The organism is Modestobacter sp. VKM Ac-2977 (assembly GCF_026968045.1).
Classification (GTDB): Bacteria; Actinomycetota; Actinomycetes; order Mycobacteriales; family Geodermatophilaceae; genus Modestobacter.
On record NZ_JAPVBQ010000002.1, the window covers coordinates 557427 to 670396 of the forward strand.

Consider the following 112970-nt stretch of genomic DNA (forward strand, 5'->3'; position numbering starts at 1 on the left):
CGGCCGCCGCGCCGGCGAGCAGGTCCGGGCGGTCGACCGGCAGCGGCGCGAGCAGCGGCAGGAGCCGGTACGGGCGGGCCTGCTCGACCAGCCGGCCGAAGACGTCGACCTGCTCGGCGAGACCCTGCTCGGCGGCGGCGTCCGGACTGAACCGGGCCGTCACGTGGCGGGCCCCGAACCGAGCCCCCAGGTCCAGCACCCGCCCGTGGGTGGCGTGCACGTGGTCGTCGGGCAGGTTGCCGCCGAGCTGGACCCGGCCGACGTCGAGCACCGTCACCCGGGTCTCGAGCAGCTCGTCGACGAGCCGCTGCAGGTTCCGTTCCCCCGCCCCGCCCGACCACCAGGGCTCCACCTCGGCCACAGCGCCGACGTGCAGGCCGATCGAGTCCCAGCCGGTGCCGGCCAGCAGCTCGGTGAGCTCGACGGGACTGCGCGGGTGCACCACGGACTGGTGCACGGCCAACCGGTTCACGACACGTCCGTCCTCTCGATCCTGGCGGAGCCGACCGGCGACACCGGCGCCACCGCCGACGCGCGCCGCTGACGGCGGTGGGCGGTCATCCGGACCGGCGCATCGGCGTTCCCGTACCCGTCGTAGCCGCCCAGCCGCTGCACCACCATGACGAAGAGCCGGTCACCGAGCACCTCCGTCGCCAGGTGCAGGCAGGCGCCGTGCGCGTCCTCCTCGTACATCAGGCCGTGCTCGCGGACGGCCGCCAGCAGGTCGGCGGGGAGGTCGAACCGGGCCTCGAGGTCGTCGGCGTAGTTCTCCGGCAGCCGCAGCAGCGGGGCGCCGGCGGCCCGCAGCCGCTCCGCTGTCGCCACGACGTCGTCGGTGCCGAAGGCGAGGTACTGGGGTTCGGGGACCCGGGGAGCCCAGCCGCCGCGGCGCAGTGAGGAGGCGGAGAGGGTCAGCCGCACCGCCCGGTCGGGCCCGGTCACCGCCCGGGTGCGCACCAGCCCGAAGGGCGCGGCCAGCTCGGTGACCTGCTGCGGCTCCAGGCCGAGCACTGCCCGGTAGAACAGCCCGGCCTCGTCGAAGGCGTCGAAGGGCTGGGTGAGGGCGACGTGGTCGATGCCGGTGAGGCCGGCGCCCGGCGCGGGCGGGGCGCCGGTGGGCAGGAAGTCGGCCGGCCAGCCGTCGGGCCCGGTGCGCGTGAAGAACACCTCGGTGCCGTCGGGCGCGGCGACCGCGGACAGCTCGGCCTCGGCCGCGCCGCGCGTGCGCGGCAGCACCGGCGCGCTCATCGCCTCGGCGCGCACGGCCGAGCGCCCGGGGTCGCTGCTCTCCAGCCCCAGCGCGGAGACCGCGGCCTCCCCGGGTGCTCCGGGCCGCACGACGGAGGCGTTGAGCAGCACCCGCGCCGCCCCCTGCTCCCACAGCTGCACCGGCTTGGACCGGTGCTGACCGGTGTGGGTGAACCCCAGGGCGGTCAGCGCCTGCCCGACCTGCGGCCCGGAGACGCCGTCGACGGCCAGCTCGGTGAACGACCAGCCGGAGAACTCCGGTGCGGCCGGCGGCGGGCGGAGGCCGGCGGCGGGGTCGACCAGCGCGAGCGCCTCCTCGAGCCACTGCAGCGAGCGCATGGCGTCCACGGCGGTCCGGGCCGGGTCGGACTGGCGGTACACGTCGTTGAACACCTCCAGCGACAGCGGCCCGCGGTACCCGGTCGCGAGCACGGCACCGAGGAAGCCGGCCAGGTCGAAGGCGCCCTGCCCGGGGAAGAGCCGGTGGTGCCGGCTCCACTGCAGCACGTCCATGGTCAGCTGCGGGGCGTCGGCCAGCTGGAGGAAGAAGACCTTCTCCCCCGGCACCGCGGCGAAGCCGCTCGGGTCCCCGCCGCGGGACAGCACGTGGAAGCTGTCCAGGCACAGTCCGAGCGCAGCGGCGTCGGCCCGGCGGACGGCGTCCCAAGAGGCGTCCCAGGTCGAGACGTGCCGGCCCCAGGCGAGCGCCTCGTAGGCGATCCGCAGGCCGCGCAGCTCGGCCCGGGCCGCGGCCGTCGAGAGCTGCTCGGCGAGCTGGTCGACGTCGGCGACGGCGTCGGGAGCGACCGAGGAGCAGACCAGCACGGTGTCCACGCCGAGCGCGCCCATCACGTCGAACTTCCGCTCGGCACGCCGCAGGTTGGCGGCGAACCGCGCGGGGTCGGTCGAGTCCAGGTCCCGGAAGGGCTGGTACAGGTCGATCGACAGGCCGAGGTCGGCGCAGCGGGTGGCCAGTTCGGCCGGCGACCACGGGGAGGCGATCAGGTCGGGCTCGAACACCTCGATGCCGTCGAAGCCCGCGGCCGCCGCCGCGGTGAGCTTGTCCGCCAGGGTCCCGGACAGGCAGACCGTGGCGATCCCCCGGCGCGGCCGCGCGGAGGGGGCGGCGCCATCTGCGGGACGGGCTGGTGGCATGGACCCTGCTCTCCTATGTACCAAGCGGTGAGTTACCGACACCCGACCACATCGGACGGCGGTGCGCCAGTCCCCGCCGACGCCGGGCACCCGGTCGCCGCAGCCGCTCGGCGCGGGGTGTGCATAGGCTCCGCCGGACGCCCGCCCACGCAGGAGGAGACCGTGACCGCGCCCCGCCCGGACAGCGAGCTCGGCACCGACACCGACACGGCGCGCCCGGTGGAGCGCACCCGGGACGCCGACCGGACCCGGGCGGAGATCCTCGCCGTGGCCACCGCGGAGTTCGCCGACCGCGGGTACGCCGGGGCCCGGGTCAACGAGATCGCCGACAAGCTGAGCACGACCAAGCGGATGATCTACTACTACTTCGGCGGCAAGGAACAGCTCTACGTCGCGGTGCTGGAGCAGGCCTACGGGCGGATCCGTGCGCTGGAGCAGCAGGTGGACGTCGAGCACCTCGAGCCGGTGGCGGCGCTCCGCGAGCTGGCCGGGCTCACCTTCGACCACCACGAGGCGCACCCGGAGTTCATCCGGCTGGTGAGCATCGAGAACATCCACCGGGCCGAGCACCTGGCCGGCTCCCCGGCGCTGGCCGGCCTGGCCGCCCCGGCGGTCGACGTGCTGGGGGCGATCCTGCAGCGCGGCCGGGACGACGGGCTGTTCCGGGACGACGTCGACGCGCTCGACGTGCACCAGGTGATCAGCGCGTTCTGCGTGTTCCGGACCGCGAACCGGCACACCTTCCGGGCCATCTTCGACCGCGACATGCTCGACCCGGCGAGCCGCGCCCACCAGCGGAAGCTGCTCGGCGACCTCGTGGTGGCCCACCTCACCACACGCTGAGCCCCGGGCGGTGCGACGCTCGGCGGGACACGTGCACCGGACCCGGCGACTTCTCGCCCGGCCGTCCGACGGCGTGCACGACCGACAGGGGACACCGAACACGTGACTGCAACAGCCGGACCACGACAGGCCCTCGTCGTGGGCGCCACGGGGATCGTCGGCCAGAACCTGGCCGAGCGACTGACCGCCCAAGGCTGGGAGGTTCACGGGCTCTCCCGCAGCGGGCGGGCCCCCGGCGCGGGTGTGCACCCCGTGCAGGCGGACCTGGCCGACCCCGCGGGACTGGCCACCGCGCTGGCGGGCCTGACGCCCGAGCTCGTCGCCATCACCGCCTGGACCCGGCAGGCCACGGAGGCGGAGAACATCGCGGTCAACGGCGCCGCCGTCCGCAACGTGCTGCAGGCGCTCGAGCCGGCCGGGTCGGTGCGGCACGCCGCGCTGATGACCGGGCTGAAGCACTACCTCGGTCCCTTCGAGGCCTACGCGCAGGGCGAGATGCCGGACACGCCCTTCCACGAGGACGAGCCCCGCCTGGACGCGCCGAACTTCTACTACGCGCAGGAGGACGAGCTCTTCGCCGCCGCCGCCCGCGCCGGGTTCACCTGGAGCGTCCACCGGTCGCACACGGTGTTCGGCTTCGCCGTGGGCAACGCGATGAACATGGTGCTGACGCTGTCGGCGTACGCCGCGATCTGCAAGCAGACGGGGCGGCCGTTCGTCTTCCCGGGGTCGAGCACCCAGTGGAACAGCGTGACCGACGTGACCGATGCCGACCTGCTGGCCGACCAGATCATCTGGGCCGCCGCCACCGAGGCGGGCCACGACCAGGCCTTCAACACCGTCAACGGCGACGTCTTCCGCTGGCGCTGGCTGTGGCCGCAGATCGCCGCCCACTTCGGCGTGGAGTGGGAGGGCTACGAGGGACGGGTCCGCCCGCTCACCGAGAGCATGGCCGGCACCGAGGACGTCTGGGCCGGGATCGCCGCGGAGCACGGGCTGGTCGAGCCCGACCTCGGCCGGATCGCCTCCTGGTGGCACACCGACAGCGACCTCGGCCGGGAGATCGAGGTGCTGACCGACATGAACAAGAGCCGCAAGGCCGGCTTCACCGAGAGCCGGGACTCCCGCGACAGCTTCTTCCGCTACGTCGAGCGGTACCGCGCGGCGCGGATCATCCCCTGACGGGTCCGAGGGGCGTGGCGCGCCGGGACGGGAGCCGGGGCAGGGCGACGCGGACGACGGTGGCGACGAGGCGGCGACGGGCCGGCGGTGGGAGTGCTCGGGCGACGCGCAGCATCGTGGCCGCGATGGACGTCGGTGCGGACCCGACGTCGAGGTAGGCCACCCACGCCTGCTCCGGCAGGCTGAAGAAGGCCTGAAAGAAGGCGTCGGTCTCTGCCTCGTCCAGACCGACGAGGACCTCACGCCCCAGGCCGAGCAGGCCGAGGGTCGCGCGTTGCCGCGCGCTGCGGACCAGTGCCCGCACCGCGGCGGCATCGGCCCCGGCCAGCACGGCGTCGGCGATCGTGCTGCCCGCCCGCAGTGAGGTGGCGACGCTGTACCCGGTCGCCGGGTGGACCAGCCCGGCCGCCGCCCCGACGGGCACGCCGTCGGATCGTCGGACGGCGGCGTCCAGGGGGATCGCCACCCGCTCCGGCCGGTCGGCGATGCGCAGACCGGCCTCCGCGATCAGCCGGTGCAGGCGGTCGCGCAGGTGCGGCAGCGGCACCGGCGGGCGGGCGGCCAGGGAGGTGGCCTCCAGCAGGGTCGTGCCGTCGTCCAGGCCCATCCCGTACAGGAAGGCGGGCGGCTGTGCGGCGCCGTCCTCCCGGAGCACCGCCCAGTCCATGAGCAGTGCGCCCCCGTCCGGGACCAGGCCGCCGAGGTCTCCGGTGACCCGCTCCCCCCAGGCCCGCTGGTGGGCGCTGCCGGGACCGCCACCGCGGGCGTCGATGACCATCCCGCCGGTGAGGGTGGTGCCGTCAGCGAGCGTCACGACCTGACCAGCCGGGTCCTGGTGGACAGCGGCGACCGACCCGGTGCGGGTCGCACCGCCACCGGCGCGCAGCTGACCGAGCAGGAGACCGTGCACGACGTCGTTGTGCAGCCGGGCGTAGGAACGACCGATGTCCTGGCTCCCGGCGGTGGTCCGCACCACGGTGACCGGGTACCGGCGACCCAGCGGCGGAGGTCCCTCCGTCCGGGCCGTGTCGCCGAGCAGCGCCGTGGACACGGCATCGAGCTCGTCGGCCCACATGCCGTAGGTCTGGTGCCAGGGCCGCAGGTGCGGGGCGACCACGACCACGCCCAGCCCCCGCGCGGCGCAGGCGGCAGCGACCGACAGCCCGGCCGGTCCGGCGCCGGCGACGACCACGTCCCAACGCTGGTCCGGCGCGACGGAGTTCACGGGCGTGCGGCGTGCACGGGCGAGGTGCGCAGGCGGGACTGGGCATGCGTGTCCCGTCGGGGATGACGGTGGGCGGCACGGCGGGGCAGCCAGCGGGTCACGGGTGCTCTCGTCTCCTCGGTCGGAGACACGCTAGCCGCACCGCACGGGCGCGTTGGACACGACCATCTGGCGCCCGGGATGCCCCTCGACGGCCCCGTCTGCTCGACATCTTCCGTTCCACCTGGTTGGCGTTACGTACCGATTGGTATGTAGAGTGCCCGCCGTGGGCTCTCACTCCTCGTCTCAGCCCGACCTCGACCCGTCGCCCGGCACGGGCACACAGCTGCCGACCGTCGGGGCGCGCAGGTGGGCGGCCCTGGCGGGACTGACCCTGGCCGTCACCCTGCTCGCCGTCGACGGGACCGTCCTCGCGCTCGCCGCCCCGGCCCTCACCGCAGACCTGGCGGTCACGTCGACGCAGCTGCTCTGGATCGGCGACGCCTACTCCTTCGCACTGGCCGGCCTGCTGATCAGCATGGGCACGCTGGCCGACCGCATCGGGCGCAAGAAGCTGCTGCTCATCGGGGTCACCGGCTTCGGCCTGGCCTCGCTCCTCGCGGCCTTCGCCCCCAGCGCCGGCTGGTTGATCGCCGCACGCGTGCTGCTGGGCGTCGCCGGCGCCACCCTGATGCCCTCGACCCTGTCGCTGGTCCGCAACCTGTTCCCCGACCCCCGCCTGCGCACCCGGGCGATCGCCATCTGGGCGGCCGGCGGGACCGGCGGAGCCGCGCTGGGGCCCCTGGTCGGCGGACTGCTGCTGGAGCACTTCTGGTGGGGCTCGGTCTTCCTCATCAACATCCCGGTCATGGCCGCGGTCCTCGTCGTGATCGCCCTGTTCGTGCCCGAGTCACGCAATCCCCGGCCGGGCACGTTCGACCTGGCGGGTGCGCTGATGTCGGTCGTGGGCATCGTGTCGCTCGTGTGGGCGGTGAAGCACACCGCCCAGGACGGTGTCGACCTCCTCGGCGTCGCCGCGGTGACGCTGGGCGCCGTCGTCATCGCGCTGTTCGTCCGCAGGCAGCGGCGCATCCCCTCACCACTGGTCGACGTCAGCCTCTTCGCGCGCCCCGCCTTCACCGGCACCGTCGTGTCGAGCCTGCTCGCCGTCCTCGCGTTCAGCGGCCTGCTGTTCTTCTTCTCCCAGTACCTGCAGCTGGTGAAGGGGTACTCACCCTTGCAGGCCGGCCTGCGCGAGCTCCCGCTGACCTTCGCCGCACTGGTCGTCGTCGCGATCATCGCGCCACTGGTGAGCCGGCTGGGCCTGGGCCGCACGCTGGGCCTGTCCCTGCTCGTGGCGGCAGTCGGACTCCTCGTGCTGGCCGTGGCCGAGGGTCGGACGGGCTACGCCGGTCTCGCGTTGGGCCTGGTCATCGTCGGGCTGGGCTTCGGAGTCACCTTCACCACCGCGACCGACGCCGTCCTCGGCGCCGTGCCGCCCCAGCGCGCCGGGGCGGCATCGGCCATCTCGGAGATGGCCTATGAGCTGGGCATCGCCCTGGGCATCGCCCTGCTGGGCACGCTCCACACCCTGATGTACCGGGCGTCCCTGCCCGACCTCTCCGCCCTGCCCGTCCGCGCACAGGAGGCGGTCACGGAGTCGCTGGCCTTCGGCACGACCGCGCTCGGCGCCGACGACGGGACGGTGCTCGCCGCAGCGCGCGACGCCTTCAGCCACTCCATGCAGGTCACCTCCGTCATCGCGGCCGCGCTGCTCGTGGCCGCCGGGGCGGTGGCGTGGAAGGTGGTCCCCGCGTCCCAGACCCAGCTCAGCGACGACAGCTGAGCCCGAGGCTCAGCCGCGCGCCGACTCCCCGACTCCCCCGTCGACCAGTTCCAGCAGCTGAGCCCGGACGCGAGGGGCCATCGCCCGGGCGTGACCAGGGTTCACGACGGCCAGGGCCGCCAGCCCGTCGACAGCCAGACTGACCAGCGTGACCCGGTCGGGTTCGAGTCCGTCGGCCCGCAGGTTGTCGGTCCACCACTCGGCGTCCTCGGCGAAGATGCGCTCCACCGCGGGGGTGCCGTGCAACGCCAGGCTGATGCTCCAGTACTCGTCATGGGCGTCGCCGGCCCCGAGAGGGCTCTCGACGTCGTCGCAGAGGACGTTGACGTAGGCGCGCAACAGCTTGCCCGGCCGGTTCTCCGACAGGTCGACGCGATCCCGGACCCGCCTGCGGAACCTCTCGACCGAGTCGTCGGCCAGGGCCTCGAACAGGGCGTCGCGCGAGGCGAAGTGGTGCGTGAGGGCGCCCTTGGTCACCCCGGCACGCGCGGCGATGGTGGCCAACGAGGTGGCGGTGGCGTCCTCGGCGAGCACGGCGGCCGCCGCATCGAGCAGACTGCGACGGGTCCGCACGGCATCGCGGCCGCCCCTCGCCTCGTCGGACCTGTGCGACGTCTCCACGACCGTGACCTTACTGTCCGACCGGTCGGTTCTGGATACCGAGCGGAATGTGGACCCCGGCGGCCCGGACGCCGGGCACCGACCGCAGAGCGGCCGCGCGGCTGCTCCCTACGCTGACGAGATGTTCTTCCTCTTCGGCTTCGGCACCAAGCGGCAGCACCTCGGCCCCGGCGAGACCCGTACCTGCCCGAACTGCAACAACACCTCGCAGTGGGCTCGGGTGGAGCAGTACAAGCAGTTCTCGCTGTTCTTCGTGCCGGTCACCCGGTGGAAGCGCCGCCAGGTCGAGGTCTGTGGCATCTGCGGCACCACCGTCGCCGTCTGAACCACGCCCCAGGGAGCGAGGAGCTGTCAGCGGGGCGTCCGGACGGTCACGAGGAACTCCTCACCCGTCGACGTGATCACCTCACCGGTCCACGGGTCCTCCAGGTGCCCGTCGTCGTCCTCGTCGACGCCCCGTAGGGCTCCCCCGCTCGGCAGGCAGAGAACAGGTCGAGCGACTCCTCCGTGGTGCACCACCTGGACGTCGACCACCCGTCCCCGGACCCGCTCGTCGACGGGGAAGTCGTGGTGGGACTCGACGAGGTGCTCGCGACCGTCCGCTCCCCTGTGCCGGATGCACTCGAGGTCGACGAGCTGGTCCCGCTCGATGGCCTCCCCACAGCACTGGTGTTCCCAGCCACCCACCTCGACGACGACGTCCGCCACAGAACAGATCCTCCTCCTGACCCATCACGGACGACATCGAGTTCTGGGACGTCGACGGTGCGCGCGGGCATCGACGCGAGGCAGCTGGTGGCGCACCGCCTCGCGTCAGGACAGCTCGACCACAGGCGCTTGGAGGGCCGCCCGACGCGAGCACCGGGCCCTCAGCTGAGCAGTAGGGTCCCGCAGGCGCCGGTGATCACAGGACGTCGTCCAGCCCAGCCCGGTGCGAACGAGCGGACCAACGAAGGAGCGCGGCAGCGTGGAGATCAGCCAGGCACAGCGGGACGTCCGCACCGTGTACCGCGGCGGGTCCGTCGGGCAGCTGGTGTCCGGCGTGGTGTGGCTGGTGGCCGCGGGGGTCGGGACGTGGGTCTCCCCGCCCGCGGCGATGACCGCCCTCTTCCTCGGCGGGACGCTGATCTTCCCGCTGACCACCGCGGTGCTCCGGCTCACCGGCGGGCCGGCCGCCCTGCCGGCGGGCCACCCGATGGCGGCCCTGGCGACGCAGCTGGCGTTCACCGTCCCCTTCGGTCTGCTGGTGGCACTGGCTGCGGCCGGTCACCGGGAAGACTGGTTCTTCCCTGCCTCCATGGTGATCGTCGGCGCGCACTACCTGCCCTTCGTCTTCCTCTACGGCACGCGTCTGTTCGCTGTCCTGGCCGGCTGCCTCGTCTTCGGAGGGGTGGGCCTGGCGCAGTGGGTCCCCGAGCCGTTCAGCGGCGGCGGCTGGCTCACCGGTCTCCTGCTGATCCTGTTCGCCCTCCTGCTGGGGGCGTCGGACAAGGCGCGGCGGACCCCACCGGAGGCGACGGCAGGCACCGCACCCGCTACGAGCTCGAGCCCACCGGGGCAGGAGCCCGGACGGTGAGCACCACGGCGGTGGCCACCGCCCCGATCGCCACGGCGGCCAGGACGACCGGCAGGTGCTCCCCGGTCGCGCCGATCACCGCGCCCGCGGCAGGGGGTCCGAGCGCGGACCCCAGGGCGGCCGACGTGTAGAGGACGCCGAGCAGCCCACCGAGTCCCCGCACCCCGAACAGGCTGGCGGCCACCGCCGGGCCGAGCGCGACGAACCCGCCGTACCCGATGCCGAGCAGAACGGCGAAGACGACGAGGCGCGGGTAGCCGGGCGCGCCGAGCCAGAGCAGGAAGCTGCCGGCCATCAGCGCGAAGCAGGCCTGGTACGTGCGGAGCACTCCGGTGCGGGCCGCAGCGGCGCCGAGGGCCAGCCGCCCCACGATGCTGGCCGCACCGATGACCCCGACCAGGGTCGCCGCCGCGACGTCCCCCGCGCCCCGGCTCGCGGCGTACGCCGGCAGGTGCACGAACGGGATGAACAGCACGATCGAGAGCAGCAGCCCGCTCACGTAGAGGCGCAGGTACGCCGGGGTCCGCAGCCGGGACAGCAACGGCGCCGGGTCGTCGTGCGTGGTCACCGGGGCAGCGCGGACGAACAGGGCGCACCCGACGAGTGCGATGGTGCTGACGGCGGCGAGGAGGAGGTAGGCCTCCCGCCAGCCGTGGCGGGCGATGAGGTCGGCGGCCAGCGGGGCGACGAGCAGCGTGCCGAGCCCGATGCCGGACACCGTGATGCCGACCGCGAGGGTGCGGCGCCGGGTGAACCACCCACCCACCACGGCCACCAACGGCACGTAGCTGCAGGCCACTCCGAGCCCGACGCCGAGGCCGTGTCCCAGGTACGCGTGCCACAGTTCCGTCGCGCGGGAGGTGAGCACGAGGCCGAGACCCATCGCGAGGGCCCCCACGAGCACCACCCGGCGGGGACCGAACCGGTCGACCGCCGGGCCGGAGAGGGCGCCCAGGCCGAAGATGGCCAAGGTGGTCAGGGAGAAGACGGCGGCGGTGCCCCCGGGCCCGGAGCCGAGCTCAGCGCTCATCGGGAGCAGGAACGCCCCGAAGCTGTAGGCCACCCCGAAGCTGGTGAACATCGCGACGAAGGCCGCTGCCACGACCGACCAGGCCCGCGGACCGTCCTGCAGGTCGAGTGCGCCCGGTACCGGCGGCTCCGGTGCGGCGTTCACCCGGACACGCCGGCGAACAGCCCACCGTCGGCCCCGGGCGCGGGGAACCCCACGCGCACGTCCAGGCCACCCTCCGGCGCCGCGGACAGCTCCAGGGCCGCGCCGTGCACCTCGGCCACCCGGGCCACGATCGCCAGCCCGAGCCCGCTGCCGGGCTGCGCGGGGTGGTGGCTCCCGGCGCCGCCGAACGACGTCCGTCCTCCGCCCCGGACGAAGGGCTCGGTGAGCGTGCCCAGCACGTCCGGGGGCACCCGCGGGCCGGTGTTGGTCACCCGCAGCTCGGCCCGACCCTCGCGCGTGCTGCCCGTCGTCACGTGCACGGTCCCGCCCGGGCCGGTGTTGTGCCGGATGCCGTTGAGCACCAGGTTGGTCACCAGCTGCCGGACGAGCGGCTCGGCACCGTCGAGGTCGCCCTCGCCGAGATCGGTGTGCACGCCGATGCCCGCCCGGTCGGCCAGCGGGGCCAGGTCCCGGACGACGCCCCCAGTGACCTCCGCGAGGTCGACCGGGGTGCGCGGCGGCGTGCGCCCCTGGTCCAGGGCCGCGAGGGCGAGCAGCGCCTCCACGGTCTCGGTGCCCCGGCGGTTGGTCTCGTCCAGCCGGGCGAGCAGCCGGGGCACGTCCACGGTGGCCGGGTCGGCGAGCGCCACGTCGAGCATCGCGCGCTCCACGGCATAGGGGGTGCGCAGTTCGTGGGAGGCGTTGGCGGCGAACCGGCGGTGCTCGTCGAAGGACGCCTGCAGCCGGTCGAGCATCGTGTCGAAGGTGTCAGCGAGCTCACCGAACTCGTCCGGGGTGCCCTGCAGGCGCACCCGGTGTTCCAGCGAGCCGGCCGCCACCTGCCGGGCGACGCCGTGGATGGAGTGCAGCGGGCGGAGCATCCGGCCGGCCAGGAGCCAGCCCCCGACCAACCCGAGCAGCGCCAGCACGGCGAGCACCACCACCAGCTTCGGCACCAGCGCGGTCACCAGGTCGCCGCGGTCCGGGACGGGGACGCCATAGGCGTCGCTCAGGTTCCCCTCGGGGACGAAGTGCAGCACGTAGGCCAACAGCGCGACCGTGCCGAGGCCGGCGGCGGCGAGGAAGCCGGCGTAGCTCAGGGTCAGCCGCAGCCGGGCACTCACCGGGGGCCGCTCGCGGCGTCGTCGGCCGTCGGCCCGCCCACCCGGTCGCCGGTGCCGGGCACGGTGTGGATCAGCCACGGGTCGCCGAGGCGCTTGCGCAGCGAGGAGATGGTGATCCGGACGGCGTTGGTGAACGGGTCCGCGTTCTCGTCCCACGCCCGCTCGAGCAGCGACTCCGCGCTGACCACCCCGCCGCGGGCGGCCATCAGCACCTCCAGCACCGCGAACTGCTTGCGGGTCAGCCCCACGTAGCGGCCGTCGCGGTACACCTCCCGCCGGAACGGGTCGAGGGTGAGGCCGGCGAACTCCACCACCGGGGGCGCGCCCTCGAGCGGACGGCGGCCCAGCGCACGCAACCGCACCACCAGCTCCCGCATGGCGAAGGGCTTGGTGAGGTAGTCGTCGGCACCGAGCTCGAAGCCGGCGACCTTCTCCTCCAGCCGGTCAGCCGCGGTCAGCATGAGGATGCGGCACGGCAGGCTCTCGGCGACGATCCGCCGGGCGACCTCGTCCCCGGAGGTGCCGGGGAGGTCCCGGTCGAGCACGACGACGTCGTAGCTGTTGACGGCCAGGTTCTCCAGCGCGCTGTCCCCGTCGTGGACGACGTCGGAGGCGATGGCCTCGAGCCGGAGCCCGTCCCGGATGGCGTCGGCCAGGTAGGGCTCGTCCTCGGCGATCAGCACGCGCATGCGGCGAGGGTAGGGAGCGGGGTGTCTCCTCGACGTATCGGCGCGCTGGGCGGCGGACGGGGCGACCCGCCGGGTGGGCACCCGCCGACGCGCGTGCGCCTCGGCGGCGAGCTGCCGGGCCGCGACGACACTGGCCGGCTCGCGGGTGGCCGTCATCCCGGTCAGCCGGCGGTGGGGTCGGCGGCCGGGGCGGGGCACTGACCGCCGCGCTCGACGGCGAGCTCGTAGTGCCACATCTCGTTGCCGTAGGTCTGGCAGAGGCCGTAGTCCGACCCGTACCGGGACAGCCAGTACATGGCGTCCGTGGGGCCGATGTCGACCGCGTCGCCGGTGACGTGGGAGGACTCGTCGGGACGGAGCACCCACTCCCGGGCTGCCTCCGGGCTGCCGTACTGCTCCACCGCGGCGTCGAAGAGCGCCTGCTGGTAGGCGGCACTGCGCCACCCGCTGGACACGTGGAAGTCCATCCCGTCGGCCGTCGCGTCCCGGGCCGCGTCCTGGACGGCGGTGCGCAGCGCGTCGTCGAGGCCGGTGATGGCCGGGACGTCGGCGAAGGCCGACAGCTCCTCGCCGTCAGGGACGTGACCGTTCTCGACGGTCATGGCTCCCCCGCCGGACGCATCCGGGGCCGGTGTGCCGGCGACACCGGCCAACGCGCTGGCCCCCGGGGGGACGGACGGACCGGCCGACGAGCACCCGGCCACGCCCGCGATGAGCAGAGGTGCGGTGACCAGCGCCGCGACGATCCCCCGCCGGGCACGGCACGCAGCGCCTCGTCTGGAGCGGCGCGCGACGGCCAGGCAGACGGAGGTGAGCGCGACCCCGACCAGCGTGCCGGCGGTGTTGGCGGCGACGTCGACGAGGTCGGGGACCCGGCCGGGCAGCGCGGTCTGCGCCAGCTCGATCAGCACCGAGGTCGCGGCGCCGAGGGCCAGCGGCGCAACGGGACCTGAGCGCCGCAGGACCAGGGCGGCCAGCGCACCCACCGGGACGAAGAGCAGCGCGTTCGCCACGGCCTCGACCTGGGCCCGGTGCACGGTGCCCGGCCAGGGCGCGGCGAGGGCCTCGACCCCGGCCACCACCGCCCTGCGGGCATCGGCGACGAACCCGGTCGGACCGAGCGTGATGCCGCCGACCACGACCAGCACAGCGACCGCGGCCAGCACGAGGAGACCCGTTCGCCGCGAGCCCGACGGTGCGCCGGGCGCCCTGTCGGCGGGCAGGTGGTGGGTGGTCGTCATGGGAGGACTCCTCCCCGCGCGGCAGAGCCGGTGCGGCATCGAGAACTGGTGGACAGCTCCCAGTGCACGCGGGCCGCCGTTGCCCGGGCGTCTCCGATTCCGCATACGCCCACGACACCCCTGGGCGTGGTCCGCCAGTGAGCACGGACCAACCGCGCAATCCGGTCGACGCGCTGCGACTGCGCTCCTACCGTTCGGCGGCGTGGACCGCGCCCAGATCTTCGACATCGCTCATCTGCGCCATCCGATCGCGGCGCCGGTGGGGCCCGAGCAGCTGCGCCACCTGGTCGGCTGGCTGAGCCCACCCACGGGGGGCCGCGCCGTGGACCTCGGCTGCGGCGAGGGCGAGTGGCTGCAGGAGCTGCTGCTCATCCAGCCCGGGATGACCGGTGTCGGCATCGACCACATGCTGCCGGCCTCCGCCGTCGACCGCGCCGCCCAGCGGGGGCTGGGCGATCGGGTGCGCTGGGCCGAGGCCGACGCCGCCACGTGGAGTGACGGGCGCTTCGACGTGGTGCTGTGCGTCGGCGCGAGCCACGCCTTCGGCCGACTGCCGGACATGCTGGCCGCCGTCCGGACGCACCTGCGCCCCGGCGGCCAGGCGCTGGTCGGCGACACGATCTGGGAGGACAGTCCGTCCGCGTCTGCCCTGGCGGCGCTCGAGGCCTCTCCCGAGGACTTCCCCGACCTCGCCGGCTTCGTGCAGGCCACCCGTGAGCACGGGTTCGAGCCGTCGTACGGGCACACCAGCACGCTGGCCGAGTGGGACGACTACGAGTTCAGCTGGACCGGCTCGCTCGTCGACTGGGCACTGCGGGAAGCCCCCACGACCGAGGACCGCGATCAGGCGCTGGCCGCCGCCCGCGTACACCGCGACGCCTGGCTGGGCGGCTGGCGCCGCCAACTGGGCTTCGCCACCCTCGTCCTGCACGACGTGGCCACCGCGCCCAGCTGATCTGCGAGCGAGTCCTCTCAGGGACGCGCCGTGCAACCGCGCCGGCGCTCGACCTGGCCAACTTCATGTACGCGGTCCGCCCTGAGGATGTACAGACCCTCGAAGCAGACCTGGCCACCGCGACGGGATCGGGACGCTGTCGCCGCATCGTCGTCGAGAGCGGGACACCGGAAAGGCGGAGCTGACTTTGCGCGGATGGGAGATCGGGAGCGAGGTCCGGCTCGAGCTCGCTCCCGGCGCGACGCTCGCCGGACCGTCCCCGCTGGGTGAGGTGAGGCCCGCGATCGAGCTCGATCCCGACTGGACCGCACGATCGAGGTTGTTCCGCCGCGACCACCTGGCGGAGGACGAACGCCGTGGCGATCATCCTCGTCCGCTCGCGCACACCACTGCAGGGGTCGAGCACCGTCGTGACCTGGAGAGCCAGGCAACCTACTACTGCGCACAGCGCGACGGAGAGCTCGCTGGCTTCGTCTGCACCTGGAGCGGCCCAGCGGGCCGCGGCGTGATCGAAAACCTCTTCGTCCACCCCGGCTCTCCACTACGCCAGGCTCGGCTTCCGGCCACGCCGCCTGGTGCGGTCTCTCGTCCTGCCCGACAAGGGCGACGCCGCCGGGGCGCTGTGACGGCGCGAGGACGGCGGTCCCGCTCTCAAGCCGACCGACGCCGGACGCACCTTCGCCGGCAACACACCCGCTACCTGAGGGCGTCACTCCCCAGACGACTGCCGCCCCAACACCGGGCCCCCGGGCGCGAGGCCAACTAGCCTCCGGGCAACCCTGACGAGGAGAGATCATGAGTGCATCCGCGCTGCCCGAGGACGCCGTCGGCTTGCGAATGGACGTCTTCGCCGAAGGCGAGGCAGGAGCCCTGCTGCCCACCGGTGTCGGTGACCTGGCGCTCCTGGTCAACGGCTGGTTCGAGAGCCACTCACCCGAAGGTGGGCGAGGGGCGCACCTGGCCATCCGGCAGGCTCGGCAGGCCGATGCGGTGCCACTCGTCGTCCACGTCAGTCAGGTTCCGGCACTGGTCGCGGCCCTGACCGAGGTCTCCCTACGCCTGACCCAGCTCTGGGAGCGCGACGGCCGGAGCGCCTGGGCCGGGCAACCCGCGCCGGGCGGAACGGGTCCACAAGACCCTGGACCGCACGCGAGTTCCGCGAACTGACCCGGGCTGCCCGCGCGTCGCACACAGCGCTCTGAACACGGTCGATCACGGGCCCTGCGACAGAGGACGTCAGCTACGGAATGCCGGTGTCAAGGCCGCCAGATCTCAGTGAGCGCGGGTCCCTCGCGGAAGGCGACACCGATACGGAACCCCGACAGCTCTGAGCCGGCTGCGTTGTCGAACACCGCAGCCACGGTCCGTCCCGGTCGGACGGTGCGTGGACTCGGCCAGGAGTGGGAGCGAGGTCAGGTCGCCCGGGTGTACGTGCTGACCCGGGTGCCGCCACTGATGGTGCGCTCGTCCACGACGTCGAAGGGTCGCGCCTTGGCCGCACCGGCACCGAACAGCGGGATGCCGGCGCCCAGGACGATCGGGTAGCGCTTGAGCACCAGGACGTCGATCTCGTCCAGGAGCGCACCGGCCAGCGCTCCCCCACCGGCCAGCCACACCCCGTCGCCGGGTTCGCCCTTGAGCCGGCGCACGAGCTGGACCGGGTCCCGACTGACGTGCACCGCCGGGTCGACGTCCGCAGGCAGCGTGGTGGAGACGACGTGCTGGTCCAGGTGGGCATAGGGACTGGTGATCTGGGCCTGCAGGGCCGGTTCGTAGGTGGCCCGTCCCATGACCACGGCGTCGAACCGCGTCCCCGGGTCCGTGATCTGCAGCTGGCCGCGGACGTGCGTGGGCAGCGTCTCCGGGAACTCCTGGGCGATGAACTCCAACAGCGGCTCCGTGACGGGGAAGAAGTCGTAGGAGCCGTCCGGGGCGGCGATGAACCCGTCCAGCGTCACCCCCACGTAGTAGGTCAGCGCACGCACGGGCGCGATCCTGTCAGGCGCGCATGACCAGGGACTCCTCCAGCGACTACTTCATGGTGGCGAGCTGGATCAGGTTGCCGCAGGTGTCGTCGAGGACCGCGGTGACAACCGGCCCGAAGTCGGTCGCGTCCTGGGTGAACTGCACGCCCAGCGCCTTGAGCCGCTCAACCTCGGCGTACACGTCGTCGACGGCGAACTGGGTGAACGGGATGCCGTCGGCCACCAGCGCCTCCTTGAACGGACCCGCCGCCGGGTGGCCGGTCGGCTCCAGCAGCAGCTCGACACCGTCCGGGTCGGCGGGCGAGACCACGGTGAGCCAGCGGTGCTCACCGGCGGGGACATCGGTCTTCGCGATGAACCCCAACTTCTCGGTGTAGAACGCGAGCGCCTTGGCCTGGTCGTCGACGAACACACTGGTGATGTTGATCCGGATCACGGGTTCGGTCCCTCTCGGTCGATGGGCCACCGCTCGACGATCGAGCGCAGCGGGCTCATGTCGATGTGGTGGAACTTGTAACGGCCCTGTCGCCGGGCGTGCACCAGACCGGCCTGTTCGAGCACCGCCAGGTGCTGCGAGATCGCCTGGCGCGAAGAGGCCAGGCCGTGCTTCATGGTCAGTCGACCGCAGAGCTCGAACAACGTCTGTCCGTCCCTGTCGGTCAGCTCGTCCAGGATCGTGCGTCGCGTCGCGTCACCCATGGCCCTGTACAGGTCGGAGTCCGCGTCCACGCGTCTCTTATAGGCAAGTCACTGCTTGCCTGTCAAGGGAGTTGTCGCTGGCCAAGCCGCACGCTGCGCCGCCACGACGACCTGAGAGGAGGCCCCAACCTGATCCACCGGTCCGCCTGTCGCCGGAATCGGCCGACGTTCGAGGTTGACCATGCAGCTCCTTGCATGACTATGCTGCCGTCATGTCGCGTCTTCCGTCCCCCGGTCTGGCCGTCGCCGCGTGCACGCTCGTGTCGCGACGCCGCCGCGGCCTGAGCTGGAGCGGCTGTCCCGCGACGTCGTGATCGCATCGCCCGATGTGCGGGTGTGCGTCTTCGGGGACTCCTTCACCGCTGGGGTCGGTGACCGCACCGGAGCGGGCTGGGTAGGCCAGGTCACCGCCGCGGCGCAGGATCCCCGCTGGAGCCTGACGGCCTACAACCTCGGCGTACGCCGGGACACCTCCGTGGACATCGCCCGGCGTTGGTCCGGCGAGGCCCGCAGCCGGCTGAAGGACGGCGACCGGTTCGGCATCGTCCTGGCCTTCGGCACCAACGACGTCGACGAGCAGGAGGGCCGGCGGCGGGTCCCCCGCGAGCGGACCCTGGACCTGCTGGGGCAGATGCTGAACGACGCGCACACCGCCGGCTGGGCGTCGCTGGTGGTCGGTCCGCCGCCCGTGCTGGACACCGCCCTGAGCGCCCGGGCGGGCGCCCTGGCCGTCGGCATGGCAGCCACGTGCGCCCATCGCGACGTGCGGTTCGTCGACGTCGGAGCCCTGGCCGAGGACGCGGTGTGGGTGGCGGAGGTCTCCGCCGGAGATGCCTTCCACCCCTCGACCGCCGGCTACGGCCGGCTGGCGGCGATCGTCGCACCAGTCGTCACCGACTGGCTGGCAGAGCTGGCGAGCCGGGAGGCGGCACAGTGGTCGCCGGCCCGGAACGGGCGCGACCGGTGACCGGGCTGCTCGACGACGCACTGCCGCCGGGCTGGTCGGTACGTCATCCCGACGCCGACGACCACGCGCGAGTGCACGCGGTGCTGGACCAGTGGTGGGCCGGCTTCGGCGGCGAGGCCGGAAGTCGGGAGCGGGCAGCGCTGCTGCCCCGGTTGTTCTTCGAGCACTTCACCGACACCAGCTACCTGATCGAGCACGACGACGGACACCTGGTGGCCTTCCTGATCGGGTTCCTCTCCCCCGCTCGCCCCGACACCGCCTACGTGCACTTCCTGGGCGTGGACCCGGCCGCACAGCGCGCCGGCCTGGGACGTCGGCTGCACGCGCGCTTCGGTGCCGACGCCGCCGCACGAGGCGCCCGACAGGTCGGCTGCGTCACCAGCCCCGGCAACCGGGACTCGATCGCCTTCCACACCCGGTTGGGCTTCCGCGTCGACCCCGGTGACCGGACCGTGGCCGGGACGTCGGTGCACAGCGACCACGACGGCCCCGGGCTGCACCGCGTGGTCTTCAGCCGCGCCCTCGACGACCGCGGCCCCACCCACCCGTGACACCCGGAGGAGCTCCTGTGCCTGACCGCCTCGCCCTGACGCTGTTCAACGGCCGCGCCGGTGACCACAACGACCGCGCGATGACCGGCGGGCCGCTGCTGGCCGCCGAGCTCGCCGCCCGACTGCACCTCGCACCGGCCACCGTGGGATCGCCGGAACCGGCGTTGGACACCGACTGGCAGACCGAGCTGGACGCCGCGATGCCGGTCCTGCGGCAGATGGCGGCCCGCTACGAGGACATCTTCGCGGCCGGCCAGGTGCCGGTGACCGCGCTCAGCCGGTGCACCGTGGCCCTGTGCACCGTCCCCGTCGTCGTCCGGCACCACCCCGGAGCACGAGTGGTCTGGTTCGACGCCCACGCCGACCTCAACACCCCGGCCACCTCCGGTACCGGCTACCTCGGCGGACTCGCCCTGTCCGGCCCGGCCGGGCTGTGGGACTCCGGACTCGGTGCCGGGCTGTCGCCGGCCGACATCGTCCTGGTCGGTGCCCGCGACATCGACCCACCCGAGCAGCTGCTGCTCCAGGGCACGCCGATCACCCACATCGCGCCCGGCCCGGACCTGGCGACCCGGCTGCAGGAGGCCATCGCCGACCGGCCCGTCTACGTCCACCTCGACTGCGACGTCCTCGAACCCGGCATCGTGCCCACCGACTACCAGGTACCGGGCGGGCTCTCCCTCGCCGACCTGCACGCCGCCGCCGAGGTCCTGGCCACCCGACCGGTGCTCGGCGTCGAGATCGGCGAATTGGAAGCAGCCCCGGGCGACACCCCGACCGGTCTCGCCGCGCTCGTCGACGCCCTCGACCCGCTGCTCCGCGCCGCTGCCGGGCGGTGACCGACGCTCACCGCCGTCCACCCTTGACAGCACATGGCCGCGTCGTCCGCAGCGGCCCTCGCGGTGATCACCTGGAGCGCTCGCCAGGCCTGGTTGGCGCGTGTCAGCCAGTTCGCCGCACACTGCCTTGATGGAGATCCGAGCCGCGGAGCGCGCGGATGCCCCTGCTCTCGGGTCGCTGTTCAGACAATGGGGGCACCTCTCGGGGTCGAGGATCTGACCGTCCGAGTGCAGCGGTGGCGCGACGCCGCCTTCGCCGCAGAGTTCTACGTCGCTTGCGTCGAAGCTGAGCTCGCTGGGATGGCAGCAGTCGCGGCTGTCCCGCAATTCGGGCGGGTGAGTTGGACCGCGAATCTGATGGGCCCCGCGGTCAGCGATCGCCACCGTCGCAAAGGGGTGGCTCGTGCGCTCATGGAGCAAGTGACCAGCCGAGCGACGACGTGGGGTTGCGACCAGATCAAACTGACTTCGTCCCGCACTCGCGACGCAGCGCACGCCTTCTACGTCGCTCTCGGATACCGGGACACATCTGCTGTCCAAGCCCGGTACGTGGGCTCACTACAGGCCGACGGTGAAGGCCGACAGGACGCCTGATCCGGAAGAGGGGTGAGACCCACCCTGTCGCGGCAGATCGAATGGCGTCGGTCGACCTGCAAGACTCGCGAAATGGCCGTCCACCATCCCGCGACGATCGTCCCGAGCAAGCTGGAACTGTTACAGGCTTGGGTACCGCACCAGCCATGGCTCGATGGCGCTGACGCCTCCATACTCACCCGGCTCGGCTCCTACCGCTTCGATGACCCAGCCGGCGAGGTCGGCATGGAGACGCACCTGCTGGCCACTGCCGACGGGCAAGTCCTCCAGGTGCCCCTGACCTACCGCGGCGCACCACGCTCGTCCGCAGAAGACTCATTGATCACGACGATGACGCACACGACGCTCGGCGATCGTTGGATCTATGACGCCTGCCACGACCCCGTCTACGTCAGCACATTGACGACGACGATCCTGACTGGCGGCCGTGAGGCGGACCTCTACGAGGCAACCGACGCCGGGTTGATCCAGGAAGTGGTCACCACCCACGTCCGCGGCAGCGGGTCCTTGTCGACGGCTCAGGTCCCCGAACTGCAGGCACCCGTGGTCACCCACGACGGAGCCACGACGCGCATCTCTGCAGGTGTCACGCTCACCCTCTTACGGAGGCCGACCACTGGTACAGCCGGATCGATGCTCACCGGGACCTGGCCGGGGCAGGAGACGCCTCTGCTCTTGGCGACCGTCAACGGAGAGTTCTGAAACGGCTGGGACACGCGCGGCGGTGACCGCCCGACTTCCCCGGAACGGTGGCTCACGAGGGGGCTGATCGAGGGGCACGCGAACGCGACGGCCCCATCGAGCCGCAACAGGAAGACGCCCAGTGAGACGTGAGCGTCAGACAGCAGCTGTACGGGACCTGTCGGTGGCCAGCTTCACCGCCAGTGCCCCGAGCACCCCGCCCATGAGGTAGCGCTGGACCCGCATCCAGGTCGGCCGGGCGGACAGGAACCGGGCGAGCCCACCGGCGAAGACGACGATCAGTCCGTTGACGGTGAGCGCGATCGCGATCTGCGTGAGGCCCAGAACGAGGCTCTGCAGTGCCACGGGTGCCCCGTCGGGGTCGATGAACTGTGGCAGCAGCGACACGTACAGCACCGCGATCTTGGGATTGAGCAGGTTCGTGAACAGCCCCATCGCGAACAACCGGCGGGGCCGGTCGACCGGGAGCTCACGCGGCGCGAAGGCGTTCGTGCCGCCGGGCCGGACGGCCTGCCAGGCCAGGTAGAGCAGATAGGCCGCCCCTGCCAGCTTCAGCGCCGTGTAGGCAGCCGGAACGGCGACGAAGACGGCGGCAAGACCGGCTGCGGCCGCCGCGAGGTAGACGAAGAAGCCGGCCGCCACCCCCAGCAGCGAGATGAACCCAGCCCGTCGCCCCTGGGTGATCGACCGCGACACCAGGTAGATCATGTTCGGCCCGGGGGTGAGGACCAGGCCCAGCTCGACCAGAGCGATGCCGAGCAGGGCAGAGCTGGAGACCACGGGGGTCCGTCCTTCCACAGTCGATGAGGCACCCGACGGCGTCAGCCGTTGGGACGAGAGGACTGGACTCGGCCAGTCCGCCGCGGTTCAGCCCTGGGCGGCCAGGTCCAGCTGCACCTCGGGGTACAGCGGGTGGGCGTCGACCAGCTCCGCCGCCCGGGCCCGCACCCGCTCGGCGACCGCCGGCTCCAGCCGGTACCGGACCTTGGAGTCGCCGTCGGACTGCGTGCTGGTCAGGACGTCGACGATCAGGTCCCCGACCTCGGCCAGGTCGGCCTCGCCCAGGCCACGAGTGGTCAGCGCCGGGGTGCCCAGCCGGATGCCGCTGGTGTACCAGGGGCCGTTCGGGTCGGCCGGCACGGAGTTGCGGTTGGTCACCAGGCCGGCGTCCAGCAGCGCGGCCTCGGCCTGCCGCCCGGTCAGCCCGAACCCACCGACGTCCACGAGCGCGAGGTGGTTGTCGGTGCCGCCGGTGACCAGCCGGGCGCCGCGGCGCAGCAACCGGTCGGCCAGGGCCCCGGCATTGGCCACCACCTGCTCGGCGTACGTGGCGAACTCCGGCCGCCGGGCCTCGGCCAGCGCCACGGCCTTGGCGGCCATCACCTGTGGCAGCGGGCCGCCCAGCACCATCGGGCAGCCGCGGTCGACCGACGGGGCGTACTCCTCGGTGCACAGCACCATGCCGCCGCGCGGGCCACGCAGTGACTTGTGCGTGGTGGTGGTGACGACGTCGGCGTGCGGCACCGGGTCGAAGTCGCCGGTGAGCACCTTGCCGGCGACCAGCCCGGCGAAGTGCGCCATGTCAACCATCAGCGTGGCACCCACCTCGTCGGCGATCTCCCGCATCGCGGCGAAGTCGACCCGGCGCGGGTACGCCGAGTAGCCGGCCAGCAGGATCAGCGGCCGGAACTCCCGGGCCCGCGCACGCAGGGCGGCGTAGTCGATCAGCCCGGTCGCCGGGTCGGTTCCGTAGCTGGACTGCTCGAACATCTTCCCGGAGATGTTCGGCCGGAAGCCGTGGGTGAGATGGCCGCCGGCGTCCAGCGACATGCCGAGCATCCGCTGGTCGCCCAGGGCCCGGCGCAGCCGCGACCAGTCGGCGTCGGTCAGCGCGTCGACGTTCTTGACCCCGGCCTCGGCCAGGGCCGGGGACTCCACCCGGTGGGCCAGGATCGACCAGAAGGCGACCAGGTTGGCGTCGATGCCCGAGTGCGGCTGGACGTAGGCGTGGTCGGCGCCGAACAGCTCGCGGGCGTGCTCGGCGGCCAGCCGCTCGACGGTGTCGACGTTCTGGCAGGCAGCGTAGAAACGCCGTCCCGGGGTGCCCTCGGCGTACTTGTCGCTGAACCAGTTGCCCATCGCCAGCAGGACGGCGGGCGAGGCGTAGTTCTCGCTGGCGATGAGCTTGAGGCTCGATCGCTGGTCGGCGAGCTCCTGGCCGATGGCTGCCGCGACCCGCGGCTCGACCTGGGCGATGACGTCCAGGGCGCTGGCGAAGGCGGCGGTCTCGCGGGTGACGGTGCTGGTCACGGGCTCTCCTCGATCGACGGGAGCCCAGGCGCGCGGCAGGCGTCGAGTCGACGGGGCCGCTCCCCGGTGGTCGATCCCACCTGCGATGCGCCAGTCACGGCCCGCGTCGAAGCTAGCCGGGCCCCCAGCAACACACAAGCGGTCGGCCTGGCGTGGCAGGGCACCCGGTTGGTAGGTCGACCCGTCAGTGCTCCCCGTCCGAGAGGACGGCGACAGGAGCCTGGAGGACGACCCCACCTGCCGCGGTCAGCGTCTGCCGGTACACCCCTTCCGTGCGCAACCGGTGCTGCTCGAGGCGCGCGTCGAGCGTGATCCAGGCGTCTCCGATGCTGAGCGGTGCGACCTCGTACCGGACCGTCACTGCGCGCGCGGACGGCGGGACGACGATGAGTGCGAGCCCGGGATGCACCGCCAGGTCGGTGGCGTGCACCCCGGCTGTCACCGAGATCGCCTCCTCGTCCGCCATCCCGTCGTAGGCGAGCACGACCTCATGGTCCTCACGCCCGAGCTCGGCCAGCTGAGCGCGCAGTGCACGGGTCAGCTCGTCCACGGCCACACCGATCTGGGATTCGTCGCCCACGGAGGTCTGCAGCGCCGCCAGCCGCAGACCTGGGAGCGGACCCAGTTCGAGGGAGTTCATCACCGTTCGCCGTCCTGCGTCCAGGGAGTCGAGGCGTCTCCGCACCTCCTGCAGACGCGTCGTCGCCTCGGAGACCTCCGCCATCAGGTCGACCTCCCGCGCACGGAGCAGCGCCTGGAGGCGAGCCTCGGACAGTTCCGAGCTGAGGAGATCCGCGATGGCCTCCAGCCCGAAGCCGACAGCACGGAGGGCCGTGATGGCGCGGACCCGTCTGGGTCACGCTGTACTTCCGGTACCCGGTCCGCTCATCCACCTCGGCCGGCACCAGGAGGCCGATCTCCTCCCAGTGACGCAGCATGCGCCGAGAGGCTCCTGTGCGATGCGCCAGCTCCCCGATGCTCAACATGTCGCCACTGGACCCACTCACACAGTGTCAAGGTCAAGCGTCGAGCCCGGCTCCGCACGACCTGTGGCTCCCCGACCTCACGATCGACGTCGCGGCCCTGGGTGCGCTCTACCTCGGCGGCAACTCCGCAGCCCTGTCGACCTCCGCCGGCCAGATCCGGCCACACAGCCCCGACGGCACGCGCCTGCTGTCCGGCTGTTCCGCACCGACCCGGCGCCACACAACGCGATCGGGTTCTGACCGGGTCCGGATCACTCCTGGTCGCCAGCGCAGCGGTCAGATCGGGGATGGCGACGCCCTCCTCAGCGTCCCCGACCAGCCGTCGCAGCGGGGCGGCCCAGGACGTCGCCCCTGGAGGCGGTGATGGCGCGCAGGGCTTCGCCCAGCGTGGCGACGTCGGCCAGTGGAGTGGCCGAGCTGCAGCTCACGCGCACCGCGCCCGGCAGCCGGTCGGCCCGGTTGACCCGCGCGTCGTCGTGGAACTGCTGCACCTCGCTCGGGGTGAGCCCGAACAGCCGGCTGAGGTAGGGGTGGGCGCAGAAGCACCCGCTGCGGACCCCGATGCCGTGCTCGCGGGACAACCGGTCCGCGACCTCCCCGTGGGGCATCCCGTGGATGACGAAGGCGGCCACGGGGAGACGGTCGCCGGACGTGGGGCCCAGGCGACGCAGTCCAGGAACGGTGGCGAGTTCGTCGTCCAGCGCTCGGACGAGCAGGTCCTCGTGGAGGCGGTTCCGGGCTCCCCCGGCGAGCAGTTCCTCCGCGGCGGCGGCGAGGGCCACGACGCCGACGACGTTGGGCGTGCCCGCGTCGTCCCGGTCGGGGGTGTCGGCCCAGATGACCTCCTCGTGCGAGACCGCCTTCACCGCCCCGCCCCCGACGAGGAAGGGCTCGCCGTCGGCGAGCAGCCGACGGTCGACGACCAGGCCGCTCGCGCCGAAGGGCGCGAACATCTTGTGACCGGACCACGCGAGCACGTCGATGCCCAGCGCGGCCATGTCCACCGGGCGGTGCGGCACCAGCTGCGCCCCGTCGACCACCACCAGGACACCGCGGTCCCGGGCCGCCGCGGCGATCGCGGCGAGATCGGGCATCCAGCCGGTGACATTGGACGCCCCGGACACCGCCAGCACGCGCGGCGTGGGCCGCTCGTCGAGGGCGGCGACCACGGCGGCGACGTCGTAGGTCCCAGACCGGTCGACGTCGACGACCCGTACCTGCGCATGCCGCTGCCAGGGCAGCAGGTTGGCATGGTGCTCGACCGCAGTGGTGACGACGATGTCGTCCCGGGTCAGACCCAGCCGGAAGGCGATCTGATTGAGCCCCTCGGTGGTGTTCCTCGGGAACAGACCCACGTGCGTCGCCGGGTCGGCGCCCACGAACCGGACGATCGTCTCGCGGGCCTGCTCGTACCGGGCGCTGGTGTACTGCGATTTGGCGCCGGCTCCCCGGTGGACGCTGGAGTACCACGGCAGGAACTCCTGCACGGCACGGACGACGCCCGCCGAGGCCGACGTGGTGGCCGCGGCGTCGAGGTCGATGTACCGACGCTGCTCGCCGCCGACGGAGATCCGCAGGTCGGCGCCGATGAGGGGGTCCAACTGGGCCAGGTCTCCCGTTCGGAACAAGGACGTCATTGCCATCGAGCTCCCGTCGTGACCGGTCACCATCCGGGTGACCGCTCGGGAGCCTCCCACCGCAGATCTCCGACGACGGACAACGACACCGCACATCCGGTCATCCGGCCGCTGGGAGGCCCGACGGGCGGACACGCTCCTCGAACACTCCGCGCCTGAGTGCTCGTTCGGTGTGGCAGGGGTCGGCACGTCTCCTGCTGGGCAGTGCTCCCCGGTGACCTCCTCTGACGGACCGGTGGCCGCGGACCCGCTCCGGTCCCTGCTGCGCGAGATCCACCTGCTGGCACCGGACCAGCTGTCCGCCGCCGTCGCATCGCACGGACGAGGGCTGGGTTCCCGGGAGACAGTGGTCTACCTCGCGGACTACGAGCAGCTGCTGCTGCAGCCGCTGCGCGGCGAGGGTGTCCCGGTGCGTCAGGAACTCCGCGTGGACGGCTCGCTGGGTGGGCGGGCGTTCCGCCGCGTGGAGGTCCTGACGTCGCCGGCGCACACCCGGGCGCACCGCCTCTGGGTGCCGTTGCTCGACGGGGTCGAGCGGCTGGGCGTCGTGGAGTTCGTCGTCGACCAGGTGACCCCGGAGCTGCAGGAACAGCTGCTGGCCTACGTCGGGCTGATCGCCGAGCTGATCGTGGTCAACGACGCCTACACCGACATCTTCGCCCAGCTGCGCCGGCGCAAGACCATGAGCCTGGCCGCCGAGATCCAGTGGGACCTCCTGCCACCGCTCACCTTCGCCTCCGATCGGGTGGTGGTCGCCGGCGCCCTGGAGCCCGCCTACGACATCGGCGGGGACACCTTCGACTACGCGGTCAACGGGCCCACCGTCGACCTGCTGGTGCTCGACGCCGTCGGTCACGGGTTGCCCGCGGCCCTGCTGGCCTCGGCCGCCGTCGGCGCCTACCGCCATGCCCGCCGGGACATGCGTGACCTCCCGGACGTCGCCGCCGCGATGAACGAGGTGATCGCCGGCCAGTTCACCGACAGCCGCTTCGCCACCGCCGCGATCGCCCGCCTGCACCTGGACACCGGTCAGCTGCGCTGGGTCAACGCCGGGCACCCCGACCCGCTCATCGTGCGCGACGGCGTCCTGCTGCACCCCGGTCCCTGCAAGCCGCACCCGCCGCTGGGACTGCAGGTGCGGAAGCCGGACGTGTGCGAGGTCCAGCTGCACGTCGGCGACCGCGTCGTCCTGTACACCGACGGCATCGTGGAGGCCCGTTCACCCGAGGGTGAGTTCTTCGGTGAGGAACGGCTGGCCGACTTCGTCCACCGTGGCGCCGCCGAGGGCGACTCCGCGCCGGAGACCCTCCGGCGGCTGGTCCGCCGCGTGCTCGACCACCAGGCCGACCACCTGCAGGACGACGCCAGCATCGTGCTGTTGGAGTGGCGCACCGGCGCCGAGCGCCGCCTCGTCATCTGACCGGCGCCGGGCCCGCGTCGTCCCCGGCGATTCCGGCGGCAGCCACCACCGGCTGTCGTGCCAGCCACCTCGCCCTGACCCGTCGCCGGCTCAGCTCGCGATCAGCACGAAGAAGATGAAGCTCACGAACGACGTGCGGCCTTCGAACCCTGGCGGCAGCAGCTCCGCTGGGGTGTCCGGCGACCACGGCGGTTCGCTGACGACGGCGACCTGGAAGCCCGCGTCCGAGAAGGCATCCGTCATGGCGTGCAGCGGCCGGTGCCAGTACGTCAGCACAGCCGGCTGGCCACTGAAGGTGTACTCGTCCGTCCACTCGGTGACGGCGAAGTAGTCGGCCTGGGGGTTCAGCATCTTGTAGAGCAGCGGATGGTTGACCGACAGCACGAGTCGGCCACCTGGCCGCAGGACTCGATGCAGCTCGGACAGCGGTGCGGACCAGTCACGCAGGTAGTGCAGGACGAGCGACGCGGTCACGTCGTCGAAGCCGCCGTCGGCGAAGGGAAGTGGTGCTGCCAGGTCGGCGACGAGCACGTCGGCGTCCGCGCCGAGCCGCTCCTTCGCCAGCGCGACCATGACCGCGCTCGAGTCGAAGCCGGTCACGACAGCACCCCGGGCACGCAGCTCCGCAGCGAGCGGCCCGGAGCCGCACCCGGCATCGAGGATGCGGCGACCGCGTACGTCGCCGGCGAGGTCCAGCATCGCCGGTCGCTCGTAGTGGGCGTTGATGAGGTTGACCTCGTTCTCCGCCGAGTACGCCGCACCGAAACCGTCGTAGTCGTTGACCTGCACGTGGGGCCTCGTCTCCGGTGACCGATCGAGCGGTCAACCTAGCCGAGACACCCCTGCCACCTGATCTGCTCGCTCGGTACGAGCGACCCGGTCGGAACGCGCCGCCGGCGCCGCAGCGTCAGGGGCGCGGCACGGCCCCCAACAGCATGGTCCCGATCGCCAGCGTGAGGGAGTCCTCCAGTTCCAGGTGCAGGACGGCGAGCGCCGGTTCGGCCTCGTAGGCGGCGCGGACGCCGGGTGGCGGTGAGCTGTAGGGCGCCAGGGCGCCGGCCAGGACCAGCGCCTGGAAGCAGAACGTCTCGGCCGCGGCGCCGAGCTCCGGCACGTACCGGCGCAGGAGGTCGGCCGTGGCGGTGAGCCGGGCCAGGGCCCCGCGCTTGTGGCGCGTGACGACCTCGACGGTGACGTTGCGCTCCAGGACGCCGCCCTGCGCCCCCACCAGGTCGCACAGCACCCGGTTCCCCGCCAGGGAGCGGGCGAGCACCGCGGACAGCTGCTCGGCCCGCGGCACCAGCGGCAGACCCGTGTCGACCCTGGTCGCCAGGTCGTCGGTGAGCTCGGCGAGCCAGTCCTCCAGCGCGGCGTCCATCAGCTCGAGGAGCACGCCCTCACGAGAGTCGAAGTACCGCAGCACGTTGGACTTCGCCAGGCCCACGCGGCGGCTGAGCTCGTTGAGGGTGATGTCGGCCAGCGGCATCTCGTCGAGCATGGCGGCCGCCGTGTCGAGGATCGCCCGGCGCCGGATCTCGCGCTGCTCCTCGCTGCGGGCCCGATGGAAGCTCACCACGCAACCCTAGCACCTTGCAGACCACCGGTCTGTTGACAGGAGACCGGTGGTCTCTTAACGTCCTGAAGGCAACAGACCGCTGGTCTCTTCAGGAGGACGTCATGAGCACACACTGGACAGCACGAGACATCCCCGACCAGCACGGCCGGGTGGCCGTCGTGACCGGCGCCAACACCGGCCTGGGCTTCGAGACCGCCAAGGCCCTCGCCGAGCGCGGCGCCGCCGTGGTGCTCGCCGTACGGGACGTCGCCAAGGGCCAGCAGGCGGCAGCCCACATGACCGGCGACGTCACCGTGCAAGAGCTCGACCTGACGTCGCTGGACTCGGTCCACGCGGCCGCGGCCGCGCTGCGCGAGGCGCACCCGCAGATCGACCTTCTCATCAACAACGCCGGGGTGATGTACACGCCGAAGCAGACGACCCAGGACGGTTTCGAGCGGCAGTTCGGCACCAACCACCTGGGCCACTTCGCACTCACGCAGCTGCTGCTCGACCGACTGCTGCCCGTGCCCGGTTCGCGCGTGGTGACCGTCAGCAGCGTGGGCCACCGCATCCGCGCGGCGATCCACTTCGACGACCTGCAGTGGGAGCGCTCGTACTCCCGAGCCGGCGCGTACGGGCAGTCCAAGCTCGCCAACCTCATGTTCACCTACGAGCTGCAGCGTCGGCTCACGGCCCGCGGCGCGACCACCGTCGCGGCGGCCGCACACCCGGGAGTGTCGAACACCGAACTCGTGCGCAACTCCCCGACCCTGGTCCGGGCGCCGATGGACCGGCTGGCTCCGCTCCTCACCCAGCCGGCCGCGATGGGCGCCCTGCCGACGCTGCGGGCCGCGACCGACCCGGCCGTCCTGGGCGGGCAGTACTACGGTCCCGGCGGCCGCGGCGAGGTGCGCGGACACCCGCGGCTCGTCACGTCCAGCCCGGAGTCCTACGACCTCGCGGTCCAGCAGCGGCTGTGGGCCGTCTCGGAGGACCTCACGGGCGTGACGTTCGGTGTCTGAGCACCCCTCGTCGACGAGGTGCCTCGACCTGTCGATCCCGCGCGAGTTCCTCCGGGCGCCCATGACGACCGGTGCTGTCGCGGCCAGCGGGAGAGCGCTGACGCGCACTGCGGTCGCGCCGGTCCCGACGGGCGCGGACGTCGTCGTCGTCGAGCTCGGTCCTGGCACCGGGGTGATGACGAGGTCCATCGAGGAGCGGCTGGCTGGACGGGGCCGACAGCTGGCGCTCGAGGTCAACGCACGGCTGGCCTCGTCCCTGTTCGCCCGGCACCCAGCAGTCGAGGTGGTCCAGGCGGATGCTGCCGACCTCGGCACGGTGCTCTCCGAACGCGGCATCGCGCACGCCGACGTCATCGTCAGTGGCCTGCCGTGGGCCGCCTTCGGACCGCAGCAGCAGGAGCTGCTGCTCGACGCGGTGCTCACCGGTCTGTCGTCCGATGGCGTGTTCACGACGTTCGCCTACGTCCACAGCCGGTGGACGCCGGCCGCCCGACGGTTCCGCCGGGAACTGGAGGCCCGCTTCGACGAGGTCGTCGTCGGCCGCACCGTGTGGCGGAACCTCCCGCCGGCCCTCGTCTACCACGCACGTCGGCCCGTCGCTGTGCTCGAGCCCTCGGCTGCGTCGTGGCACCCCAGCTCAGCGCCGTGGTCGGGGCGCGATCAGCCGATGACCCGCTCGGCGTGCCGTAGGTCCCGGACGAGCTCCTCGCGGCTCTGCCCGTCGACGTGATGGCGCCACATCGGCGTTCCCGGGGCGCTGCGCCATGACTCGCTCAGTGGGCTGTTGTCGACCGCATCGAACCCGAGGTCGTCGTACAAGCGGGTGACGAGCTCGACGGCGTCCGGGAAGTCGCTGGAGACGACCAACGCCTTCCGGTCGGGCGCACCGGCCGGCCTGGCCAGCCGGAGGAGGCCAGGCAGCCTGTCGCTCGGGACACGGATCGGATGGCGCTCGTGGAACTGGACGTGCGTGAAGGCCTTCACGACCTTCGACGCGGGCAGTTGCTCCTGGCGCAGCTCGTGGATCGTCCTGCGGCCGAGATCGACCTCCGGGATGTGCCCGTCACGCCAGACCATGTAGTTGTTGTTGTCGATCACGACCTTCCCCCGGAGCTCCTCGACCGGTAGCCGGGCGCCGGGCGCGTACGGGAACGCGGTGACCGCGAGGTCGGCCGCCGCCGCGGCCTCCGCTGCGTGCGCAGCCCGTGCTCGTGGGCCCAGCTCGCTGATCAGGTCGGTGAGCGACTCGGGTCCTCGCGAGTTCGCGATCACGACGTCGTAGCCGGCCGCGATCGACGCGCGGGCGAGGGTGCTCCCTGCCTGCCCGGCGCCGAGGATGCCGATGGTCGTCATGGTCGGAGCTGCTCGCGTCGTGGGCGGCCCCGGCCTTGCCACCTCGCGAGGCGCTCGTCGACCTCGGGCATCGCTGGGAGGCCCTCGCAGGTGCTCACCAGGGCAGTTCCCCTGCCTCGTCCTGGAGAGTTCCCGTCGGGCCGTCGGGGCCGAGGGTGGCCAGCCGCACGACGACCCGGGCGCTCTCCTCGACCGGTCGCCCGATCCCGAAGGCCGCGGTCATGTTGGTCGCGGTGGTGCCCGGCTCGAGGGCGTTGAACGTGATGCCCGGGTGCGCCTTGGCGTACTGGACCGCCAGCATGGTGGCTGCTGCCTTGGACGCCGAGTACAGCGCGAGCGGCAGACCGAACTCCGGGCGCTCGGGGTTGGTCACCGCCCAGAAGGACCCCGCGCTGCTGGAGATGACGACGACGTTCGGGTTCGACGACCTGCGGAGCAGGGGCAGGGCCGCCTCCGTGACGCGCACGATCCCCACCGCATTCGTGTCGAAGGACCGCAGCGCCGCGGGGCCGTCGAGCTCGGTCTCCAGCACGCCCGCGTTGTGGACCAGGACGTCGAGGCGGCCCTCGGCCCCGTCGATCGCCGCCAGTGCGCCGGCCACCGAGGCGTCGTCGGTGACGTCGAGCTGCACGGATCGCGCACCGATCTCAGCGGCGGCCTTCCCGCCGCGCTCGACGTCCCGGGCGCCGATGTAGACGGTGTGCCCCAGCTCCACGAGCTGTCTGGCGGTCTCGAACCCGATGCCCTTGTTGGCGCCGGTGATCAGGGTGACGGTCATGGCGTCCTCTCGAAGTACTCCCCCCCGAAGGGGCCGTTGCGGACGCTATGGACCGGGACGGGAGTCACCCAGAGCCCTCTGCAGCCTGGGGTCTGACAGAGCCCCCGCTGATCGCTGCCAGCGGCCTAGGGTCGCGGGCGTGGACGAGTCGGCGAATCCGCTCGGGTCCTTCTTGCGGGCCAGGCGCGAACTGGTGACGCCCCAGCAGGCGGGCATCCCTGACGGCGGGGTCCGGCGGACGCCGGGGCTGCGGCGGGAGGAGGTCGCCCTGCTCGCCGGCATCAGCGCCGACTACTACCTCCGGCTGGAACGGGGCCGTGACCGGCACCCGTCCCTGCAGGTGCTGGAGTCGATCGCCCGGGTGCTGCAGCTCGACGACGACCACTTCGCCCACCTGCTGACGCTGGTCGCCGAGGTCCCCCGGCAGCGGAGGCGCAGGCCGCGCAAGGAGACCCCGCCGGCGGGAGTGCTCAAGCTCCTGGACTCCCTCGTGCAGCCGGCCTTCATCGAGGACCGCTACTTCGACATCCTGGCCGCGAACCGCATGGCGACCGCCCTCTCCCCCGGCCTCGCCGTCGGTGGCAACCAGCTGCGCGACCTGTTCCTGGACCCCGCCCAGCGGGCGCTGTACCCGGAGTGGGAGCAGGTCACGGAGTGCTTCGTCGCGAACCTCCGTCAGGCCGTCGGCACCGACGGCGACGACCCCCGGTTCATCGAGCTCACCGGCGAGCTGACGCTGGCGAGCCCGCGGTTCCGGCAGCTGTGGGCCCGGCACGAGGTACGCCGGCAGTGGGGGACGCCGATCCGGCTCGACCACCCCCAGGTCGGGGAGATGACGCTCAACCGGGAGCGCCTCGCCATCAGCGGCACCGACCACCTGATGCTGGTCGTGTACCACCCGGACGCCGGTTCCGAGGCCGCGGACAAGCTGTCGCTCCTGGCCTCCGCCGCCCTGCCCACGTCGGCCACCGAGCCCGACGTCGCGCGGCACGGCTGACGACGACGCCCGGACCCCGCCGGGTCCAGGTCACGTGTCGCGCACGGCATCGTGGCTGCTCCACGACGCTCGCGCGAGGTCCACTCGCACGTCGTCGCCGCGGTGCAGCAACGGGGTGGACTCCTCGAGGAAGTGCACGAGTGCCTCGTGGGCCGCGCCTCTGACCGGCCGCCCCATCGCATCCACCACCCGCCACCACGGCACGTCATGACCGCCGTTGCGCAGGACCTGACCGACGGCGCGCGCCCGTACCAGCCGCCTCCGCGACTTCGCCATAGGTCATCACGCGCCCGCTGGGGATCGAGGACACGACGCTCAGCACCCGCTCGGCCACGTCGTTCATGATCGCCCCTCCCTGCCCAGGACGAACCCCTCGGGTGGGGAGAGGACCCCGTTCGCCTGCACGGTGACGTGGTGCGGTCCCGGGTAGTGGGTCCGGGTGGTGAGGGGGCGGAAGGAGTGGGTCTTCGTGACGACGGTGCTGCCGCCGGCGGCGATGCGCCGTGACCCGAGCTTGAAGGTCTTGGCGCTCACGGACCCGTTGGCGCGTTGGAATCCGATCGAGTAGTCGATCGCCACGGTCGCGTCCGTCTCCCCGTGGTTGGTGACGAGGGCCGTGAACGTGAGATCCCCTCCCCAGGGAACGACAGCAGCGGGGATGCGCGGCTGGGCCACGTGCAAGCTGTCGCCGGTGAACCCCACGAGTGCCAGCGCGGTGGGATCCGCCCGCTTGATCAGCGTCCTCAGGCCGTGCCGGAGCACCCAGGGAGTGTTGGCGTCCGGCTCGCCGGCCCACGCGGCGGCGGCTTCCGTGACGACGGAGGGATCGACGCGGCCGAGGTCGTTGAGGTGGTTCGCGACCGAGCGCCGCACGTACTCGGCCGGGTCGCGATAGGTGGCGTCCAGGATGCCTCGTGTCGCACGAGGATGGGCGAGCAGCCAGGGAACCCGTTTCGCCCAGGGCAGGTAGGCGCGAGAGCCCTCGGTGGCGAGTCGTCGCACGTGCTCGCTGTCGTGTTCCGTCCAGGCCTCCATGATGCGGAGGCCGCGCTCGGGTCGGGTGTTGAGGAGCTCGCGGACGGCGAACTCGCCCGTCAGACCGACGGTGAGCCGGGCCAACAACGTCATGGCGGCGTCGAAGTCCCGCGTCGACGCGGTCTCCAGTGCTCTCGCCGCGATGAACTCCGTGGTGGGCCAGATCATCCACCCGCCGAACCGCGGCTCGTCCAGGACATCGAGCACCACTCGCTCGGCGGCCGGGAACCCCGCCGGGACGTCGCTGAGGAGAGCGTCGCGAACGATGTCCACCCGCTCCCGGAGGCGAACGCCCCGTACGGCACCCTCCGCCTGGACCAGCGCGGGGAGATGGCGGGTGGGCGCGACCGCCTCCACCGCAGCCCGTAGCCGGGCGACGACGGCTGGGCTGATCAGTTCGTCCATGGCGCCCACAGCTGCTCCTCTCGCGCCGAGACACGCGGTCGCTCGCGCCGGCGCCGATGCTCATCGGTCTAGGTGGTCGGGACGGTCCCGCCGTCGATCACGTACTCCGCACCGACGATCGCCGACGCCTGGTCGGACACCAGGAAGCCCACCAGATCGGCGATCTCCTCCGTCCTCGCGAAGCGGCCGAGAGGCACGCCGCCGAGGGAGTCGAGGATCTTCTCCTTCGCCCCCTCCCGGCTCAGGCCGTTCCCCTCCGCGATCCGGTCCACGAACCTCTCGTACGCCTCGGTCTCGATCCCGCCAGGACTGATCGCGTTGACCCGCACACCGTGCGGCGCGAGCTCGTTCGCCAGGCCCTTGCTGTACGTGCGCAACGCGGCCTTCGCAGCCGCGTACGCGAGAGACGCGTCGTACTGCGGCATCTGCCGCTGGATGGACGTGAAGTGGAGCACGACACCGTGCCCGGACCGGATCATCCAGGGCAGCAGCGCTCGATCGAGCCGCACGGCGCCGAGGAAGTTGAGGTTCAGCTCGGTCATCCACTGCTCGTCCGTGATCGCCACGAACCCACCGGACGGCGTGGACGCACCTCCGACGACGTGCACGAGGACGTCGAGACCGCCGGCCTCCTCGATGCACGACGCGACGCGCACCGTGCCCTGCGCGGTCGAGGTGTCGGCCGCGATGAAGCGGTCCGGGAACTCGTACCCGTCGGGCATCGTCCGGGCCGTCACGTACACATCGGCGCCGAGCTCGCGAAGCCGTTCGGCCACGGCCTTGCCCGATCCCTTCGACCCGCCAGTGACCAGCGCTCGACGCCCGTCCAGGCGCCCGCGATCCACACTCCCCATCTCTGCTCCTTCGTCGTCGTTGCGGTCGCTCCGGGCCTGCTCGACGGCCGCCCGCGCGTCCTCGAAGACCGGATCGGTTCCGGGCCGCTCCGCCCCCTGCGCTGTGCGGAGGGCGGAGCGGCCCGCCGAGCTCCTCGGATCACTCGGTCGTCGCGCGGGCGGCCTCATCGATCAGCCGGGCGACGGTGTCGGGCCGGGAGACGGTCACGGCGTGCGAGGCGTCCACCTCGACGGCGTGCGACGAGGCGCGCTCGGCCATGAACCGCTGCGCCTCGGCCGGGACGGCGAGGTCCTGGCGCGTCACGAGAGTCCAGGACGGAATGGTCTTCCAGGCCGCCTTCGTCGCCTTGTCCGCCAGGGCTCCGGCGAGGATGGGCCGCTGGGTGACGGCCATCAGGTCGGCCACGTCCGCCGGCACGTCCGCGGCGAAGATCGGCTGGAACTTCTCCTGCTCGATGTAGAGGTCCTCGACGGTCTGCCCCTGCTGGCCGCGGACGGGCACCGGGCGCAGCGCCGTCCCGAGCTCGTTGCCCGGGAACTTCCCGGCCAGCTCACCGGTGCTCTCCCCCTCGTCCAGCAGGAAGCTGGCGACGAACACCAGCGCCTTCACCCGCGGGTGCCCGTCGGCGGCCTCGCTCATGACGCTGCCGCCGTAGGAGTGGCCGGCGAGGACGATCGGCCCGTCCACGCTGTCGAGGACGTCGCGCAGGTGGTCGGCGTCGCCCTGCAGCGAGCGGAGCGGGTTGGCCACCCCGATCACCGGATGGCCGTCGTTCCGGAGTCGGGCGATCACGCCGTTCCAGCTCGACGAGTCAGCGAAGGCCCCGTGGACGAGGACCACGGTGGGCGTGGCCCCGGTGCGGGTCCCGAGCGTGTTGCTGGTCATCGGTTCTCCCTCTCTGTCAGCGGGCGATCCCTTCGCCCGTCTGGGTGTTCACCAGGTGGAGTGACTTCCGGGAGCCGGTCGTCACGGCGCGATGACGAGCTCCGCGATGGAGTCGCCGTCCATCGCGAAGCGGTAGTGCAGGTCGACGACGCCACCGGGGAAGTCGCCCTCCAGGTGCTTGGTGGCGATCCAGTGCGCGTCGTCGGAGCGCTCCGCGGCGACGAGGGTGCTGGTGTAGGTGAACTCGGCCCCGGCCTTGGCCAGGAAGCGCCGGATCTCCTCGGTCCCGCGGTAGGTGAGGCCGTCGTCGACCACCACGGCGGTCGACGTGAAGGCGCGCAGCGCGGTGTCCGCATCGCCGGCGTCGTGCGCGGCGAGGTAGCCGCGGATCGTTGCGGGGAGCTGGTCGGGCTGGATGCTGGTCGATGAGGTCATGGCCCCACGGTGCGGCCTCCCGATGCGGGAGGGTCAAGCGCTGGACTCTCCCCCAGGGAGAGGGGGCAGAGTGCACACGTGCTTGCGATCGGCGAGTTCTCCCAGCTGACCCACCTCAGCGTGCGCACGCTGCGCCGCTACCACGACGCCGGCCTGCTCGAGCCCGCCGCGGTGGACGCCACGACCGGGTACCGCTACTACAGCCCGGACCAGATCCCGACCGCCCAGGTCATCCACCGGCTGCGGGAGCTCGACGTCCCGCTGTCCGACGTGCAGCGCATCCTGCGCTCCCCCGACCCGAGCACCCGGGCCACCCTCGTGGCCGACCACCTGCAACGACTCGAGTCGGAGCTGGATCGGACCCGCGCCGCGGTGGTGTCGCTGCGCCGGCTGCTCCGGCCGGATCCGGCCGCGTTGGACGTCGAGCTCCGCACGGTCCCGGCGACGACGGTGGCCGCGGTCGAGGACGACGTGGCGCACGAGGACGTGCTCGACTGGTACGCCGGCGCCATGGCCGAGCTGGACGCCGTGGTCCGCCAGCCGACCGGCGCTCCGGGCGGGCTCTACGACAACGCGCTGTTCGAGAACGGCCGCGGGCACCTCCTCGTGTACCGGCCGACGGCGGAACCGCCACGCAGCGGCCGGGTGCACCCGGTCACCCTGCCGGCCGTCGAGCTCGCCGTCGCCACCCACGTCGGAGAGCACGACGACATCGACGTCACCTACGGCGAACTCGGCAGCTGGGTGGTGGCCAACGCACTGGCCGTGGCCGGCCCGGTGCGGGAGACCTACCTCGTCGGGCCACGCGACACCCCCGACCCGGGCGCCTGGCGCACCGAGATCGGCTGGCCGGTCTTCCGGATGGCACCGCCGGTTCCCCGTGGTCCCGGAGCCGTCGAGCGACGACCACGCACGTCGTAGTCCTCTCCCGGCGGCTGACGACGGTCAGTGGGTCGCTCGTCCACCGGGTGCGGCGCCGCGCGTGAGGAAACACCGGGACCCGTGGTGGTGTTCACCCGGTGTACATGACGTCCGAGGGAAGAAGGCACACCGTGACCACCGAGACGACGATCCTCGCCGGCGGCTGCTTCTGGGGCGCGCAGGACCTGCTGCGCCAGCGCCCGGGGGTGCTCTCCAGCCGGGTCGGGTACTCCGGCGGCGACACCCCCAACGCCACGTACCGGAACCACGGCGATCACGCCGAGGCGGTCGAGATCGTCTTCGACCCTGAGGTGATCTCGTTCAGGGAGCTGCTGGAGTTCTTCTTCCAGATCCACGACCCGTCGACGAAGGACCGGCAGGGCAACGACGTGGGCCGGAGCTACCGCTCGGCGATCTACTACACCAGCGACGAGCAGAAGAGCGTCGCCCTGGACACGATCGCCGACGTCGACGTCTCGGGCATCTGGCCGGGCAAGGTCGTCACCGAGGTCGAGCCGGCCGGCGCGTTCTGGGAGGCCGAGGCGGAGCACCAGGACTACCTGCAGAGGATCCCCTTCGGCTACACGTGCCACTACGTGCGCCCCGACTGGGTGCTCCCGCGTCGCGAGGCGCAGGCCACCCGATGACCTGACGCCCGGTGCGACGACGGCGAGGGGGACGTCCTTTCCGGGGTGTCCCCCTCGACGCGTCTCCACCACCCCCGCGCCGGACCCGGACGTGACCGGTGGGACAACGGGGAGTCGTGGGGCGCGGCGCCACCACGGGTGCCGCCGCCGTGCGCACGATGGGGCATGCCCACCCGCCCGGACGCCGTCGCCGCGCTGCCGGTCGCGCCGGGCGTGTACCGCTTCCGGGACGGCAGCGGCCGCGTGCTGTACGTCGGGCGGGCCGGCGAGTTGCGCCGCCGGGTCAGCTCCTACTGGGGTGACCTGCGCGACCGCCGCCACCTACGGCGGATGGTGCCGCGGGTCGCCCGGATCGAGGCGCTGGTCTGCGACTCCGCGCACGAGGCGGCCTGGGCCGAACGAAACCTGCTCGAGCGGTCGCTGCCACCGTGGAACCGGATCGTCGGCGGACTGGAGGTGCCGGTCAGCATCTGCCTGGACCCCTCGCCGGAGGCGCCGCGCCTCGGCCTCGCTGCGACGCAGCGGCCGACACCGGGTGTCCGCTTCTTCGGGCCGTACCTGGGGGCCGGCAAGGTGCGGTTGGCCGTGTCCGGGCTCGAACGGCTGTACCCGCTCGGTCACGCCGGCCCGACCCGCACCGCCGGCGAGCGGGAGCTGGCCCGGGTCCGCGGCGGGCAGGCACTCCCCGTCGCGCAGCTGGCGGGCGCCGTGGCGTCCGTGCTGGACCGCGAGCCGACGGCGGTCGCCGCTGCGCTGGCGGCCCTGACCGCCCGGCGCGACGCCGCGGCCGGGCTGCACGCGTTCGAGGCCGCCGCCCGGCTCCAGCAGGAGATCGAGGCGGTCGAGTGGGTGGTCGCGCCGCAGCGGGTCACCGCGCCCGGCGAGGGAGGCGACCAGGTGGTCACCGCCTGGGGGGACGACGTCCTGGTGCGGCTGCGGATCCGGGACGGCCGGCTGCGCGCCTGGGAGCAGGAGACCTGCTCCCGCCCGGTTCCCGGCACCCGGGCGCCCGACGGGTGGGCGCCCTTCCTGCGTCGCAACGCAGAACTGGCCGCCCGGCTGGCGGCGCTGCCCGTCACGTGAGCTGCTCAGCTGAGCCGGGGCCCGAGGGCGTCAGTCGCCGTGCGGGTCGAGGTGGTTGAGAGCGTCGTGGCCTGGCCCGTTTCCGCACCGAGCAGCCGCCCTACTCGATCCTCAACCGGGGCAACGAACGCGAGGTGCTCCCGGTCTGCCAGCGATACGGCCTGGGCACCGTCGTCTGGAGCCCGCTGTCGATGGGGCTGCTCACCGGCCGCTACCGGAAAGGGCAGGAACAGCCATCGTCAGCCGCACGCATGCACTGGTGCCCCGGCACATGACCGACGAGCGCACACTCGACGCCGTCGAGCGGCTCATCCGGTTGCCGACCAGGCCGGCCTGTCACTGACCCATATGGCGATGGCCTTTGCCGTCGCCTATCCGGGAGTCACCTCGGCGGTCATCGCGCCCCGCACGATGAGCCACCTGGAGGACCTGTTGGCCGGCGTCGGCGTGACCCTCGACGACGACGTCCCGGACCAGATCGGCGCGATCGTGCCGCCCGGGGTCGACCTCGGCCAGCTGGACGTGTCCTACGTGCCGCCACCGCTGCAGCAGGCCGCGCTGCGGCGACGATCGGTGGCCGAGCGCGCCGCCACCGTGGCATGACTCCGGCGCCCGTACGGGCGAGACCTGCGACCCATAGATTGAGGGTCATGCGAGCCGTCCAGATCACCCGCTTCGGCGGTCCCGAGGTCCTCGACGTCGTCGATCTCCCCAACCCCGTCCCAGGGGACGGCCAGCAGGTCTATGAGGTGTCCGCCGCAGGAGTCAACTTCGCCGACACCCACCACCGCGTGTCCTGAGACCTACCTGAGCAAGCCGGACCGGACAACCCCCAGCGCAGTCCCGGGTAGCAGGGTCATGACGAGTCCGCCGCCGGATCGACCACGTCGACGGGCGGTCGCGCCGGATCGTCGGCTGGCGAGCCTCGGTGGGCAGCAAGGGCGACAGCTACGACAATGCCGCCGCTGAGTCCCTGATCGGCCTCTACAAGACCGAACTCATCCGCCGACGCGGCCCTTGGCGGGGCCTCGACGACGTCGAACTCGCGACCCTTGAGTACGTCGACTGGTTCAACCACCGACGTCTGCACGGCGCCTGCGGCGACATCCCGCCAGTCGAGTACGAGGACCGCTACTACCGTTCGATCGCCGGCCTCACCGAGGACTCCCCGGCAGAACCGAGCTTCCACTGAACCCGGGGCGGTTCATTCCACTTTCGCGGCCGGAGCCGGAGGGGGCAGTCGGCCGCGTACCGCTGCGTCGGCGCCGTTCCCTAGCGTCCCCTGCATGCGCGCAGTCCGGATCACCGAGTTCGGTGGACCCGAGGTCCTCAACGTCGTCGACCTGCCCGACCCCACCCCCGGGGACGGTGAGCAGCTGTTCGAGGTCTCCACCGCGGGCATCAACTATGCGGATGCACACCACCGCCTGTCGTCCGACCGACCTCGGAGCGATCCTCGACCACTGTCGACACCGAGCGCGGGCGGTACGCCTCAGGGCTCGGCTCGAGCCGTACCGGTGCTGTTCGTCGACGGCTTCCCGGACACCGGCGTATCCGCGATGACCTGCTCCAGGCGATCGCGCGTGGGGATCGAGTAGGAGACGTCGGAGTCACGGCCTAGCCTATAGGGTTTAGGATGTAACCTAATGACCACAGGCATCGGGCGTGAGGGGCGGATGGCACGCGTCGGACTCACCGCAGAGCGGCTGACCCTGGCCGCCGCCGATCTGGCCGACGAGGTCGGGTTCGCCGAGGTCACCCTCTCGGCACTGGCCCGCCAGTTCGACGTGAAGGTGGCGAGCCTCTACGCCCACGTGCCGAGCTCCGGTGAGCTGCGCACCCGCGTCGCTCTGCTCGCCCTCGAGGAGATGGCCGACCTCGCCGCCTCGGCGCTGGCCGGCCGGGCGGGCAGGGACGCCCTGACCGCCTTCGCCGACGTCTACCGCAGCTACGCGCGCGAACACCCCGGCCGATATGCCGCCGCGCACCTCCGGCTCGACGCGGAGACCGCGACGAACAGCGCCGGTGTCCGGCACGCCGAGATGATGCGAGCGATCCTGCGCGGATACGAGCTCACCGGCGACAACCAGACGCACGCCGTCCGGCTGCTGGGCAGCGTCTTCCACGGCTACGTGACCCTGGAGCTGGGTGGGAGCTTCGACCACAGCTCCCCTGACCCACAGGTGAGCTGGTCGCGCGTCCTCGACTCCCTCGACACGCTGCTGCGCGGCTGGACGGCGACAGCCGGCCCCCCCGCCCCGCAGCTGATCCCCCGCCCCCGCTCTTTCCCGAGGTCCACCATGTCCCCGCAGTTCCTCAGCAGCACCCCCCTCACCGCATCACTCCTGCGCGGTGCGATCGATCTCGAGCACACCGACCGAGGTCTCGTCCCGCACCGGCTCCCCGCCTGGGCGCGCGCGCAGTACGCCGACGGGCAGCTCGCGATGGCCGAGTCCCAGCCCTCAGGAGTCCGGCTGGTCTTCCGGACCGCCGCCACCACGATCGAGCTCGACACGATCGGGACGAAGGTCGCCTACGCGGGCGCTCCGGTGCGTCCCGATGGGCTGTACGACCTGGTGGTCGACGGTCAGCTGACCGACCAGGCCACCGTGTCCGGGGGCGACGTCCTGTCGTTCGACCTGACCAGCGGGTCGGTCGAGCACCGCCCCGGGCCCGGAGGGACCGTCGCCTTCACCGGTCTCCCGGCGCAGGCCAAGGACGTCGAGATCTGGTTGCCGCACAATGAGACCACCGTGCTGGTCGAGCTCCGGACCGACGCACCCGTCGAGGCCGTCACCGGCGACACCCGTCCGGTGTGGCTGCACCACGGCAGCTCCATCAGCCAGGGCTCGAACGCGGCCAGCCCGTCCACCACGTGGCCCGCGATCGCCGCTTCGGCCGCCGGCGTGGACCTGGTCAACCTCGGCTTCGGCGGGAGCGCCCTGCTGGACCCGTTCACCGCGCGCACGATGCGCGACCAGCCGGCCGACCTGATCAGCGTGGCCATCGGGATCAACCTGGTGAACACCGACCTGATGCGCCTCCGGGCGCTCACCCCCGCGGTGCACGGCTTCCTGGACACCATCCGGGACGGCCATCCGACGACGCCGCTGCTGGTGGTCTCGGCGATCCACTGCCCGATGCAGGAGGACACGCCCGGCCCGATCACCATTGACCCGGCGACCTACGGCACCGCACAGGTCCAGTTCATGGCCACGGGGAATCCGGCGGAGGTGGCGGCGGGGAAGCTGACCCTGCGGGTCATCCGCGAGGAGCTGGCGCGGATCGTCGCCAGCCGGGCGGAGGCGGACCTCAACCTGCACTACCTGGACGGGTTGGAGCTCTACGGCGAGGCCGACGGCGGCGCGTTGCCGCTCCCGGACAAGTTGCACCCCGACGCGGCCACCCACCGACTCATCGCCCGGCGCTTCGCCGAGCACGTCTTCGCGCCCAACGGCCCCTTCGGCGGGTAGGCGCCACACCCTCGGCGTACCCGACCGGAGCCTCCCGGCCGGACCGACCGATCCCCGTCGTCCTGGCCGGGCTGTTTTCCCCGGACGTCGTCGACGCCGCACCTGCGGGAGGGCATCGCCGGCGCGGACCGCACACCCTCCGCCGCCGAGCTGGGCGGGATCGGCCGGCAGTTGGCGTCGTCGAGGACTCGCGCGGGCCGCCACGCGCTCGCCGTGCACAGGGTTCCGCGACGACGTCGTGGACCTCGCCCGCAACCGTGAGCCGGGCCAGCACCTGGAGCAGATCGCGGCCGACTTCGGGATCAGCGAGTCGGCCTGACGAACCGGATGGAGGTCGCCGACGTCGAAGACGGGGCCGAGCCCGGGACCACGGTGTCGGACGGCCGCCATGGAGTCGTTCTCCGCCCTGCCGCAGAAGACATGGCGCGACAGGCGGAAGGGCAGCGCCCAGACACGCGGAGGGGCGCCTGCTTGCCCCTCCCCGCGACCTCGGCCGGTGACGGGCTGGGCCAGGTCATAGCCTCTCCGTCATGCGAGCCGTGCAGATCACCGAGTTCGGTGGCCCCGAGGTCCTCAACGTCGTCGACCTGCCCGACCCCACCCCGGGAGACGGCGAGCAGCTCTTCGACGTCTCGACCGCCGGCATCAATTATGCCGACACACATCAGCGGCTGTCGTGAGACCTACCTCAGCTGGCAAGTAACTGGCTGGACCGCACGTCGAAGCCCGCTGGATGGGACACCAGGGATGGTCTCGCTTCTGGCGGACGTCACATCTGGGGTGTACGGACAACGCCGGTGCCGCCGACGCCGCGAAGTTCGCGGCCAGCCACCGGCGCGCGGCCTCGCCGACGATGGACCCAGCCCAAAGGCAAAGAACCCATCCGTCGCCCAACAGTCGATGGCCCGGGCCGGTTGCCTGCATTGGGTCGGCATCTTGGATGAGCACGTCTCGGCGCTAAAGGGCGCGACTCAACGCGCCGATATCAATCCGTGTCAAAACAGGCCTGGGAAGAGACGAAGTACACGGAGTTCAGGAACCTGCTCGCTCAAGATTGGAGGTCGTACGCACTCGCCTTCGACGCCAAGACACATCTCCGGATGGCAACACTGCTCCACGAGCTTGACATGCGTAGAGACCCCGAGCTATTGAGGGCGTTGGTCGCCGATGCCGCCATGGTCTACGTGTATTTTGACAGGCTCCGCCATTTGACAGCCCGGGAACTCCGCGACGCAATCATTCAGGAGTCTCGCGGCCTTGCAACATGGGGAACCAGCCCGTCGGACAGGCCTACCTAACCGAAGAGGTCGGACAACTCCTAGGCTGATTTCTCGTTGCCGACGATCGCGCCAAGGTCTACTCGCCTGCGGTGGGGCTTGGTGAGCTAATCGAACATGGCCCGGAACCACGGGCGATTCGTTCGTTGTGGCAACTCGGTTCCACTGGTCGTGCGCATTCAAGTTGTGCGGTCAACTTAGCAACCGGCCACCTGCATCGGCGAGTCATGGGCCGCCAGGCGCCAGCAGCGGGCGTCGTCCACGCCCGGTCCAGTAGTGCAGGCCATTGCGAGAGAACGTGACGAAAGGATATTGGGTCTTGGCCAATAAGAACAGACTCACATTGGCCGTACGGTTGCCGACCGACCGCAGCGCCCGCAGGAATGAAGCACTTCATGAACTGGCTTGGCGCGATCTGCTCGAATTGGTTCCCGGCACCCTGTCGAGACTCCTGACTCTTGCGCCACTACCGGCGGGCGCTAGTGCGATCTCATTGGCAACGGGCGTGCGCATCGGATTCGCCGGTGGCTGCGGTTCCGATCTCTTCGTCACATGCGCGGCGTGTGAACTCGAGCGTGCTGTTATAGAGATCAAGGGGCCGACTGCATCGATGAACCTCGGCATCGACGGGTGGCAGACGGACGTGTATCGCAGCAAGTATGTCAATGGCATCTCCATGGCGTGCCAGTGCGTGGTCCGCGAGCCGGTCCCACTCCTATTTCTACTTGACGCCCGGGACCGCAACCGCCACAGCATCGAGCGGACGGAAGGTTGCCACTACCCACTGGACTTGAGCAAGTGGGTCGTCCTTCCATACAGTTCCGTCTTGCAAGTTGCACCCTTCGCCGGTCATGCCCTGGCGGCCTGGCTGACTGGACGCTAAGTCATGCGAGATCGTCGCGCCGCACGAGACGCGCCGACTGCAGCAGAGGCCAGTGCACTTTCGCGACTCCTTTCACGCGTCCGGGCCGGTGGTGGTCGTAGGCGCCTGGCCCAGAATGAGCTTTAGACTTCGACCAGTTCCGTCCTTCTCAGTTAAGAGGTCGGGTCGATCGCCGAAAATTCTCCTCAAAGCCGCGATGGCGAAGTCGAGCGCCTCGTAACAAAGCGCGATTTCAGTCTGCTTGGGCTGACTGCTCCCATGGACCGCCTTGCTCCTGAGCGTGTAGATCTTTCCGAGCTTTTCGCGAAGATCAAGACGTTCCGTCGGGTCGGACCTCAGTAGCAGAGCGAGGCTGGCAGTCACCCGGAGCGTGGGTTCACCCTGACTGCTCCCAAACATATTCTCCCACGCAATCACCGAATCGATAAGAACATCGACGGGATCGCGGCGTTCAGCAGTGGCGCGGATGATCCGGTTCATCGCTATGGCCAGTCTCTCACTTCCAGGCGACGCAACATAGCCGAACCATGTCTGCCACTCCCCGACTTCCTCCTCGCTGAGTATTGTCGGCATCAAACCGACGACTTGGCGCGGATCCGACCACCCTTGGCTGGGATACTGGTCCAACGGGTCGTCGATGGACTGCCAGCTTGGCGCAATTTGCACTCGCTGCTCTCGCCTCACTGCGAGTAACAGACTCACCCTCAGCTGTTCAGTCAGTTCGGCGGTTCGATTTGCCTTGACCAGGTCGGCCGGCCATTCGGGAAGCGAGTCGTCCGACTCTGCTCTGAATCGAACCAAGTACGGCACCTGGGCTTCTGCGACAACATCACCCGCGTAGTCGATGGCGACCACCTCGCCGTCGGGGTTCGTTGTCTGCAGTTGCCCACGGATGCTCTTCGGCACGCGATCACCATCTTGGTCACCCGCCTGGCGAAGCACCAGATCGCCGAATGTGTACGGACCCCCGGGTAAACGCACTCCGGCGAACGCGAACCACGCTGGCACTGACACTTGACTCTTGGTCGTAAGCAGCCGACGAACTAGCTGCCATCGATCCAAGGCAAGTTGACAATAGTGAGATATAACCGGGGTGGCGCCGTCCGCTGGCCGCGCGCGCCAAGCCCCCGCCATGATGAGCTCAAGTAAGCTCCATAGTTGCAGTGAGTTTCCGCGGCCCGTACTCCGATAGATCATGTCAGTCGTGCGCCCGGTGTGGTCGGTTTCGTTCTTGAAAATCTTGGCCAGTTCCGCGTCCGACACGACCCCTGCCTGGAATTCGGCGGCTAGATGATGCCGGAACAAGAGCGAGGTGGCATTTGTACTCAGACGCCCGGCTGGGAAGTCGGCCCAGAAGGGATCTGGTGGGAGTAGGAGTGTCGAGTAACACTCCGCAGCCATCCGCACCACCAACCCGTCCAGCCGGTCTGTGGTCTCGGGCAGCGACACGACGCCGCCCGCCTGCTTGTGGAGCGTGAGAGCCAAGACCTCGCCGTCCACCTCCTCGCTGAGGCGATATCTAAGGAACTCACCCATGGCCTTCGGGTCTTCTGCTTCACCTACGACGGTGGCAAGGACACCGTTGATTTGTCTGACTATTGCCGTCGCAGCGCCGCTACCGGCAATTTCCTCTATGGGACGGGCACACACGAACTCGAGCAGTGCCCGGCCTAGAGCTCCGGCTGCATGGTCGACCTCGGACTGCTGAAGAGGAGGCACCCACCTATCCTCGCAGCGCGAGGGCGGCCCGGCTTAGCCTCACCGTCATGCGCGCTGTGCAGATCACCCGCTTCGGCGGCCCCGAGGTCATGGACGTCGTCGACCTGCCCGACCCGGTCCCCGGGGACGGCGAGCAGCTCTTCGACATCTCCTCGTCCGGCGTCAATTTTGCGGATACACACCACCGCCTGTCGTGCAACTGACATGTTGCGGACCACCAGACGAACCGCTTGAAGCCCTTGCAGCGGGCGCCCTAAGGATCGGCTTTCGGGCCCTCCGCCGGACGCTTTCAAGGCATTCCGCGTTAGTGGAAGTCTGGCTCACCCGCACACCAGTCGTCCCGGATGCCGAGCTCGGCCAGGTTCGCGCTCGCGAGCGGGGCTTCCGGCTCCGCGACCGTGACGTCGATCGGTGCGGCCCATGGCATGTGGAGGTTCACTGTCACCGCCGGGTCGAGCGTGCGCCAAAGCCACGGCACCGCCTTATGAATGTTGTATAGGCTGATTCCGCTCCCCACTACGACGTACGGGTTGTGCGAGCGGCGCCAGCCATGGATTGTCCGCCAGTGTCCGTCTGTACTCAGTTCCGTGAAGTCCGCGACTTGCGACGGACCCAGCCAGTGCATTCCGTACAGCGTCGGCTGGACGTCGTAGGGCCGCGTCGGAGACTCGGTGTTGCTGAGCACCGCTGTGACCAGCGGGTAGGGAAGGTCAGCGCCGTACCTGTTCGACTTAGCGCCGAGGACACGATTGAGACCTGCCTTGTTGTCCGCCCCCCTGGCTCTGCCCGCTCCGCGGATCGCCACCAGGGGCGCTTGATCCGAGCCCACGGGCAACGCCGTGAAATCGAGCTTCCAGCCGTCGTCGTCATACGAAAATTTTGGCCGACCGGCGTACTCATCGGTGTCATGAGATCGATCGAGGTCATCCAGCCATGTAACCAGCCGGTTCCGCAACCGGACAGCTTTCGGCGGTCGCGGTCCAATTCGGTGCCACTCAAAGCTGAGGGTCCAGCCGTCGACCCGAGTGTTGTCGAGGATCGCCTCGACGTCGCGATGCCGCCGCTCCGAGGTTCGCTTCTCCGGCGCCATGCCGACGCTTACGGCTTCGAGGTAGAACGGTTGAGACGCGTGTACCAAGAAGTCCGGGTGCTTCGACGTCCCCGGGACGTCTGGATGAGTCTCCACTTCACACCCTGAGCCAGCCAGCAGCTAATGCAGGTAGAGCTCCCAGAAGGCGCCGTCGAACGCGTCGTCGTCACCACTTCCAAGGTTCCCCACGACGCTAGGGCGATCGTCGACCGGGAAGGCGTCAACCCACCGCTGCAGCAGGTCCCGCACGGGCACAAAGAAGTCGGATCCGGTTCGACTCGGGAACTCGTAGCTCGACTCGTTCGAGCGGCGAGGCGACCGGTTTCTGCGATCGCTTGGCTCAAATATTCTCGTGGCAACAAGATACGCACCCCGTGGCGCCGAGGACCCTCAGCAACCAGTTACTCAGCATGCCGTCTCGGCCAGGGCAGCGAAATCCAGGACCCCCTGATCGATGTCGCTGGCGCGGTCATCAACCGTCTAGGCGCGCTTCCCGGCAGCGCAGGCGAGGTCATAGCACTACCTTATCGACCATAAGATGGCACTGTGTTGTTAGCTGAGCTTGGCGGAGCCGCTACTTCAAACTTCCTCGAGCAGGCTTTTCTCGACGGCTGATAGTGAGCTCTCGCCCTCGAGCACGTCGGGGGCATCGGCCACCTCCTGCAACCAGTCTGGGATCGCCTCACCTCGCCCGCGCAAGATTGCGATCTTCGTCTGCGCAAGACGTTTCTCGGCCGACGTCACTTTGTACGGGACCATCAACTTCGTGCGCAAGACAGACTTATTCAAGTTGAGCTGGCGATCCAGCTCGGCCACCGCGGCGGGCTCGGCCTGAATGTCGACGATGGCGTAGATGCCCTCGACGTTTCTTTCTAGCTCATAGGACAGTCGGCGGCGGCCCCAAATTTCCGTCTTGACGACTCCACCAGCATCGGTGACGACGGATAGGAATCGGTCCAGGCTAGGAGCGATCGACCGATCCTCCAGTTCAGGATCTAGGATGATCATCAACTCGTAGTGACGCACTTGATCACCACCCCTTTCGCTGCACGGTCCTGATCGGTCTCGAATGACGGACGGGCCATTACACGTCGCCCTGCAGTTCGCTCAGCGTAACAACTCTCACAAATGTGGTTGCCTCGCGCTGCTCGCGGGCGTTTCTAGGAGCAGCAAGAAGAGCATCTACGGCAACTTCTATAGCCGCCCGGTCGGACGCACTGACATCGGGGTCGTTCGCCCGAGACTGCAAGATGGCCGTACCGGTTTCGGCTAGCTTTGTGTTATCACTAGCCGACCACTCGATAGCTCTGTGAATCTCCGATTGCAGGTGCTTGCGAGTCTCACGCTTGTCGAGCTGTTCCGCCGCTGCTGCCGCGTTGTTTGCCCCCAGACGCGTGCCAAGGAATGTGAATAGGGCTGCTACAACCGCACCAGCTAGTAGGAGCCACGCGTCCAAGGTGCCTCCTAGTCCATGTCGGCGGGTCGACTTTAAGTCGGATTGTCACACCTGTCGCCCCCTGTCTCGGCGCAGGGATGACGACGTGCGCTTCCTGGCTGCGAACCCTCTAGCGGCCTTGGGGTTGGAGTCGGTGTTGAGGTTGGGGTGGATCATGCCGTCAGGAGCCAGTCGCTCAGTACGAGATCGCGCTGGCCGGCGTCTTTAGCGGGGGCGCCCGCCTTGGCAAGGCTCAGGTGCCCCTCGTCCGGACGGCGGCCGGGCTAGCACCACCGCCTTGTCATACCGCCCCTTCGAGTGTCCACGAGCCTCGGCAGACTCAAGCCGGCCGCTGATGGCGGCCAACTCATCGAGACTTGGCCAAGAGCTCGCGGGCCTTCACACGTCGCTCGAGAAGCTTGGCGTGAGTCGCCCCCACCCAGCGGCGCCGATCGCCCGCATGCGCCTCCCATCGGTCGATGACCGCGATCTCAGACTCGTAGTCCTTCAGCTTGCGATAGATGATGGCCGCTTCGTTCGTCCATCCTGGCGCGGTTTCTCGAGCGCGGTGCTCCGAGACGGGGCGGCCGAAGTACTGGGCACGCACCGGGGCGTTCGCGTTCTCCACGGCCTGCTGTGACTCGGTCGCGGCGATGATCTCGTGCAGGAGGGCCAGAGCCTCGTCGTATCGCTGCTCTCGCTTGAGGGACGCGACCTCGTGGGACCACTGCGTGTGGTGACGCCCACGGACTAGGCCAGCCTCATGCTCGGCTGCTTCCAGACGATCCATCGGCGGCACCCAACGGCCGTCTCGGAGCATGCTCCAAGCACGCTCACCCTGACCCATGCCCTCGTACCGGGAGTCATTCTGCCGCTCGTAGTACGAGGCCCGCTGCCGGGAAGTCCCCTCGCTGGCGCTAGCCATCAACTCACTGTTCGTCGTCGAGGCCTGGGGACTGGAGCGGCGCAGCAGTCGACCGAACACGGGACCTCCTCCGGGCGCTGGGCCCGAGTCGAATGAGCCCTCACCGTAGGTTCGCTGCGCGCCTGCCTCGGCAAGCGGCTTCGCGTCGGCGCGTCGCTGCTAACGAGCCGTTGTGGTCCCAAGCCGCGTATGTCTAGGGGGCGCAGACGCTGCTCCCCTCTGGCGAAGGAGCGGCTGTGTGCCAAACAGGAGGCATGTGGCCCTGCCCGCAATGCCCCTAAGTTGAGGTGTATGCGAGCCGTGCAGATCACACGCTTCGGTGGCCCCGAGGTTCTCGACATCGTCGACCTCCCCGACCCGGTCCCTACCGAGGGCCAGACGCTCTTCGACATCAGCTCGTCGGGCGTCAATTTTGCGGATACACACCTCGCCCTCTCGCCCAACTGACATCAGCAGAGCACAAGCGCAGGACTTTGGGTGCACGGCAGGCAACAGTCACCGGCCAGCTCGTCTCCGTGAAACGCTAGCCAGCATGGAAGCGATGGGTGCCTTCACGGCGGAGACTGGTGGTCGGTTGCGCCGGGTCTTCGAGGATGCTCTTCCAGGGTGGCGAGCGCATGTCGCTCAGCAGCCCAAATTTGAGCCCCACAGTGACCTTGCTGATCAGCGCGAGATATACGACCGAGGAAGTGCCCTGACGTGGCATTCCTTGTGTAACGCTGTCGATCACTTGAGCGCGCTGAAGGTGCTCTGGCTGGATGCCAGACGGGTCCACGCACTCGCCGACGCCACCCTCATCCGTACGGCCCTCCTGTCGGCGTCCACGGCGCTCTACTTGCTTGACGACGCGCCCGATGCCGATCACAGGGAGCGACTTCAACGCGCGGGGCTCGCTTCGCTTACCGACCACAAGGACTTCGACACACACCTCGCAGGTATCGCCGACCTTGTCCGGACACTGGGGCCCGAGGCGGTCGCTCAGCACCAGTCCGTACTAACGCAGCTACAGACGTGGATCGTAAAGGCTCGGCAAGTCGCACAAGATCATGGCGCCTCGAGCACCAAGATCAAGAGCCTCACGCCCCTGGCCGCGTCGACCTGCGTCCGACGCGCGGCCGACTACATCGCGGAAGACGCCCAAGACCCGGACGACGCAGCACGATTGCGTTCCGCTATCATGACGACCTGGCGAACCGGAAGTGCCGCTGCCCACGGGCGCATGTGGCCGCTACTGATAGCGCGCCGACGAGACGACCGGGCCTTCGTCCATACGGATCTTGAGGAGCTAGCCTCAGGGGTGATGGCAACAGCCCTCATCCTCAGCCAGGCATGGCGACTCTGGGATCTCCGCCGAATAGCACGTGCTTGACCCGACTCGCCGGCTCGACCGGGCTGGGGACTGCTCCCGGTTCGGTTGACTCCTTGCCTGTGAGGCTGCGGCCTCGCTGGAAGGATCAGCATCGCCCCCAAGCCGTTCCCGCCGGAGTTCCGGCGTGACGTGATCGCCGTGGCCCGCAAGGGCGAGGCGTCGGTCTCCCAAGTCGCGCGCGACTTCGGGATCTCGGAGTCCTGTCTGCAGCGCTGGCTGAAAGTCGCCGACCGGGAGGACGGCCTCGCACCACCGGCCAGCGGTGACCGGGGCGGCGGTGGCCAGGACGAGTCTGCCGAGCTGCGGGAGCTGCGCCGGCGCAACAAGCTGCTGGAGCAGGAGAACGAGATTTTGCGGCGGGCGACGGCCTACTTTGCCCGCGACGTCCTCCCAAAATGATCTACCCGCTGGTCCAAGAGCTCGCCGCCGAGAAGATTCCTGTCGCGGTGACCTGCCGGGTGCTCGGCTTCTCCAAGCAGGCGTTCTACAAGTGGCAGGCCAACCCGATCAGCCAGCGCGACTGGGACGATGCCCACCTGATCAACGCCGCCTACGACGTCCACGGCGACGACCCCGCGTTCGGCTACCGGTTCATCGCCGACGAGCTCCGCGAGCAGGGCATCGCCGCAGGTGAGAACCGTGTCGCCCGGTTGTGCTCGCAGCAGCGAATCTGGTCGATCTTCGCCAAGAAGCGAGGCCTGAACCGCAAGGCCGGCCCGCCTGTGCACGACGACCTGGTCGACCGGAAGTTCACCGCGACCGCGCCGAACGTCATCTGGCTCACCGACATCACCGAGCACAACACCGCCGAGGGCAAGCTCTACCTCTGCGCGATCAAGCACGTCTACTCCGGCCGAATCGTCGGCTACTCCATCGACTCGCGGGTGAGAGCCTCCCTGGCGGTGGCGGCACTGCGCAACGCCATCATCCGGCGCAGCCCGGTAGGCACAACGGTGCACTCCGACCGCGGCAGCCAGGGCGAATTCCACCGGTCGTCGCAACACCTTGATCGTGGAGGTGTGGGTCGTGGCGACAGTGGACTGGACCAAGAAGGCCAGCGATGTAGCCGAGGGCGCGCGTCGGCAGTGGCGTGCTGATCGTGCGCTCCGGCCGGCGATGCGTTCGCCTGGCCGGCCGGAGCCCTCGCGGGTGGTGCAGCGTCAGTTCTGGCGGCTGATCGCCACGGGGGTCACCACCGTCGAGGCCTCGTTGGCGGTCGGCGTGTCCTGGCCGGTGGGCACCCGGTGGTTTCGACACGCTGGCGGCATGCCGCCCATCTCGCTGGCCGAGCCCACGGGCCGCTACCTGACGTTCGAGGAGCGCGAGGAGATCGCGATACTGCGTGCCAAGGGCGCCGGGGTGCGCCAGATCGCCCGCACCCTGCACCGCGATCCCTCGACGATCTCTCGCGAGCTGCGCCGCAACGCCGCCACGCGTGGCGGTCGGCCCGAGTACCGCGCGACGGTGGCCCAGTGGAAGGCCCAGCAGGCCGCGAAGCGCCCGAAGGCCGCCAAGCTCGTCACCAACGAGCACCTGCGCGACTACGTCCAGGAACGCTTGGACGGCACCGTGCGACGGGGTGATGGCACGGTCGTGGCCGGGCCGGCCGCGGCCGGGTGGCAGGGGCGCAAGATGAAGCCCCATCGGGCAGATCGGCGCTGGGCCACATCCTGGAGCCCGCAGCAGATCAGCAACCGCATTCGGCTGGACTTCCCCGAGGATGAGTCCATGCGGATCAGCCACGAGGCGATCTACCAGGCGTTGTTCATCCAGGGCCGTGGTGCGCTCAAGCGTGAGCTCGTCGCCTGCCTGCGCACCGGACGGGCGTTGCGCGAACCTCGCGCCCGGACCCGGAACAAGCCCCAGGGACACGTCACCGCCGACGTGGTGCTGAGCCAGCGGCCCGCCGAGGCCGCCGACCGTGCTGTTCCCGGCCACTGGGAAGGTGACTTGATCATCGGTACCGGCCGGTCGGCGATCGGCACGCTCGTGGAGCGCTCGAGCCGGTGCACGCTGCTGGTGCACCTACCCCGCATGGAGGGCTGGAGCGAGCGGCCGGCGGTGAAAAACGGCCCATCCCTCGGTGGCTACGGCGCCCTCGCGATGAACGCGGCGCTGACCGCGTCGATGACACGACTGCCCGAGCAGCTGCGCGCGACGCTCACCTGGGACCGGGGCAAAGAGCTCTCCGGGCATGCCCAGTTCGCCCTCGACACCGGCACCAAGGTGTTCTTCGCCGACCCGCACTCGCCCTGGCAGCGACCCACGAACGAGAACACCAACGGACTGCTGCGCCAGTACTTCCCCAAGGGCACCGACCTGTCCCGGTGGTCCGCCGACGACCTCGAAGCCGTCGCACTGACCATCAACGGCCGGCCCCGCAAGGTCCTGGGCTGGAAGACCCCCGTCGAGGTCTTCGCCGAGCAACTACTCTCCCTCCAACAACCCGGTGTTGCATCGACCAGTTGAACCCGCCCAGTTCCGCACGAACGCCTTCGTCGTCCGAACGATCAAGAACAACGGCCTGGTCGGCTCGATGGGGAGGGTCGGTGCCTGCGGTGACAACGCGGCGATGCAGTCGTTCTTCGCCTTGCTGCAGAAGAACGTGCTCGACCGGCAGCGGTGGGCAACTCGAGAAGAACTACGGCTGGCGATCATCACCTGGATCGAGCGGACCTACCACCGACGTCGTCGGCAACGCCGTCTCGGACGACTCACCCCAGTCGAGTACGAGACACTCAACCTCGCCGCTACCGCGGCCTGACCACCACACCCGACGAGTCAACTGAACTCGGGGCAGTCCCGCGAGTAGCCATCACGTCTGGGCCCATCAGATGCTTCGCCCCTGGCTGCGCGCCTCGGCGCATGCGGCGGCCAGTTGAGACAGTGTGTCCACGTGAGTGAACCTCAGTCGACTCGTTGGGACGCCCTCAACGCCTACGTTGAGCAGCTCGATGCGAGTCGCCCGCCTCTACCCGACGGGTCGGACGCGGCGACTAGTCTTGACTACCTAGCTGGCCTGTCAGTTGTTAATCGCCTCGACGATGTCTTCGCTCTGCTCCGCGCTGGGACGGGCGCCACGGTAGCGGGGGCACTCGCACGGTCGCTCGTCGAGCAGGGAGTACGCGTCACATGGCGCCAAGAGACGGCGAACCGCCGTCCCACTGAAACTGCGTGGCTCAGCCAGGAGCGCAGCCGCCTCGTAGATCTGGTCGGACGCGGCGACGTCCACTTACCGAACATGGCCCGCTGGCTTCGTCCCCTCGGGCTACCTTCTCTCGCCCGAGGGTCGACAGGGCCATGCCCTCCGGACTTGCAACAAGGTATCGCCGGTAGAGCAAAGAACCGTGTCGAGTCGATCACAGGCATGCCGGCCTGCGTCGCGGATTTTCTGGCGATGTGCACTCACGCAAATGCTGCGGCCGCAATGTGCACGGTCCAGCCCGCACCGCACGCTGTCGGATTCGAATCCACCGAGCCCTTCGGAGCGATTTTCGCCCATGCTGCCTCAGCTGGCGCCGCCGCAGCGTCAGCGAGCTGGCAAGCTGGGGGCCAACGGGAACAGAGCGATCTCCTGCTGCAAGCAGTTCTATCTCAGAGCAGAGTCGAACATGCTCTGCCAACACCGGGCACGTCTACCGCCCTAGAGGACCTAGCGCAACCGAGATCCGCCGACTCGCCTGGCCCGATTGCAGATTGGCTGAGCCCACCGGGCGTGGTGGACGAACTACTTGAGGAAGTTGTAGCTGCCGCCGGAAGATTCGAGCGGGTACTAGGAGAGGCGCCTAACCCTTTCGCCTCGGACGCCAGCGTCCCCATCAATCTGACGGGAGTGCTCCCGTATCTCACAGCCCTGAGCACCTGTCATGCAGCTCTGTCTGCGTGCCGCGGCACCCTGAGTGGCGCAACTGCGACAACCGCAGCCAGGATGTTGCTGGAAGAGTCAGCCAGATTCCGTTGGATGTCGGCGGCCGTGAACGACGACGAGCTAATGAAGCGCTATGTCACAATCATGGACGCGGCGACACAAGGCAGAACGCTGTTTCGACAGCGGCTCCTGGATGCCGGCACGGCGACAGCCAGTGTGGCGAGGCTGCTCGACACGCTGCCCGCTTCTCCACCGCTCGCAATTGACCGCAGACGTACACCAGCCAATCTGAGAGCTCCTCGACCGGAGCGACCTGCTGTTCAGCTCATTCAGCTTGGCAATGATGCGGCGGAAGAGCATTGGTACGAGGTCGCCTACAGCCTCCTCAGCCAGGTCATTCACGCAACACCACTCGGCGAAATGCACCTTCAGGCACGCCGCCATGGGGATGTCAGAAAACTAAGTCACGAAATGACAGCGTTGAGCGCGGACGTCGCCTGTTTGTCGACCGCTACGCTCGTCGGTCCACTTGCGGGCTTGCTCGCGCAGCTCTATGGAATCGGCGACGTCAGCGCCTGGAGTGGTGAGCTTTATAGAGCCGCAGGTGAGGTGCATTCCGTGGCCCGACTTGTCCATTTCCTCGACTGAGGCAGCGACGTACCGAAGCCTCAAGCTGCGAAGCCGCGGTCCGTCCTGACTCTTGCGGCGCATGGGGTTAGTTACTCGAGCGGCGAATCTGAGCCTGGACTGCCTGCGAGGGGCACCGGCCGTTCAGCGCCTAGCCTCATCTCATGCGTGCTGTGCAGATCACCCGCTTCGGCGGCCCAGAGGTCATGGACGTCGTCGACCTGCCCGACCCGGTCCCCGGGGAGGGCGAGGAGCTCTTCGACATCAGCTCGAGTGGGGTCAACTTCGCGGATACACACCAGACCGAGGACAGCTACCTCGCCAAGCAGGAGCTGCCGCTGATCCCGGGCGCCGAGTTCGTCGGCACCCCGGCCGGTGGCGGCCAGCGCGTGGTGGGCCTGCTGCCCGGCGGCGGCTACGCGGAGAAGGTGGCCGCGCACCCGCGGCTGACCTGGCCGGTGCCGGACGGGGTGACCGACGAGCAGGCGCTCGCCGTCGTTCTGCAGGGCGCGACCGCCTGGCACCTGCTGCGCACCTCCGCGCACCTGGCCGAGGGCGAGTCCGTCGTCGTCATCGCCGGTGCCGGCGGGGTCGGCACCCTGGCGATCCAGCTGGCCAAGCGCTGGGGCGCCGGCCGGGTCATCGCCACCGCCTCGAGCCCGGAGAAGCGTGAACTCGCCGAGTCCCTCGGCGCCGACGCCACGGTCGACCCGGCGCTGGCCACCGACGACCCGAAGGCCTTCACCGCCGCGCTCCGCGAGGCCAACGGCGGCAAGCGGGTCGACATCGTGCTGGAGATGACCGGCGGCAACGTGTTCGACGGGTCGCTGTCGGCGCTGGCCCCCTTCGGCCGGCTGGTCGCCTACGGCATGGCCGGGCGCGAGGCCCCCGCCACGGTCGCCGTGCCCGCGCTGATGGGCACCAGCCGCGCCGTCATCGGCTTCTGGCTGGCGCACTGCATGACCCGGCCGGAGATGATGGACGCCGCGATGACCGACCTGCTGTCGATGGTCGCCGACGGCACCCTGAAGCCGGTCGCCGGGGGCCGCTACCCGCTGACCGCCGTCCGCGAGGCCCACCAGGACCTGCTCGCCCGCCGCACCACCGGCAAGCTCGTCCTCGACCCGACCCGCTGAGCACCGGCCCCTCCCCGGCGCACCCGGGGAGGGGCTACAGCAGCCGGTTGGTCCAGAGCAGGGACGCGACGACGCCGAGGAACGCGAACAGCAGGCCGCCGCGGACGAACCACGGGCTGATGTCCTGCGGCTCGGTGGTGTAGCCGATCTGGCTGCCCAGGTCCTCGAACACCTCCGACAGCTCCTCGGCGCTGGCCGCCTCGCTGTAGCTGCCGTCGGTCTCCTCGGCGATCTGCTCCAGCGTGGCCCGGTCGACCGGCACCGGCACCCGCTCGCCGTTGATGTCCAGCGTGCCGTAGTCGGTGCCGAACGCGATCGTGGAGACCGGCACCGAGGCGGCGTTGGCCGCGTCGATCGCCTGGGTCGCCTCCCGGCCCACGGTGCTGTACCCGTCGGACAGCAGCACGATCCGGGCCGGCGGCGCCTCCATGCCCTCCGACGCCAGCGTCGCCTGGTAGTTGGTGATGGCGGTGAGCGAGGTGAAGATCGCGTCCCCGATCGCCGTCGCCTCGGCCAGCTCCAGGTTGTCGATCGCGGTGAGCACCTCGTCCCGGTCCGTGGTCGGCGTGACCAGGGTGGCCGCCGTCCCGGCGAAGGCGACCAGGCCCAGGTTGATCCGCTCCGGCAGCACCTCGACGAACTCCTCGGCCGCCAGCTGCATGGCCTGGAAGCGGTCGGGCTCGACGTCGGTCGCGCGCATCGACAGTGAGACGTCGACGGCCATGATCACCGTGGCGCGTTCCCGGGGCACCCGGATCTCGGTGCTCGGCTGCGCCAGCGAGGTGACGAGCGCCGCGAGCCCCAGGGCGACGAGCCCGAACGCGACGTGCCGCCGCCAGCCCGCCCGCTTGGGCACCAGCGAACCGAGCAACGCCACGTTGGTGAACCGGGCGGCGTACTTGGCCCGGCGGCGCTGCAGCACCACGTAGAGACCGACGAGGGCCACCACCGCCAGCAGCGCGGTCAGCCACCACGGGGACTGGAAGGTCATCGGGAAGCCCCTCCGCTGCCGGCGCGCCGGCGGTCGGCGACGTAGCGGACGACGTCGGCCAGCCAGTCGCGGTCGGTCTGCAGTCTCAGGTGCCCGGCACCGGCCCGGCGCAGGGCGGCGGCGATCTCACGTCGCTGCGCGGCGGCGCCCTCGGCGAAGCGGCGGCGGACCTCCGCGTTGCCGGTGGGCACCTCGAGCGTCTGGCCGGTCTCCGGGTCGACGACGGTCAACAGCCCCACGTCGGCCAGCTCCAGTTCCCGCGGGTCGACCACCTCGATGGCCAGCAGGTCGTGCCGGGCCGACAGCCCCCGCAGCGGGCGCTCCCAGTCAGCGGTGCCCTGCGCGTCGGAGCCCCGCACGTCAGAACCCAGGAAGTCCGAGACCACCACCACCAGCCCGCGGCGCCGCGGTGGGCGGCGCAACGACTCCAGCGCGGCGGCGAGGTCACCGCGCCGGCCGGCACCGGCCCGCGGGGTCGCGACGACGGACCGCAGCATCCGGTCGGCGGCCAGCCGCCCGGGGGTCGCTGGGTAACGGTCGACCCGCTCGCCGGTGGTGACGACGGCGCCCAGCCGGTTGCCGCCGCGCACGGTCAGGTGGCTCACCGCCGCGAGCCCGGCGATCGCCAGGTCCCGCTTCTCGCAGTCGGCGGTGCCGAAGTCCAGGCTGGCCGACAGGTCGAGCACGACCCAGGTCTCCAGCTCGCGGTCGGCGATGGTCTCCCGGACGTGCGGCACCTGGGTGCGCGCGGTCACCGGCCAGTCCATCCGGCGGACGTCGTCCCCGGGGTGGTAGGTCCGCGAGTCGCCGGCCTCGCTGCCCGAGCCGGGCACCAGGCCGAGGTGGTCGCCCTGCAGCAGCCCGTCCAGCCGATGGCGGACGGTCAGCTCCAAGCGGCGCAGCAACACCGCCGAGTTGCTGCCGGGGCCGAAGTGCGGCGGCGCGCCGTTCCCCGCCGCCCGCCCGGTGTCGTCCGGACCGGTCACACCGACTGCGGCCCGAAGCCGCCGTCGGGACGACCGCCGCCCTGCGGGGCACCGTTCGGGCTGCCCTGCGGCGGGCCGAACGACGGGCCGCCGAAGCCGGGCACCGACGGGCCACCCGGGGAACCGGGCCCGTAGCCGGCGGCCCGCTGCCGCGGGGTGACCTGCGGCAGCGGCACGCTCTGCACCACCCGCTTGACGATGTGGTCGGCCGGCACACCGTCGGCCAGCGCGTCGTAGGACAGCACCAGGCGGTGCCGCAGCACGTCACCGGTCACGTCGAGCACGTCCTGGGGCAGCACGTAGTCGCGGCCGCGGATCAGCGCCAGCGCCCGGCTGGAGGCGATCAGGCCCAGCGAGGCGCGTGGGCTGGCGCCGTAGGAGACCCAGCTGGCGACGTCGGGCATCCCGTGCTCCTGCGGCGCCCGGGTCGCCACCACCAGCCGGACGACGTAGTCGACCAGCGCGTGGTGCACGAACACCTCCGAGGCGGTGCGTTGCAGCCGGCGCACGTCCTCGGGCCCCAGCACCGGCTGCGCCTCCGGCGGGGTCGACCCCATCCGGTAGATGATCTCGCGCTCCTCCTCCGGGCTCGGGTAGTCGACGAGCACCTTGAGCAGGAAGCGGTCGCGCTGGGCCTCCGGGAGCGGGTAGACGCCCTCGTTCTCGATCGGGTTCTGGGTGGCGAGCACCAGGAAGGGGTCGGGCAGCGGGTGGGTGACCCCGCCGATGGAGACCTGCCGCTCGGCCATGACCTCCAGCAGTGCCGACTGCACCTTGGCCGGCGCGCGGTTGATCTCGTCGGCGAGCAGGAAGTTGGCGAACACCGGCCCCAGCTCGGTGGCGAAGGTGTCCTGGCCGGACTTGTAGATCCGGGTGCCGATGATGTCGGCCGGCACCAGGTCCGGGGTGAACTGCAGCCGGGAGAACTTGCCGCCGACGACGGTCGCGAGGGTCTCCACGGCGAGGGTCTTCGCGACGCCGGGGACGCCCTCCAGGAGCACGTGCCCCCGGGCCAGCAGCCCCACGAGCATCCGCTCGACCAGCCGGTCCTGGCCGACGATGACCCGCTTGATCTCGAACAGCGCACGCTCCAGGCGGGCGGCGTCGACCGAGGGCGGGGTGGGCTGTTCGGGGGCGGGCGAGCTGCCTGCGGCGGTCACGCGTCGAGTGTCCTACACCTGCCTGTGCGGTCGACCGCGGCTGCGTCGTGCGAGGGCCGTGGACTCCCCGTTCGGGGCGTCGTCGTCCCCGCCCGGAGACCGGCTGGACTGCTAGCCTGACGCTCGCGTCGGGCAGCTCCCCCCGTGGCTGCCCGACGCCTCACGCGCGTGCCGGGCCGGCCTCACGCGGTGGGGCGCACCGCACCGAAGTAGTCGCTGCCGAACCACATGGTGCTGATCCGCACCACGTCCCCGCTCTGCGGAGCCTGGATGACCTTGTTGCCGCCCAGGTACAGGGCCACGTGGTAGATCGAGCTGTAGCTGCTCCCGCTCCCCCAGAACACCAGGTCGCCGGCCTGCAGGTCGCTGCGGTCCACCGTCTGGTTGCGGAAGCGGTACCACTGCTCCCGGCTGGTGCCACCGATGGCGACGCCGGCCTGGGCATAGGCGTACTGGGTCAGGCCCGAGCAGTCGAAGCCCCAGATGCCCGTGTCCGGCGGGATGCCGTAGCTGGGCCCGTTGCTGCCGCCACCACCCCAGGAGTAGGGCAGCCCCTGCTGGGTCTTGGCCGCCGCGATGGCGGTCTGCACGGCCGACCCGGACGGGGCACCGGCATTGGTCTGCACCGGGGCCGGCGCCGGGGCGGGCCTGGGTGCCACCGGGGCCGGCGCCGGGGCGGGAGCGGGGGCCGGCGCCGGCGCGGGCGCGGGCGCCGGAGCGGGTGCCGGAGCGGGTGCCGAGCTGCCGCCCCCCGACGACGACGGAGTCGACGAGGAGGACCGGGACGGCGAGGGAGCCGGGGCCGCGGCCCGCTGGGCGGCCGCGCGCTCCTCGGCCGCCTGCCGGGCACCCTCCAGGCCGAACAGCGTCTGCTGCGCCTGCACGAGCTCCTGCTCCAGCTCGACCTGCTGGGTGACCAGGGCGGCGGCCTGGTCGCGGGCGGCGACCTCCTGCCCCTGCGCGGCAGCCAGCAGCTCGGCGGCCTCGGTCTTCAGCGTCTCGGCCTCGCCGACCGCCTGCTGGGCGGCCTGCTCGGCGACGGTCGCCTGCTCCTGCAGCACGGTGAGCTCGGCGACGACGTCGACCCGGTGCTCCCCCACGGCGCCGAGCAGCGCGGCGCGCTCGATCAGCTCCGCCGGTCCACCGGCGGTCATCAGCGCCCGGGCACCGGGGTTGGTGCTGCCCTGCTTGTAGCTGTCCCGGGCGAAGGCGGCGACCTCGCCCTTGCCCACCGCGACGTCGGCGGCGGCCTGACCGGCAGCGGCCTGCGCCGCGTCGGCTGCGGCGCGCGCCTCGTCGTAGGCGCCCTGGCGCTCCTCGTAGTCCTGCAGCGCGATCTGCGACCCGATGCGCGCCTCGTCGACCGCGGCCTGCGCCCCGGCCAGCTGCCCGGTGATCGCCCCGACCCGGGCGGCGGCCTCCTCGCGGGCCTGCTGGGCGGCGGAGATCTCGCTGTCGCTCGGTGCCGCGACGGCCGTCCCGGGGGCGGCCACCAGACACGCGGCGACGACGGTGCCGGCGGCGAGCGCACGCTGCACCCAGCGGGCACCTGCTCGTCGTCCTGTGCTGACCTGCGTACCGACCTGTGCGTGCACGAACCCGACTCCTCCGTTGCCCGGCGCCAGGGTGTTCGGCGACGCCGGTCTCGACCAGTCCCGGCACACCCCTCGGGGTGTGCTCTCGCGGGGTCATCGACCGGATCGGGTGAACGGCTGAGCGCCGTCGGAGGGACCTCCCCCGTCGGGGTGAGGTGGTTCAACACGCGCGGTGAGCACCGGCCCGCCGGCGACGGGCCGCACGCCGCCCATGATCAGGTGACCTGGTCGTGCGGGTACCTACCGCGCGGTCTGCCACCGGGGAGGTGCCCCGACGACCAGGTCACCTGATCCCGGGATGGAGCGGGTCGGACGCCGGCGGTTCAGTTGACCTGGCGCTCGGAGTCGGCCCAGAAGGACTCGCGCAGCTTGAACTTCTGGATCTTGCCGGTGGCGGTGCGCGGGATGCCGTCCCGGAACTCCACCCGCTTGGGGGCCTTGTAGCCGGCCAGCGTCGTCCGGCAGTGCGCGATGATGTCCGCCTCGGAGGCGGTGGCGCCCTCGGCCAGCACGACCAGCGCGGTCACCATCTCCCCCCACCGGTCGTCGGGCACGCCGATCACCGCGACCTCGGCGACGGCGGGGTGGCTGAAGACGGCGTCCTCCACCTCGATGGAGGAGACGTTCTCCCCGCCGGAGATGATCACGTCCTTCTTCCGGTCGGAGATGGTGAGGAAGCCGGCGTCGTCGACGGTGCCGCCGTCGCCGGTGTGGAACCAGCCGCCGTCCAGGGCGTCGGCGGAGGCCTCCGGGTTCTCCCAGTAGCCGGCCAGCACGGTGTTGCCCTGCGCCAGCACCTCACCGGACTCGCTCGTGCTGATCCGGGTGCCCAGCGCTGGCGACCCGGCCCGGGACAGCGCCCTCGCCCGGGTCTGCACGTCCATCTCGTCGTACTCGGCCCGGGGCCGGTTGATCGTCAGCAGCGGCGCGGTCTCGGTGAGCCCGTAGATCTGGTTGAACTCCCAGCCCAGCTCCTCCTCCACCCGGGCGATCGTCCGCGAGGGCGGCGGCGCCCCGGCGACCACGATCCGCACCCGGTCCCGCCCGGGCACCTCGCCGTCCCAGTCGGCGGCCGCGTCGAGCACGGCGTTCCAGACGGCGGGTGCCCCGGCCATCAGCGTGACGCCGTGCTGCTCGACCCGGCGGAGGATCTCGGTGCCGTCGACCTTGCGCAGCGCGACCTGCGTGGCCCCCACCCCGGCCGCGGTGTAGGGCAGCCCCCAGCCGTTGCAGTGGAACATCGGTAGCGTGTGCAGGTAGACGTCGCGGTCGCTGACCTGCATGTGCAGGCCGAAGGTGGTGGCGTTGACCCAGACGTTGCGGTGGGTCATCTGCACGCCCTTGGGCCGCGCCGTCGTCCCGCTGGTGTAGTTGATCGTGGCGGTGGCGTCCTCGTCCGGCGCGGACCACGGCCGCGGCTCCGTGTCGTGGCGGAGGAGCCCGGACTCGTACTCCTCGCCCAGCAGGAAGCGGTGCGGGACGTCGATGCCGGACAGCTGCGACTCCACCTCCGGGTCGGCCAGCAGCACGCGGGCGCCGCAGTGTTCGACGATGTAGGCGAAGTCCGCGGGGGCCAGTCGGAAGTTGACCGGCACGAGCACCCGGCCGAACGAGGGGACGGCGTAGAGCAGCTCGAGCAGCCGGGCCGAGTTGTGGCTGACCACCGCCACCCGCTCCCCCTCGCCGACGCCCAGCGCATCCAGCCCGGCGGCGACAGCCCGGGCCCGTCGGGCCACGTCGCGGTAGGTCAGCTCCCCCAGCGAGGCCGCCGGCTGGCTCGGCTCGTCGACGACACCGAGCCGGTCGCCGTAGACCAGCTCTGCCCGGTCGAGGAAGTCACGGGTGGTCAAGGGCACGCGCATGCCGGGCTCCCCGGTGCCGGGGCCGGCTGCGGTGCCGGCCGAGTCAGAGTGGTCCCCGTCACGCTAACGGCCACGACGCACGACCACGAGCCGCTCAGTCCGCGGCGGCCAGCAACCGGGGCAGCGCCTCGCTGATCGGCTCCCGCACGACCAGGTCGGCGAGCCCGTCGTAGGGGGTCGGCTCGGCGTTGACGATGACCACCCGCGCACCGGAAGCGGCGGCCACCTCGACCAGCCCGGCCGCCGGGTGCACGCCCAGGGAGGTGCCGACGGCCAGGAACACGTCGCAGTCGGCGGCGGCCTGCGCGGCGGCGTCGAGCACGTCGGCGTCCAGTGCCTGGCCGAAGCTGATCGTCGCCGACTTGAGGACGCCGCCACAGTCGGTGCAGGCAGGGTCGGCCTCACCGGCGTCCACCCGGGCCAGCGCCTCCGCCATCGGAGTACGGGCAGCGCAGGCCAGGCACTCGACCTCGCGGACCGTCCCGTGCAGTTCCAGCACCGCACCGCTGCCCGCGTCGGTGTGCAGCCCGTCGACGTTCTGGGTGAGCAGCGCCCGCAGCCGACCCTGCCGCTCCAGCTCGACCAGCGCGGCGTGGCCGGCGTTGGGGCGCGCATCGGGGGCGGTGTCCCGGCGCATCAGCCAGGCGCGGCGGCGGATCTCCGGGTCGGCCACGTAGTAGGAGAGGGTCACCAGCTTCTCCGCGTCCGGGTCGCGGGTCCAGACGCCGTTCGGGCCGCGGTAGTCGGGGATGCCGCTGTCGGTGGAGATGCCGGCCCCGGTGAGCACGCAGATCCGGCGCGCCTCGGCGAGCCAGGCGGGAGGGGTCACTCCCCCAGGCTAGGCAGCCACCGCCTCCGGCAGCGGCTCCCCGACCTCTGACCGCAGCGGCGCGGCCGCCTCGGGCGGCAGGGCCGGGCGCCGGACCGCGCGGGACGCCGCCGCGACCAGCCGCGGCACCAGCAGCCACACCGCCCCGGCGTAGACCGCGCCGAGCAGCGTGTCGACCACGTAGTGCTCCCCGGACCACACCAGCACGACCGGCATCGCCACCGCGTAGCCGACCAGCGCCGCCCGCTGCCAGACCCGGTGCGCGACCGGCAGCAGCACCAGCGCGGTCAGGACGGCGAATGCGGTGTGCAGCGAGGGCACCGCCGCCACCTGGTTCACCTGTCCCTGCCCGGCCGACAGCAGTGCACCGGCCTTCTGCAGCCCCAGCACGGCCCAGCCGGAGTTGCTCAGCCGGTCCACGTGCTCGATGACGCCGTCCTTCGCGGCCAGCCACGGCGGGGCGGCCGGGTACAGCACGTAGGTGACCAGACCGGCCGCCGACAGCCCCACGACCAACCGGGCGTACGCCGTCCAGCGGCTCCGGTCGCGCAGCCAGAGGACCCCGAGCACCACCGGCGTCACCACGAAGTGGCTGCTGTAGACCAGCGACGCGAACACCGCCCACCCCTCGCCGCCCCAGTGCTCCTGCAGCCAGACGGTGGGCAGCACCCCACCGGCGAGCCAGCGGTCGGCGGCCGCGAGCTCACCGACGGCCACCGGCACGCCCAGCCCGTCGGCGAACCCGCGGCTGAGGTCGTAGAGCAGCAGGACCCCGGCCAGCGGCAACCAGTCGGCGAGCAGTCGCAGCAGCACCGGCCGCCCCCGGCCCAGGGACTGCACCGCCAGCACCGCCAGCACCCAGCCCAGCAGCACCAGGCGGTCGGTCGGCAGGCCGGTGACGAGACAGGTGGCGACGAAGGCGGCCAGCAGCCCGCCGGTCCCCAGCACGCGCGCACCGCGGTGGCGGGCCGCCGGGAGGTCCGGCTGCCCGACCGGGGACGTCGTCGTTCCCGTGGTCTCCGCGAGGGTCATGGCGCGGCACGCTAGGTGACCCAGCACACCCGTGGCGGCCGCCGGCGCACGGCACGCCGCGGGCACGCGTCCCCCGTGACTGCGGTGACTGACCGGACTCGTGGGGTCGGGGACGGCGCCCGGCCCGGGTGCTGTCCGTCGTGAGTGCTCACCGAGGGTGAGGAAGGGTGGCCTTGCTCCGCACAACCGGCCGAGGGCTGGGATGATCGGGGGTGGCACATCGAGGCGCAGGACGCGCGCAGGACCAGCGAGGGTGAGGCGCAAGAGTGGCAGCCAGCAAGAACAGCTTCGGAGCCCGTACGACGCTCGACGTCGACGGGACCGAGTACGACATCTTCCGTCTCGACGCGGTGGAGGGCGCTGACAAGCTGCCCTTCAGCTTGAAGATCCTCTTGGAGAACCTCCTCCGCACCGAGGACGGCGCGAACATCACCGCCGACCACATCCGCGCCCTGGCGAACTGGGACCCGTCCGCGGAGCCGGACCAGGAGATCCAGTTCACCCCGGCCCGCGTGGTGATGCAGGACTTCACCGGCGTCCCGTGCATCGTCGACCTGGCCACCATGCGCGAGGCGATGGCCGACCTGGGCGGCGACCCGGAGAAGATCAACCCGCTCTCCCCCGCCGAGCTGGTCATCGACCACTCCGTGATCGCCGACGTCTTCGGCACACCGGAGTCCTTCGGCCGCAACGTGGAGATCGAGTACGAGCGCAACCGCGAGCGCTACCAGTTCCTCCGCTGGGGGCAGGGCGCGTTCGACGACTTCAAGGTCGTCCCCCCGGGCACCGGCATCGTGCACCAGGTCAACATCGAGCACCTGGCCCGCGTCGTCTTCCCGCGCCAGGAGGGTGACCGCACGCTGGCCTACCCCGACACCTGCGTGGGCACCGACAGCCACACCACCATGGTCAACGGCATCGGAGTGCTGGGCTGGGGCGTCGGCGGCATCGAGGCCGAGGCCGCGATGCTCGGCCAGCCGGTGTCGATGCTCATCCCCCGGGTGGTCGGCTTCAAGCTGAGCGGCGAGCTGCCCGACGGCGCGACCGCCACCGACCTGGTGCTCACGATCACCGAGATGCTGCGCGAGCACGGCGTGGTCGGGAAGTTCGTGGAGTTCTACGGCGCCGGCGTCTCCGCCGTCCCGCTGGCCAACCGGGCCACGATCGGCAACATGAGCCCGGAGTTCGGCTCGACCGCGGCGATCTTCCCGATCGACGGCGAGACGATCCGCTACCTGCAGCTCACCGGCCGCTCCCCCGAGCAGGTGGCCCTGGTCGAGGCCTACGCCAAGACCCAGGGCCTCTGGCACGACGACGACCGCGAGCCGGCCTTCTCCGAGTACCTGGAGCTGGACCTCGGCACGATCGTCCCCTCGATCGCCGGCCCCAAGCGCCCGCAGGACCGGGTCGCGATGACCGACGCCAAGGAGGCCTTCCGGGAGTCGCTGGTCAACTACGTCGCCGCCGACGAGACCGGTGGCGAGGACCGCAAGCCCGGCGTGCCGGGGCAGGAGCAGCCCTTCGGCGTCCAGTCCTCCGCCGACGAGGCCTCGGCCGAGTCCTTCCCCGCCTCGGACCCGGTCAGCCCGTTCGCGCACGGCAACGGCGACGCCGGCAAGCCCAACGGCGGCGGCCACGGGCACGTCACCGAGCGCCCGTCCAAGCCCACCCGGGTGGTGATGGAGGACGGCACCGAGACCTCGGTGGACCACGGGCACGTGGTGATCGCGGCGATCACCTCCTGCACCAACACGTCCAACCCGTCGGTGATGATCGGTGCGGCGCTGCTGGCCAAGAAGGCCGTCGAGGCCGGGCTGACCACCAAGCCGTGGGTGAAGACGACGCTGGCCCCCGGGTCCAAGGTCGTCATGGACTACTACGAGAAGGCCCAGCTCACCCCGTACCTGGAGAAGCTCGGCTTCTACCTGGTCGGCTACGGCTGCACGACGTGCATCGGCAACTCCGGCCCGCTCCCCGAGCCGGTCAGCCAGGCGGTCAACGAGGCCGACCTCGCCGTCGTCTCGGTGCTGTCGGGCAACCGGAACTTCGAGGGCCGGATCAACCCCGACGTCAAGATGAACTACCTGGCCAGCCCCCCGCTGGTCATCGCCTACGCGCTCGCCGGGTCGATGGACCTCGACCTGACCACCGAGCCGCTCGGCCAGGGCAGCGACGGGCAGGACGTCTACCTGCACGACATCTGGCCCACCCCGATGGAGATCCAGCGGACCATCGACGAGTCGGTGACGGCGGAGATGTTCGCCAACGACTACGCCGACGTCTTCGCCGGTGACGAGCAGTGGAAGTCGCTGCCCACGCCGGAAGGCGACACCTTCGAGTGGGACGCGGAGAGCACCTACGTCCGCAAGCCCCCGTACTTCGACGGGATGCCGGCCGAGCCGGCCCCCGTCGAGGACATCTCCGGGGCGCGCACCCTGGCGGTGCTGGGTGACTCGGTGACCACCGACCACATCTCGCCGGCCGGCTCCATCAAGGCCGACAGCCCGGCCGGGAAGTACCTGCAGGAGCACGGCATCGAGCGTCGCGACTTCAACTCCTACGGCTCCCGGCGCGGGAACCACGAGGTGATGATCCGCGGCACCTTCGCCAACATCCGGCTGCGCAACCTCCTGGTGCCCGGCACCGAGGGTGGCGTCACGAAGAACCACCTGAGCGGCGAGACCACGTCGATCTACGACGCCTCGCGGGCCTACGCCGAGGCCGGCGTGCCCCTGGTGGTGCTGGCCGGCAAGGAGTACGGCTCCGGGTCCTCCCGTGACTGGGCGGCCAAGGGGACGGCGCTGCTCGGCGTCAAGGCGGTCATCGCGCAGAGCTACGAGCGCATCCACCGGTCGAACCTGATCGGCATGGGCGTCCTGCCGCTGCAGTTCCCCGAGGGCGAGTCGGCCGAGTCGCTCGGCCTGACCGGGGACGAGGAGTTCACCATCACCGGGGTCACCGCGCTGAACGACGGCACGATCCCCCGCACGGTGAAGGTCAAGGCGGGCGACGTGGAGTTCGACGCCCGCGTCCGGATCGACACCCCCGGCGAGGCGAGCTACTACCGCAACGGCGGGATCATGCAGTACGTGCTGCGCTCGCTCCGCGGCACCGTCTCCGCCTGATGGACCTGGGCCTGGGCGGCCGCGGGCTCCTGCTCACCGGCGCCAGCCGGGGGCTGGGGTTCGCGACCGCCCGGGCCCTCGTGGACGACGGGGCCCGGGTGCTGATCAGCTCCCGGTCCCCCGAGTCGGTCGACGCCGCCGTCGCCTCGCTCGGCGGGGCACCGGCGGCGTCCGGGCTGGCCGCCGACCTGGCCGACCCCGCGGCCGCCGAGGAGCTGGTCGGCGCGGCGGTCGACCGGCTGGGCCGGATCGACGGCGCGCTCATCTCCGTCGGCGGGCCGACCCCGGGCAGCGTGCTCGAGGTCCCGGAGGACGCCTGGCGGGCCGGCGTCGAGAGCGTGCTGCTCGGGCCACTGCGGCTGATCCGGGCGCTGGTGCCGCACCTGTCCCCCGACGCCGCGATCGGGCTGGTGCTCTCCACCTCGGTGCGCCAGCCGATCGGGCACCTGGCCATCTCCAACGGCCTGCGGCCCGGGCTGGCGATGACCACCAAGGCACTGGCCGACGAACTCGGGCCCAGCGGCATCCGGGTCTTCGGCCTGCTCCCCGGCACGATCGCGACCGACCGGGTCACCGAGATCGAGGCAGCCTCCGGCGATCCCTCGGCCGCCCGCACCCGCACCGAGGCGTCCATCCCGCTCCGCCGGGTCGGCCGCCCGGAGGAGTTCGGGGCGGTCGCCGCCTTCGCCCTCTCCCCCGCCGCCTCCTACGTCACCGGCACCATGCTCGCCGTCGACGGCGGCGTCACCCGCGCACTGTGAGAAAGGACCCCCTCATCCCCCACCACTCGCAAGCTCGCGGCGGGCCCCTACGAGGGGGCCCGCCGGTGCTCGTGGCCTGCGCGCACGGCACCCGCAACCCCACCGGCCGGCGGCTGATCGGTCAGCTCGCGCTCGCCGCCCGCGCTCTGCGGCCGGGGCTCACCACCACCGCGGCCTTCGTCGACGTGCAGCCGCCGACGGTCGTCGACGTCGTCCGCGGGCTGGGCGAGTCGGCGACCCCGGCCGTCGTCGTCCCGCTGCTGTTGTCCGGCGGGTACCACGTGCACGTCGACATCGCCGGTGCCGTCGCCGACCACCCGTCGGCGGTGGCCGCCCGGCCGCTGGGCCCCGATGCCCGACTGGTGGGCGTGCTCACCGACCGGCTGGTGGCGGCCGGCGCCGACCGCGCCGACCCGGCCACCGCGATCGTGCTCGCCGCCGCCGGCTCCAGCGACAAGCGCTCGGTGCAGGACGTCGAGGACACCGCCGCGCTGCTCCAGCGCGACTGGGCCGGCCCGGTCACCACCGGCTACGGATCGGCCGCCCAGCCCCCCGTGCCCGACGCGGTCGCTGCCGCGCGCGCCGCCGGCGCCCAGCGGGTCGTCGTCGCCGCCTACCTGCTGGCGCCCGGGCACTTCCACGACAAGCTCCAGGGGGCCGGCGCGGATTGCGTCACGGCGCCATTGCTGCCCGACGACCGGATCGCCGCCGTCCTCCTCGACCGCTACGACGCAGCCCTCAACCCGGCCGGAGCTCCGGAACGTCAGTAGGGTCCGCAGCCATGTTGTCGCTCGCCGGTGTGGCGCTGTACCTGACGCTCGTCGCCGCCTTCTTCTTCCTGCTCTACTCCGTGGTGAACCGGGCCGTGCTCAACGCCCTGCGCACCCACCACGAGGAGACGACCCGATCGGCGCAGCCGGCAACGCCCGGCCCGGACCACCACGACTGACGCCCGAGGGGCCGGAGTCGCGATCTCGGCCCCTCAGGGGGCGGTGGCGATCGGGCGGTCGGGGTCGGCGGACCACTGTGACCACGAACCGGGCCACAGGGCCGCCTCGATGCCGGCCTCGGCGAGCGCAGCCACCTCGTGTGCGGCGGTGACGCCCGAACCGCAGTAGACGCCCACCGTCGTCCCCGGTCGGACACCCAGCGCGGCGAACCGCTCGGTCAGTACAGCCGCTGTAGCGAAGCGACCGCCGGTGACCAGGTTCTCCGTGGTCGGGGCACTGACCGCACCGGGCACGTGGCCGGCCCGGGGGTCGACCGGTTCGACCTCGCCGCGGTAGCGCTCGCCGGCCCGGGCGTCCAGCAGCACCCCGCCCTTCGCGGGCAGCGAGGCCGCCCCGTCGGCGGTGAGCACAGGCATCCCACCGCTGGTCAGCACCACGTCGCCGGGGTCGGCGACGACGTCGCCGGCCTCCAGCTCACCGCCGGCCGCGGTCCAGGCCGCCAGCCCGCCGTCGAGGATCGTGACGTCGGTGAGTCCGCCCCAGCGGAGCAGCCACCAGGCCCGGGCAGCCGCCAGACCGCCCGTCGTGTCGTAGACGACGACCCGCGAGCCGGTGGAGATCCCCCACCGCCGGGCCGCTGCTTGCAGTGCCTGTACCGACGGGAGCGGGTGTCGCCCCGCCTCGGGTGACGCACCGGCGGCGAGTTCGGTGGGCAGGTCGACGTAGACGGCGCCCGGCAGGTGGCCGGCCCGGTGCTGTTCCCGCCCGTCCGACCTCCCGAGCGCCCAGCGGACGTCGAGCAGGACGACGTCCCCGGTGCGGCCGAGCAGCTCTGGGGCGCCGGTCAGCACGCTCACCGCGCTGCCTCGTGCCGCGCTGCCTCCAGTTCCTCGGTCAGCGCGTTCAGGGCGCCGGCCCGGCCGCCGTAGCGGGCCGGGGTGCTCTGCAGGAGGGCGATCTTCCACCGCCCCCCCTCCTCGACGGCGGTGAGGGCGTGGACGGTGTGCCGGGACGGGTCGACGGCGTCACCGCCGGGGGGCACCATCCCGGCCACCGCGTGCAGCACGACCACGCCGTCGGTCAGCCTGCGCACGGAGCGCACGACGCCGACGAAGGTGGGTGTGGCGTGCTCGGTGAACATCCGGCGCATGTCGGCGGCGATGCTGAGCCGGCCGCTGCGCAGGGTGCCGTCGAGGTCGATGAGCTCGCCGTCGTCGGCGAAGACCGAGGACACCGTCACGCCGCTGCGCTGGTTCCATCCCGCGAGGTACCGCGCGTACAGCGCCCGGATCTGGGTGTCCTGCGGATGACCTGCGCTCAAGGGAGTGCTCCTGCGGGTGGTACGACTGGGTCAGGAGTGACCGTAGTGTGCCCGCCCTGACGGCAGCTCACCCCGTGCCGGACGCTGCGCTGCGAGCCGGATCCGGGGGTGCCGGCTCAGAAGGCGGCGAGGGGTTCGGCCATGAAGCCGTCGTCCTGCTGGGACACGTGCCAGACCCGGACGTCCTTGCCGCCGGCGACGTCCTTCTCGTGGAAACGGACCCGCTCGCCGAGGGGCACCCCGTGACCGCGGACCAGCAGCGGCCCGCCGCTGTCGACGGTGAACTCGGCGTCCCCGAGGAAGAGCTCCAGGGACGAGACATCCCCGGTCGGCGGCACGGTCACCGGACAAGGCCGACCGGACGCGACGGATGGCGGAGGCTGGACGGTCATGGTGGACCTCCCACGGTGTTGGTGACGGGCGCCGTCCCGGGGAACGTGCCATGGGCCCCAGGGTCCCGCAGGGCCTGCCGACGCCCACCCGCATGGCCACCACGCTGGGTGCTCGGCTGGCGACCCACTGCTCAGCCGACCTCGACCGCCCGGTCCTCTCCCGCAGGGGCGAACTGGGTGCGGTACAGGTCGGCGTAGTGACCGCCGGCGGCGAGCAGCTCGTCGTGGGTGCCGCGCTCGACGATCCGGCCGGCGTCGACCACCAGGATCTGGTGGGCGCCGCGGATGGTGGACAGCCGGTGCGCGATCACCAGCGAGGTCCGCCCGGCCAGCGCCGCGTCCAGCGCGTGCTGCACGGCCACCTCCGACTCGCTGTCCAGGTGGGCGGTCGCCTCGTCCAGGATCACGATGCCCGGCGCCTTCAGCAGCACCCGGGCGATCGCCAGCCGCTGCTTCTCCCCGCCGGACATCCGGTGCCCGCGGTCGCCGACCACGGTGTCCAGCCCGTCGGGCAGTGAGTGCACCAGCGCGGCGATCCGGGCCCCGGTGAGCGCCGACCACAGCTCGTCCTCGGTGGCCTCGGGCTTGGCATAGCGGAGGTTGGCCCGGATCGTGTCGTGGAACAGATGGGCGTCCTGGCTGACCACGCCGATCGCGTCGCGCAGCGAGGCGGTGGTGGCCTGGCGGACGTCGACCCCGCCGACCCGCACCGCGCCCTCGGTGACGTCGTAGAGCCGAGAGACCAGTGCGGCGATCGTCGACTTCCCGGCGCCCGAGGTGCCGACCAGGGCGACCAGCTGGCCGGGCTCCGCCCGGAAGGAGACGTCGTGCAGCACCTCGGCCGGCTGCCCGTGCTCGGGGACCGCGACGTCCTCCAGCGACGCCAGCGACACCTCGGCGGCGGACGGGTAGCGGAAGGAGACCGAGTCGAACTCCAGCGACCGGTCCTCGACCGGGACCGGCACCGCGTCGGGGGCCTCGGCGATCATCGGCGCCAGGTCGAGCACCTCGAACACCCGGTCGAAGCTGACCAGCGCGCTCATCACGTCGACCCGCACGTTGGCCAGCGCCGTCAGCGGCCCGTAGAGCCGCGCCAGCAGCAGCGCCAGGGCGACGACGTCACCGGCGGACAGCTGCCCGGTGAACGCCAGCCAGCCACCGAGCCCGTAGACCAGGGCGGTGGCCAGCGCGGCGACCAGGGTGAGGGCGGTGAAGAAGGTGCGGCCGTACATCGCCGAGAGCACGCCGATGTCGCGCACCCGGGACGCCCGGCCGCGGAAGGAGTCCGCCTCGACCTCGGGCCGACCGAACAGCTTGACCAGCAGCGCCCCGGCGACGTTGAACCGCTCGGTCATCGTCGCGTTCATCGAGGCGTTGAGCCCGTAGGACTCCCGGGTGATCGTCTGCAGCTTCTTGCCGATCCGCTGGGCCGGCACCACGAACAGCGGCACCATCACGATCGACAGCAGGGTGATCCGCCAGGAGAGGCTCAACATGACCCCGGCGGTCAGCACCAGGGCGATCACGTTGGAGACGACCCCGGACAGCGTGGAGGTGAAGGCCCGCTGCGCACCGATGACGTCGTTGTTCAGCCGGCTGACCAGCGCACCCGTCTGGGTGCGGGTGAAGAAGGCGACCGGCATCCGCTGCACGTGCTCGAACACCCGGGTGCGCAGGTCGTGAATGACGCCCTCGCCGATCCGGGCGGAGTACCAGCGCTGCACGAGCGAGCTGGCAGCGTCGAGCACGGCCAGGCCGGCGATGAACAGCGCGATCCGGACGATGTCGCCGGCCGTGCCGGTCAGGTTGGCGATCCGGTTGACGATGTCGCCGGCCAGCAGCGGGGTGACCACCCCGATCACCGCGGAGAAGACGACCAGCGCCAGGAAGCCGATCAGTTCCCGCCGGTAGGGACCGGCGATGCCCAGGATCCGGCGCACCGTCCCCTTGGGGACGCCGTGGGACGTGACCGAGCGGTCGGTGCTGAACGACCGCATCGCCGCCATGGACGTCATCGGTGAGTCCACGACACGCCCCCTGTTGCTGGATCCGGTTGATCACCGAGCCGAACAGCCGGGGCGGCCGTCGTGTTCCGTCCGGTCAGTCCCGCCCGGCCAGTCTCCGCAGCCGGCGCACCTGGGCCGCCCGCTCGGCGGCGTCCTGCTCGTCGGGCCCGTTGCGGACGGCCGAGCGGACCAGCGCCAGCGTCTCCCGGGCAGCGTCGGCGTCCGGCCCGAGGAGCGCCGCGGTCAGGTCGGCGACCGCCCCGTCGAGCTCGGCGGTCGGGACGGCGAGGTTCGCCAGCCCGGTGGTCACGGCCTCGGCCGCGCCCACCGCCCGGCCGGTCAGGCAGATCTCCACGGCGCGGCTGTAGCCGACCAGCTCGACCAGCGTGCTGGTGCCGGTGAGGTCGGGCACCAGCCCGAGGCCGGCCTCGGGCAGCCGCAGCTGGGCGTCCTCGGTGAAGACCCGGAGGTCGCAGGCGAGCGCCAGCTGGGCGCCCGCGCCGATGGCGTGCCCCTGCACCGCCGCCACCGAGACGACGCCGGGTGAGCGCAGCCAGCGGAACGCCGCCTGGTACCCCCGGATGCGCTCCTGGGCCGCCTCGGTGGGCAGCGAGCCCAGCTCGGCCAGCCCGCCGGGCACCCCGGGGTCGGCGCTGAAGAGCGTGCGGTCCAGGCCGGCGGAGAACGCCCGGCCCGCGCCGCGGACGACGACCACGCGCACGCCGTCGTCCAGTGACTCCCCGACCGCGCGCAGCGCCGCCCAGGTGGCCGGGGTCTGCGCGTTGAGCTGGTCGGCCCGATCGAGGGTCACGGTGAGGACGGCGCCCTCGCGCGCCGTCCTCACCCAGCCGTCGGGCTGCTCACTCACGCAGACTTCTTGGCGTTCCGGTTCGCCCCACCCCGACCGCGGAGGGTGGCGCCCGACTCCGACAGCAGACGGTGCACGAAGCCGTAGGAGCGGTTGGTCGAGGTGGCCAGCGAGCGGATGCTCTCCCCGCCGTCGTAACGCTCCCGGAGCTCGCCGGCCAGCGACGTCCGGTCGTCCCCGGTGATCCTCTTGCCCTTGCTCAGGTCCGCAGTGCTCGAGTCGGCCATGACTCCCCTCCGTGTCAGGGGTGCTGCCGACTCCTGCCGACGACATCCCGCTGATCCCCCGGCGCCGATGTCCCGATGACCTCGGCGTCCCACTGGCCATGATCACCCAGGCCGGGAGGGTCGGCCACCGCAACAAGAACGCGCACCGCCGAATCTGCAGGTCACCGCGCGGCGACCGGGTCCCGTCGTTACGCGAGCGAGACCAGATCGGCGAAGTCGGCGCTCCAGGTGTCCTCGGTGCCGTCGGGCAGGATGATCACCTTGTCGGGGTTCAGTGCGTGCACCGCGCCCTCGTCGTGGGTCACCAGCACGATCGCGCCCTGGTAGGTGCGCAGCGCCTCGAGCACCTGCTCGCGGCTGGCCGGGTCCAGGTTGTTGGTAGGCTCGTCCAGCAGCAGCACGTTGGCGCCGGAGACCACCAGCGTGGCCATCGCCAGCCGGGTGCGCTCACCACCGGACAGCGTGCCGGTCCGCTGGTCGACGGCGTCGCCGGAGAAGAGGAAGGCACCGAGGATCTTCCGCAGCTCGGTGTCGGTGCTGCCCGGAGCCGAGGACCGCATGTTCTCCAGCAGCGTGCGGTCCATGTCGATCGTCTCGTGCTCCTGCGCGTAGTACCCGACCCGCAGCCCGTGCCCGGCCTTGACCTCACCGGTGTCGGGCTGCTCGGTGCCGGCCAGCATGCGCAGCAGGGTGGTCTTGCCCGCGCCGTTGAAGCCCAGGACGACGACCCGGGTGCCCTTGTCGATGGCCAGGTCGACGCCGGTGAAGATCTCCAGCGAGCCGTAGCTCTTGCTGAGGTGTTCGGCGGTGAGCGGCGTCCTGCCGCACGGGGCCGGCGTCGGGAAGCGCAGCTTCGCGACCTTGTCCTGGACCCGGACCTGCTCCAGGCCCGCGGCCAGTCGCTGGGCGCGCTTGTCCATGCTCTGCGCGGCCTTGGCCTTGGTGGCCTTGGCCCGCATCTTGTCCGCCTGGGCGGAGAGGGCGTCGATCTTCTTCTCGGCGTTGGCCCGCTCGGACCGGCGGCGGCGCTCGTCGGTCTCCCGGGCGTCCAGGTACCGCTTCCAGCCGAGGTTGTAGACGTCGACCGTGGCGCGGTTGGCGTCCAGGTGCCACACCTTGTTGACGACGGCGGCCAGCAGCTCGACGTCGTGGCTGATGACGATCAGCCCGGCGCGGTGGCTGGCCAGGTAGCCCTTGAGCCAGACGATGGAGTCGGCGTCCAGGTGGTTGGTCGGCTCGTCGAGCAGCAGCGTGTCGGCGTCGGAGAAGAGGATCCGGGCCAGCTCCACGCGGCGGCGCTGACCACCGGAGAGGGTGCGCAGCGGCTGCTGGAGCACCCGGTCGGGCAGGCCCAGGTTGGTGCAGATCCGGGCCGCGTCGCTCTCCGCGGCGTACCCGCCGAGTGCGGCGAACTGGTCCTCCAGCCGCCCGTACTGCCGGACGGCGCGGTCCATCTCGGCGTCGTCGGCGGGCTCGGCCATCGCGACCTGCGCCTTGGTCAGCTTCGCCTTCAGCACGTCCAGGCCGCGGCCGGACAGCACCCGGTCGCTGGCGGTGATGTCGAGGTCGCCGCTGCGCGGGTCCTGCGGGAGGTAGCCGAGCTCACCGGTCACGTCGACCTTGCCGGCGTGCGGCACGCGTTCCCCGGCGAGGGTGGTCAGGGTCGTCGTCTTGCCAGCACCGTTGCGCCCGACCAGCCCGATGCGGTCACCGGGCTGGACCCGCAGATCGGCTTCGCTGATGAGGATCCGGGCGCCGGCACGCAGCTCGAGGCCGGTCGTCGTGATCACTGACCCCATGATAGGCGCTCGACCGCCATCGGCCGACCGGATTGCCGGGTGACCTCCACGTCACCTGGGGTACGCAGGCACCAGCCGTGGTCGCACGCGACGGTCCAGACAGCGGAGGTGAGCGGTGCCCGGCAGCCCCGAGGTGGTCTACCCACCGCCGCTGGGCGATCCCCCGCCGACCGCGGCGCCGGCGGACACGGCACCGACGGACACGGCGCCGACCGACACTGGCACCGGCGACGTCGCCCCCCAGCAGGTGCTCCTCGGCGCCGGCGCGGTCGCCGTGGTCGCCGCCGGCGCTGCCACGCTCACCGACGCCGATTCCGTCCCGGGCCTCCTCGTGGTCGCCCTGCTCACCGTCGCCGCGACCCTGGGGTCGCTGCGCGCGGGGGGCCGGGGTCTCCGCAGCAGCGAGGAGGCCCTCGCCTCGGCCGCGGTGGTGCTCGCCGCGGTGGCCGCGTGGTCGGCCGGGGACGGCCCCGGCGGCCCGAGCGCGGTGCTGCTCTCCCTGCTCGCCGCGGTCTTCGTCGTCCTCGGCCTGATCGCGCGGACGACGCTCACCTGGCCGATCGCCGCCTGGGGAGCCGGGCAGGGGGCGGTGCTGAGCGCGCTGACCGGCTCCGGACTGTCGCTGGCCCCGCACGCCTCCGCCGTGCTGGCCACCGCCGTCGCCGGTCTGGTGATCACGCTGGCCGTCCGCCGGGCCGTCGCGGTGGTCACCCTGGTCACCGCGGCCGCCTGGTGGGTGACGGGGGTCGTCGAGGCCACCGCCCACGTGTGGACGACGGAGTCGGTCGCCGCCGCGCTGGTGCCCTCCGCGCTGATGCTGCTGGCGGCCGGTGCGCTGCTCGCCCTGCCCCGACGAGCAGACCTGCGGCCCGCGCTGGGTCCCCCGGCCGCCGTCCCGGTGGCGGCCGGGCTGGTGGCCGGGGCCGCCGTCGCCGGGCTGCTGCAGGCCGCGGGGCCGGTCGGGGTGATGACCAGCGGCTACCTCGGCCTGGCGCTCGCGACGGTGGTCGGTGCGGCTGCCTCCCCGGGACCGTCCCGCCTGCTCCGCCCGTCGGGTCTCGCCGCCGCCGCGGTGCTCACCGGTCTGGCCGTCGTCCAGCTGCTCGGGTCGGGGCGCTGGACGGCGCTGGCTGCCCTGGTCGCGGTCGCCGCCGTCCCCGCGCTGGTGGTCGCCGCCCGGCAGCCCAGCGACCGCCGGTGGGCGCTGCCGGTCGTGGTGGGCTGCCTGGCGGCCGCCGTGCTGCTGGCCGAGGCCGATGGCAGTCTCGGGTCGGCGCCGGCCGGTCAGCTGCTGGTGCTGTGGTGCCTGCTGGCCCTCGGCGCCGCGACCGCCCTGCGCGGGCAGCCCGCGGAGCTGCCGTTGACCTGGACGGCCGCGGCGGTCGCCGCTGCCGGGCTGGCGCACCTGGCCGGCACCGGGCACCTGCCCGGCCTGGCCCTCGCCCTGGCCGTCGTCGGCGCGGGCTTCATCGCCTCCGGCACGGTCACCGACCGGGCACCCGTCCGGGCCGGTGGGTGCACCGCACTGGTCCTGGCCGCCTGGCTGGCCGCCGGCAGCGCCGGGATCGGCGTGCCGGAGGCCTACACGCTCCCGGCCGCCACGGTGCTGTGGCTGTACTCAGGACGACGACTGGCCCGCGGCGCGTCCTGGCCGGCGTGGGGCCCCGGACTGGTGGTCGCCTTCGTCCCGTCGGTCTGGCTGGCGGCCACCGAGCCGGATCTGCTGCGACTGGTGCTGGTCGTCCTCGCCGCCACGGTCAGCGCGACGGCGGGCAGCCGCTGGCAGGTACAGGCCCCGCTGGTGGTGGGTGCTGCGTCGTTGACCGCGGTGGCCCTCGGTCGGCTGGTCGTCCACCTGCCCCTGACCGGCCTGCTCGCGGTCGGGGCGGCCGGGGCTGTCCTGCTCGCCGCGGGCGCGGTCTACGAGCAGCGCCGGACGCGCGCCCGCGCAGCCCTCGCCCGCGTCGCTGACCTGCGCTGATGCAGCTCTATTGCAGTCACTGCACTGTCACGATCCAGTCACCGGGTCCCCGTCGACCCCCGTGCTGGGCCAGGCTGGGCGGATGGACCTCCAGGGGTGGCAGCGACGGACCGGCGCCGGCGTACTGACCGCACTGGTGGCGGTCGGGATCGGCGCCTGTGGAGGTCCCGACTCGCCGCTCCTCGGACAGTGGCAGGACGACGAGGGAGCGCCCAGCCGCGACCAACTGCAGCTGTACCGCGGCGAAGACCACTGCGACTGGACGGCCGCGGTGTTCCTCCGGGTCGCCTGGCCACCGGGCACGGCAACGGGACGCCAGTTCGTCCGGGACCCCGAGGGGGTGGTCTCTGCCGAGCTGTCCTCGGGCTTCGCCGGGGACGCTGTGCTGCCCGCCGACGCCGTCCGGACCGGCTACCGGAACGAGTCGGGCGTGCAGCTCTGGCTGCCGTCCGGGGAGGAGCTGGAGCACGCGTACCTGGTGACGTCGTCCGGGACCGTCGAGGCCTGGCCGCTGGTCGATCCACCCATGGGGTGCGACTGACCCTCGGGTCTGGACCCGAAGAGCACCTCGGCACCGACCGGGCGCCAGCCCGCCGCGAGGAACGACCGCAGCGAGGCGGTGTTGGCCGGGGCGACCTGCGCCCACAGCGGCTCAGCGCCGGGTACCAGTGACGGGGCCGCTGCGGCCAGGGCGGTGCCGAGCCCACGGCCACGGGCCGACGGGTCGACCTCGACGCTGACCTCCCACCGGCCGCAGATGCCGCGGCCGAGGACCAGCAGGGCGGCGCTGTCGGGTGTCGTCCACACCCGCACCCCGGTGCGGTACCGGACCGCCCGCCGCACGCGCGGGTGCTCGCCGGGCTCGACCTCCGCCAGTTCGACGCCGGGGCGCACCGGGGCCGGCGGGGCGATCAGCAGCGCGTCCAGCACCCCGGGCTCCGCGTCCACCCGGTCGGCCAGCGCCGACAGGAAGCGGGCCCCCAGCGGCGCCTCGACCGGCTCGTGCGCGACCTGCGCAGCCACCCAGTCCGGCTCGATGTCGGCGGCCACGACGTGCCAGCCGGTCCCCCCGACGACGAGTGCCGGCGCCCGCCGTCCGTCGAGGAGGGCAGGCGCCGGCACGGTCGTGACGCTCGCATCAGCCGACGGGGTCTCCCCCGCGGCCAACTGGTCCAGCAGCGTGCGGAGCTGCAGGGTTCAGACCCGGAAGCCGAGGGCCCGCAGCTGCTCGCGGCCGTCGTCGGTGATCTTGTCCGGGCCCCACGGCGGCATCCAGACCCAGTTGATCCGGATGTCGCCGACGAGGCCGGGGCCGGGGCCACCGGTGAGGGCCTGGCGGGCCTGGTCCTCGATCACGTCGGTCAGCGGGCAGGCCGCCGACGTCAGCGTCATGTCGATGATCGCCACGTTGGCGTCGGTGTCGACGTCCAGCCCGTAGACGAGACCGAGGTCGACGACGTTGACGCCCAACTCGGGGTCGACGACGTCGCGCATGGCCTCCTCGAGGTCCTCGATCAGGGCGGACTTGCCGCCGTACAGGCCGGCGTCGGGGGTGGTGGGCTCGGTCATCTCAGTTCGCCTCATTCGTCGTGGAGAGGGCGCGGGCGCTCGCGTCCTTCAGCGCCATCCAGCTCATCAGTGCGCACTTGACCCGCGCCGGGTACTTCGAGACGCCGGCGAACGCCACGGCGTCCTCCAGGTCGTCCTCGAGCTCCTCGGCCACGGTCGCGTTGCCCTTGCTCTGCATCAGCGTCATGAACTGCTCGCCGGTGTGCATCGCCTCGGTCACGCTCTTGCCGATCACCAGGTCGTACATCGCCGAGACCGAGGCCTGGCTGATCGAGCAGCCCATGCCCTCGTAGGAGACGTCGGCGATGGTCTCGCCCTCCAGGTGCACCCGCAGGGTGACCTCGTCACCGCACGTCGGGTTGACGTGGTGCACCTCGGCCTCGAACGGGTCGCGGAGTCCGCGCCCGTGGGGGTTCCGGTAGTGGTCCAGGATGATGTCCTGGTACATCGACTGCAGCTGCATCACTTCACCTCGCTGGGTGCAACACCGAAGAAGCGCTGGGCTTCCCGCACGCCCTCGACGAGTGCGTCCACGTCGTCGTACCCGGTGTGCACGTAGAACGTCGCCCGGGTGGTGGCCGGGACGCCGTAGCGGCGCACGACCGGCCAGGCGCAGTGGTGCCCGACCCGGACGGCGATGCCGAGGTCGTCGAGGACCTGGCCGACGTCGTGCGGGTGGACGCCCTCGACGGTGAAGCTGATCGCTCCCCCGCGGGCCACGGTGTCCGGCGGGCCGATCACGGTGACGCCGGGGATGGCCTGCAGCTCGGCCAGCGCGTACTCGGTGAGCGCCTCCTCGTGGGCCTGCACCGCGTCCATGCCGAGTCGCTGCAGGTACTCCGCGGCGGCGGCGAGCCCGATGACCTGCGCGGTCATCGGCACGCCGGCCTCGAAGCGCTGCGGCGGGGGCATGAACGTGCTGCCCTCCATCCGGACGACCTCGATCATCGAGCCGCCGGTGAGGAAGGGCGGCAGCGCGTCGAGCACGTCATAGCGGCCCCACAGCACGCCGACCCCGGTCGGGCCGAGCATCTTGTGCCCGGAGAACACCAGGAAGTCCGCACCGAGCTCGGTGACGTCGACCCGCTGGTGCGGCACGGACTGGGCGCCGTCCACCAGCACCAGGGCGCCGACCTCCCGGGCCCGGGCGACGATGTCGCCCAGCGGGTTGATCGTGCCCAGGATGTTCGACTGCTGGGTCACCGCGACGAGCTTGGTGCGCTCGTTCACCACGGTGGCCAGGTCCGACAGGTCGAGCCGGCCGTCGTCGGTGAGCCCGAGCCAGCGCAGGGTCGCCCCAGTCCGCTCGCACAGCTGCTGCCAGGGCAGCAGGTTCGCGTGGTGCTCCATCTCGGTCACGACGATCTCGTCGCCCTGACCGACGGCGTACCGGCGGAACTCCGGCTCCTTGGCGGTCGCTGCGTTGGACAGCGCGTAGGCGACCAGGTTGATCGCCTCGGTGCTGTTCCGGGTGAAGACGACCTCGTTCTCCGGCGCCCCGATGAAGGCACCGATGGTGGTGCGCGCCGCCTCGTAGGCCGCGGTGGCCTCCTCGGCGAGCTGGTGCGCACCCCGGTGCGGAGCGGCGTTGACGTTCTCGTAGAACCACCGCTCGGCGTCCAGGACGCTGGTCGGCTTCTGCGAGGTCGCGCCCGAGTCGAGGTAGACCAGCCGCTTCCCGTCCCGGACGGTGCGGGACAGGATCGGGAAGTCCGCCCGGATCGCCTCGACGTCCAGCGGGAGCGGCACCTGGCGCGCCCCCACGGGACGCGAGACGGTCTCGGTCATGCGGATGCAGCCTCGCTGGCGGCCTGCTCGTTGGAGTCCTTGACGTAGGCGGCGTAGCCCTCGTCCTCGAGCTTCTGCGCGAGCTCCGGGCCACCCTCGTCGACGACCCGGCCGGCGACGAAGACGTGCACGAAGTCGGGCTTGATGTACTTGAGGATCCGCGTGTAGTGCGTGATCAGCAGGACGCCGACCGGGCTGTCGGCCTTGGCCCGGTTCACGCCCTCGGAGACGACGCGGAGCGCATCGACGTCCAGGCCGGAGTCGGTCTCGTCGAGGATCGCCATCTTCGGCTTCAGGAGACGCATCTGCAGGATCTCGTGGCGCTTCTTCTCACCACCGGAGAAGCCCTCGTTGACGTTGCGCTCGGCGAACGCGCTGTCCATCTCGAGCGCGGTCATCTCGGTGCGCACGTCCTTGACCCAGGTGCGCAGCTTCGGGGCCTCGCCGGTGATCGCGGTGGCGGCGGTGCGCAGGAAGTTCGACACCGAGACGCCCGGGACCTCGACCGGGTACTGCATGGCCAGGAACAGGCCGGCCCGGGCGCGCTCGTCGACGGTCATCGCGAGGACGTCCTCCCCGTCGAGGGTCACGGTGCCGCCGGTGATCGTGTACTTGGGGTGCCCGGCGATCGAGTAGGCCAGGGTCGACTTGCCCGACCCGTTGGGGCCCATGATCGCGTGGGTCTCGCCCGCGCGGACGGTCAGGTCGACGCCGCGGAGGATCTCCTTGGTCTCGTCCCCGTCACCGACGGTGACGTGCAGGTTGCGGATCTCCAGCACGCTCCCGGCCGAGAGGCCGGTGGCGGTGGGGGTGGCGGTGGGGCTGGTCACGGGGTTCTCGCTCCTCAGTTGCTTTGGCCAGGTCAGGGCTGCAGGGCGAGGGGGGCGTCGACGTCCACCAGGACGTCGTCACCCTCCACCCGGACCGGGTAGACGGGGACCGGCTCGGTGGCCGGGAGGTTCGTGGGCTGGCCGGTGCGCAGGTCGAAGCACGAGCCGTGCAGGGCGCACTCGATGGTGGGCGCCCCGTCGACGTCGTCGACGTCGCCGTCGGTCAGGGGGACGTCGGCGTGCGAGCAGACGTCCTGGATCGCGTAGACCTCACCGTCGAGCTGGACGACGGCCACGTCGATGTCGGCGAGCTCGATCCGCAGGGAGCCCTCCTCGGGCACCTCGGACAGCGCGCAGACCCGCTCGTACGTCACGCGCCGACCTCGACCGGCTGCTCCTCGAGGTCCGGGAGGGCACCGAGGCGGGCCTCGATGGTGCCCATCAGCCGGTCCTGCAGGGCGGGGACGCCGATGTGCTGCACGACGTCGGCGAAGAAGCCGCGCACGACGAGGCGGCGGGCCGTCTCGGCGTCGATCCCACGGGAGCAGAGGTAGAACAGCTGCTCGTCGTCGAACCGGCCGGTGGCGCTGGCGTGACCGGCGCCGACGATCTCACCGGTCTCGATCTCCAGGTTCGGCACCGAGTCGGCGCGGGCGCCGTCGGTGAGCACCAGGTTGCGGTTCAGCTCGTAGGTGTCCGTGCCGGTCGCGGCCGGGCGGATCCGCACGTCGCCGACCCAGACGGTGTGCGCCTTCTCCCCCTGCAGCGCGCCCTTGTAGACGACGTTGCTGCGGCAGTTCGGCGTGCCGTGGTCGACCCAGAGCCGGTGCTCCTGGTGCTGGGTCTCGTCGGCGAAGTACACGCCGTAGAGGTCCGCCGAGCCGCCGGGGCCGGCGTACTGCACGTTGCTCACGAGCCGGACCAGGTCGCCGCCGAGGGTGACCACGACCTGCTTGAGCGAGGCGTCCCGGCCGACGACGGCGTCGAACTGCCCGCCGTGCACCGTGCCCGGCGCCCAGTCCTGCACCGAGACGACGGTCAGCTGCGCACCGTCGCCGAGCAGGAAGGCGACCCCGCCGGAGTAGCGGGCCAGTCCGGAGTGGTCGAGGACGACGGTCGCCTGCGCGAACGCCCCGACCTCGACGACCAGCTGGCCCCAGATGACGTCGTCACTTCCGGTGCCGGCCAGGCCCAGGGTGACCGGGCGGTCGAGCACGGCCTCCTTGGCGATCCGGAGCACGGCTGCGCCGCCGCTGCGCTGACGGGTCAGCGCGGCCAGCCGGTCGACCGGCTCGGGCAGGCCCTTGAGCAGCGGGTCGCCGGCCTCGACCGAGGTCAGCTCTGCGCCCTCGGGCAGGTCGGACTCCCACGCCAGGGAGGCGTCCGACGGTGCGCCGTCCAGCAGTGCGCGAACGCGGCGCATCGGGGTGAAGCGCCACTCCTCCTCGCGACCGGTCGGTGCACCGAAGGCGTCCGGGTCGGTGGAGGTGAACCGCTCGGCCGGCGAGCCGGTGGGTGCCGGACCGCCGTGCGAGTGCGACCCGGGGGGCGTGTCGCCGGCGGTGCCGGTGCCGGCCGCCGGGGTGGTCGGCGGCCCGGCCTGGGCCCCCACGCCGGGAGCAAAGAGCTCGCCGGCGAGGGTGGCCGAGTCGGTCGTCAGGGTGGTCTGGTCGTCAGTACCGGTGTTCTGTGGAGCCGACATCAGCCGACGGCACCTTCCATCTGGAGCTCGATCAGGCGGTTGAGCTCGAGGGCGTACTCCATCGGCAGCTCCCGGGCGATGGGCTCGACGAAGCCGCGCACGACCATCGCCATCGCCTCGTCCTCGGAGAGCCCTCGGCTCATCAGGTAGAAGAGCTGGTCGTCGCTGACCCGCGAGACGGTCGCCTCGTGGCCCATCGACACGTCGTCCTCGCGGACGTCGACGTAGGGGTAGGTGTCCGAGCGGCTGATGGTGTCGACCAGCAGCGCGTCGCACTTCACCGTCGACTTCGAGCCGTAGGCACCCTCGTCGACCTGGACGAGCCCGCGGTAGGAGGTGCGGCCACCACCGCGCGCCACCGACTTCGACACGATCGTCGAGGAGGTGTGCGGGGCGGCGTGCACCATCTTGGCGCCGGCGTCCTGGTGCTGGCCCTCGCCGGCGAAGGCGATGGACATGACCTCGCCCTTGGCGTGCTCACCGGTCATCCACACGGCCGGGTACTTCATCGTCACCTTGGAGCCGATGTTGCCGTCGACCCACTCCATGGTCGCGCCCTCGTGGGCCACGGCCCGCTTGGTGACCAGGTTGTAGACGTTGTTCGACCAGTTCTGGATGGTCGTGTACCGGCAACGCGCGTTCTTCTTGACGATGATCTCGACGACCGCGGAGTGCAGCGAGTCGGTCTTGTAGATCGGCGCGGTGCAGCCCTCGACGTAGTGCACGTAGGCGCCCTCGTCGATGATCATCAGGGTGCGCTCGAACTGGCCCATGTTCTCGGTGTTGATCCGGAAGTAGGCCTGCAGCGGGATCTCCACGTGGACGCCCTTGGGCACGTAGATGAACGAGCCACCCGACCACACCGCGGTGTTCAGCGCGGAGAACTTGTTGTCCCCGGCCGGGATGACCGAGCCGAAGTACTCGCGGAACAGCTCGGGCTGCTCGCGCAGCGCGGTGTCGGTGTCCAGGAACAGGACGCCCTGCTCCTCGAGGTCCTCACGGATCTTGTGGTAGACGACCTCGGACTCGTACTGGGCCGCGACACCGGAGACCAGCCGCTGCTTCTCCGCCTCGGGGATGCCCAGCTTGTCGTAGGTGTTCTTGATGTCGTCGGGCAGGTCCTCCCACGAGGTGGCCTGCGCCTCGGTCGACCGCACGAAGTACTTGATGTTCTGGAAGTCGATGCCGGAGAGGTCGGAACCCCAGTCGGGCATGGGCTTCTTCCCGAAGATCTTCAGCGCCTTCAGCCGGCGCTCGAGCATCCACTCGGGCTCGTTCTTGCGGCGCGAGATGTCGCGGACGACGTCCTCGTTGATGCCGCGGGTGGCCGAGGCGCCGGCGGCGTCGGTGTCCGACCAGCCGTACTTGTACCGGCCGAGCGCGTCGATCGTCTCGTCCTGCGTCATCGGCGCGCTGGGCACCGGCTGCGTGGTGGTCATGCGGGGGTCCTCTCCCGGTCGATCGAGGGGGTGGTGCGAGTGCTGGCGCCGGCGCCGGAGGGCGTAGCGCGACCAGCAGGTACAGGGCGTGCAGGGGTGGCTTTGTTCCCGGCGCGGAGTCCGGCCCGCAGGGCCAGCTGCGCGGGGATGTGGGTGGTGCAGATCCCGTCGCCGTGGGCGATCGTGGCCAGCCGCTGGACATGCGTGCCGACCAGCCGGCTGATCACCGCCGTCTCAGCCTCGCACAGCTGCGGGAACTCCGCCGCGACGTGGGCGACCGGGCAGTGGTGCTGGCACAGCTGCCCGCCGCTGGAGATCGCCGAGGCGGTCGCGGCGTAGCCCTCGGCGGTCAGCGCGACGGCGAGCACCTGCGCCCGGTCGACCTCACCGGCGCCCGGTGCGGCCTCCTCGAGCGCGGACTCGACTGCGGTGGAGCACCGCTGTGCCAGCCCGGAGAGCTGCTGCTCGGCGACGGCGCGGACGGCGTCCGGCCCACCGTGCTCGGCGACGAACCGCAGCGCCGTGAGCGCCAGGTCGTCGTAGGCGTGCGGGAAGGACTCCCGGCCGGCGTCGGTGAGGGCGAACCGGCGAGCCGGTCGCCCCCTCCCCCGCTGGCCGCCGGGCGCCTCGCGCTCGGTGACCCGACCGGCGGCGACCAGGCCGTCGAGGTGCCGGCGCACCGCGGCCGGTGAGATGCCCAGCCGACCGGCGAGCTCGGCGGCGGTCTGCGGGCCGTGCTCGAGGAGGAGGCTGCTCACCCGGTCACGGGTGCGCCCGTCCTCGGCCGGCGCACCGGCGGAGGGGACGGCGGCTCGGGCCGCAACGGATTCCACAACACGATTGTGTGCTTAATCGGGGAGCCCGCAAGGAAGGTCGGCCTTACCTGCGGGCTCGTGGAGAGGCGCGTCACACGGCGAGCGGAACCGCCCAGGTGGGCCGCTGCCGGATCGATCGGACCGACGGCGAGGAGCCCCTCGGTCAGTAGCATCGGTGCCGTGTCGGTCCTTCCCTCGCGGGTGCGCAACTCGACGGTCTCCCGGCTGGCGCTGGCCAGCGTCGTCGCCAACGGCCTGATCGTCCTCACCGGCGGGTTCGTCCGGCTCACCGACTCAGGGCTGGGCTGCCCGACCTGGCCCCGGTGCACCGAGGACAGCTTCACCACGACGCCGGAGCTCGCCGCCCACGGCGTCATCGAGTTCGGCAACCGGCTGCTGACCTTCGTCCTGGTGGCCATCGCCGCGGCCACGCTGGTCGCGGTCCTCCGGTCCGCCCGCCGCGACCTCCGGCTGCTGGCCGCGCTGGCGTTCCTGGGCATCCCCGCACAGGGCGTGGTGGGCGGGATCACCGTGCTCACCGGCCTCAACCCGTACACGGTCGCCGCGCACTTCCTGGTCTCCACCGCCCTCGTGGCCCTGACGACCGTCATGTGGCTGCGGTCCCGGGAGCCGGGGGTGGGCCAGCTGGTCGTGCGCCGTCCCTTCGCCCTGCTGGTGCATGGCGTCGCCGCCACCACGGCGGTGGTCCTGGTGCTCGGCACGGTGGTGACCGGCAGCGGCCCGCACAGCGGCGACCCCGAGGCCGGCCGCACCGGCTTCGACCCGGCGCTGATGAGCCAGCTGCACGCCGACGCCGTCTTCCTGCTGCTCGGGCTGACGATCGCGCTCCTGGTGGCGCTGTACGCCACCGACTCCCCCGGCCGGGTCCGCCGGGCCGCCCGCGACCTGCTGCTCGTCGAGCTGGCCCAGGGGGTGGTCGGCTACGTGCAGTACTTCACCGGGCTGCCCATCCTGCTGGTGCTGCCGCACATGGCCGGCGCGGTGCTGACCACCGCCTTCGCCGCCCGACTGGTCTGGTCGGTGCGTGGTCCGGCCACCGAGCTGCCGGTCGAGGCCTCGCCGGAGCGCGCCGCCGCCACCCACTGACGGGCAGCTCGGCGCTGACCAGGCGACGAGCCCGCTCACGGAGAGCGCCGCACCCCGTGCGTGGCTCAGCCCACGGCTCCGGTGATGTGCAGCTGCGGCTGGTCCAGAGGTCAGGACCGGCCACGGGTGCACACCACCTCACCCGCTCACCGCCGCGCGGTGGGTGAGTGCGTCCCCCGTCAGACGAGGACGTCGGCCACCAGGGCGATCGACAGCAGCGTCATGTAGGTGATCGACACCGAGAACAGCCGCATCGGACGGTCGGGGACGCCCGCCTTGATCCGCCTCAGCCAGGCGTGCGACTCCGCGACGTACCAGGCGCCCAGACCCAGGGTGGCGATGCCGGTGACCCAGCCCAGCTGCGGCGTCGCCGGCACCATGAGCAGCGAGGTGCCCAGCGTGCCCCAGGCCCAGGCGACGGACTGGCGCCCGACGGTGACCGGCCCGGCGACGACCGAGAGCATCGGCACCCCGGCCCGGAAGTAGTCGAAGCGGAACCGGCTGGCCAGCGCCCAGAAGTGCGGCATCTGCCAGCAGAAGACGATGCCGAAGAAGACGAAGGCGGGCCAGTCCAGCGAGCCGGTGACCGCAGCCCAGCCGATCAGCACCGGGGCGGCGCCCGGCAAGCCACCGAACACGGTGTTGTGCCTGGTCCGGCGCTTCAGCACCATCGTGTAGAGCACCGAGTAGGCCAGCACCGCGGCAGCCGCGAGGGCGGTGGCCAGGGGCGTGGTGAACAGGCCGAGCAGGACCAGCGAGACCCACGCCAGCAGCACACCGAAGGCCAGCGCGTTGCGAGGGGCGATCACCCCGCTGGGGATCGGCCGGTCGCGGGTGCGCGACATCAGCCGGTCGATGTCCCGGTCGTACCAGCAGTTGATCGTGTTGGCGGCCCCGGCGGCGAGCATGCCGCCGACCAGGGTGGCCACGACCAGGCCGGTGCCCGGCCAGCCCCCGGCCGCGAGCATCATCGCCGGCAGGGTGGTGACCAGCAGCAGCTCGACCAGCTTCGGCTTGGTCAGCGAGACGTAGGCGGCGACCGTCGCACGGGCGGAGCGCACCGGCCGGGCTCGACCGACGGAGCGGTCGGCGATCGCCGTCACGGGGGGCCCAGGAGCGCAGCGTCGCGCGGGCAGCAGGGCACCACGAGGTCCTTCTCCGCCGGGGATGGGGTAGCCCGCCCACTGTAGCCCGGCCCACCTACGGGGAATGGCCGGACACCACTAGGGTTTGATCACGTTGACTCTGCGCGTGATGCGGGTAGGGCAGCCGTCGAGGACGACGGCGCGCCCACGCTCACGACCTCCGACCGCGCCGACCGGGGCGGCCGTGGTGCGCATCGTCGTCCGCCCGGGGTGAACTGCCCCCCGCGCCCCCGGGCGGGTCCGACACCGACCGATCCCCGAGGGAGCTCCGAGCGCCACATGACCAGCGACAACGGAACCAAGAGCACCGCAGCCGAGGCCCCCGCCGAGGCCGCCACCGACTCCTCGACCGGCTCGCCCCGCCAGCCCGACCCGACCCTCCCCGAGGGCTTCGGCGACCTGGACCGCACGGCCATCGACACCGCGCGCGTCCTGGCCATGGACGCGGTGCAGAAGGTCGGCAACGGCCACCCCGGCACCGCGATGAGCATGGCGCCGGTCGCGTACCTGCTGTTCCAGAAGTGGCTCAAGCACGACCCCAGCGACCCGAACTGGGCCGCCCGCGACCGCTTCGTGCTCTCCATGGGGCACTCCAGCCTGACCCTGTACGTCCAGCTCTACCTCGCCGGTTACGGCCTGGAGCTGGAGGACCTGCAGGCGCTGCGCACCTGGGGTTCGAAGACCCCGGGCCACCCCGAGGTCGGGCACACCGCCGGCGTCGAGACCACCACCGGCCCACTGGGACAGGGTGTCGGGAACGCGGTCGGCATGGCCATGGCCGCCCGCCGCGAGCGCGGCATGCTGGACCCCGACGCCCCCGAGGGCGAGAGCCTGTTCGACCACACCATCTGGGCCTTCGCCTCCGACGGTGACCTGGAGGAGGGCGTCAGCGGCGAGGCATCCTCGCTGGCCGGCACCCAGGAGCTGGGCAACCTCGTCCTGGTCTACGACGACAACAAGATCTCGATCGAGGACGACACCACCGTCGCCTTCACCGAGGACGTCGGCGCCCGGTACGCCGCCTACGGCTGGCACGTCCAGCGCGTCGACGACGGCGAGGACCTGGCCGCCGTGGACGCCGCCTTCGCCGCCGCCAAGGCCGAGACCACCCGCCCGTCGATCATCGTGCTGCGCACGGTCATCGGCTGGCCGGCGCCGAACAAGCAGAACACCGGCGCCGTGCACGGCTCGGCGCTCGGCGACGACGAGGTCAAGGCGACCAAGGAGATCCTCGGGTTCGACCCGGAGAAGTCCTTCGAGGTCGCCCCCGAGGTCATCGAGCACACCCGCAAGGCAGTCACCCGCGGCCAGCAGGCGCACGCCGAGTGGCAGCAGCGGTTCGACGCCTGGACCGCGGCCAACCCCGAGGGCGCCGCCCTGATGGAGCGGATGAGCAGCCGCACGCTCCCCGAGGGCTGGGCCGGGAAGCTCCCGTCCTGGGACGCCGACCCCAAGGGCGTCGCCACCCGCAAGGCCTCCGGTGAGGTCCTCGCCGCCCTCTACCCCGAGCTCCCCGAGCTGTGGGGCGGGTCGGCCGACCTCGCCGAGAGCAACAACACCGCGGTCAAGGGCGAGCCCTCGTTCCTGCCGGCCAGCCGCCAGACCAAGATGTGGTCCGGTGGCCCCTACGGCCGCACGCTGCACTTCGGTGTCCGTGAGCACGCCATGGGCGCGGTCATGAACGGCATCGCGCTGCACGGTGGCACCCGCGTCTACGGCGGCACCTTCCTCACGTTCTCCGACTACATGCGCGGTGCGGTGCGGCTCGCCGCCGTCATGCAGCTGCCGGTCACCTACGTGTGGACCCACGACTCGATCGGCCTGGGCGAGGACGGCCCGACCCACCAGCCGATCGAGCACTACGCCGCGCTGCGTGCCATCCCGGGGCTGGACTTCGTCCGCCCGGCCGACGCCAACGAGACCGCGGTGGCCTGGCGCACGATCCTCGAGCACAACGACCGGCCCGCCGGTCTGGCGCTGTCCCGGCAGAACCTGCCGGTGTTCGACCGCACCCAGTTCGCCTCGGCGGAGGGCACCGCCAAGGGCGGCTACGTGCTGGCCGAGGCGTCCAACGGCCAGCCCGAGGTGGTGCTCATGGGCACCGGCTCCGAGGTGCAGATCGCGGTGGCCGCCCGGGAGCAGCTCGAGGCCCAGGGCGTACCCACCCGGGTCGTGTCCCTGCCCTGCTGGGAGTGGTTCGCCGAGCAGGACCAGGCCTACCGCGAGCAGGTGCTGCCCCCGTCGGTCAAGGCGCGGGTCAGCGTCGAGGCCGGGGTGCCGATGGGCTGGCGGGAGTTCGTCGGCGACGCCGGGCGGATCGTCGGGCTCAACCACTACGGCGCCAGCGCGTCCTACTCGAAGCTGTACGAGGAGTTCGGGCTGACCGAGGACGCCGTCGTCGCGGCTGCACGAGAGAGCATCCAGGCCGCTGCCTCCGGCGCCAACCCGCCGAGCGGTGCCGGCGTCTCCCGCGGCGGGGTCTTCGCCTCCGACGCCACCGCCGACCACTGAGCACCGGACCCCCTCCCGGGTCCCGCCGCCGCACACTCGAGGCGGGACCCGGGTCGGGGCCACCACTGGTCGACAACTCGCAACGGGCCCCGACCACGGGGCCTGACCACACCGACAGGAGGGCATGAGATGGCCCAGAACGAGAACCTGGCACAGCTGTCGAAGGCGGGGGTCGCCGTCTGGCTCGACGACCTCTCCCGTGACCGCATCCGCAGCGGGAACCTGCAGTCGCTGGTCGACGAGCAGAGCGTCGTCGGCGTCACCACCAACCCGAGCATCTTCGCCGCGGCGATCAGCGGCTCGAAGTCCTACGACGACCAGCTGCACGCGCTGGCCGTCCGCAAGGTCAGCGTCGAGGAGGCGCTGCGCACCATCACCGCAGCCGACGTCCGCGACGCCTGCGACCTGCTCGCGCCCGTCGCAGCCCGGACCGGCCGCGACGGCCGGGTCTCCCTCGAGGTCGCGCCGGGCCTGGCGCACGACGAGGACGCCACCGCCGCCGAGGCCGCCCACCTGTGGTGGCTCGTCGACCGGCCGAACCTCTTCATCAAGATCCCGGCCACGCTGGCGAGCCTCCCGGCGATCACCACCTCGATCGCCCGGGGCATCAGCGTCAACGTGACGCTGATCTTCAGCCTCGACCGCTACAAGGCCGTCATGGACGCCTACCTCTCCGGCCTGGAGCAGCGGCTGGCCGAGGACCCGAACGCCTCCTTCGAGGGCATCGAGTCGGTCGCGTCGTTCTTCGTGTCCCGGGTGGACACCGAGATCGACAAGCGCCTGGACGACAGTGGCGCGGACGCCTCGCTCAAGGGCAAGGCCGGCGTCGCCAACGCCCAGCTGGCCTACCAGGCCTACGAGGAGGTCTTCTCCTCCGACCGTTGGAAGGCGCTCGAGGCCAAGGGTGCGAGCAAGCAGCGGCCGCTGTGGGCCTCGACCGGGGTCAAGAACCCCGACTACTCCGACACCCTGTACCTGTCCGAGCTCATCGCCCCGGACACGGTGAACACCATGCCGGAGAAGACCATGCAGGCCTACGCCGACCACGGCCAGGCCGGCACCCCGGTGCAGTCGGCCTACGCGGACGCCGAGAAGGTCATGCAGGCGGTGGCCGACGCCGGTGTCGACCTCGACGACGTGTTCCGCGTCCTCGAGGACGAGGCCGTGCAGAAGTTCGTCGACGCCTGGGACGAGCTGACCGGCTCGGTGCAGGAGCAGCTGCAGGACAAGGCCTGACCCCCCGGGGCCCGGGCGGCGGCGCACCTGCCGCCCCCGGGCCCCGCGCTGTCCCGTCTGCGCACCACCCCCTTGGACACCGTCCGTCGTCCGTTCCGGCGCCGCACCGGACGACGGGCACCCTGCGAGCTGATCGAGGACGGACACGATGCCCACCAACCCGTTGCGCGACCCACGGGACCGGCGGCTGCCCCGGGTCCCCGAGCCCTGCGCCCTGGTCGTCTTCGGGATCACCGGGGACCTCTCGCGCAAGAAGCTCCTCCCCGCCGTCTACGACCTGGCGAACCGGGGCCTGCTGCCCACCAATTTCGCGCTGCTGGGCTTCGCCCGCCGCGACTGGGGCGACGTGGAGTTCTCCGAGCTGGCGCGATCGGCCGCGCGCGAGCACGCCCGCACCCCGTGGCGCGAGGAGGTGTGGGAGCGGCTGGCGAACAGCGTCCGGTTCGTCCAGGGCTCCTTCGACGACGACGACGCCTTCGACGAGCTGGCCAGCAACCTGGCCGAGCTCGAGGGCAGCCACGGCATCGGCGGCAACGCCGCGTTCTACCTGTCCATCCCGCCGGCGATGTTCCCGACCGTGCTGAAGCAGATGCAGCGCACCGGGATGGCCGAGAGCAGCATGGACCGCTGGCGCCGCGTCGTGGTGGAGAAGCCCTTCGGCACCGACCTGGCCTCCAGCCGCGAGCTGAACGAGCTCGTCGACTCCGTGTTCACTGCCGACGACGTCTTCCGGATCGACCACTACCTGGGCAAGGAGACGGTCCAGAACCTGCTGGCCCTGCGCTTCGCCAACTCGATGTTCGAGCCGATCTGGAACGGCCACCACGTCGACTCCGTGCAGATCACCATGGCCGAGGACGTCGGCATCGGCGGGCGGGCCGGGTTCTACGAGAAGACCGGTGCCGCCCGCGACGTCCTGCAGAACCACCTGCTCCAGCTGCTGGCGCTGACCGCCATGGAGGAGCCGGTCGAGTTCTCCGCGGAGGAGATCCGCACAGAGAAGCTCAAGGTCCTCCGGGCGGTCTCCGTCCCCGCGGACGACGACATGGTCCAGTTCGCCATCCGCGGCCAGTACGAGCAGGGCTGGCTGGCCGGCCAGCGGGCGAACGGCTACCGCCAGGAGGAGGGCGTGGCGACCGACTCCACCACCGAGACCTACGCCGCCGTCCGGCTCGGCGTGGAGACCCGGCGCTGGGCCGGCGTCCCGTTCTACCTGCGCACCGGCAAGCGGCTGCCCCGCCGGGTCACCGAGATCGCGCTGGTGTTCAAGCGGGCGCCGCACCTGCCCTTCGCGCCCACCGACACCGAGGAGCTCGGTCACAACCAGCTCGTCATCCGGGTGCAGCCCGACGAGGGCATGACGCTGAAGTTCGGCTCCAAGGTGCCCGGCAGCGTGATGGAGGTCCGCGACGTCGCGATGGACTTCCTCTACGGCGAGCAGTTCACCGAGGCGAGCCCGGAGGCCTACGAGCGCCTGCTGCTCGACGTGCTGCTCGGTGACGCCACGCTGTTCCCCCGGAACGCTGAGGTGGAGGCCTCCTGGGCGGTCATCGACCCGCTCGAGGCGTACTGGGCCTCCACCGAGCCGCACCCGTACCGGGCAGGCGAGTGGGGTCCGCGGGCCGCCGATGCCATGCTCGAAGCCGACGGCCGCCAGTGGCGCCGACCGTGAGCGGCCGCCCACCCACCGCCCGCGCGACTCCCCAGGAGGGGACCCCATGACCACGCTGTGGGACACCACCGGATCCGCGGTGGTCAAGGAACTGGCCGCCCAGCGCCGCACCGGCGGCGCCGTGATGAGCGGGGTGGCACTCACCCTGGTGGTCGTCGCCGACGAGGGCCGGGTCGCGGAGGCCGAGCAGGCCGCGTCCGCCGCGGCCGAGGTGCACCCGTGCCGGCTGCTCATCGTGGTCCGCCGCCAGGTCGAGGCGCCGGTGCCGCGGCTGGACGCCGAGGTGCTGATCGGTGGCCGGCTGGGGCCGGGCGAGGCCGTCGTCATGCGCATGTACGGCCGGCTGGGGCTGCACGCGGAGTCCGTCGTGCTGCCGCTGCTGGCCGCCGACGCCCCCGTCGTCACCTGGTGGCACGAGGCGCCGCCGGAGCAGATCGCCCGGGATGCGCTCGGCGTGATCGCCGACCGCCGGATCACCGACTCCGCCATGGGCGCCGACCCGGTCGCCGCGCTGCGGACCCGGGCGCACGACTACGCGCCCGGTGACACCGACCTGGCGTGGACCCGCAGCACCCCGTGGCGGGCGACGCTGGCCTCGACCCTGGACTCGGTCTCCGGGCGCCGCGGCGACTCGGTGCGCGTCCGGGGCGGACAGGTCGAGGGCGACCCCGAGAGCGCGACCGCCCAGCTGGTCGCCGGCTGGCTGTCCTCCCGGTGCGGCTGCGACATCCCGGTGGTCGCCACCGCACGGGTGCCCGGGTCCGCCGGCATCGACAGCGTCGAGCTGCGGCTGGACCAGGACGAGGTGGTCCGCGTGCAGGACGACCGCAAGGGCGGTGCGGTGATCAACCAGCCGTTCCGCCCGGAGGCGATCGTCGCGCTCCCCGACCGCAGCCTCGGTGAGCTCATCGGTGAGGAGCTCCGCCGGCTGGACTCCGACGAGCCCTACAGCGAGGCCCTGGAGGCGGTCACCGGGGCGAACGGTCTCTCCGACCGGCCGGCCTGCCGGGACCACGTCTGGTACGACCCGATGCGGCCGCAGCAGACCTCCGAGCCGGCCAACGGCAACGGCAACGGGGCATCGGCTGCCACGCCGGCCCCCACGGTGCCCGACGACTCCGCCGACGCCGACGAGGTGGCCGAGAGCGGCGAGCACGACTCCCCCGCGGACGACTCCGCCGAGCAGCGGGCCGTCCAGGCCCCCGACGCACCGTCGGCGGCAGGCGGCAAGGCCCCGACCAGGAAGGCGCGCACACGATGAGCCAGCAGGAGAGCCGGACGCCCGACGTGGTCGTGCAGCCCGACGCCGACCAGCTGGCCCGCGCCGTGGCCTCCGCGCTGGTCGCCCGGCTGGCCGCCGCCCAGGCCGTGCACGGGACGGCGTCGGTCGTGCTCACCGGCGGGGGCATCGGGACGGCGGTGCTCGAACGGGTCGCCGCACTGGCGGCCGAGCCCGAGCACGCCGTCGTCGACTGGGGGCGCGTGGACGTGTGGTGGGGTGACGAGCGCTTCGTGCCGGTCGACCACCCGGACCGCAACGAGCTCGGCGCCCGCGAGTCGCTGCTGAGCAAGGTGGCGCTGGACCCGGAGCGGGTGCACCCGATCCCCTCCTCGGACGCGGGCTTCGACGAGCCGGAGGAGGCAGCGGCCTGGTACGCCGAGCAGCTCGCCGCAGCCGCTGGTGACGGCGGGCCGATGCCCCGGATCGACGTGCTGCTGCTGGGCATGGGGCAAGAGGGCCACGTGGCCTCGATCTTCCCGGAGTCGCCGGCGGCCACCGACCACCGTCCGGTGGTCGCGGTCCGCGACTGCCCGAAGCCGCCGCCGACCCGGGTGAGCCTCGGGTTCGCGGCGATCACCGCGGCGGAGGAGGTCTGGCTGCTGGTCAGCGGCGAGGGCAAGGCCGAGGCCGTCGCCCGGGCACTGTCCGGCGCCGACCCGGTCCAGCTCCCGGCGGCCGGGGCACAGGGCAAGCAGGCCACCCGCTGGCTGCTGGACACCGCAGCGGCCGGCCAGCTCCCCCGCGCCTGAGCGCAGGACATCCGACAGGCCCGGTCACCCCAGCTGCTCATGGGGTGACCGGGCCTGTGACGTCCTGCCCCTGCCGCTCGCGAGTTCGCGAGTGGCCAGGGGGGCAGCGGGGCCCTTCTTCAGGCGCCGCGGCGGGCGCGCAGCCGGCTCAGGGCCTCTTCCAGGAGGGCGTCACCGTCCGCGTCCGACCGACGCTCGCGGACGTAGGCGAGGTGCGTCTTGTACGGCTCCGTCCGCGGCGCCGGCGGCGGGTTCTGCTGGTCGGTCCCGGCCGGCAGCCCGCACCGCGGGCAGTCCCAGGTCTCCGGGACGTCGACGTCCGTCGCGAAGGCGACCCGCGACTCGTGGTTGTTCGCGCACCAGAAGCCGATCCGGTTCCGAGGCGCTGCCTCGCCCCGTTCGGCCTCACCCATCGGTCCCGCACCGACCCGGCTCCCCCGGATCGCGTTCCCACCAGCCACGAGCGGCCCCCCTGATCGCTGCCACGTCGCGGTGACTGAGTTGATCACCGCGGGGGCAGTCTAGGGCCTGACCAGCCGGTTCAGGGTCACGATGTGAACACCCTGTGTGCCGCCACGCGCCCTGGCACCGATGGGAACGATCGCACGCGCTGGCCCCCTCTGGGGGCCCGCGCCGAGCCTGCGAGGTGCGGGGGGATTGGGGACCTCGTTCAGACCTTGAGCAGGAGCCCGAGCGCCACGATGCAGACGGCCCACAGCACCCCGGCGAAGACGGTCAGCCGGTTGAGGTTCTTCTCCACCACCGAGCTGCCGGACAGCTGCGAGGACACCGCACCACCGAACATCGAGGACAGACCGCCGCCCTTGCCGCGGTGCAGCAGGATGAGCACGATCAACAACAGGCTGGTGAGGACCAGCAGGACGTTGAGGAACAACTCCATCGTTCTTGGTCTCCTGTCCCGTACACAACGGGGTGGGTGGGCTCGCACCCGCCGGGTCGGGGGCTCTCGACGGTCCAGCCTAACCGACGGGGCCCGGGCGTCCGCTCAGCCGGCGCCGGTCAGCGGACTCCGGCCGTCGCGACGTCGTAGCCCCCGTAGGGCTGCATGACCACGCCGTTGCGCAGCCGCTGACCGGCCAGCAACTGCACCCGGTTCTCCACCAGCGGGACGTAGGCCGACGTCTCCTGCACCGCGTACCCGACCTGGCGCCAGGCGTCGGCGGCCGCGGCCGGCTCGGTCGCTGCCCGGGCGGCGTCCACCAGCCCGTTGACGGTCGGGTCGTTCAGGTACGCGTAGTTGGTGTTCCCGACCTTGCGGATCGAGCGCCCGTCGACCAGTGGGAGCAGGAAGGACGCCGAGGTCGGGAAGTCCGCGGTCCAGGTGGCCAGCACCATCCCGTATCCCGCCGCGGTCACGGCATCGGGGTTGCCGACGTCGGTGGCGTAGTAGGTGGCCGGGTCCAGCGGGCGCACCTCGACGGCGATCTGCACCTCCGCGAGGTCCGCCGCGATGGCCTCGGCCACCTCGACGCTGGACGGCACGTCGGGGACGGCCAGCACCGTGCTGAAGCCGTCGGGCTGACCGCAGGCGGCCAGCGCCGCCCGGGCAGCGGCCAGATCCGGCTGGGGGTCGGACTCCTCGGGGGCGCCGGCGATCGCGCGCGGCCAGAGCACCGACGTCCGCACGGCGTTGCCGGCACCCAGCAGGGCCTGCTGCACGGCCGACCGGTCGACCGCGGCCGCCACGGCAGCCCGGCAGGACGGGTCGTCCATCGGGGCCACCGTCGTCGGCAGGGCCAGCAGCCGCACCGTGCCGGTGGTGACGTCGTCGATCCGCGCGGCCAGGTCCTCGTCGTCCAGCCGGCTGGTGGTGGCCTGCTGCACGCCGGTCCCTGAGAGGTCCGCGTCGGCCGACCCGGCCAGCAGGGCCTGGTCACGGGCCACACCGGAGAGCCCGGTGCGCACCACCACCTCGTCCGGCAGGGCCGTGCGGACGTCGTCGGTGGCCGGGTCCCACTGCGGGTTGCGGGACAGCACGATCCCGGCCACCGGGTCCACGGAGGTGATCAGGTAGGGGCCGGAGCTGACCGGACGGGCACCGTAGTCACCGCCGGTGTCGCTCTCCACCGGCACCGGGCTGCTCGAGGGCAGGGCCATGACGAAGGGGAAGTCCGGCGCCGGGCTGGTGAGCCGGAAGACGATCGTCCGGTCGTCGGGGGTCTCGATCGAGGCCAGCCCCAGCCGGTCGGCGGTCTCGTCCTGGTAGGGACCGGCGTAGGGGTCCGCGGGGTCGTCGAGCAGGTCGACGACGTAGGTGGGGCCGCCGACGACCACGTCGGAGGCGAAGGAGCGCTCGATCCCGTACTTCACGTCGCGCGAGGTGATCGGCCGGCCGTCCTCGAACCGCACGCCCTCGCGCAGGGTGAACGTCCAGGTGCGGCCGCCGTCGGTGCTGGTGCCGAGGTCGGTGGCGAGGTCGGGGACCAGCTCGTCGGTCCTGCCCGGCTCGGCGGAGTAGGTGACCAGGGTGCGGGTGTACAGCCGCATCAGGTTCCACACCGAGGGCATGTAGGAGCGCTGCGGGTCCAGGCTGTCGATCTCGCCGGTGACCAGCCGCAGCGTCCCGCCGGTCTCCTCGGAGGGTGCGCGCACGCCCTCGACCCCGCTGTCGGGCTCCGCCGCCACGGTCGGCACCCCGGCCAGCCCGCTGTTGTCGCTGCCGCAGCCGGTCAGCACGGCCAGTGCGGCGGCCAGGACCACGACGACGACCGACCGCCCTGCTCCCCGAGGGGTGCGCTGGGCGGCCGGTCGCCGTTCGGTGCTGTGCGTCAACGTGGGTGCTGCTCCGCCCGGTCAGTGCCGGCGGCGGTCAGCTCCCACCGGCAGCGGTACGACAGATCTGTGCGAACTCGTCGGCGTCCAGGCTGGCCCCGCCGACGAGCGCACCGTCGACGTCCGGCCCGGCGAGGATGCCGGCGGTGTTGCCGGCCTTGACCGATCCCCCGTAGAGGATACGGACCGCTGCAGCCGTGTCCGCGCCGTGACGCTCGGCGAGCCGCGCCCGCAGCGCCGCACAGACCTCTTGCGCATCATCCGGCGTGGCCACCTCACCGGTGCCGATCGCCCACACCGGCTCGTAGGCGATCACCAGCTCCTGGAGCTGCTCGGTGGGGACGCCGTCCAGGGCCCGGTCCAGCTGGTCGGTGCAGTGCGCGACGTGGGTGCCCGCCCGGCGGACGTCGAGCCCCTCCCCCACGCACAGCAGCGGGACCAGTCCGTGCCGCAGCGCCGCCTGGACCTTGGCCGCGACCACCGTGTCGTCCTCGCCGTGCAGCGTGCGCCGCTCGGAGTGGCCCACGAGCACGTACTGGCAGGCGAGCGCGGCGAGCATCGCCCCGCTGACCTCCCCGGTGTAGGCGCCGGAGTCCTGCGCCGAGACGTCCTGCGCGCCGTACCCGATCTCCAGCTTGTCGCCGGCCACCAGGGTCTGCACGCTGCGCAGCGCGGTGAACGGCGGGACGACGACGACCTCGGCGTCCTCCAGCTGTGGCTCGGTCAGCGAGAAGGCGAGCTTCTGCACCAGGCCGATCGCCTCGAGGTGGGTCAGGTGCATCTTCCAGTTGCCCGCGATGAGCGGACGGCGGCCCTCCCGGGGCGGCCTGGGCTTCGTGCGTGCCATGTCTCGCCCCTCAGTCCGCGAGCACCGCGAGCCCGGGGAGCTCCCGGCCCTCGAGGTACTCCAGCGACGCGCCGCCGCCGGTGCTGATGTGACCGTAGGCCGCCTCGTCCAGCCCGAGCTGACGCACGGAGGCCGCGGAGTCGCCGCCGCCGACGACGGAGAGCCCGTCGATCGCGCCGACGGCCTGCGCCACGCCCCGGGTGCCGCCCTGGAAGGGGGCGAGCTCGAACACGCCCATCGGCCCGTTCCAGAACACGGTGCGTGCGCCGGCCAGGGCCTCGGCGAAGAGCTCGACGCTCTTCGGGCCGATGTCCAGGCTCATCTGGTCGGCCGGGATCCCGGTGGCCGGCAGCACGGTGGTCGGCGCGTCGGCGCTGAACTCCGGCGTGCAGACCACGTCGACCGGCAGCACGATCCGGTCGCCGGCCTCGGCCAGCAGCCGACGGCAGCTGTCGACCTGGTCGGCCTCCAGCAGCGACGTCCCGACCTCGTGGCCCTGGGCGGCCAGGAAGGTGTAGGTCATCCCCCCGCCGACCAGCAGCCGGTCGACCTTGGGCAGCAGCGCCTCGATCACGCCGAGCTTGTCGCTGACCTTGGAGCCGCCGAGCACGACGACGTAGGGCCGCTCCGGGCTCTCGGTGAGCCGGGTGAGCACCTCCAGCTCGCGGGCGACCAGCCGGCCGGCCGCGTGCGGGAGGCGCTCGGCCACGTCGTAGACCGAGGCGTGCTTGCGGTGCACGGCACCGAAGGCGTCGTCCACGTAGAGGTCGGCCAGCCCGGCGAGCCGGTCGGCCAGCTCGCCGCGGGCGGCGTCGTCCTTGCTGGTCTCGGCGGCCTCGAAGCGGACGTTCTCCAGCATGAGCACCTGGCCGTCGGCGAGCGCCGCGACCTTCGCCGTGGCATCGGGGCCGGCGACGTCGGCAGCCAGCGGCACCTCGGTGCCGAGCAGCTCACCGAGCCGTGCGGCGACCGGCGCCAGGGAGTACCGCGGGTCGGGCTCGCCCTTGGGGCGGCCCAGGTGCGCGGCGACGACGACCCGGGCGCCGGCCTCGCGGAGCGCCGAGATCGTGGGCAGGCTGGCCCGGATCCGGCCGTCGTCGGTGATCGCGCCGCTGTCCGAGTCCAACGGGACGTTCAGGTCGGCGCGCAGCAGCACGCGCCGACCCGACACCCCGTCGGCGATGAGCTCGTCGACGGACCGCATCAGAGCTTGCTGCCCACCAGCACGACGGAGTCGACGAGGCGGTTGGAGTAGCCCCACTCGTTGTCGTACCAGCCGACGACCTTGACCTGGTTGCCGAACACCTTGGTCAGACCGGAGTCGTAGATGCACGAGGCCGGGTCGGTGACGATGTCGGAGGAGACGATCGGGGCGTCGGTGTAGACCAGGTAGGGGGCCAGCGGACCATCTGCGGCCGCCTTGTAGGCCGCGTTGACCTCGTCCACGGTGACCTCGCGGGACAGGGTCACGGTCAGGTCGGTCGCCGAGCCGGTCGGCACCGGGACGCGGAGCGCGTAGCCGTCGAGCTTGCCCTTCAGCTCCGGCAGCACCAGGCCGATCGCCTTGGCCGCACCGGTGGAGGTGGGGACGATGTTCAGCGCGGCGGCGCGGGCGCGGCGCATGTCCTTGTGCGGGCCGTCCTGCAGGTTCTGGTCGGCGGTGTAGGCGTGGATCGTGGTCATCAGGCCACGCTCGATGCCGAAGGCGTCGTTGAGCACCTTGGCCAGCGGGGCCAGGCAGTTGGTGGTGCAGGACGCGTTGCTGATGATCGTCTGCGAGCCGTCGTACTGCTCGTGGTTGACGCCCATGACGATCGTCAGGTCGTCGCCGGTGGCCGGCGCCGAGATGATGACCTTCTTGGCCCCACCGGCGTCGACGTGCTTGCGCGCGTCGTCGGCCTTGGTGAAGAAGCCGGTGGACTCGACGACGACGTCGACGCCCAGCTCGCCCCAGGGCAGGTTCGCCGGGTCGCGCTCGGCCAGCACCTTGATGGTGGCGCCGCCGACCTTGATGCCGTCACCGACGACCGAGACGTCCTCGGCCAGCTTGCCCAGGATGCTGTCGTACTTGAGCAGGTGCGCGAGCGTCTCGGGCGTGGTCAGGTCGTTGACCGCCACGACCTCGACGTCGGCCCCGCTGGCGGCGACCGCCCGATAGAAGTTGCGGCCGATCCGACCGAACCCGTTGATGCCGACCCGTACCGTCACTGAGGACCTCCCAGACCGTGTTGCCCAGCCGGACCGGTCGGCCCAGCGGCGCCCGTGGGCCGTGCGTGCGCACGACCACATTCCGGCGACAGCCTATCGGCCCGCCGAGCAGTCTCCGACCGCGCACCCGCCCTGCCGGACCGGGCGTGCACAGACGTCCGCGACGTCTCCCCCGGTGGCCGGGAGAGACGTCGCGGACGTCTGGCGCGGTGCTGCCGCGCCACTCAGCAGGGTGGTCCTGCGGCTACTGGGCCAGCATGTCGTCGGTCACCACGGACTCGGTGTCCGGGATGCCCAGGTCCTTGGCCCGCTTGTCGGCCATCGCCAGCAGACGCCGTATGCGTCCGGCAACAGCGTCCTTGGTCATCGGCGGGTCGGCGCGCTGGCCGAGCTCCTCCAGCGACGCCTGACCGAACTCCAGCCGCAGCCGCCCGGCGACCAGCAGGTGCTCGGGGGCCTCGTCGGCCAGGATCTCCAGCGCCCGCTCGACCCGGGCACTCGCCGCGACCGCCGCCCGCGCCGAGCGGCGCAGGTTGGCGTCGTCGAAGTTGGCCAGCCGGTTGGCCGTGGCCCGGACCTCGCGGCGCATCCGCCGCTCCTCCCAGGCCAGGACGGCGTCATGGGCGCCCATCCGGGTCAGCAGCGCGCCGATCGCGTCGCCGTCCCGCACGACCACCCGGTCGGTGCCGCGCACCTCACGGGCCTTGGCCGCGATGCCCAGCCGGCGGGCGGCACCGACCAGCGCCATCGCCGCCTCGGGCCCGGGGCACGTGACCTCCAGGGACGACGACCGCCCCGGCTCGGTCAGCGAGCCGTGCGCGAGGAAGGCGCCCCGCCAGGCCGCCTCGGCGTCGCCGATCCCGCCGGAGACGACCGACGGCGGCAGGCCACGTACCGGCCGGCCCCGCTGGTCGACCAGCCCGGTCTGCCGGGCCAGGCCCTCACCGTGCTTGGCGATCCGGACCAGGTAGCGCACGCCCCGGCGGATGTTCCCGCCGGCCAGCACGCTGACGCCACTGGTGTAGCCGTACACCTCGCTGATGTCCCGGCGCAGGCGCCGGGCCACCGAACCGGTGTCCAGCTCGGCCTCGATGACCACCCGGCCGCCCACGATGTGCAGGCCACCGGAGAAGCGCAGCAGCGCGGTCACCTCGGCCTTGCGCTCCGAGGTCTTCGTGCACTCCACGCGGGAGAGCTCGTCCTTCACCATCGCCGTCATCGCCATCAGCGGTGTTCCCTTCCCCCTGTGTGCCGGCCGGTGTCACGGTCGTCCCCGTGTCCGGCCACTGCCCTGCCGGTCACCGCGCACCGACCACGGAGGCCAGTGCGGCAGCGAGCCGGGAGGGATCGTGCTGTGGTGTCCCGTCGGGTGCAGCCACCGGTGCCAGCACCAGTTCTGCACCACATGCCTGCACAGCAGACAGCAGACCACGCCGGTCAACAACCGCAGCGGTGTCCGCGATCACCGTGTGCAGCGACACGCCCCCCAGATGGGCCAGCAGGACGCGCAGGTGCTCTTCCGGCGAGAAGCCGTCGGTCTCCCCCGCCTGGGGCTCGAGGTTCAGCACGACGACCACCCGCGCCGCCGTCTCCTCCAGCGCCGTCCGCAGCCGCGGGACCAGGAGGTGGGGCAGCACGGAGGTGTACCAGGAGCCCGGCCCGAGGCTGACCACGTCGGCCGCCGCGATCGCCGCCAGCACCTCCGGCGGCACCGGGGGGTCGGCCGGGGAGACCCGGATGTCCTCGACGTGCCCGGGGGTGGAGGCGATCGCCACCTGGCCCCGGATCCGGCGGGTCTCCAGCGGGTCGTCGGGGTCGACGCTGGCCACCGTGGCCACCAGGTCCAGCGGGACGTCGGCCATCGGGAGCACCCGGCCACGCGTCCCGAGCAGCTCCTCCAGCACGCCGAGGGCGCGGACCGTGTCGCCGCCGTGCATCTCGGTCAGGCCGGTCAGCATCAGGTTGCCGACGGGGTGCCCGGCGAGCACGCCGGTGCCACCGAAGCGGTGCTGGAGCAGGTCGGCCATCTGCTGGGTGCGCGGGGACTCGCCGGCCAGTGCGGCCAGCGCCATCCGGAGGTCACCGGGTGGCAGCACCGGCATCTCGCGCCGGATCCGCCCCGAGGAACCGCCGTCGTCGGCGACGGTGACCACCGCGGTCAGCTCCGCGGTGAGCCGTCGCCAGGCAGCCAGGGCAGCGGCCAGCCCGTGCCCGCCGCCGAGGGCGACGACCCGCAGGCCAGGGGTCTCCACTACTCGCGCCCCAGGTCACGGTGGCGGGCGGTCGCCGGGACGCCCTCGGCGTTGAACCGACGGGCGAACTCCTCGGCGATGGCGACGCTGCGGTGCTTGCCGCCGGTGCACCCCACGGCCAGGGTCAGGTACCGCTTGCCCTCGCGCCGGTAGCCGGGCAGCAGCAGCCGCAGCACCTCGCCGTAACTGTCCAGGAACGCCCCGGCGTCGTCCTGGGCGAGCACGTAGTCGCGCACCTCGGCGTCCCGGCCGGTCATCGGGCGCAGTTCCGGGACCCAGTGCGGGTTGGGCAGGAACCGGGCGTCGACGACGAGGTCGGCGTCCAGCGGCAGGCCGTACTTGAAGCCGAAGCTGAGCACGGTCGCCACCACCTCCGGCAGCTCGCCGTCCGGCACGAACGACGCCTCCAGGGTGGCGCGCAGCTGGTGCACGTTGAGGTCGCTGGTGTCGATCCACAGGTCGGCGTCGCCGGCGATGCCGGTGAGCAGCTCCCGCTCGGTGTCGATGCCGTCGATCAACCGGCCGTTGCCCTGCAGGGGGTGCTCGCGCCGGACCGACTCGTAGCGCCGGATCAGCACCTCGTTGCGGGCGTGCACGTACACGACGCGCGGGCGGTGCCCGGCGTCGGCGAGCTGCCGGATGGACTCCTGCAGGTCGCTGGAGAAGGCCCGGCTGCGCACGTCGACGACGGCGGCGAACCGACGCAGGTCGCCGCGGGCGCCGAGCTCGACCATCGGCTGGAGCAGGGCCGGTGGCAGGTTGTCGACCACGAAGAAGCCGAGGTCCTCCAGCACCCGGCCGGCACTGTTCTTGCCCGCTCCGGACAGACCCGTGACGACCACGACGTCGAGCGGGGGGAGCTCGGTGCTCGACTCGTCGGCCGCCGGCGGGACGTCGCTCTGCGGCCCGGCCGGCGCTGTGCGACCGGCGGTCATGCCGGCTGCCCGGCGGCGGGGTGGACCCGACCGGTCTCGGCACTCCCGCCGGCGTCCGCCCCGGGCACCGGCACCCGGGCGGACACCGGCGGCTCCAGCTCGACGGCGTCCTCGGCGACCACGTCGGGCGAGGCACCCGCGGCCACCGGCTCGGCGACGGCGGCGAGCACCGCCTCGGCCGTGCGCCGGCCGATGCCGGGCACCGCCGTGAGCTCCTCCACCGAGGCCGCACGCAGCCGCTTGAGGGATCCGAACTGCTTCATCAGCGCCTTCCGCCGGGTGTCGCCGAGCCCCGGGACGTCGTCCAGGAGCGAGACCAACATGGTGCTGGATCGCTTCTGCCGGTGGTAGGTGATCGCGAACCGGTGCGCCTCGTCGCGCACCCGCTGCAGCAGGTAGAGGGCCTCGGAGGTGCGCGGCAGGATGACCGGGTCGGGGTCGTCGGGCAGCCAGACCTCCTCCATCCGCTTGGCCAGGCCGCAGACGGCGACGTCGACGATGCCCAGTTCGGCCAGCGAACGGCTGGCCGCGGCCACCTGTGGGGCGCCGCCGTCGACCACCAGCAGGTTGGGCGGGTAGGCGAACCGGCGCGGCCGGCCCTCCTCCGCGGCGACGCCCTGCTCGTCCCGGCGGTCCTGCTCCTCCTTGAGGTGCCGGGCGAACCGGCGGCGCACCACCTCGGCCATCGCCGCGGTGTCGTCGGTGCCCTGGGCCACGGAGAAGCGCCGGTAGTCGGACTTCTTGGCCATGCCGTCCTCGAAGACCACCATGCTGGCGACGACGTTGGTGCCCTGCACGTGCGAGATGTCGATGCACTCGATCCGCAGCGGCGCCTCGGGCAGGTCCAGGGCCTCCTGGATCTCCGACAACGCCAGCGACCGGGCGGTCAGGTCGCTGGCCCGCTTCACGCGGTGCCGGGCGAAGGACTCCTTGGCGTTGCGCTCGACGGTCTCCATGAGGCTGCGCTTGTCCCCGCGTTGCGGCACCCGCAACGACACCCGGGAGCCGCGCAACTCGGTGAGCAGTTCGGCGTAGACCTCCGCGTCGTCGGGCAGCTCGGGCACGAGCACCTCGCGGGGCACGGACTCCCCCACCTCGCCGGTGCCGGTCTCCTCGTCCACCCCGCCGTAGACCTGCAGCAGGAACTGCTCGACCAGTTGACCGGTGGTGACGTCCTCGACCTTGTCGATGATCCAGCCGCGCTGCCCGCGCACCCGGCCACCGCGGACGTGGAACACCTGGACGGCGGCCTCCAGCTCGTCCTGTGCGAAGGCGACGACGTCGGCGTCCGTGCCGTCGCCGAGGACGACGGCCTGCTTCTCCAGGGCCCGGCGCAGCGCGCCGAGGTCGTCGCGCAGCCGGGCGGCCCGCTCGTAGTTCATCTCCTCGGCGGCCTCGGTCATCTGCCGCTCGAGCCGGCGGATCATCTGCTCGGTGCGGCCGCCCATGAAGTCGCAGAAGTCGTCGACGATCTCCCGGTGCTCCTCGGCGCTGACCCGGCCGACGCAGGGCGCTGCGCACTTGCCGATGTAGCCGAGCAGGCAGGGCCGGCCGATCTGGGCGGCCCGCTTGAAGACGCCGTTGGAGCAGGTGCGGGCCGGGAAGACGCGGGTGAGCGTGTCGACCGTCTCGCGGATCGCCCAGGCGTGTGCGTAGGGGCCGAAGTACCGCACGCCCTTGCGCTTGGGGCCGCGCATGACCTGCAGCCGCGGGAACTCCTCGTTGAGCGTCACGGCGAGGCTGGGGTAGCTCTTGTCGTCCCGGTACCGGACGTTGAACCGGGGGTCGAACTCCTTGATCCAGTTGTACTCGAGCTGGAGGGCCTCGACCTCGGTGCCGACGACGGTCCACTCGACGCTCGCCGCGGTGGTGACCATCTGCCGGGTGCGCGGGTGCAGGCCCCAGACGTCGGCGAAGTAGCTGTTCAGCCGCTGGCGGAGGCTCTTGGCCTTGCCGACGTAGACGACCCGGCCGCCCGGGTCGCGGAACTTGTAGACCCCGGGGCTCTCCGGGATGCTGCCGACCGCGGGGCGGTACGTGGACGGGTCGGGCATGCCCCCAGGTTAGGTCCGCGCACCGACACTCCGTCGGCCGCCCGACCCCCGCCGCGGGTGTGGTTCCCCATCGGCCCGCTGACCTGCACGGGACCGGCCGGGCTGCCCGCCGCCCCCGCCTGTGGACGACGCCGGCACGACCCCGGCTGCAACTGCCAGGGTGGGCCGGTCGGTCACCGAGGACGAACGGGGTGGGCATGCGGAGGACGGCGAGCAGCGAGCGGGACGGCGTGGTGGTGACCGATCGTTGGGGTGGGCACTGGCGGGTCAGCTGTCACCGCGCGGGGGTGCTGCCGTCCCCCGCGACGCCGCCGGACAGCGGCGCGGTCGGCCGGCTGCTGCTGCCGTGGGCTGCTCCGGCGGAGGCCCCCCCAGCTCTGCCGCGGGCCAGTTGGGTACTGGGCCGCTCGGTGCGCTGGCAGGGCCCGGGCGCGCCCGGCGCGAGCGAGGACCCGCTCCGGGACGAGGCGGTGGCACTCCGCGACGCGCTCGGGGTGACCGGCGGTGGGCCGGCCGCCCTGGGTCTGGTGCTGTGGGCCAGGCGGACCCTGCAGACGGTGCAGCGGGAGCGGACGCACCCGTGGCTGGTGCAGCTCTGCAGCGCCGACGGCGCCGATCGCTGGGCCACGTGGGCGGTCGCCGGCCCGGAGGCCGCCCAGTCCGCGGTGACCGACGTGGCCGCGGCCGTGGGTGCCGGCCGGCTGCCGGAGCCGGTCGGCGCGCGACTGCTCGACGTCCGCGACGATCGTCGCTGAGCGCCGCGCCGCCCCCGGGGCGGCACGGCCGTCGGGCCGGGGCGGCCCAGCCGGGTGCCGGCGCCGCGGGGCTCAGGAGCCAGTCGGCCGACCGGCCAGCGGAGCCGCGGGGCTCAGGAGCCAGTCGGCCGACCGGCCAGACGGTCGTCCAGCCAGCCGAGCAGGTCGGCGACGACCTCGTCGCGGTTGGTCTCGTTGAAGACCTCGTGCCGCGCCCCGGGGTAGACGCGCTGGTCGACCGGCAGGCCGCGCTCCCGGAGCAGCCCGGCCAGCGCGGTGACCTGCGCGGCGTCCCGGCCACCGACCGGGTCGTGCTGCCCGGACAGCAGCAGCACCGGCAGACCTCCGGGCAGTGCGGCGACCCCCTGTGGGCTGGCCGCACGGACCGACATGCCGAAGACCCCGGCCGCGTACCCGTGGGTCAGCGGCACCTGGTCGCCGGCGAGCGGGTCGGCCAGGTAGGCGTCGACCTCGGCCGGGTCACGCGACAGCCAGTCGTAGGGGGTGCGGGCCGGCTCGAACGGCTCGTTGAAGGCGCCGAGGGCGTCCAGCGGCTGGTCTCCCAGCCCGGCGGCCACGGCACCGTCCAGGGCGGAGACCGTCTCGGCCAGCTCCGGCGACACCCCGATCGGTCCGGACAGCGCCAGCCCGCTCAGCCCGGCGCCGTCCCGCTCGGCGCTGGCCAGCGCGATGATCGAGCCCATCGAGTGGCCCAGCAGCACCCGTGGCACGCCCGGGTGCTCCTCGGCGGTGAGCCGGTGCAGGGCCTCGACGTCGTCGAGGACGCCGTCCGCGCCGGCCGCCCCGAACCGACCGGGGCCGGTGACCTCGGCGGTGCGACCGTGCCCGCGCAGGTCCATCGCGTAGACGGCCAGGCCCCGCCCGGTGAGCGCACCGGCCAGCCGCTCGTAGCGGCCGGAGTGCTCGGAGGCGCCGTGGACCAGCTGCAGGGTGCCCCGGACGTCGCCGGCGGGCAGCCAGCGCCGGTAGCGGACGTCCACCCCGTCGGGGCGCGGGAGCACGGGCAGGTCGCCGGACGTCGTCGTCACGGTGGGTCCTCTCGTTCGGGGGCGCACGAGGCGGCCGCAACCGCCCCGCGCACGGTCAGCTGGCCTTCTTGCGGGCCTTCTTCTTCGGGCCGGCGGCCGCCGCGACGGCCTCCGGGTCGAGGATGTTGGCGAGGAACCTGCCGGTGTGGCTCTCCGGGACCGAGGCGACGAGCTCCGGCGGCCCCTCGGCGACGACCATGCCGCCGCGGAAGCCACCTTCCGGGCCCATGTCGATCAACCAGTCGGCGCTCTTGATCACGTCGAGGTTGTGCTCGATGACGATGACCGAGTTGCCCTTGTCGACCAGCCCCTGGATCACCTGCAGCAGCTTGTTGATGTCCTCGAAGTGCAGCCCGGTGGTGGGCTCGTCGAGGACGTAGATGGTGCGGCCGTTGGAGCGCTTCTGCAGCTCGCTGGCGAGCTTGACCCGCTGCGCCTCGCCACCGGACAGCGTCGTCGCCGGCTGGCCGAGCCGGACGTAGCCGAGACCGACGTCGGTGAGGGTGCGCATGTAGCGGGCGATGGCCGGGATGGCCGCGAAGAACTCGGCGGCCTCCTCGATCGGCATGTTGAGCACCTCGGCCACGGTCTTGCCCTTGTAGTGCACCTCGAGGGTCTCCCGGTTGAACCGGGCGCCCTTGCAGACCTCGCAGGGCACGTAGACGTCCGGGAGGAAGTTCATCTCGATCTTCAGCGTCCCGTCGCCGGAGCACGCCTCACAGCGGCCGCCCTTGACGTTGAAGGAGAACCGGCCGGGCTGGTAGCCGCGGACCTTCGCCTCCGACGTGCTGGCGAACAACTTGCGGACGTGGTCCCAGACCCCCGTGTAGGTGGCCGGGTTGGACCGCGGGGTGCGGCCGATCGGCGACTGGTCGACGCCGACGACCTTGTCCAGCTGGTCCAGGCCGGTGATGGTGCGGTGCCGGCCGGGCACCATCCGGGCGCGGTTGAGCTCGTTGGCCAGGGTCGTGTAGAGGATGTCGTTGACCAGGCTGGACTTGCCCGAGCCGGAGACGCCGGTGACGGCGACCAGCATGCCCAGCGGGAAGGCCACGTCGATGCCGCGCAGGGTGTTCTCCCGGGCGCCCTTGACGACCAGCTCCCGACCCGGCGTCCGCTCGCGACGGATCTTCGGGATGGTGATCTCCCGGCGGCCGGACAGGTACTGGCCGGTGATCGACCGCTCGCTGGCCAGGAGGTCCTCGTAGGTGCCGCTGACCACGACCTCGCCACCGTGCTCGCCGGCGCCGGGACCGATGTCGACGATCCAGTCGGCCTGCTTGATGGTGTCCTCGTCGTGCTCGACGACGATCAGCGTGTTGCCCATGTCGCGCAGCCGGACCAGCGTCTCGATCAGCCGGACGTTGTCGCGCTGGTGCAGGCCGATCGAGGGCTCGTCGAGCACGTAGAGGACGCCGACCAGCCCGGAGCCGATCTGGGTGGCCAGCCGGATGCGCTGAGCCTCCCCACCGGCCAGCGTGGCGGCCGGACGATCCAGCGACAGGTAGTCGAGACCGACGGAGACGAGGAAGGACAGCCGGGCCTGGATCTCCCGGAGCACCTGGACGGCGATCGCCCGCTCGCGCTCGCCGAGCTCCAGGGCGTTGAGCCACTCGGAGGCCTCACCGATGGACAGCCCGGTGACCTCGGCGATCGACCGGCCCATCATCTTGACGGCGAGGATCTCCGGCTTGAGCCGGGTGCCGTGGCAGACCGGGCAGGGCACGTCACGCATGTAGCCCTCGTACTTGTCCTTCATGAACTCGCTGTCGGTGTCCTCGTGGCGGCGCTCGAGGAAGGGCAGCACGCCCTCGAAGGCGGCGTAGTAGCTGCGCTCGCGGCCGTAGCGGTTCTTGTAGCGGACGTGCACCTGGTCCGGCGAGCCGTGCAGCACCGCCTTCTGCACCTTCGCCGGCAGCTCCTCCCAGGGCGTGTTCATGGAGAAGCCGATCATGTCGGCGAGCCCGCCGAGCAGCCGCTGGAAGTACTCGTTGCTCATCGAACCGGCCCACGGGGCGATGGCGCCCTCACCGAGGCTCTTGCCGGGGTCGGGGACCACGAGGCCGGGGTCGACCTCCTTGCGGGTGCCGATGCCGGTGCACTCGGGGCAGGCACCGAACGGCGAGTTGAACGAGAACGACCGCGGCTCGAGCGCCTCGAAGGACAGCCCGTCGTCGATGCAGGCCAGGTGCTCGGAGAAGGTGCGCTCCCGGTGTGCGTCGTCCTCGGGGAGGTCGACGAAGTCGAGCACCACCAGGCCACCGGCGAGCCCGAGCGCGGTCTCGACCGAGTCGGTCAGCCGCCGTTTGGCGTTCTCCTTGACCGTCAGCCGGTCGACGATCACCTCGATCGTGTGCTTCTCCTGCTTCTTGAGCGTCGGCGGCTCGGTCAGCGGGTGGATGGTGCCGTCGACCCGCACCCGGGAGAAGCCCTGGGTCTGCAGCGAGCTGAACAGGTCGACGTACTCGCCCTTGCGCGCCCGCACGACGGGGGCGAGCACCTGGAACCGGGTGCCCTCCTCCATGGCGAGCACCTGGTCGACGATCTGCTGTGGCGTCTGCCGGGAGATCGGCTTGCCGCAGTTGGGGCAGTGCGGCTGGCCGGCCCGGGCGTACAGCAGCCGCAGGTAGTCGTAGACCTCGGTGATCGTGCCGACCGTCGACCGCGGGTTGCGGTTGGTCGACTTCTGGTCGATCGACACCGCCGGGGACAGGCCCTCGATGAAGTCGACGTCGGGCTTGTCCATCTGGCCGAGGAACTGGCGGGCGTAGGCCGACAGGGACTCGACGTAGCGGCGCTGGCCCTCGGCGAAGATCGTGTCGAAGGCCAGGCTGGACTTGCCCGAGCCGGAGAGCCCCGTGAACACGATCATCGCGTCACGGGGCAGGTCGAGGTGGACGTCCTTGAGGTTGTGCTCTCGGGCGCCGCGGACGACGAGCCGGTCCATGTGATCCCTGTCGGTCGCAGTGGTTCGGTGCTGGTCCGGTCCCGGGGCGGCGGGGACCAGTGGTGCGGTGCTGAGG

Annotated in this window: 109 protein-coding genes, 5 pseudogenes and 1 riboswitch (1 of these 115 only partly in view); of the genes and pseudogenes, 48 read left to right on the top strand and 66 right to left on the bottom strand. The window is 71.9% G+C overall.

What is annotated here, in order from left to right; translation table 11 throughout:
• Together O2V63_RS10310 and O2V63_RS10315 are read right to left on the bottom strand one after the other, a co-directional pair.
• Nucleotides 1-472: the 5' portion of a hypothetical protein gene (locus O2V63_RS10310; protein WP_269167445.1), read on the bottom strand. Its footprint begins 323 nt before the window's first position; the window shows 472 of its 795 coding nt (coding positions 1-472); the start codon lies at nt 470-472; the stop codon falls past the left edge of the window.
• Nucleotides 469-2403, bottom strand: a complete 1935-nt coding sequence (locus O2V63_RS10315; RefSeq protein WP_269167446.1) for a bifunctional sugar phosphate isomerase/epimerase/4-hydroxyphenylpyruvate dioxygenase family protein — start codon at nt 2401-2403, stop codon at nt 469-471. Before O2V63_RS10315 ends, O2V63_RS10310 begins: the two co-directional genes overlap by 4 nt.
• Nucleotides 2404-2565: 162 nt before the next feature.
• Here O2V63_RS10315 and O2V63_RS10320 point away from each other — a divergent pair, with 162 nt between their 5' ends.
• Nucleotides 2566-3246, top strand: coding sequence for a TetR/AcrR family transcriptional regulator (locus O2V63_RS10320; RefSeq protein WP_269167447.1), 681 nt, complete (start codon nt 2566-2568; stop codon nt 3244-3246).
• Nucleotides 3247-3384: 138 nt separating this feature from the next.
• Nucleotides 3385-4428, top strand: coding sequence for an SDR family oxidoreductase (locus tag O2V63_RS10325; protein ID WP_269167448.1), 1044 nt, complete (start codon nt 3385-3387; stop codon nt 4426-4428).
• Here O2V63_RS10325 and O2V63_RS10330 read toward each other — a convergent pair.
• Nucleotides 4418-5653: a lycopene cyclase family protein gene (locus O2V63_RS10330; RefSeq protein WP_269167449.1), complete on the bottom strand. Its 1236-nt coding sequence runs from the start codon at nt 5651-5653 to the stop codon at nt 4418-4420. The two genes, O2V63_RS10325 and O2V63_RS10330, sit on opposite strands and share 11 nt — an antisense overlap.
• A 265-nt stretch (nt 5654-5918) precedes the next feature.
• Here O2V63_RS10330 and O2V63_RS10335 point away from each other — a divergent pair, with 265 nt between their 5' ends.
• Nucleotides 5919-7478 (top strand): DHA2 family efflux MFS transporter permease subunit, encoded by a 1560-nt coding sequence (locus tag O2V63_RS10335; RefSeq protein ID WP_269167450.1) that lies wholly within the window; start codon nt 5919-5921, stop codon nt 7476-7478.
• A 9-nt stretch (nt 7479-7487) separates the two neighbouring features.
• On the opposite strand, the gene O2V63_RS10340 is transcribed toward O2V63_RS10335, so the two are convergent.
• Nucleotides 7488-8099 carry a TetR/AcrR family transcriptional regulator gene (locus O2V63_RS10340; protein WP_269167451.1) on the bottom strand — a complete coding sequence of 204 codons (612 nt, stop codon included), beginning with the start codon at nt 8097-8099 and terminating at the stop codon, nt 7488-7490.
• A 121-nt stretch (nt 8100-8220) separates the two neighbouring features.
• Here O2V63_RS10340 and O2V63_RS10345 point away from each other — a divergent pair, with 121 nt between their 5' ends.
• Nucleotides 8221-8424, top strand: coding sequence for a zinc-ribbon domain-containing protein (locus O2V63_RS10345; protein WP_269167452.1), 204 nt, complete (start codon nt 8221-8223; stop codon nt 8422-8424).
• A 26-nt stretch (nt 8425-8450) separates the two neighbouring features.
• Here the strand turns inward: O2V63_RS10345 and O2V63_RS10350 are convergent, their stop codons facing one another.
• Nucleotides 8451-8807, bottom strand: coding sequence for a hypothetical protein (locus O2V63_RS10350; RefSeq protein WP_269167454.1), 357 nt, complete (start codon nt 8805-8807; stop codon nt 8451-8453).
• A gap of 259 nt (nt 8808-9066) precedes the next feature.
• Between O2V63_RS10350 and O2V63_RS10355 the strand changes: the two genes are divergently transcribed.
• Nucleotides 9067-9675 (top strand): DUF7010 family protein, encoded by a 609-nt coding sequence (locus O2V63_RS10355; RefSeq protein ID WP_269167455.1) that lies wholly within the window; start codon nt 9067-9069, stop codon nt 9673-9675.
• Here the strand turns inward: O2V63_RS10355 and O2V63_RS10360 are convergent.
• From O2V63_RS10360 to O2V63_RS10375, 4 genes are all read right to left on the bottom strand, one after another.
• A complete protein-coding gene (locus O2V63_RS10360; RefSeq protein WP_269167456.1) occupies nt 9635-10849 on the bottom strand; it encodes an MFS transporter in 1215 nt (404 codons plus the stop codon). The genes O2V63_RS10355 and O2V63_RS10360 overlap by 41 nt on opposite strands.
• Complete coding sequence (locus O2V63_RS10365) at nt 10846-11973, bottom strand: sensor histidine kinase (RefSeq protein WP_269167457.1); 1128 nt, start codon at nt 11971-11973, stop codon at nt 10846-10848. The genes O2V63_RS10360 and O2V63_RS10365 overlap by 4 nt, the downstream gene beginning before the upstream one ends.
• On the bottom strand, nt 11970-12662 hold the full coding sequence (locus O2V63_RS10370; protein ID WP_269167458.1) for a response regulator transcription factor: 693 nt from the start codon (nt 12660-12662) through the stop codon (nt 11970-11972). Before O2V63_RS10370 ends, O2V63_RS10365 begins: the two co-directional genes overlap by 4 nt.
• Nucleotides 12663-12823: 161 nt before the next feature.
• Nucleotides 12824-13903 (bottom strand): VanZ family protein, encoded by a 1080-nt coding sequence (locus tag O2V63_RS10375; RefSeq protein ID WP_269167459.1) that lies wholly within the window; start codon nt 13901-13903, stop codon nt 12824-12826.
• Nucleotides 13904-14105: 202 nt separating this feature from the next.
• On the opposite strand from O2V63_RS10375, the gene O2V63_RS10380 reads away from it, so the two are divergent.
• From O2V63_RS10380 to O2V63_RS10385, 3 genes are all read left to right on the top strand, one after another.
• Nucleotides 14106-14858: an SAM-dependent methyltransferase gene (locus O2V63_RS10380; RefSeq protein ID WP_269167460.1), complete on the top strand. Its 753-nt coding sequence runs from the start codon at nt 14106-14108 to the stop codon at nt 14856-14858.
• A gap of 271 nt (nt 14859-15129) precedes the next feature.
• Entirely contained in the window at nt 15130-15624 is a 495-nt protein-coding gene (locus O2V63_RS20815) for a GNAT family N-acetyltransferase (RefSeq protein ID WP_442929015.1), read from the top strand.
• A gap of 29 nt (nt 15625-15653) precedes the next feature.
• The gene (locus O2V63_RS10385) at nt 15654-16025 is read left to right on the top strand and encodes a hypothetical protein (protein ID WP_269167461.1); all 372 of its coding nucleotides are present in this window, start codon (nt 15654-15656) and stop codon (nt 16023-16025) included.
• A gap of 245 nt (nt 16026-16270) precedes the next feature.
• On the opposite strand, the gene O2V63_RS10390 is transcribed toward O2V63_RS10385, so the two are convergent.
• Genes O2V63_RS10390 through O2V63_RS10400 form a run of 3 tightly spaced genes read right to left on the bottom strand, consistent with a single transcriptional unit; the run spans nt 16271 to nt 17572 of the window.
• A complete protein-coding gene (locus tag O2V63_RS10390) occupies nt 16271-16843 on the bottom strand; it encodes a dihydrofolate reductase family protein (protein ID WP_269167462.1) in 573 nt (190 codons plus the stop codon).
• A gap of 46 nt (nt 16844-16889) precedes the next feature.
• A complete protein-coding gene (locus tag O2V63_RS10395; protein ID WP_269167463.1) occupies nt 16890-17279 on the bottom strand; it encodes a VOC family protein in 390 nt (129 codons plus the stop codon).
• Nucleotides 17276-17572: an ArsR/SmtB family transcription factor gene (locus O2V63_RS10400; protein WP_269167464.1), complete on the bottom strand. Its 297-nt coding sequence runs from the start codon at nt 17570-17572 to the stop codon at nt 17276-17278. The genes O2V63_RS10395 and O2V63_RS10400 overlap by 4 nt, the downstream gene beginning before the upstream one ends.
• Nucleotides 17573-17792: 220 nt before the next feature.
• On the opposite strand from O2V63_RS10400, the gene O2V63_RS10405 reads away from it, so the two are divergent.
• From O2V63_RS10405 to O2V63_RS10420, 5 genes are all read left to right on the top strand, one after another.
• On the top strand, nt 17793-18509 hold the full coding sequence (locus tag O2V63_RS10405) for a GDSL-type esterase/lipase family protein (RefSeq protein ID WP_269167465.1): 717 nt from the start codon (nt 17793-17795) through the stop codon (nt 18507-18509).
• Nucleotides 18506-19060, top strand: coding sequence for a GNAT family N-acetyltransferase (locus tag O2V63_RS10410; RefSeq protein ID WP_269167466.1), 555 nt, complete (start codon nt 18506-18508; stop codon nt 19058-19060). The genes O2V63_RS10405 and O2V63_RS10410 overlap by 4 nt, the downstream gene beginning before the upstream one ends.
• Before the next feature lie 17 nt (nt 19061-19077).
• A complete protein-coding gene (locus tag O2V63_RS10415; protein WP_269167467.1) occupies nt 19078-19899 on the top strand; it encodes an arginase family protein in 822 nt (273 codons plus the stop codon).
• Between the two features lie 189 nt (nt 19900-20088).
• Nucleotides 20089-20493 (top strand): GNAT family N-acetyltransferase, encoded by a 405-nt coding sequence (locus O2V63_RS20820; RefSeq protein ID WP_442929024.1) that lies wholly within the window; start codon nt 20089-20091, stop codon nt 20491-20493.
• A gap of 12 nt (nt 20494-20505) precedes the next feature.
• On the top strand, nt 20506-21195 hold the full coding sequence (locus O2V63_RS10420) for a CG0192-related protein (protein ID WP_269167468.1): 690 nt from the start codon (nt 20506-20508) through the stop codon (nt 21193-21195).
• Nucleotides 21196-21330: 135 nt separating this feature from the next.
• On the opposite strand, the gene O2V63_RS10425 is transcribed toward O2V63_RS10420, so the two are convergent.
• The 5 genes and pseudogenes from O2V63_RS10425 to O2V63_RS10440 form a co-directional block, all read right to left on the bottom strand.
• The gene (locus O2V63_RS10425) at nt 21331-21975 is read right to left on the bottom strand and encodes a LysE family translocator (RefSeq protein ID WP_269167469.1); all 645 of its coding nucleotides are present in this window, start codon (nt 21973-21975) and stop codon (nt 21331-21333) included.
• 87 nt (nt 21976-22062) lie between these two features.
• On the bottom strand, nt 22063-23505 hold the full coding sequence (locus O2V63_RS10430; protein ID WP_269167470.1) for a glycine hydroxymethyltransferase: 1443 nt from the start codon (nt 23503-23505) through the stop codon (nt 22063-22065).
• A 15-nt stretch (nt 23506-23520) separates the two neighbouring features.
• Nucleotides 23521-23613, bottom strand: a riboswitch (ZMP/ZTP riboswitch).
• Nucleotides 23614-23689: 76 nt separating this feature from the next.
• Nucleotides 23690-24229 (bottom strand): hypothetical protein, encoded by a 540-nt coding sequence (locus O2V63_RS10435; RefSeq protein WP_269167471.1) that lies wholly within the window; start codon nt 24227-24229, stop codon nt 23690-23692.
• A 142-nt stretch (nt 24230-24371) separates the two neighbouring features.
• A pseudogene (locus O2V63_RS20825) lies at nt 24372-24491 on the bottom strand (MerR family DNA-binding transcriptional regulator); the annotation flags it as partial.
• Between the two features lie 302 nt (nt 24492-24793).
• Nucleotides 24794-26128: an aminotransferase class V-fold PLP-dependent enzyme gene (locus O2V63_RS10440; RefSeq protein ID WP_269167472.1), complete on the bottom strand. Its 1335-nt coding sequence runs from the start codon at nt 26126-26128 to the stop codon at nt 24794-24796.
• A 214-nt stretch (nt 26129-26342) separates the two neighbouring features.
• Here O2V63_RS10440 and O2V63_RS10445 point away from each other — a divergent pair, with 214 nt between their 5' ends.
• On the top strand, nt 26343-27548 hold the full coding sequence (locus O2V63_RS10445) for a PP2C family protein-serine/threonine phosphatase (protein WP_269167473.1): 1206 nt from the start codon (nt 26343-26345) through the stop codon (nt 27546-27548).
• 90 nt (nt 27549-27638) lie between these two features.
• Here the strand turns inward: O2V63_RS10445 and O2V63_RS10450 are convergent, their stop codons facing one another.
• Nucleotides 27639-28337, bottom strand: coding sequence for a class I SAM-dependent methyltransferase (locus tag O2V63_RS10450; protein WP_269167474.1), 699 nt, complete (start codon nt 28335-28337; stop codon nt 27639-27641).
• Between the two features lie 118 nt (nt 28338-28455).
• Nucleotides 28456-29121 carry a TetR/AcrR family transcriptional regulator gene (locus tag O2V63_RS10455; protein ID WP_269167475.1) on the bottom strand — a complete coding sequence of 222 codons (666 nt, stop codon included), beginning with the start codon at nt 29119-29121 and terminating at the stop codon, nt 28456-28458.
• 104 nt (nt 29122-29225) lie between these two features.
• Here O2V63_RS10455 and O2V63_RS10460 point away from each other — a divergent pair, with 104 nt between their 5' ends.
• Together O2V63_RS10460 and O2V63_RS10465 are read left to right on the top strand one after the other, a co-directional pair.
• A complete protein-coding gene (locus O2V63_RS10460; RefSeq protein WP_269167476.1) occupies nt 29226-30128 on the top strand; it encodes an SDR family NAD(P)-dependent oxidoreductase in 903 nt (300 codons plus the stop codon).
• A gap of 175 nt (nt 30129-30303) precedes the next feature.
• Nucleotides 30304-30858, top strand: a complete 555-nt coding sequence (locus O2V63_RS10465) for a class I SAM-dependent methyltransferase (RefSeq protein ID WP_269167477.1) — start codon at nt 30304-30306, stop codon at nt 30856-30858.
• Here the strand turns inward: O2V63_RS10465 and O2V63_RS10470 are convergent.
• Nucleotides 30789-31481, bottom strand: a complete 693-nt coding sequence (locus O2V63_RS10470; protein WP_269167478.1) for an NADPH-dependent F420 reductase — start codon at nt 31479-31481, stop codon at nt 30789-30791. The two genes, O2V63_RS10465 and O2V63_RS10470, sit on opposite strands and share 70 nt — an antisense overlap.
• A 94-nt stretch (nt 31482-31575) precedes the next feature.
• Nucleotides 31576-32259, bottom strand: a complete 684-nt coding sequence (locus tag O2V63_RS10475; protein ID WP_269167479.1) for an SDR family NAD(P)-dependent oxidoreductase — start codon at nt 32257-32259, stop codon at nt 31576-31578.
• Between the two features lie 139 nt (nt 32260-32398).
• On the opposite strand from O2V63_RS10475, the gene O2V63_RS10480 reads away from it, so the two are divergent.
• Nucleotides 32399-33256: a helix-turn-helix domain-containing protein gene (locus tag O2V63_RS10480; RefSeq protein ID WP_269167480.1), complete on the top strand. Its 858-nt coding sequence runs from the start codon at nt 32399-32401 to the stop codon at nt 33254-33256.
• A gap of 30 nt (nt 33257-33286) precedes the next feature.
• On the opposite strand, the gene O2V63_RS10485 is transcribed toward O2V63_RS10480, so the two are convergent.
• From O2V63_RS10485 to O2V63_RS10505, 5 genes are all read right to left on the bottom strand, one after another.
• Nucleotides 33287-33532 (bottom strand): MGMT family protein, encoded by a 246-nt coding sequence (locus O2V63_RS10485; protein WP_269167481.1) that lies wholly within the window; start codon nt 33530-33532, stop codon nt 33287-33289.
• A gap of 63 nt (nt 33533-33595) precedes the next feature.
• Complete coding sequence (locus O2V63_RS10490; protein ID WP_269167904.1) at nt 33596-34696, bottom strand: DNA alkylation repair protein; 1101 nt, start codon at nt 34694-34696, stop codon at nt 33596-33598.
• Between the two features lie 68 nt (nt 34697-34764).
• Nucleotides 34765-35718, bottom strand: a complete 954-nt coding sequence (locus O2V63_RS10495; RefSeq protein WP_331253837.1) for an SDR family oxidoreductase — start codon at nt 35716-35718, stop codon at nt 34765-34767.
• Nucleotides 35690-36436, bottom strand: a complete 747-nt coding sequence (locus O2V63_RS10500) for an alpha/beta fold hydrolase (RefSeq protein WP_269167483.1) — start codon at nt 36434-36436, stop codon at nt 35690-35692. The genes O2V63_RS10495 and O2V63_RS10500 overlap by 29 nt, the downstream gene beginning before the upstream one ends.
• An 81-nt stretch (nt 36437-36517) precedes the next feature.
• Nucleotides 36518-36871 (bottom strand): nuclear transport factor 2 family protein, encoded by a 354-nt coding sequence (locus O2V63_RS10505; protein ID WP_269167484.1) that lies wholly within the window; start codon nt 36869-36871, stop codon nt 36518-36520.
• Nucleotides 36872-36949: 78 nt separating this feature from the next.
• Here O2V63_RS10505 and O2V63_RS10510 point away from each other — a divergent pair, with 78 nt between their 5' ends.
• From O2V63_RS10510 to O2V63_RS10555, 11 genes and pseudogenes are all read left to right on the top strand, one after another.
• Entirely contained in the window at nt 36950-37792 is an 843-nt protein-coding gene (locus tag O2V63_RS10510) for a MerR family transcriptional regulator (RefSeq protein WP_269167485.1), read from the top strand.
• A 131-nt stretch (nt 37793-37923) separates the two neighbouring features.
• Entirely contained in the window at nt 37924-38439 is a 516-nt protein-coding gene (gene msrA, locus O2V63_RS10515) for a peptide-methionine (S)-S-oxide reductase MsrA (protein WP_269165083.1), read from the top strand.
• 165 nt (nt 38440-38604) lie between these two features.
• Entirely contained in the window at nt 38605-39522 is a 918-nt protein-coding gene (locus O2V63_RS10520) for a hypothetical protein (RefSeq protein ID WP_269167486.1), read from the top strand.
• Between the two features lie 71 nt (nt 39523-39593).
• The gene (locus O2V63_RS20830; RefSeq protein ID WP_442929025.1) at nt 39594-39797 is read left to right on the top strand and encodes an aldo/keto reductase; all 204 of its coding nucleotides are present in this window, start codon (nt 39594-39596) and stop codon (nt 39795-39797) included.
• Nucleotides 39787-40125: pseudogene (locus tag O2V63_RS20835) on the top strand (aldo/keto reductase); the annotation flags it as partial. The gene O2V63_RS20830 and the pseudogene O2V63_RS20835, both read left to right, overlap by 11 nt.
• A 47-nt stretch (nt 40126-40172) precedes the next feature.
• Nucleotides 40173-40322, top strand: coding sequence for a Zn-dependent oxidoreductase (locus O2V63_RS10530; RefSeq protein WP_269167487.1), 150 nt, complete (start codon nt 40173-40175; stop codon nt 40320-40322).
• A 113-nt stretch (nt 40323-40435) separates the two neighbouring features.
• Nucleotides 40436-40714 (top strand): annotated as a pseudogene (locus tag O2V63_RS10535) (integrase core domain-containing protein); the annotation flags it as partial.
• A gap of 94 nt (nt 40715-40808) precedes the next feature.
• Nucleotides 40809-41120, top strand: coding sequence for a hypothetical protein (locus O2V63_RS10540; protein ID WP_269167488.1), 312 nt, complete (start codon nt 40809-40811; stop codon nt 41118-41120).
• Nucleotides 41121-41168: 48 nt separating this feature from the next.
• Complete coding sequence (locus tag O2V63_RS10545; protein ID WP_269167489.1) at nt 41169-42995, top strand: WHG domain-containing protein; 1827 nt, start codon at nt 41169-41171, stop codon at nt 42993-42995.
• A 530-nt stretch (nt 42996-43525) separates the two neighbouring features.
• On the top strand, nt 43526-43675 hold the full coding sequence (locus O2V63_RS10550) for a Zn-dependent oxidoreductase (protein WP_269167490.1): 150 nt from the start codon (nt 43526-43528) through the stop codon (nt 43673-43675).
• A 916-nt stretch (nt 43676-44591) separates the two neighbouring features.
• Entirely contained in the window at nt 44592-45155 is a 564-nt protein-coding gene (locus tag O2V63_RS10555; RefSeq protein WP_269167491.1) for a hypothetical protein, read from the top strand.
• Between the two features lie 72 nt (nt 45156-45227).
• Here the strand turns inward: O2V63_RS10555 and O2V63_RS10560 are convergent, their stop codons facing one another.
• The gene (locus O2V63_RS10560; protein WP_269167492.1) at nt 45228-46874 is read right to left on the bottom strand and encodes a HEPN domain-containing protein; all 1647 of its coding nucleotides are present in this window, start codon (nt 46872-46874) and stop codon (nt 45228-45230) included.
• A 47-nt stretch (nt 46875-46921) separates the two neighbouring features.
• On the opposite strand from O2V63_RS10560, the gene O2V63_RS10565 reads away from it, so the two are divergent.
• The gene (locus O2V63_RS10565; RefSeq protein WP_269167493.1) at nt 46922-47077 is read left to right on the top strand and encodes a Zn-dependent oxidoreductase; all 156 of its coding nucleotides are present in this window, start codon (nt 46922-46924) and stop codon (nt 47075-47077) included.
• Nucleotides 47078-47178: 101 nt separating this feature from the next.
• Here the strand turns inward: O2V63_RS10565 and O2V63_RS10570 are convergent, their stop codons facing one another.
• The 3 genes from O2V63_RS10570 to O2V63_RS10580 all read right to left on the bottom strand — a co-directional run bounded on the left by O2V63_RS10570 (nt 47179) and on the right by O2V63_RS10580 (nt 50384).
• Nucleotides 47179-48060, bottom strand: a complete 882-nt coding sequence (locus O2V63_RS10570) for a hypothetical protein (protein ID WP_269167494.1) — start codon at nt 48058-48060, stop codon at nt 47179-47181.
• A gap of 483 nt (nt 48061-48543) precedes the next feature.
• Entirely contained in the window at nt 48544-48990 is a 447-nt protein-coding gene (gene rpsF / locus O2V63_RS20840) for a 30S ribosomal protein S6 (RefSeq protein WP_269167495.1), read from the bottom strand.
• Between the two features lie 776 nt (nt 48991-49766).
• The gene (locus O2V63_RS10580; RefSeq protein WP_269167496.1) at nt 49767-50384 is read right to left on the bottom strand and encodes a hypothetical protein; all 618 of its coding nucleotides are present in this window, start codon (nt 50382-50384) and stop codon (nt 49767-49769) included.
• Nucleotides 50385-50615: 231 nt separating this feature from the next.
• Between O2V63_RS10580 and O2V63_RS10585 the strand changes: the two genes are divergently transcribed.
• The 7 genes and pseudogenes from O2V63_RS10585 to O2V63_RS10615 all read left to right on the top strand — a co-directional run bounded on the left by O2V63_RS10585 (nt 50616) and on the right by O2V63_RS10615 (nt 57324).
• Nucleotides 50616-50771: a Zn-dependent oxidoreductase gene (locus O2V63_RS10585; protein WP_269167497.1), complete on the top strand. Its 156-nt coding sequence runs from the start codon at nt 50616-50618 to the stop codon at nt 50769-50771.
• Between the two features lie 283 nt (nt 50772-51054).
• Complete coding sequence (locus O2V63_RS10590; RefSeq protein WP_269167498.1) at nt 51055-51693, top strand: hypothetical protein; 639 nt, start codon at nt 51055-51057, stop codon at nt 51691-51693.
• A gap of 90 nt (nt 51694-51783) precedes the next feature.
• Nucleotides 51784-52715 (top strand): annotated as a pseudogene (locus tag O2V63_RS10595) (IS3 family transposase); the annotation flags it as partial.
• Between the two features lie 94 nt (nt 52716-52809).
• Nucleotides 52810-54162, top strand: coding sequence for an IS30 family transposase (locus tag O2V63_RS10600; RefSeq protein WP_442929026.1), 1353 nt, complete (start codon nt 52810-52812; stop codon nt 54160-54162).
• A 4-nt stretch (nt 54163-54166) separates the two neighbouring features.
• Nucleotides 54167-54457, top strand: a pseudogene (locus O2V63_RS10605) (IS3 family transposase); the annotation flags it as partial.
• 1197 nt (nt 54458-55654) lie between these two features.
• Nucleotides 55655-56209, top strand: coding sequence for a hypothetical protein (locus O2V63_RS10610; protein ID WP_269167499.1), 555 nt, complete (start codon nt 55655-55657; stop codon nt 56207-56209).
• 143 nt (nt 56210-56352) lie between these two features.
• Entirely contained in the window at nt 56353-57324 is a 972-nt protein-coding gene (locus tag O2V63_RS10615) for a quinone oxidoreductase family protein (RefSeq protein ID WP_269167500.1), read from the top strand.
• A 34-nt stretch (nt 57325-57358) separates the two neighbouring features.
• Here the strand turns inward: O2V63_RS10615 and O2V63_RS10620 are convergent, their stop codons facing one another.
• The 7 genes from O2V63_RS10620 to O2V63_RS10650 all read right to left on the bottom strand — a co-directional run bounded on the left by O2V63_RS10620 (nt 57359) and on the right by O2V63_RS10650 (nt 65779).
• Entirely contained in the window at nt 57359-58315 is a 957-nt protein-coding gene (locus tag O2V63_RS10620; protein ID WP_269167501.1) for a VWA domain-containing protein, read from the bottom strand.
• Nucleotides 58312-59301, bottom strand: coding sequence for a DUF58 domain-containing protein (locus O2V63_RS10625; protein ID WP_269167502.1), 990 nt, complete (start codon nt 59299-59301; stop codon nt 58312-58314). The genes O2V63_RS10620 and O2V63_RS10625 overlap by 4 nt, the downstream gene beginning before the upstream one ends.
• Nucleotides 59298-60461, bottom strand: a complete 1164-nt coding sequence (locus O2V63_RS10630) for an AAA family ATPase (protein ID WP_081975547.1) — start codon at nt 60459-60461, stop codon at nt 59298-59300. The genes O2V63_RS10625 and O2V63_RS10630 overlap by 4 nt, the downstream gene beginning before the upstream one ends.
• Nucleotides 60462-60643: 182 nt before the next feature.
• The gene (locus O2V63_RS10635) at nt 60644-61999 is read right to left on the bottom strand and encodes a C40 family peptidase (RefSeq protein ID WP_269167503.1); all 1356 of its coding nucleotides are present in this window, start codon (nt 61997-61999) and stop codon (nt 60644-60646) included.
• A 380-nt stretch (nt 62000-62379) separates the two neighbouring features.
• On the bottom strand, nt 62380-63918 hold the full coding sequence (locus O2V63_RS10640; RefSeq protein WP_269167504.1) for an AMP-binding protein: 1539 nt from the start codon (nt 63916-63918) through the stop codon (nt 62380-62382).
• Between the two features lie 94 nt (nt 63919-64012).
• Nucleotides 64013-64747 carry an SIR2 family NAD-dependent protein deacylase gene (locus O2V63_RS10645; protein ID WP_269167505.1) on the bottom strand — a complete coding sequence of 245 codons (735 nt, stop codon included), beginning with the start codon at nt 64745-64747 and terminating at the stop codon, nt 64013-64015.
• Between the two features lie 9 nt (nt 64748-64756).
• The gene (locus O2V63_RS10650; protein WP_269167506.1) at nt 64757-65779 is read right to left on the bottom strand and encodes a phosphatase PAP2 family protein; all 1023 of its coding nucleotides are present in this window, start codon (nt 65777-65779) and stop codon (nt 64757-64759) included.
• 266 nt (nt 65780-66045) lie between these two features.
• Here O2V63_RS10650 and O2V63_RS10655 point away from each other — a divergent pair, with 266 nt between their 5' ends.
• The 4 genes from O2V63_RS10655 to O2V63_RS10670 all read left to right on the top strand — a co-directional run bounded on the left by O2V63_RS10655 (nt 66046) and on the right by O2V63_RS10670 (nt 70614).
• Nucleotides 66046-68904: an aconitate hydratase gene (locus O2V63_RS10655; protein WP_269167507.1), complete on the top strand. Its 2859-nt coding sequence runs from the start codon at nt 66046-66048 to the stop codon at nt 68902-68904.
• A complete protein-coding gene (locus O2V63_RS10660; RefSeq protein ID WP_269167508.1) occupies nt 68904-69665 on the top strand; it encodes an SDR family oxidoreductase in 762 nt (253 codons plus the stop codon). The genes O2V63_RS10655 and O2V63_RS10660 overlap by 1 nt, the downstream gene beginning before the upstream one ends.
• 65 nt (nt 69666-69730) lie before the next feature.
• On the top strand, nt 69731-70435 hold the full coding sequence (locus O2V63_RS10665; protein WP_269167509.1) for a sirohydrochlorin chelatase: 705 nt from the start codon (nt 69731-69733) through the stop codon (nt 70433-70435).
• Between the two features lie 11 nt (nt 70436-70446).
• Nucleotides 70447-70614 (top strand): hypothetical protein, encoded by a 168-nt coding sequence (locus tag O2V63_RS10670; RefSeq protein ID WP_269167510.1) that lies wholly within the window; start codon nt 70447-70449, stop codon nt 70612-70614.
• 33 nt (nt 70615-70647) lie between these two features.
• On the opposite strand, the gene O2V63_RS10675 is transcribed toward O2V63_RS10670, so the two are convergent.
• The 7 genes from O2V63_RS10675 to O2V63_RS10705 form a co-directional block, all read right to left on the bottom strand.
• Nucleotides 70648-71472 carry a sulfurtransferase gene (locus tag O2V63_RS10675; protein ID WP_269167511.1) on the bottom strand — a complete coding sequence of 275 codons (825 nt, stop codon included), beginning with the start codon at nt 71470-71472 and terminating at the stop codon, nt 70648-70650.
• Nucleotides 71469-71936, bottom strand: coding sequence for an SgcJ/EcaC family oxidoreductase (locus O2V63_RS10680; protein WP_269167512.1), 468 nt, complete (start codon nt 71934-71936; stop codon nt 71469-71471). The genes O2V63_RS10675 and O2V63_RS10680 overlap by 4 nt, the downstream gene beginning before the upstream one ends.
• Nucleotides 71937-72052: 116 nt before the next feature.
• The gene (locus O2V63_RS10685; protein ID WP_269167513.1) at nt 72053-72280 is read right to left on the bottom strand and encodes a hypothetical protein; all 228 of its coding nucleotides are present in this window, start codon (nt 72278-72280) and stop codon (nt 72053-72055) included.
• A gap of 179 nt (nt 72281-72459) precedes the next feature.
• Entirely contained in the window at nt 72460-74343 is a 1884-nt protein-coding gene (locus O2V63_RS10690) for an ABC transporter ATP-binding protein (RefSeq protein WP_269167514.1), read from the bottom strand.
• A gap of 85 nt (nt 74344-74428) precedes the next feature.
• Nucleotides 74429-75202 (bottom strand): enoyl-CoA hydratase/isomerase family protein, encoded by a 774-nt coding sequence (locus tag O2V63_RS10695; RefSeq protein WP_269167515.1) that lies wholly within the window; start codon nt 75200-75202, stop codon nt 74429-74431.
• Nucleotides 75199-75429 (bottom strand): helix-turn-helix domain-containing protein, encoded by a 231-nt coding sequence (locus O2V63_RS10700; RefSeq protein WP_269165120.1) that lies wholly within the window; start codon nt 75427-75429, stop codon nt 75199-75201. The genes O2V63_RS10695 and O2V63_RS10700 overlap by 4 nt, the downstream gene beginning before the upstream one ends.
• A gap of 188 nt (nt 75430-75617) precedes the next feature.
• Nucleotides 75618-77219, bottom strand: a complete 1602-nt coding sequence (locus tag O2V63_RS10705; protein ID WP_269167516.1) for an ABC-F family ATP-binding cassette domain-containing protein — start codon at nt 77217-77219, stop codon at nt 75618-75620.
• Nucleotides 77220-77343: 124 nt separating this feature from the next.
• Between O2V63_RS10705 and O2V63_RS10710 the strand changes: the two genes are divergently transcribed.
• Nucleotides 77344-79209, top strand: a complete 1866-nt coding sequence (locus O2V63_RS10710; protein ID WP_269167517.1) for an SCO7613 C-terminal domain-containing membrane protein — start codon at nt 77344-77346, stop codon at nt 79207-79209.
• A gap of 411 nt (nt 79210-79620) precedes the next feature.
• On the opposite strand, the gene O2V63_RS10715 is transcribed toward O2V63_RS10710, so the two are convergent.
• From O2V63_RS10715 to O2V63_RS10755, 9 genes are all read right to left on the bottom strand, one after another.
• A complete protein-coding gene (locus O2V63_RS10715) occupies nt 79621-80331 on the bottom strand; it encodes a GNAT family N-acetyltransferase (RefSeq protein ID WP_269167518.1) in 711 nt (236 codons plus the stop codon).
• A gap of 75 nt (nt 80332-80406) precedes the next feature.
• Complete coding sequence (locus O2V63_RS10720) at nt 80407-80778, bottom strand: metal-sulfur cluster assembly factor (protein WP_036338662.1); 372 nt, start codon at nt 80776-80778, stop codon at nt 80407-80409.
• Nucleotide 80779: 1 nt separating this feature from the next.
• Nucleotides 80780-81241 carry a Fe-S cluster assembly sulfur transfer protein SufU gene (sufU, locus tag O2V63_RS10725; protein WP_269165124.1) on the bottom strand — a complete coding sequence of 154 codons (462 nt, stop codon included), beginning with the start codon at nt 81239-81241 and terminating at the stop codon, nt 80780-80782.
• Nucleotides 81241-82566 carry a cysteine desulfurase gene (locus O2V63_RS10730; protein ID WP_269167519.1) on the bottom strand — a complete coding sequence of 442 codons (1326 nt, stop codon included), beginning with the start codon at nt 82564-82566 and terminating at the stop codon, nt 81241-81243. Before O2V63_RS10730 ends, sufU begins: the two co-directional genes overlap by 1 nt.
• Entirely contained in the window at nt 82563-83396 is an 834-nt protein-coding gene (gene sufC / locus O2V63_RS10735) for a Fe-S cluster assembly ATPase SufC (RefSeq protein ID WP_269167520.1), read from the bottom strand. Before sufC ends, O2V63_RS10730 begins: the two co-directional genes overlap by 4 nt.
• A 32-nt stretch (nt 83397-83428) precedes the next feature.
• Nucleotides 83429-83770, bottom strand: a complete 342-nt coding sequence (locus O2V63_RS10740; protein ID WP_269167521.1) for a Rieske (2Fe-2S) protein — start codon at nt 83768-83770, stop codon at nt 83429-83431.
• Complete coding sequence (gene sufD / locus O2V63_RS10745) at nt 83767-85098, bottom strand: Fe-S cluster assembly protein SufD (RefSeq protein ID WP_269167522.1); 1332 nt, start codon at nt 85096-85098, stop codon at nt 83767-83769. Before sufD ends, O2V63_RS10740 begins: the two co-directional genes overlap by 4 nt.
• Nucleotides 85098-86537 (bottom strand): Fe-S cluster assembly protein SufB, encoded by a 1440-nt coding sequence (sufB, locus tag O2V63_RS10750; protein ID WP_036338674.1) that lies wholly within the window; start codon nt 86535-86537, stop codon nt 85098-85100. The genes sufD and sufB overlap by 1 nt, the downstream gene beginning before the upstream one ends.
• Nucleotides 86534-87370 carry a helix-turn-helix transcriptional regulator gene (locus O2V63_RS10755; protein ID WP_269167523.1) on the bottom strand — a complete coding sequence of 279 codons (837 nt, stop codon included), beginning with the start codon at nt 87368-87370 and terminating at the stop codon, nt 86534-86536. Before O2V63_RS10755 ends, sufB begins: the two co-directional genes overlap by 4 nt.
• Before the next feature lie 162 nt (nt 87371-87532).
• Between O2V63_RS10755 and O2V63_RS10760 the strand changes: the two genes are divergently transcribed.
• Nucleotides 87533-88459, top strand: coding sequence for a COX15/CtaA family protein (locus O2V63_RS10760; protein WP_269167524.1), 927 nt, complete (start codon nt 87533-87535; stop codon nt 88457-88459).
• Between the two features lie 179 nt (nt 88460-88638).
• On the opposite strand, the gene O2V63_RS10765 is transcribed toward O2V63_RS10760, so the two are convergent.
• Nucleotides 88639-89520: a heme o synthase gene (locus O2V63_RS10765; protein ID WP_269167525.1), complete on the bottom strand. Its 882-nt coding sequence runs from the start codon at nt 89518-89520 to the stop codon at nt 88639-88641.
• A gap of 363 nt (nt 89521-89883) precedes the next feature.
• Between O2V63_RS10765 and tkt the strand changes: the two genes are divergently transcribed.
• The 5 genes from tkt (at nt 89884) to pgl (ending at nt 97054) form a co-directional block, all read left to right on the top strand.
• On the top strand, nt 89884-92115 hold the full coding sequence (gene tkt / locus O2V63_RS10770) for a transketolase (protein ID WP_269167526.1): 2232 nt from the start codon (nt 89884-89886) through the stop codon (nt 92113-92115).
• A gap of 129 nt (nt 92116-92244) precedes the next feature.
• Nucleotides 92245-93351 carry a transaldolase gene (tal, locus tag O2V63_RS10775; RefSeq protein ID WP_269167527.1) on the top strand — a complete coding sequence of 369 codons (1107 nt, stop codon included), beginning with the start codon at nt 92245-92247 and terminating at the stop codon, nt 93349-93351.
• A gap of 148 nt (nt 93352-93499) precedes the next feature.
• Nucleotides 93500-95023, top strand: a complete 1524-nt coding sequence (gene zwf / locus O2V63_RS10780) for a glucose-6-phosphate dehydrogenase (protein ID WP_269165135.1) — start codon at nt 93500-93502, stop codon at nt 95021-95023.
• A 46-nt stretch (nt 95024-95069) separates the two neighbouring features.
• Entirely contained in the window at nt 95070-96284 is a 1215-nt protein-coding gene (locus tag O2V63_RS10785; RefSeq protein WP_269167528.1) for a glucose-6-phosphate dehydrogenase assembly protein OpcA, read from the top strand.
• Nucleotides 96281-97054 (top strand): 6-phosphogluconolactonase, encoded by a 774-nt coding sequence (gene pgl / locus O2V63_RS10790; RefSeq protein WP_269167529.1) that lies wholly within the window; start codon nt 96281-96283, stop codon nt 97052-97054. The genes O2V63_RS10785 and pgl overlap by 4 nt, the downstream gene beginning before the upstream one ends.
• A 119-nt stretch (nt 97055-97173) precedes the next feature.
• Here pgl and O2V63_RS10795 read toward each other — a convergent pair whose 3' ends face one another.
• The 10 genes from O2V63_RS10795 to uvrC all read right to left on the bottom strand — a co-directional run bounded on the left by O2V63_RS10795 (nt 97174) and on the right by uvrC (nt 108143).
• Entirely contained in the window at nt 97174-97563 is a 390-nt protein-coding gene (locus tag O2V63_RS10795) for an RNA polymerase-binding protein RbpA (RefSeq protein WP_442929016.1), read from the bottom strand.
• Nucleotides 97564-97724: 161 nt separating this feature from the next.
• Nucleotides 97725-97955 carry a preprotein translocase subunit SecG gene (secG, locus tag O2V63_RS10800; RefSeq protein ID WP_269165138.1) on the bottom strand — a complete coding sequence of 77 codons (231 nt, stop codon included), beginning with the start codon at nt 97953-97955 and terminating at the stop codon, nt 97725-97727.
• 119 nt (nt 97956-98074) lie between these two features.
• The gene (locus tag O2V63_RS10805; protein WP_269167530.1) at nt 98075-99847 is read right to left on the bottom strand and encodes an ABC transporter substrate-binding protein; all 1773 of its coding nucleotides are present in this window, start codon (nt 99845-99847) and stop codon (nt 98075-98077) included.
• Between the two features lie 37 nt (nt 99848-99884).
• Entirely contained in the window at nt 99885-100694 is an 810-nt protein-coding gene (gene tpiA / locus O2V63_RS10810; RefSeq protein ID WP_269167531.1) for a triose-phosphate isomerase, read from the bottom strand.
• Nucleotides 100695-100704: 10 nt separating this feature from the next.
• On the bottom strand, nt 100705-101898 hold the full coding sequence (locus O2V63_RS10815; protein WP_269167532.1) for a phosphoglycerate kinase: 1194 nt from the start codon (nt 101896-101898) through the stop codon (nt 100705-100707).
• A complete protein-coding gene (gap, locus tag O2V63_RS10820) occupies nt 101898-102902 on the bottom strand; it encodes a type I glyceraldehyde-3-phosphate dehydrogenase (protein WP_269167533.1) in 1005 nt (334 codons plus the stop codon). The genes O2V63_RS10815 and gap overlap by 1 nt, the downstream gene beginning before the upstream one ends.
• A gap of 244 nt (nt 102903-103146) precedes the next feature.
• Nucleotides 103147-104121 (bottom strand): DNA-binding protein WhiA, encoded by a 975-nt coding sequence (gene whiA / locus O2V63_RS10825; RefSeq protein WP_442929017.1) that lies wholly within the window; start codon nt 104119-104121, stop codon nt 103147-103149.
• A gap of 79 nt (nt 104122-104200) precedes the next feature.
• Nucleotides 104201-105154 (bottom strand): gluconeogenesis factor YvcK family protein, encoded by a 954-nt coding sequence (locus O2V63_RS10830; RefSeq protein WP_269167534.1) that lies wholly within the window; start codon nt 105152-105154, stop codon nt 104201-104203.
• Nucleotides 105154-106089, bottom strand: a complete 936-nt coding sequence (gene rapZ / locus O2V63_RS10835; protein ID WP_269167535.1) for an RNase adapter RapZ — start codon at nt 106087-106089, stop codon at nt 105154-105156. Before rapZ ends, O2V63_RS10830 begins: the two co-directional genes overlap by 1 nt.
• A complete protein-coding gene (gene uvrC, locus O2V63_RS10840) occupies nt 106086-108143 on the bottom strand; it encodes an excinuclease ABC subunit UvrC (RefSeq protein WP_269167536.1) in 2058 nt (685 codons plus the stop codon). The genes rapZ and uvrC overlap by 4 nt, the downstream gene beginning before the upstream one ends.
• Nucleotides 108144-108340: 197 nt before the next feature.
• Here uvrC and O2V63_RS10845 point away from each other — a divergent pair, with 197 nt between their 5' ends.
• Nucleotides 108341-108898 carry a hypothetical protein gene (locus O2V63_RS10845; protein ID WP_269167537.1) on the top strand — a complete coding sequence of 186 codons (558 nt, stop codon included), beginning with the start codon at nt 108341-108343 and terminating at the stop codon, nt 108896-108898.
• A gap of 113 nt (nt 108899-109011) precedes the next feature.
• On the opposite strand, the gene O2V63_RS10850 is transcribed toward O2V63_RS10845, so the two are convergent.
• Nucleotides 109012-109947 (bottom strand): alpha/beta fold hydrolase, encoded by a 936-nt coding sequence (locus O2V63_RS10850; protein ID WP_269167538.1) that lies wholly within the window; start codon nt 109945-109947, stop codon nt 109012-109014.
• A 55-nt stretch (nt 109948-110002) separates the two neighbouring features.
• Complete coding sequence (uvrA, locus tag O2V63_RS10855; protein WP_269167539.1) at nt 110003-112894, bottom strand: excinuclease ABC subunit UvrA; 2892 nt, start codon at nt 112892-112894, stop codon at nt 110003-110005.
• Nucleotides 112895-112970 lie beyond the last annotated feature (76 nt).

What these genes read in the sequence shown, in the direction of transcription:
- O2V63_RS10475 (WP_269167479.1), bottom strand. Translation starts at nt 32,259, where the DNA reads ATGACCGTCACCCTGATCACCGGCGCCAACAAGGGCATCGGGTTCGAG.
- O2V63_RS10585 (WP_269167497.1), top strand. Translation starts at nt 50,616, where the DNA reads ATGCGAGCCGTGCAGATCACACGCTTCGGTGGCCCCGAGGTTCTCGAC.
- O2V63_RS10315 (WP_269167446.1), bottom strand. Translation starts at nt 2,403, where the DNA reads ATGCCACCAGCCCGTCCCGCAGATGGCGCCGCCCCCTCCGCGCGGCCG.
- O2V63_RS10495 (WP_331253837.1), bottom strand. Translation starts at nt 35,718, where the DNA reads ATGAGGCCGCCCGCGCGACGACCGAGTGATCCGAGGAGCTCGGCGGGC.
- O2V63_RS10370 (WP_269167458.1), bottom strand. Translation starts at nt 12,662, where the DNA reads ATGCGCGTGCTGATCGCCGAGGACGAGCCCTACCTGGCCGACGCCATC.
- O2V63_RS10615 (WP_269167500.1), top strand. Translation starts at nt 56,353, where the DNA reads ATGCGTGCTGTGCAGATCACCCGCTTCGGCGGCCCAGAGGTCATGGAC.
- O2V63_RS10600 (WP_442929026.1), top strand. Translation starts at nt 52,810, where the DNA reads ATGCGTTCGCCTGGCCGGCCGGAGCCCTCGCGGGTGGTGCAGCGTCAG.
- O2V63_RS10845 (WP_269167537.1), top strand. Translation starts at nt 108,341, where the DNA reads ATGCGGAGGACGGCGAGCAGCGAGCGGGACGGCGTGGTGGTGACCGAT.
- O2V63_RS10720 (WP_036338662.1), bottom strand. Translation starts at nt 80,778, where the DNA reads ATGACCGAGCCCACCACCCCCGACGCCGGCCTGTACGGCGGCAAGTCC.
- tal (WP_269167527.1), top strand. Translation starts at nt 92,245, where the DNA reads ATGGCCCAGAACGAGAACCTGGCACAGCTGTCGAAGGCGGGGGTCGCC.
- O2V63_RS10690 (WP_269167514.1), bottom strand. Translation starts at nt 74,343, where the DNA reads ATGACGTCCATGGCGGCGATGCGGTCGTTCAGCACCGACCGCTCGGTC.
- O2V63_RS10500 (WP_269167483.1), bottom strand. Translation starts at nt 36,436, where the DNA reads ATGACCAGCAACACGCTCGGGACCCGCACCGGGGCCACGCCCACCGTG.
- O2V63_RS10785 (WP_269167528.1), top strand. Translation starts at nt 95,070, where the DNA reads ATGACCACGCTGTGGGACACCACCGGATCCGCGGTGGTCAAGGAACTG.
- zwf (WP_269165135.1), top strand. Translation starts at nt 93,500, where the DNA reads ATGCCCACCAACCCGTTGCGCGACCCACGGGACCGGCGGCTGCCCCGG.
- O2V63_RS10460 (WP_269167476.1), top strand. Translation starts at nt 29,226, where the DNA reads ATGAGCACACACTGGACAGCACGAGACATCCCCGACCAGCACGGCCGG.
- O2V63_RS10620 (WP_269167501.1), bottom strand. Translation starts at nt 58,315, where the DNA reads ATGACCTTCCAGTCCCCGTGGTGGCTGACCGCGCTGCTGGCGGTGGTG.
- O2V63_RS10520 (WP_269167486.1), top strand. Translation starts at nt 38,605, where the DNA reads ATGCCCACCCGCCCGGACGCCGTCGCCGCGCTGCCGGTCGCGCCGGGC.
- O2V63_RS10465 (WP_269167477.1), top strand. Translation starts at nt 30,304, where the DNA reads ATGACGAGGTCCATCGAGGAGCGGCTGGCTGGACGGGGCCGACAGCTG.
- O2V63_RS10385 (WP_269167461.1), top strand. Translation starts at nt 15,654, where the DNA reads ATGAGTGCATCCGCGCTGCCCGAGGACGCCGTCGGCTTGCGAATGGAC.
- sufB (WP_036338674.1), bottom strand. Translation starts at nt 86,537, where the DNA reads ATGACCACCACGCAGCCGGTGCCCAGCGCGCCGATGACGCAGGACGAG.
- O2V63_RS10565 (WP_269167493.1), top strand. Translation starts at nt 46,922, where the DNA reads ATGCGCGCTGTGCAGATCACCCGCTTCGGCGGCCCCGAGGTCATGGAC.
- O2V63_RS10670 (WP_269167510.1), top strand. Translation starts at nt 70,447, where the DNA reads ATGTTGTCGCTCGCCGGTGTGGCGCTGTACCTGACGCTCGTCGCCGCC.
- O2V63_RS10650 (WP_269167506.1), bottom strand. Translation starts at nt 65,779, where the DNA reads ATGACCCTCGCGGAGACCACGGGAACGACGACGTCCCCGGTCGGGCAG.
- O2V63_RS10610 (WP_269167499.1), top strand. Translation starts at nt 55,655, where the DNA reads ATGTCGGCGGCCGTGAACGACGACGAGCTAATGAAGCGCTATGTCACA.
- pgl (WP_269167529.1), top strand. Translation starts at nt 96,281, where the DNA reads ATGAGCCAGCAGGAGAGCCGGACGCCCGACGTGGTCGTGCAGCCCGAC.
- O2V63_RS10700 (WP_269165120.1), bottom strand. Translation starts at nt 75,429, where the DNA reads ATGGCCGACTCGAGCACTGCGGACCTGAGCAAGGGCAAGAGGATCACC.
- O2V63_RS10375 (WP_269167459.1), bottom strand. Translation starts at nt 13,903, where the DNA reads ATGACGACCACCCACCACCTGCCCGCCGACAGGGCGCCCGGCGCACCG.
- O2V63_RS10505 (WP_269167484.1), bottom strand. Translation starts at nt 36,871, where the DNA reads ATGACCTCATCGACCAGCATCCAGCCCGACCAGCTCCCCGCAACGATC.
- rapZ (WP_269167535.1), bottom strand. Translation starts at nt 106,089, where the DNA reads ATGACCGCCGGTCGCACAGCGCCGGCCGGGCCGCAGAGCGACGTCCCG.
- uvrC (WP_269167536.1), bottom strand. Translation starts at nt 108,143, where the DNA reads ATGCCCGACCCGTCCACGTACCGCCCCGCGGTCGGCAGCATCCCGGAG.
- secG (WP_269165138.1), bottom strand. Translation starts at nt 97,955, where the DNA reads ATGGAGTTGTTCCTCAACGTCCTGCTGGTCCTCACCAGCCTGTTGTTG.
- O2V63_RS10440 (WP_269167472.1), bottom strand. Translation starts at nt 26,128, where the DNA reads ATGACGTCCTTGTTCCGAACGGGAGACCTGGCCCAGTTGGACCCCCTC.
- O2V63_RS10435 (WP_269167471.1), bottom strand. Translation starts at nt 24,229, where the DNA reads ATGGCGGAGGTCTCCGAGGCGACGACGCGTCTGCAGGAGGTGCGGAGA.
- O2V63_RS10730 (WP_269167519.1), bottom strand. Translation starts at nt 82,566, where the DNA reads ATGACCGAGACCGTCTCGCGTCCCGTGGGGGCGCGCCAGGTGCCGCTC.
- sufD (WP_269167522.1), bottom strand. Translation starts at nt 85,098, where the DNA reads ATGTCGGCTCCACAGAACACCGGTACTGACGACCAGACCACCCTGACG.
- O2V63_RS10490 (WP_269167904.1), bottom strand. Translation starts at nt 34,696, where the DNA reads ATGGACGAACTGATCAGCCCAGCCGTCGTCGCCCGGCTACGGGCTGCG.
- sufU (WP_269165124.1), bottom strand. Translation starts at nt 81,241, where the DNA reads ATGCAGCTGCAGTCGATGTACCAGGACATCATCCTGGACCACTACCGG.
- O2V63_RS10345 (WP_269167452.1), top strand. Translation starts at nt 8,221, where the DNA reads ATGTTCTTCCTCTTCGGCTTCGGCACCAAGCGGCAGCACCTCGGCCCC.
- O2V63_RS20820 (WP_442929024.1), top strand. Translation starts at nt 20,089, where the DNA reads ATGGGGGCACCTCTCGGGGTCGAGGATCTGACCGTCCGAGTGCAGCGG.
- tpiA (WP_269167531.1), bottom strand. Translation starts at nt 100,694, where the DNA reads ATGGCACGCACGAAGCCCAGGCCGCCCCGGGAGGGCCGCCGTCCGCTC.
- O2V63_RS10530 (WP_269167487.1), top strand. Translation starts at nt 40,173, where the DNA reads ATGCGAGCCGTCCAGATCACCCGCTTCGGCGGTCCCGAGGTCCTCGAC.
- O2V63_RS10540 (WP_269167488.1), top strand. Translation starts at nt 40,809, where the DNA reads ATGCGCGCAGTCCGGATCACCGAGTTCGGTGGACCCGAGGTCCTCAAC.
- O2V63_RS10815 (WP_269167532.1), bottom strand. Translation starts at nt 101,898, where the DNA reads ATGCGGTCCGTCGACGAGCTCATCGCCGACGGGGTGTCGGGTCGGCGC.
- O2V63_RS10550 (WP_269167490.1), top strand. Translation starts at nt 43,526, where the DNA reads ATGCGAGCCGTGCAGATCACCGAGTTCGGTGGCCCCGAGGTCCTCAAC.
- tkt (WP_269167526.1), top strand. Translation starts at nt 89,884, where the DNA reads ATGACCAGCGACAACGGAACCAAGAGCACCGCAGCCGAGGCCCCCGCC.
- O2V63_RS10660 (WP_269167508.1), top strand. Translation starts at nt 68,904, where the DNA reads ATGGACCTGGGCCTGGGCGGCCGCGGGCTCCTGCTCACCGGCGCCAGC.
- O2V63_RS10640 (WP_269167504.1), bottom strand. Translation starts at nt 63,918, where the DNA reads ATGCGCGTGCCCTTGACCACCCGTGACTTCCTCGACCGGGCAGAGCTG.
- O2V63_RS10545 (WP_269167489.1), top strand. Translation starts at nt 41,169, where the DNA reads ATGACCACAGGCATCGGGCGTGAGGGGCGGATGGCACGCGTCGGACTC.
- O2V63_RS10485 (WP_269167481.1), bottom strand. Translation starts at nt 33,532, where the DNA reads ATGGCGAAGTCGCGGAGGCGGCTGGTACGGGCGCGCGCCGTCGGTCAG.
- O2V63_RS10470 (WP_269167478.1), bottom strand. Translation starts at nt 31,481, where the DNA reads ATGACGACCATCGGCATCCTCGGCGCCGGGCAGGCAGGGAGCACCCTC.
- whiA (WP_442929017.1), bottom strand. Translation starts at nt 104,121, where the DNA reads ATGACGGCGATGGTGAAGGACGAGCTCTCCCGCGTGGAGTGCACGAAG.
- uvrA (WP_269167539.1), bottom strand. Translation starts at nt 112,894, where the DNA reads ATGGACCGGCTCGTCGTCCGCGGCGCCCGAGAGCACAACCTCAAGGAC.